Annotated in this window: 106 protein-coding genes, 7 tRNA genes and 6 pseudogenes (2 of these 119 cut by a window edge); 56 read left to right on the forward strand and 63 right to left on the reverse strand. The window is 53.3% G+C overall.

Features of this window, described 5'->3' with window-relative positions; genetic code table 11:
• The 4 genes from dacD to QE396_RS02360 form a co-directional block, all read left to right on the forward strand.
• A protein-coding gene (gene dacD / locus QE396_RS02345; RefSeq protein WP_014170783.1) for a serine-type D-Ala-D-Ala carboxypeptidase DacD crosses the window boundary here: on the forward strand, nt 1–866 show its 3' portion. Its footprint begins 301 nt before the window's first position; the window shows 866 of its 1,167 coding nt (coding positions 302–1,167); its start codon lies off the left edge, out of view; it ends in the stop codon at nt 864–866.
• A 131-nt stretch (nt 867–997) separates the two neighbouring features.
• Nucleotides 998–1,471 (forward strand): DNA gyrase inhibitor SbmC, encoded by a 474-nt coding sequence (gene sbmC / locus QE396_RS02350; RefSeq protein ID WP_020883295.1) that lies wholly within the window; start codon nt 998–1,000, stop codon nt 1,469–1,471.
• Nucleotides 1,472–1,563: 92 nt separating this feature from the next.
• Nucleotides 1,564–2,622 (forward strand): FUSC family protein, encoded by a 1,059-nt coding sequence (locus QE396_RS02355; protein WP_020883296.1) that lies wholly within the window; start codon nt 1,564–1,566, stop codon nt 2,620–2,622.
• 168 nt (nt 2,623–2,790) lie between these two features.
• Nucleotides 2,791–3,126 (forward strand): DUF496 family protein, encoded by a 336-nt coding sequence (locus tag QE396_RS02360; RefSeq protein ID WP_008499467.1) that lies wholly within the window; start codon nt 2,791–2,793, stop codon nt 3,124–3,126.
• A gap of 49 nt (nt 3,127–3,175) precedes the next feature.
• On the opposite strand, the gene QE396_RS02365 is transcribed toward QE396_RS02360, so the two are convergent.
• Complete coding sequence (locus QE396_RS02365) at nt 3,176–3,508, reverse strand: gamma-glutamylcyclotransferase family protein (RefSeq protein WP_020883297.1); 333 nt, start codon at nt 3,506–3,508, stop codon at nt 3,176–3,178.
• 53 nt (nt 3,509–3,561) lie between these two features.
• Nucleotides 3,562–3,637: transfer RNA gene (locus QE396_RS02370), tRNA-Asn, on the reverse strand.
• Between the two features lie 193 nt (nt 3,638–3,830).
• Between QE396_RS02370 and emmdR the strand changes: the two genes are divergently transcribed.
• A complete protein-coding gene (gene emmdR / locus QE396_RS02375) occupies nt 3,831–5,306 on the forward strand; it encodes a multidrug efflux MATE transporter EmmdR (RefSeq protein WP_071605454.1) in 1,476 nt (491 codons plus the stop codon).
• An 80-nt stretch (nt 5,307–5,386) separates the two neighbouring features.
• Nucleotides 5,387–5,462 (forward strand) — tRNA-Asn (locus QE396_RS02380).
• A gap of 119 nt (nt 5,463–5,581) precedes the next feature.
• Here QE396_RS02380 and QE396_RS02385 read toward each other — a convergent pair.
• The 3 genes from QE396_RS02385 to shiA all read right to left on the reverse strand — a co-directional run bounded on the left by QE396_RS02385 (nt 5,582) and on the right by shiA (nt 10,217).
• Nucleotides 5,582–7,354, reverse strand: a complete 1,773-nt coding sequence (locus QE396_RS02385) for an aminopeptidase P family protein (protein ID WP_309949817.1) — start codon at nt 7,352–7,354, stop codon at nt 5,582–5,584.
• An 18-nt stretch (nt 7,355–7,372) separates the two neighbouring features.
• On the reverse strand, nt 7,373–8,827 hold the full coding sequence (locus QE396_RS02390) for an AMP nucleosidase (protein ID WP_014170778.1): 1,455 nt from the start codon (nt 8,825–8,827) through the stop codon (nt 7,373–7,375).
• Nucleotides 8,828–8,900: 73 nt separating this feature from the next.
• Nucleotides 8,901–10,217, reverse strand: coding sequence for a shikimate transporter (gene shiA / locus QE396_RS02395; protein WP_020883300.1), 1,317 nt, complete (start codon nt 10,215–10,217; stop codon nt 8,901–8,903).
• Nucleotides 10,218–10,408: 191 nt separating this feature from the next.
• On the opposite strand from shiA, the gene ldtA reads away from it, so the two are divergent.
• A complete protein-coding gene (gene ldtA, locus QE396_RS02400; protein WP_020883301.1) occupies nt 10,409–11,308 on the forward strand; it encodes a L,D-transpeptidase in 900 nt (299 codons plus the stop codon).
• A 61-nt stretch (nt 11,309–11,369) separates the two neighbouring features.
• Here the strand turns inward: ldtA and QE396_RS02405 are convergent.
• Nucleotides 11,370–11,445 (reverse strand) — tRNA-Asn (locus QE396_RS02405).
• Between the two features lie 320 nt (nt 11,446–11,765).
• Between QE396_RS02405 and nac the strand changes: the two genes are divergently transcribed.
• Together nac and cbl are read left to right on the forward strand one after the other, a co-directional pair.
• Nucleotides 11,766–12,683, forward strand: coding sequence for a nitrogen assimilation transcriptional regulator NAC (gene nac / locus QE396_RS02410; RefSeq protein ID WP_014170773.1), 918 nt, complete (start codon nt 11,766–11,768; stop codon nt 12,681–12,683).
• 96 nt (nt 12,684–12,779) lie between these two features.
• Nucleotides 12,780–13,730: an HTH-type transcriptional regulator Cbl gene (gene cbl / locus QE396_RS02415; RefSeq protein ID WP_014170772.1), complete on the forward strand. Its 951-nt coding sequence runs from the start codon at nt 12,780–12,782 to the stop codon at nt 13,728–13,730.
• A gap of 286 nt (nt 13,731–14,016) precedes the next feature.
• On the opposite strand, the gene QE396_RS02420 is transcribed toward cbl, so the two are convergent.
• Entirely contained in the window at nt 14,017–14,625 is a 609-nt protein-coding gene (locus QE396_RS02420; protein ID WP_020883302.1) for a glutathione S-transferase family protein, read from the reverse strand.
• Nucleotides 14,626–14,828: 203 nt separating this feature from the next.
• On the opposite strand from QE396_RS02420, the gene QE396_RS02425 reads away from it, so the two are divergent.
• Nucleotides 14,829–15,949 (forward strand): IS3 family transposase gene (locus tag QE396_RS02425; RefSeq protein ID WP_113656042.1). Its coding sequence is split into 2 segments (ribosomal slippage): nt 14,829–15,087 and nt 15,087–15,949, totalling 1,122 coding nucleotides; the frame shifts between segments, so codons are not numbered across the junction.
• A gap of 30 nt (nt 15,950–15,979) precedes the next feature.
• On the opposite strand, the pseudogene QE396_RS02430 reads toward QE396_RS02425, so the two are convergent.
• The 3 genes and pseudogenes from QE396_RS02430 to QE396_RS02440 form a co-directional block, all read right to left on the reverse strand.
• Nucleotides 15,980–16,087: pseudogene (locus QE396_RS02430) on the reverse strand (RHS repeat-associated core domain-containing protein); the annotation flags it as partial.
• Nucleotides 16,088–16,281: 194 nt separating this feature from the next.
• Nucleotides 16,282–16,617, reverse strand: a complete 336-nt coding sequence (locus tag QE396_RS02435; protein ID WP_020883305.1) for a hypothetical protein — start codon at nt 16,615–16,617, stop codon at nt 16,282–16,284.
• A gap of 22 nt (nt 16,618–16,639) precedes the next feature.
• Nucleotides 16,640–18,139 (reverse strand): annotated as a pseudogene (locus QE396_RS02440) (RHS repeat-associated core domain-containing protein); the annotation flags it as partial.
• Between the two features lie 347 nt (nt 18,140–18,486).
• On the opposite strand from QE396_RS02440, the gene QE396_RS02445 reads away from it, so the two are divergent.
• On the forward strand, nt 18,487–18,834 hold the full coding sequence (locus tag QE396_RS02445; RefSeq protein ID WP_020883307.1) for a hypothetical protein: 348 nt from the start codon (nt 18,487–18,489) through the stop codon (nt 18,832–18,834).
• A gap of 182 nt (nt 18,835–19,016) precedes the next feature.
• Here the strand turns inward: QE396_RS02445 and QE396_RS02450 are convergent.
• The 7 genes and pseudogenes from QE396_RS02450 to QE396_RS02480 all read right to left on the reverse strand — a co-directional run bounded on the left by QE396_RS02450 (nt 19,017) and on the right by QE396_RS02480 (nt 28,674).
• Nucleotides 19,017–20,300 (reverse strand): annotated as a pseudogene (locus QE396_RS02450) (tyrosine-type recombinase/integrase).
• Nucleotides 20,301–20,467: 167 nt separating this feature from the next.
• Nucleotides 20,468–20,543, reverse strand: a tRNA-Asn gene (locus tag QE396_RS02455).
• Between the two features lie 164 nt (nt 20,544–20,707).
• A complete protein-coding gene (locus QE396_RS02460) occupies nt 20,708–22,897 on the reverse strand; it encodes a TonB-dependent siderophore receptor (RefSeq protein ID WP_020883309.1) in 2,190 nt (729 codons plus the stop codon).
• Between the two features lie 26 nt (nt 22,898–22,923).
• A complete protein-coding gene (locus QE396_RS02465) occupies nt 22,924–24,249 on the reverse strand; it encodes a lysine N(6)-hydroxylase/L-ornithine N(5)-oxygenase family protein (RefSeq protein WP_020883310.1) in 1,326 nt (441 codons plus the stop codon).
• Entirely contained in the window at nt 24,246–25,988 is a 1,743-nt protein-coding gene (gene iucC, locus QE396_RS02470; protein WP_020883311.1) for an IucA/IucC family siderophore biosynthesis protein, read from the reverse strand. Before iucC ends, QE396_RS02465 begins: the two co-directional genes overlap by 4 nt.
• On the reverse strand, nt 25,985–26,932 hold the full coding sequence (locus QE396_RS02475) for a GNAT family N-acetyltransferase (RefSeq protein WP_020883312.1): 948 nt from the start codon (nt 26,930–26,932) through the stop codon (nt 25,985–25,987). The genes iucC and QE396_RS02475 overlap by 4 nt, the downstream gene beginning before the upstream one ends.
• A complete protein-coding gene (locus QE396_RS02480; protein ID WP_020883313.1) occupies nt 26,932–28,674 on the reverse strand; it encodes an IucA/IucC family siderophore biosynthesis protein in 1,743 nt (580 codons plus the stop codon). Before QE396_RS02480 ends, QE396_RS02475 begins: the two co-directional genes overlap by 1 nt.
• Before the next feature lie 138 nt (nt 28,675–28,812).
• Between QE396_RS02480 and QE396_RS02485 the strand changes: the two genes are divergently transcribed.
• Nucleotides 28,813–30,024 carry an MFS transporter gene (locus QE396_RS02485; RefSeq protein WP_020883314.1) on the forward strand — a complete coding sequence of 404 codons (1,212 nt, stop codon included), beginning with the start codon at nt 28,813–28,815 and terminating at the stop codon, nt 30,022–30,024.
• On the opposite strand, the gene mtfA is transcribed toward QE396_RS02485, so the two are convergent.
• The gene (mtfA, locus tag QE396_RS02490) at nt 30,021–30,818 is read right to left on the reverse strand and encodes a DgsA anti-repressor MtfA (protein WP_014170764.1); all 798 of its coding nucleotides are present in this window, start codon (nt 30,816–30,818) and stop codon (nt 30,021–30,023) included. The two genes, QE396_RS02485 and mtfA, sit on opposite strands and share 4 nt — an antisense overlap.
• A gap of 315 nt (nt 30,819–31,133) precedes the next feature.
• Between mtfA and QE396_RS02495 the strand changes: the two genes are divergently transcribed.
• Complete coding sequence (locus tag QE396_RS02495) at nt 31,134–32,033, forward strand: LysR family transcriptional regulator (protein WP_020883315.1); 900 nt, start codon at nt 31,134–31,136, stop codon at nt 32,031–32,033.
• Here QE396_RS02495 and QE396_RS02500 read toward each other — a convergent pair.
• From QE396_RS02500 to QE396_RS02510, 3 genes and pseudogenes are all read right to left on the reverse strand, one after another.
• Nucleotides 32,008–32,797 (reverse strand): annotated as a pseudogene (locus QE396_RS02500) (substrate-binding domain-containing protein). The gene QE396_RS02495 and the pseudogene QE396_RS02500 overlap by 26 nt on opposite strands.
• On the reverse strand, nt 32,794–34,107 hold the full coding sequence (locus QE396_RS02505) for an MFS transporter (protein WP_020883317.1): 1,314 nt from the start codon (nt 34,105–34,107) through the stop codon (nt 32,794–32,796). Before QE396_RS02505 ends, QE396_RS02500 begins: the two are co-directional and overlap by 4 nt.
• A 295-nt stretch (nt 34,108–34,402) precedes the next feature.
• On the reverse strand, nt 34,403–35,710 hold the full coding sequence (locus tag QE396_RS02510) for a serine hydrolase (RefSeq protein WP_020883318.1): 1,308 nt from the start codon (nt 35,708–35,710) through the stop codon (nt 34,403–34,405).
• 95 nt (nt 35,711–35,805) lie between these two features.
• Between QE396_RS02510 and QE396_RS02515 the strand changes: the two genes are divergently transcribed.
• Nucleotides 35,806–36,711 carry a LysR family transcriptional regulator gene (locus QE396_RS02515; RefSeq protein WP_032669950.1) on the forward strand — a complete coding sequence of 302 codons (906 nt, stop codon included), beginning with the start codon at nt 35,806–35,808 and terminating at the stop codon, nt 36,709–36,711.
• Here the strand turns inward: QE396_RS02515 and fumA are convergent.
• Both fumA and QE396_RS02525 read right to left on the reverse strand, forming a co-directional pair.
• A complete protein-coding gene (gene fumA / locus QE396_RS02520; protein ID WP_020883320.1) occupies nt 36,700–38,349 on the reverse strand; it encodes a class I fumarate hydratase FumA in 1,650 nt (549 codons plus the stop codon). The two genes, QE396_RS02515 and fumA, sit on opposite strands and share 12 nt — an antisense overlap.
• Before the next feature lie 55 nt (nt 38,350–38,404).
• A complete protein-coding gene (locus tag QE396_RS02525) occupies nt 38,405–39,913 on the reverse strand; it encodes an anion permease (RefSeq protein ID WP_072126457.1) in 1,509 nt (502 codons plus the stop codon).
• A 612-nt stretch (nt 39,914–40,525) separates the two neighbouring features.
• Here QE396_RS02525 and QE396_RS02530 point away from each other — a divergent pair.
• Nucleotides 40,526–43,306 carry a flavocytochrome c gene (locus tag QE396_RS02530; RefSeq protein WP_014170755.1) on the forward strand — a complete coding sequence of 927 codons (2,781 nt, stop codon included), beginning with the start codon at nt 40,526–40,528 and terminating at the stop codon, nt 43,304–43,306.
• 65 nt (nt 43,307–43,371) lie between these two features.
• Complete coding sequence (locus QE396_RS02535; RefSeq protein WP_020883321.1) at nt 43,372–44,334, forward strand: FAD:protein FMN transferase; 963 nt, start codon at nt 43,372–43,374, stop codon at nt 44,332–44,334.
• Here QE396_RS02535 and dcuR read toward each other — a convergent pair.
• Together dcuR and QE396_RS02545 are read right to left on the reverse strand one after the other, a co-directional pair.
• Complete coding sequence (gene dcuR / locus QE396_RS02540; protein WP_020883322.1) at nt 44,315–45,034, reverse strand: two-component system response regulator DcuR; 720 nt, start codon at nt 45,032–45,034, stop codon at nt 44,315–44,317. The two genes, QE396_RS02535 and dcuR, sit on opposite strands and share 20 nt — an antisense overlap.
• Nucleotides 45,031–46,647 carry a sensor histidine kinase gene (locus tag QE396_RS02545; protein ID WP_020883323.1) on the reverse strand — a complete coding sequence of 539 codons (1,617 nt, stop codon included), beginning with the start codon at nt 46,645–46,647 and terminating at the stop codon, nt 45,031–45,033. Before QE396_RS02545 ends, dcuR begins: the two co-directional genes overlap by 4 nt.
• Before the next feature lie 164 nt (nt 46,648–46,811).
• On the opposite strand from QE396_RS02545, the gene QE396_RS02550 reads away from it, so the two are divergent.
• Nucleotides 46,812–47,675 carry an N-acetylmuramic acid 6-phosphate etherase gene (locus QE396_RS02550; RefSeq protein ID WP_020883324.1) on the forward strand — a complete coding sequence of 288 codons (864 nt, stop codon included), beginning with the start codon at nt 46,812–46,814 and terminating at the stop codon, nt 47,673–47,675.
• Between the two features lie 57 nt (nt 47,676–47,732).
• Here QE396_RS02550 and ompC read toward each other — a convergent pair whose 3' ends face one another.
• The gene (ompC, locus tag QE396_RS02555) at nt 47,733–48,899 is read right to left on the reverse strand and encodes a porin OmpC (protein ID WP_020883325.1); all 1,167 of its coding nucleotides are present in this window, start codon (nt 48,897–48,899) and stop codon (nt 47,733–47,735) included.
• 351 nt (nt 48,900–49,250) lie between these two features.
• Between ompC and QE396_RS02560 the strand changes: the two genes are divergently transcribed.
• From QE396_RS02560 to QE396_RS02570, 3 genes are all read left to right on the forward strand, one after another.
• Nucleotides 49,251–49,952, forward strand: coding sequence for a phosphohydrolase (locus QE396_RS02560; RefSeq protein ID WP_020883326.1), 702 nt, complete (start codon nt 49,251–49,253; stop codon nt 49,950–49,952).
• Nucleotides 49,953–50,013: 61 nt separating this feature from the next.
• On the forward strand, nt 50,014–51,429 hold the full coding sequence (locus tag QE396_RS02565) for a DNA cytosine methyltransferase (protein ID WP_020883327.1): 1,416 nt from the start codon (nt 50,014–50,016) through the stop codon (nt 51,427–51,429).
• A complete protein-coding gene (locus tag QE396_RS02570) occupies nt 51,410–51,901 on the forward strand; it encodes a very short patch repair endonuclease (protein WP_020883328.1) in 492 nt (163 codons plus the stop codon). The genes QE396_RS02565 and QE396_RS02570 overlap by 20 nt, the downstream gene beginning before the upstream one ends.
• Here the strand turns inward: QE396_RS02570 and yedA are convergent.
• Nucleotides 51,873–52,787, reverse strand: coding sequence for a drug/metabolite exporter YedA (yedA, locus tag QE396_RS02575; RefSeq protein WP_020883329.1), 915 nt, complete (start codon nt 52,785–52,787; stop codon nt 51,873–51,875). The two genes, QE396_RS02570 and yedA, sit on opposite strands and share 29 nt — an antisense overlap.
• Before the next feature lie 178 nt (nt 52,788–52,965).
• Between yedA and QE396_RS02580 the strand changes: the two genes are divergently transcribed.
• From QE396_RS02580 to dgcQ, 3 genes are all read left to right on the forward strand, one after another.
• Nucleotides 52,966–53,877 carry a DUF808 domain-containing protein gene (locus QE396_RS02580; RefSeq protein WP_020883330.1) on the forward strand — a complete coding sequence of 304 codons (912 nt, stop codon included), beginning with the start codon at nt 52,966–52,968 and terminating at the stop codon, nt 53,875–53,877.
• Nucleotides 53,878–53,955: 78 nt separating this feature from the next.
• Nucleotides 53,956–54,138, forward strand: a complete 183-nt coding sequence (locus QE396_RS02585) for a YodC family protein (RefSeq protein ID WP_014170745.1) — start codon at nt 53,956–53,958, stop codon at nt 54,136–54,138.
• A 73-nt stretch (nt 54,139–54,211) separates the two neighbouring features.
• Nucleotides 54,212–55,912, forward strand: a complete 1,701-nt coding sequence (gene dgcQ / locus QE396_RS02590; protein WP_025203799.1) for a cellulose biosynthesis regulator diguanylate cyclase DgcQ — start codon at nt 54,212–54,214, stop codon at nt 55,910–55,912.
• Here the strand turns inward: dgcQ and QE396_RS02595 are convergent.
• On the reverse strand, nt 55,897–56,697 hold the full coding sequence (locus QE396_RS02595) for a mannosyl-3-phosphoglycerate phosphatase-related protein (protein WP_020883332.1): 801 nt from the start codon (nt 56,695–56,697) through the stop codon (nt 55,897–55,899). The two genes, dgcQ and QE396_RS02595, sit on opposite strands and share 16 nt — an antisense overlap.
• A gap of 302 nt (nt 56,698–56,999) precedes the next feature.
• Nucleotides 57,000–57,227, reverse strand: coding sequence for a YodD family peroxide/acid resistance protein (yodD, locus tag QE396_RS02600; protein ID WP_008500310.1), 228 nt, complete (start codon nt 57,225–57,227; stop codon nt 57,000–57,002).
• 129 nt (nt 57,228–57,356) lie between these two features.
• Between yodD and dsrB the strand changes: the two genes are divergently transcribed.
• The gene (gene dsrB, locus QE396_RS02605; protein WP_020883333.1) at nt 57,357–57,545 is read left to right on the forward strand and encodes a protein DsrB; all 189 of its coding nucleotides are present in this window, start codon (nt 57,357–57,359) and stop codon (nt 57,543–57,545) included.
• 104 nt (nt 57,546–57,649) lie between these two features.
• Here the strand turns inward: dsrB and rcsA are convergent, their stop codons facing one another.
• From rcsA to fliF, 14 genes and pseudogenes are all read right to left on the reverse strand, one after another.
• Complete coding sequence (gene rcsA, locus QE396_RS02610; protein ID WP_008500313.1) at nt 57,650–58,273, reverse strand: transcriptional regulator RcsA; 624 nt, start codon at nt 58,271–58,273, stop codon at nt 57,650–57,652.
• Nucleotides 58,274–58,551: 278 nt separating this feature from the next.
• A pseudogene (gene fliR / locus QE396_RS02615) lies at nt 58,552–59,353 on the reverse strand (flagellar biosynthetic protein FliR).
• A gap of 7 nt (nt 59,354–59,360) precedes the next feature.
• Nucleotides 59,361–59,630 carry a flagellar biosynthesis protein FliQ gene (fliQ, locus tag QE396_RS02620; protein ID WP_008500315.1) on the reverse strand — a complete coding sequence of 90 codons (270 nt, stop codon included), beginning with the start codon at nt 59,628–59,630 and terminating at the stop codon, nt 59,361–59,363.
• 9 nt (nt 59,631–59,639) lie between these two features.
• Nucleotides 59,640–60,377 (reverse strand): flagellar type III secretion system pore protein FliP, encoded by a 738-nt coding sequence (gene fliP, locus QE396_RS02625; protein ID WP_008500316.1) that lies wholly within the window; start codon nt 60,375–60,377, stop codon nt 59,640–59,642.
• The gene (fliO, locus tag QE396_RS02630) at nt 60,377–60,751 is read right to left on the reverse strand and encodes a flagellar biosynthetic protein FliO (protein WP_020883335.1); all 375 of its coding nucleotides are present in this window, start codon (nt 60,749–60,751) and stop codon (nt 60,377–60,379) included. The genes fliP and fliO overlap by 1 nt, the downstream gene beginning before the upstream one ends.
• A 2-nt stretch (nt 60,752–60,753) precedes the next feature.
• Nucleotides 60,754–61,167: a flagellar motor switch protein FliN gene (fliN, locus tag QE396_RS02635; protein WP_014170738.1), complete on the reverse strand. Its 414-nt coding sequence runs from the start codon at nt 61,165–61,167 to the stop codon at nt 60,754–60,756.
• A complete protein-coding gene (gene fliM / locus QE396_RS02640) occupies nt 61,164–62,168 on the reverse strand; it encodes a flagellar motor switch protein FliM (protein WP_014170737.1) in 1,005 nt (334 codons plus the stop codon). The genes fliN and fliM overlap by 4 nt, the downstream gene beginning before the upstream one ends.
• A 4-nt stretch (nt 62,169–62,172) precedes the next feature.
• Entirely contained in the window at nt 62,173–62,643 is a 471-nt protein-coding gene (gene fliL, locus QE396_RS02645; RefSeq protein ID WP_020883336.1) for a flagellar basal body-associated protein FliL, read from the reverse strand.
• Between the two features lie 106 nt (nt 62,644–62,749).
• Entirely contained in the window at nt 62,750–63,988 is a 1,239-nt protein-coding gene (gene fliK / locus QE396_RS02650; RefSeq protein WP_020883337.1) for a flagellar hook length control protein FliK, read from the reverse strand.
• Complete coding sequence (fliJ, locus tag QE396_RS02655) at nt 63,985–64,428, reverse strand: flagellar export protein FliJ (RefSeq protein WP_014170734.1); 444 nt, start codon at nt 64,426–64,428, stop codon at nt 63,985–63,987. The genes fliK and fliJ overlap by 4 nt, the downstream gene beginning before the upstream one ends.
• Before the next feature lie 21 nt (nt 64,429–64,449).
• Entirely contained in the window at nt 64,450–65,820 is a 1,371-nt protein-coding gene (fliI, locus tag QE396_RS02660) for a flagellar protein export ATPase FliI (protein WP_020883338.1), read from the reverse strand.
• Nucleotides 65,820–66,527, reverse strand: a complete 708-nt coding sequence (fliH, locus tag QE396_RS02665) for a flagellar assembly protein FliH (protein ID WP_020883339.1) — start codon at nt 66,525–66,527, stop codon at nt 65,820–65,822. The genes fliI and fliH overlap by 1 nt, the downstream gene beginning before the upstream one ends.
• The gene (gene fliG, locus QE396_RS02670; protein WP_014170730.1) at nt 66,520–67,518 is read right to left on the reverse strand and encodes a flagellar motor switch protein FliG; all 999 of its coding nucleotides are present in this window, start codon (nt 67,516–67,518) and stop codon (nt 66,520–66,522) included. The genes fliH and fliG overlap by 8 nt, the downstream gene beginning before the upstream one ends.
• Nucleotides 67,511–69,190: a flagellar basal-body MS-ring/collar protein FliF gene (gene fliF / locus QE396_RS02675; RefSeq protein WP_025203806.1), complete on the reverse strand. Its 1,680-nt coding sequence runs from the start codon at nt 69,188–69,190 to the stop codon at nt 67,511–67,513. Before fliF ends, fliG begins: the two co-directional genes overlap by 8 nt.
• Before the next feature lie 228 nt (nt 69,191–69,418).
• Here fliF and fliE point away from each other — a divergent pair, with 228 nt between their 5' ends.
• Entirely contained in the window at nt 69,419–69,730 is a 312-nt protein-coding gene (fliE, locus tag QE396_RS02680) for a flagellar hook-basal body complex protein FliE (RefSeq protein ID WP_014170728.1), read from the forward strand.
• A gap of 74 nt (nt 69,731–69,804) precedes the next feature.
• Entirely contained in the window at nt 69,805–70,218 is a 414-nt protein-coding gene (yedD, locus tag QE396_RS02685; RefSeq protein ID WP_020883340.1) for a lipoprotein YedD, read from the forward strand.
• Between the two features lie 64 nt (nt 70,219–70,282).
• Here the strand turns inward: yedD and amyA are convergent, their stop codons facing one another.
• The 4 genes from amyA to fliD all read right to left on the reverse strand — a co-directional run bounded on the left by amyA (nt 70,283) and on the right by fliD (nt 74,039).
• The gene (amyA, locus tag QE396_RS02690) at nt 70,283–71,770 is read right to left on the reverse strand and encodes an alpha-amylase (RefSeq protein ID WP_041162750.1); all 1,488 of its coding nucleotides are present in this window, start codon (nt 71,768–71,770) and stop codon (nt 70,283–70,285) included.
• A gap of 64 nt (nt 71,771–71,834) precedes the next feature.
• Nucleotides 71,835–72,197 carry a flagella biosynthesis regulatory protein FliT gene (gene fliT / locus QE396_RS02695; RefSeq protein ID WP_014170725.1) on the reverse strand — a complete coding sequence of 121 codons (363 nt, stop codon included), beginning with the start codon at nt 72,195–72,197 and terminating at the stop codon, nt 71,835–71,837.
• 5 nt (nt 72,198–72,202) lie between these two features.
• Nucleotides 72,203–72,607, reverse strand: coding sequence for a flagellar export chaperone FliS (gene fliS / locus QE396_RS02700; RefSeq protein ID WP_014170724.1), 405 nt, complete (start codon nt 72,605–72,607; stop codon nt 72,203–72,205).
• Nucleotides 72,608–72,620: 13 nt separating this feature from the next.
• Entirely contained in the window at nt 72,621–74,039 is a 1,419-nt protein-coding gene (gene fliD / locus QE396_RS02705) for a flagellar filament capping protein FliD (protein ID WP_044856850.1), read from the reverse strand.
• A gap of 365 nt (nt 74,040–74,404) precedes the next feature.
• On the opposite strand from fliD, the gene QE396_RS02710 reads away from it, so the two are divergent.
• From QE396_RS02710 to sdiA, 14 genes are all read left to right on the forward strand, one after another.
• Nucleotides 74,405–75,241 (forward strand): flagellin, encoded by an 837-nt coding sequence (locus QE396_RS02710; protein ID WP_020883343.1) that lies wholly within the window; start codon nt 74,405–74,407, stop codon nt 75,239–75,241.
• 203 nt (nt 75,242–75,444) lie between these two features.
• Complete coding sequence (locus tag QE396_RS02715; RefSeq protein ID WP_047366320.1) at nt 75,445–76,839, forward strand: hypothetical protein; 1,395 nt, start codon at nt 75,445–75,447, stop codon at nt 76,837–76,839.
• 42 nt (nt 76,840–76,881) lie between these two features.
• On the forward strand, nt 76,882–80,232 hold the full coding sequence (locus QE396_RS02720) for a methyltransferase regulatory domain-containing protein (RefSeq protein WP_268989678.1): 3,351 nt from the start codon (nt 76,882–76,884) through the stop codon (nt 80,230–80,232).
• Nucleotides 80,233–80,297: 65 nt separating this feature from the next.
• Nucleotides 80,298–81,458, forward strand: a complete 1,161-nt coding sequence (locus QE396_RS02725; RefSeq protein WP_020883346.1) for a DegT/DnrJ/EryC1/StrS aminotransferase family protein — start codon at nt 80,298–80,300, stop codon at nt 81,456–81,458.
• Nucleotides 81,459–81,475: 17 nt separating this feature from the next.
• A complete protein-coding gene (locus tag QE396_RS02730; RefSeq protein ID WP_230682138.1) occupies nt 81,476–82,621 on the forward strand; it encodes an acetyl-CoA carboxylase biotin carboxylase subunit family protein in 1,146 nt (381 codons plus the stop codon).
• Between the two features lie 10 nt (nt 82,622–82,631).
• The gene (locus QE396_RS02735) at nt 82,632–83,747 is read left to right on the forward strand and encodes a Gfo/Idh/MocA family protein (RefSeq protein ID WP_050595746.1); all 1,116 of its coding nucleotides are present in this window, start codon (nt 82,632–82,634) and stop codon (nt 83,745–83,747) included.
• A 22-nt stretch (nt 83,748–83,769) separates the two neighbouring features.
• On the forward strand, nt 83,770–84,897 hold the full coding sequence (locus tag QE396_RS02740) for an FkbM family methyltransferase (RefSeq protein ID WP_047366322.1): 1,128 nt from the start codon (nt 83,770–83,772) through the stop codon (nt 84,895–84,897).
• A 98-nt stretch (nt 84,898–84,995) separates the two neighbouring features.
• Nucleotides 84,996–85,715 (forward strand): RNA polymerase sigma factor FliA, encoded by a 720-nt coding sequence (locus QE396_RS02745; RefSeq protein ID WP_014170714.1) that lies wholly within the window; start codon nt 84,996–84,998, stop codon nt 85,713–85,715.
• Between the two features lie 54 nt (nt 85,716–85,769).
• Entirely contained in the window at nt 85,770–86,321 is a 552-nt protein-coding gene (gene fliZ, locus QE396_RS02750) for a flagella biosynthesis regulatory protein FliZ (protein ID WP_014170713.1), read from the forward strand.
• 86 nt (nt 86,322–86,407) lie between these two features.
• Complete coding sequence (gene tcyJ, locus QE396_RS02755) at nt 86,408–87,208, forward strand: cystine ABC transporter substrate-binding protein (RefSeq protein WP_020883350.1); 801 nt, start codon at nt 86,408–86,410, stop codon at nt 87,206–87,208.
• A gap of 107 nt (nt 87,209–87,315) precedes the next feature.
• Nucleotides 87,316–88,302, forward strand: a complete 987-nt coding sequence (dcyD, locus tag QE396_RS02760; RefSeq protein ID WP_309949858.1) for a D-cysteine desulfhydrase — start codon at nt 87,316–87,318, stop codon at nt 88,300–88,302.
• Nucleotides 88,303–88,322: 20 nt separating this feature from the next.
• Nucleotides 88,323–88,991 carry a cystine ABC transporter permease gene (gene tcyL / locus QE396_RS02765; RefSeq protein ID WP_014170710.1) on the forward strand — a complete coding sequence of 223 codons (669 nt, stop codon included), beginning with the start codon at nt 88,323–88,325 and terminating at the stop codon, nt 88,989–88,991.
• Nucleotides 88,988–89,740, forward strand: a complete 753-nt coding sequence (gene tcyN / locus QE396_RS02770) for an L-cystine ABC transporter ATP-binding protein TcyN (protein WP_014170709.1) — start codon at nt 88,988–88,990, stop codon at nt 89,738–89,740. Before tcyL ends, tcyN begins: the two co-directional genes overlap by 4 nt.
• Nucleotides 89,741–89,961: 221 nt before the next feature.
• On the forward strand, nt 89,962–90,684 hold the full coding sequence (gene sdiA / locus QE396_RS02775; protein ID WP_014170708.1) for a transcriptional regulator SdiA: 723 nt from the start codon (nt 89,962–89,964) through the stop codon (nt 90,682–90,684).
• 66 nt (nt 90,685–90,750) lie between these two features.
• Here sdiA and QE396_RS02780 read toward each other — a convergent pair whose 3' ends face one another.
• On the reverse strand, nt 90,751–90,975 hold the full coding sequence (locus QE396_RS02780) for a DUF2594 family protein (protein ID WP_003859644.1): 225 nt from the start codon (nt 90,973–90,975) through the stop codon (nt 90,751–90,753).
• A 466-nt stretch (nt 90,976–91,441) separates the two neighbouring features.
• Here QE396_RS02780 and uvrY point away from each other — a divergent pair, with 466 nt between their 5' ends.
• From uvrY to QE396_RS02810, 6 genes are all read left to right on the forward strand, one after another.
• A complete protein-coding gene (gene uvrY / locus QE396_RS02785; protein ID WP_013096026.1) occupies nt 91,442–92,098 on the forward strand; it encodes a UvrY/SirA/GacA family response regulator transcription factor in 657 nt (218 codons plus the stop codon).
• Nucleotides 92,095–93,927, forward strand: a complete 1,833-nt coding sequence (gene uvrC, locus QE396_RS02790; RefSeq protein WP_014170707.1) for an excinuclease ABC subunit UvrC — start codon at nt 92,095–92,097, stop codon at nt 93,925–93,927. Before uvrY ends, uvrC begins: the two co-directional genes overlap by 4 nt.
• 56 nt (nt 93,928–93,983) lie before the next feature.
• Nucleotides 93,984–94,532, forward strand: a complete 549-nt coding sequence (gene pgsA / locus QE396_RS02795) for a CDP-diacylglycerol--glycerol-3-phosphate 3-phosphatidyltransferase (RefSeq protein WP_014170706.1) — start codon at nt 93,984–93,986, stop codon at nt 94,530–94,532.
• A 152-nt stretch (nt 94,533–94,684) separates the two neighbouring features.
• Nucleotides 94,685–94,760: transfer RNA gene (locus QE396_RS02800), tRNA-Gly, on the forward strand.
• Between the two features lie 46 nt (nt 94,761–94,806).
• Nucleotides 94,807–94,880 (forward strand) — tRNA-Cys (locus tag QE396_RS02805).
• A gap of 11 nt (nt 94,881–94,891) precedes the next feature.
• Nucleotides 94,892–94,978: transfer RNA gene (locus QE396_RS02810), tRNA-Leu, on the forward strand.
• A gap of 269 nt (nt 94,979–95,247) precedes the next feature.
• Here the strand turns inward: QE396_RS02810 and fucO are convergent.
• Nucleotides 95,248–96,396: a lactaldehyde reductase gene (gene fucO, locus QE396_RS02815; protein ID WP_047366324.1), complete on the reverse strand. Its 1,149-nt coding sequence runs from the start codon at nt 96,394–96,396 to the stop codon at nt 95,248–95,250.
• Between the two features lie 27 nt (nt 96,397–96,423).
• Nucleotides 96,424–97,071 (reverse strand): L-fuculose-phosphate aldolase, encoded by a 648-nt coding sequence (gene fucA, locus QE396_RS02820; RefSeq protein WP_020883353.1) that lies wholly within the window; start codon nt 97,069–97,071, stop codon nt 96,424–96,426.
• 543 nt (nt 97,072–97,614) lie between these two features.
• Here fucA and fucP point away from each other — a divergent pair.
• From fucP to fucR, 5 genes are all read left to right on the forward strand, one after another.
• A complete protein-coding gene (gene fucP, locus QE396_RS02825; RefSeq protein ID WP_020883354.1) occupies nt 97,615–98,925 on the forward strand; it encodes an L-fucose:H+ symporter permease in 1,311 nt (436 codons plus the stop codon).
• Nucleotides 98,926–98,955: 30 nt separating this feature from the next.
• The gene (gene fucI, locus QE396_RS02830; protein WP_020883355.1) at nt 98,956–100,731 is read left to right on the forward strand and encodes an L-fucose isomerase; all 1,776 of its coding nucleotides are present in this window, start codon (nt 98,956–98,958) and stop codon (nt 100,729–100,731) included.
• Nucleotides 100,732–100,833: 102 nt separating this feature from the next.
• Entirely contained in the window at nt 100,834–102,252 is a 1,419-nt protein-coding gene (gene fucK / locus QE396_RS02835; RefSeq protein WP_047366325.1) for an L-fuculokinase, read from the forward strand.
• A 1-nt stretch (nt 102,253) separates the two neighbouring features.
• Nucleotides 102,254–102,676, forward strand: coding sequence for an L-fucose mutarotase (fucU, locus tag QE396_RS02840; RefSeq protein WP_020883358.1), 423 nt, complete (start codon nt 102,254–102,256; stop codon nt 102,674–102,676).
• Nucleotides 102,677–102,732: 56 nt separating this feature from the next.
• A complete protein-coding gene (gene fucR / locus QE396_RS02845; protein ID WP_020883359.1) occupies nt 102,733–103,461 on the forward strand; it encodes an L-fucose operon activator in 729 nt (242 codons plus the stop codon).
• 192 nt (nt 103,462–103,653) lie between these two features.
• On the opposite strand, the gene QE396_RS02850 is transcribed toward fucR, so the two are convergent.
• A complete protein-coding gene (locus tag QE396_RS02850; protein WP_014170703.1) occupies nt 103,654–103,881 on the reverse strand; it encodes a hypothetical protein in 228 nt (75 codons plus the stop codon).
• Nucleotides 103,882–103,938: 57 nt separating this feature from the next.
• Nucleotides 103,939–104,133: a hypothetical protein gene (locus QE396_RS02855; protein WP_032669962.1), complete on the reverse strand. Its 195-nt coding sequence runs from the start codon at nt 104,131–104,133 to the stop codon at nt 103,939–103,941.
• A 131-nt stretch (nt 104,134–104,264) separates the two neighbouring features.
• On the opposite strand from QE396_RS02855, the gene QE396_RS02860 reads away from it, so the two are divergent.
• On the forward strand, nt 104,265–104,429 hold the full coding sequence (locus QE396_RS02860; protein WP_214579409.1) for a YnfU family zinc-binding protein: 165 nt from the start codon (nt 104,265–104,267) through the stop codon (nt 104,427–104,429).
• Between the two features lie 297 nt (nt 104,430–104,726).
• Here QE396_RS02860 and QE396_RS02865 read toward each other — a convergent pair whose 3' ends face one another.
• Nucleotides 104,727–104,945 (reverse strand): cold shock domain-containing protein, encoded by a 219-nt coding sequence (locus QE396_RS02865; protein ID WP_014170702.1) that lies wholly within the window; start codon nt 104,943–104,945, stop codon nt 104,727–104,729.
• A gap of 285 nt (nt 104,946–105,230) precedes the next feature.
• Between QE396_RS02865 and cspF the strand changes: the two genes are divergently transcribed.
• Nucleotides 105,231–105,443, forward strand: a complete 213-nt coding sequence (gene cspF, locus QE396_RS02870; RefSeq protein WP_025203826.1) for a cold shock-like protein CspF — start codon at nt 105,231–105,233, stop codon at nt 105,441–105,443.
• Between the two features lie 103 nt (nt 105,444–105,546).
• Here cspF and QE396_RS02875 read toward each other — a convergent pair whose 3' ends face one another.
• A complete protein-coding gene (locus QE396_RS02875) occupies nt 105,547–106,263 on the reverse strand; it encodes an ABC transporter ATP-binding protein (protein ID WP_014170701.1) in 717 nt (238 codons plus the stop codon).
• Nucleotides 106,260–106,952: pseudogene (locus QE396_RS02880) on the reverse strand (ATP-binding cassette domain-containing protein); the annotation flags it as partial. The pseudogene QE396_RS02880 and the gene QE396_RS02875, both read right to left, overlap by 4 nt.
• Before the next feature lies 1 nt (nt 106,953).
• Between QE396_RS02880 and QE396_RS02885 the strand changes: the two are divergent.
• On the forward strand, nt 106,954–107,166 hold the full coding sequence (locus QE396_RS02885; RefSeq protein ID WP_309949867.1) for a hypothetical protein: 213 nt from the start codon (nt 106,954–106,956) through the stop codon (nt 107,164–107,166).
• A gap of 11 nt (nt 107,167–107,177) precedes the next feature.
• Here QE396_RS02885 and QE396_RS02890 read toward each other — a convergent pair whose 3' ends face one another.
• The 4 genes from QE396_RS02890 to QE396_RS02905 all read right to left on the reverse strand — a co-directional run bounded on the left by QE396_RS02890 (nt 107,178) and on the right by QE396_RS02905 (nt 110,872).
• A complete protein-coding gene (locus QE396_RS02890; protein WP_404997359.1) occupies nt 107,178–107,453 on the reverse strand; it encodes an ATP-binding cassette domain-containing protein in 276 nt (91 codons plus the stop codon).
• On the reverse strand, nt 107,450–108,724 hold the full coding sequence (gene livM / locus QE396_RS02895; protein ID WP_020883360.1) for a high-affinity branched-chain amino acid ABC transporter permease LivM: 1,275 nt from the start codon (nt 108,722–108,724) through the stop codon (nt 107,450–107,452). The genes QE396_RS02890 and livM overlap by 4 nt, the downstream gene beginning before the upstream one ends.
• An 11-nt stretch (nt 108,725–108,735) precedes the next feature.
• The gene (locus QE396_RS02900; RefSeq protein WP_025203827.1) at nt 108,736–109,650 is read right to left on the reverse strand and encodes an ABC transporter permease subunit; all 915 of its coding nucleotides are present in this window, start codon (nt 109,648–109,650) and stop codon (nt 108,736–108,738) included.
• A gap of 100 nt (nt 109,651–109,750) precedes the next feature.
• Nucleotides 109,751–110,872, reverse strand: a complete 1,122-nt coding sequence (locus tag QE396_RS02905; protein WP_020883361.1) for a branched-chain amino acid ABC transporter substrate-binding protein — start codon at nt 110,870–110,872, stop codon at nt 109,751–109,753.
• A 425-nt stretch (nt 110,873–111,297) separates the two neighbouring features.
• On the opposite strand from QE396_RS02905, the gene QE396_RS02910 reads away from it, so the two are divergent.
• Nucleotides 111,298–111,966, forward strand: a complete 669-nt coding sequence (locus tag QE396_RS02910; RefSeq protein ID WP_020883362.1) for a YecA family protein — start codon at nt 111,298–111,300, stop codon at nt 111,964–111,966.
• A 31-nt stretch (nt 111,967–111,997) separates the two neighbouring features.
• Here the strand turns inward: QE396_RS02910 and tyrP are convergent, their stop codons facing one another.
• Nucleotides 111,998–113,209 (reverse strand): tyrosine transporter TyrP, encoded by a 1,212-nt coding sequence (tyrP, locus tag QE396_RS02915; protein WP_020883363.1) that lies wholly within the window; start codon nt 113,207–113,209, stop codon nt 111,998–112,000.
• A gap of 247 nt (nt 113,210–113,456) precedes the next feature.
• Here tyrP and QE396_RS02920 point away from each other — a divergent pair, with 247 nt between their 5' ends.
• On the forward strand, nt 113,457–113,798 hold the full coding sequence (locus QE396_RS02920) for a hypothetical protein (protein WP_020883364.1): 342 nt from the start codon (nt 113,457–113,459) through the stop codon (nt 113,796–113,798).
• A gap of 53 nt (nt 113,799–113,851) precedes the next feature.
• Here the strand turns inward: QE396_RS02920 and ftnA are convergent, their stop codons facing one another.
• From ftnA to QE396_RS02935, 3 genes are all read right to left on the reverse strand, one after another.
• Complete coding sequence (gene ftnA, locus QE396_RS02925) at nt 113,852–114,349, reverse strand: non-heme ferritin (RefSeq protein ID WP_014170693.1); 498 nt, start codon at nt 114,347–114,349, stop codon at nt 113,852–113,854.
• Nucleotides 114,350–114,550: 201 nt separating this feature from the next.
• Entirely contained in the window at nt 114,551–114,889 is a 339-nt protein-coding gene (gene yecR / locus QE396_RS02930; RefSeq protein ID WP_020883365.1) for a YecR family lipoprotein, read from the reverse strand.
• A gap of 103 nt (nt 114,890–114,992) precedes the next feature.
• Nucleotides 114,993–115,343: the 3' end of an HD domain-containing phosphohydrolase gene (locus QE396_RS02935; protein WP_230075024.1), read on the reverse strand. It continues 1,749 nt past the right edge of the window; only the last 351 of its 2,100 coding nucleotides appear in the window; the start codon falls outside the window, past its right edge; its stop codon occupies nt 114,993–114,995.

Genomic DNA, 115,343 nt, shown 5'->3' on the forward strand with positions numbered 1-115,343 from the left:
TGTTTGAAGGATCGTCGCTGATGTTCCTGAAAGAGGGCGATCGCGTCTCGGTGCGCGACCTGAGCCGTGGTCTGATTGTGGATTCCGGTAACGACGCCTGCGTGGCGCTGGCGGATCACGTAGCGGGTGGTCAGCCGCAGTTTGTGAAGATGATGAACGACTATGTACAAAAGCTGAACCTGCGCGATACCCACTTTGAAACCGTCCACGGTCTGGACGCGCCGGGCCAGCACAGCTCTGCCTATGACCTGGCCGTGCTCTCCCGGGCTATCATTCACGGCGAGCCAGAGTTCTACCACATGTACAGCGAAAAGAGCCTTACCTGGAACGGGATCACCCAACAAAACCGTAACGGCCTGCTGTGGGATAAAACCATGAACGTTGATGGTCTGAAAACGGGGCACACGTCGGGAGCGGGCTTTAACCTGATTGCGTCAGCGGTTGACGGTCAGCGTCGTTTAATCGCGGTGGTGATGGGCGCTGACAGCCCGAAAGGGCGTGAGGAACAGGCCCGGAAGCTGCTGCACTGGGGGCAGCAGAACTTTGATACGGTGCAGATCCTGCATAACGGCAAAAAAGTGGGAACAGAGCGTATCTGGTACGGCGATAAAGAGCAGGTGGAACTGGGCACCGACCAGGATTTCTGGCTGGCCTTGCCTAAAACAGAAGTTCCTAACATCAAAGCCAAGTACGTGCTGGATAAAAAAGAGCTGGAAGCGCCGATTGCGGCTCATCAGCGGGTAGGGGAAATCCAGCTTTACGATCGTGACAAAGTCGTGGCGCACTGGCCGCTGGTGACGCTCGAAGCGGTGAATAAAGGCGGCCTCTTCTCCCGTCTGAGCGATTATCTGCATCACACGCTGTAACGGCCTGCGTTAAAGCTCATGAGCAGACTGGCGCGGTTGCGAGTCTGCTCACATAATAAACACTCCTCGTTTGCTGAACAGTTAAAACCTGCTTTAAAGTGTATAAATATACAGTAATAAAAGGAGGCAGCATGGACTACAGCTTCAAGCAGCAACAGAAACGTAAAATCGCCGGCTTTCATCTGGTCGGGCCGTGGGACAAAACGGTAAAAAAGGGCTTCGAACAGTTAGTCATGTGGGTGGATGGACGTCACATTCAGCCGCTGGAGTGGGTTGCGGTTTACTACGATAATCCGGACGAGGTCCCGGCAGAAAAATTGCGCTGTGACACGGCCGTAACGGTACCGGACGATTTTGTCATTCCTGAAAACAGCGAAGGCGTCATGATGACGGAAATCGCCGCTGGAGAGTATGCGGTGGCGACGGCGCGCGTTGAAAACCATGACTTCGCGACCCCATGGAACCAGTTCTTTAATTCCCTCTTGCAGGACAACAGCTACCAGATGGCCCCTAAACCCTGCTTTGAGCGCTACCTTAATGATGGTAACGCGGACGGTTACTGGGACATCGAAATGTATATTGGTGTAGAGCACAAAGTCGGTTAAGCCTGGTTATTACAGGGTTTTTCAGCCGGGTGTGATCCGCCCGGCTGAAAACACAGTACAATTGTGATTTGCCGTGTAGCTGGAGAGCGGGTGTGCGTCCCGACAAATCATTAACTCCTTTTGAAATTCGTCTGTACAAACACTACCGCGTGGTACATGGGTGCCGTATCGCGCTGGCCTTTGTGTTGACGTTTGTGCTGGTTCGTTTGCTGGATGTTCCTGAGGGAACATGGCCGCTTATCACGCTGGTGGTCGTGATGGGGCCTATTTCGTTCTGGGGGAACGTTGTTCCACGTGCCTTCGAGCGCATTGGCGGTACCGTTTTAGGCTCTGCCCTGGGGCTTATCGCGCTGAAGCTTGAGCTTATCTCGTTTCCGGTTATGTTGATCTGGTGCGGTGCCGCGATGTTCCTTTGCGGCTGGCTGGCTTTAGGCAAAAGGCCCTATCAGGCGCTGCTGATTGGTATCACGCTGTCGGTGGTGGTCGGTGCACCGGCGGGGGATATGACGACTGCCCTGTGGCGAAGCGGGGACGTTATCCTCGGCTCACTGCTGGCTATGCTCTTTACCGGCATCTGGCCACAGCGTGCTTTTCTGCACTGGCGTATTCAGATGGCTAACTATGTCACCGCGTTCAACCGCGTCTATCAGGCCGGATTTTCCCCTAACCTGGTTGAGCGCCCCCGGCTGGAAAAACACCTGCAAACGATCCTCAACGATGTGGTCAGGATGCGCGGGCTGATTACCCCGGCCAGCAAAGAAACCCATATCCAGAAATCCATTTTCGAAGCCATTCAGACGGTAAGCCGCAATCTGGTATGCATGCTTGAGCTGCAAATCAACGCGCACTGGGCTTCTCGTCCCAGCCACCTTTTAATGCTCAACGCCCATACCTTAAAAGAGACGCAGCAGATGACGCAGCAAACGCTGCTCACCATCGCCCACGCGCTTTATGAAGGTAACCCGCAGCCCATCCTGGCGAACAGTGAACGTCTGAATGAGATCGTTGCTGAGCTGAAGCAGTTAATGAATGAGCGTCAGAGCGATAACGTTGCGGAAACGCCTATTCATGGTTATGTCTGGCTGAGCATGGAGCTGGCGCGGCAGCTGGAGCTACTGTCGCATCTCATTTGCCGGGCGCTGCGCAAATAAAGAGCAGCTATCTCCATATGTGACGCCTGCTGCTTCGATTCAGCATCAATTGGGGTTATGATAGCTTTAAACGATATACTCATTGTCATTCGCAGCCGCTGTCAGTAAGGTTATTGTTACAACGGTTGCTTTAACGAATCCGAATCTCACATTATCAGGGGTGTAAAAATGGAAACTACCAAGCCTTCGTTCCAGGATGTTCTGGAATTCGTCCGCCTGTTCCGCCGCAAAAACAAACTGCAGCGTGAAATCCAGGACGTTGAGAAGAAGATCCGTGACAACCAGAAACGTGTCCTGCTGCTCGATAACCTGAGCGACTACATCAAGCCAGGCATGAGCGTTGAGGCTATTCAGGGCATCATCGCCAGCATGAAGAGCGACTACGAAGACCGCGTTGATGACTACATCATCAAAAACGCTGAGCTGTCTAAAGAACGCCGTGATATCTCCAAGAAACTGAAAGTAATGGGCGAAATCAAAAACGGTGAAGCCAAAAGCGAGTAATCGCCGATGAATACAAAAAAGGCTCTCTGGTGACAGAGAGCCTTTTTTATTACGCAGTACGCGGCTGTAGCTGATAAATCCAGGCGTTGATCTGTTTTCCATCCGGCGTGGTCACATTGACCTCAACCCGATCGTAGCCGTCTTCAAATTCGTCCAGCATTGGCCAGTGTGCACTCAGGCTATCAGAGATAAACAGAAAGCCCTCCACGCGTGGGCCGTCCGGGTGCAGCACTATCCCCGGAAAATCTGCCGCCGCGCCCCAGCCACGTTCGTAAAACGTCCCGGTGACAAAACCGGCCTGCCATTCGCCACCGATGTTTTCAAGAATATGTGCATTCGCGTAACCCGGGCGTAGCGTGCCGTAGACAAACAGAGCGTTCATTTTCCCTCACCAGCAAAGCAAAAAGCCTGCTATAAAAGCAGGCTTTTTAAATTTGGCTCCTCTGACTGGACTCGAACCAGTGACATACGGATTAACAGTCCGCCGTTCTACCGACTGAACTACAGAGGAATCGTTGTGGAGGCTTATCTTAGCGGCGAAAAAAGTTTTGTCAAACCTGATCTTAGCGATTAGCGATCGATTGATGATTCTGTCGACAGTTTGTTGTAAATCCACACATCTTTTTATGGAAAATACTTTGCAGGTTTAGCATTTCTCCCCCATCATTTGAAATGGAGTTTCAACTTTCTCGTTAAGGTCCATTTTGAACGTCACTGCCCCCCTACGCCAGGCGATTATGCGCACGCCATGGTATGCAAAGCGTAAAAGCTATCGTGTTCTGTTCTGGCGTGAAATCACCCCCCTTGCCGTGCCTATTTTCCTGGAAAACACCTGCGTTCTGTTGATGGGGGTGCTGAGTACCTTCCTGGTCAGCTGGCTGGGTAAAGAGGCGATGGCCGGTGTCGGGCTGGCGGACAGCTTTAACATGGTGGTTATTTCTTTTTTTGCCGCCATTGACCTCGGGACGACGGTTGTCGTCGCCTTTAGCCTCGGTAAGCTCGATCCTAAACGTGCGCGCGAGGCTGCCCGACAGTCGCTGATGATCATGACCATTTTCTCGATCGTGCTGGCGGCGGTGATCCACTATTTCGGCAGGGAAATTATCGATTTTGTCGCCGGTGAGGCCACAAATGAAGTTAAAGACCTGGCGCTGACCTACCTGGAAATGACGGTCCTGAGTTATCCGGCTGCAGCCATCGCGCTGATTGGCAGCGGCGCGCTGCGCGGGGCGGGCAACACCAAAATTCCGTTGCTGATAAACGGCGGGATGAACATCCTGAATATCATTATTAGCAGCGTGCTGATCTACGGTGTCTTCTCCTGGGACGGGCTCGGGTTCGTGGGGGCCGGGCTGGGGTTAACGATTTCACGTTATATCGGTGCAGCCGCCATTCTCGGGGTGCTGATGGCGGGGATCACGCCGTCACTGCGCCTTACGCTGAAGAGCTATTTCCGCCCCTTTAACTTCGCCATTATCTGGGAAGTGATGGGAATTGGTATTCCCGCCAGTATTGAATCCGTGTTGTTTAACGGGGGCAAGCTGTTGACGCAAATGTTTGTCGCCGGGATGGGGACTGACGTTATCGCCGGTAACTTTATTGCCTTCTCCATCGCCTCCCTGATAAACCTGCCGGGCAACGCCCTCGGTTCGGCGTCGACCATCATCACTGGTAAACGGCTGGGAAAAGGGCAGATAGGGCAGGCGGAACGGCAGTTGCGGCACGTCTTCTGGCTGTCAACCATTGGCCTGACGCTGATCGCCTGGGGAAGCGCCCCCTTTGCCGGGCTTATGGCCTCTTTTTATACCCACGAAGATGATGTCAAAGAGGTCGTTAAGATCCTGATCTGGCTGAACGCGGCCTTTATGCCCATCTGGGCGGCTTCATGGGTTCTGCCTGCCGGGCTGAAAGGGGCACGCGATGCACGCTTCGCGATGTGGGTGTCGATGCTCGGCATGTGGGGTTGCCGCGTGGTGGTGGGTTACACGCTCGGGGTCATGCTTGGCATGGGGGTAGTCGGCGTCTGGCTGGGGATGTTCCTCGACTGGGCGGTGCGTGGGGCGTTGTTCTACTGGCGCATGGTCAGTGGGCGCTGGCTCTGGAAATACCCGCGAATAAAACAGGAACCGACGACCACAGAATCAACAGAATGCCTGACAAATGCGCGAAGTGGAGAATAATTCGGCAAACAGTCAGAAATATGCATTCTGCCTTTGACATCATCGGGGAGCATCGATAATATGCGCCCCGTTCACACGATTCCTCTGTAGTTCAGTCGGTAGAACGGCGGACTGTTAATCCGTATGTCACTGGTTCGAGTCCAGTCAGAGGAGCCAAATTTAAAAAGCCTGCTTTTATAGCAGGCTTTTTGCTTTTCTGCGTTCTGAAAAGGTCCGATGCGACGGGCTTACAGCCGGGTCAGGCGAAACCGCCGCCCGGCATCCACCTGATATTTCTAGTGGTTAACCCCAACCGGCATCGTCGCCTCAAGCAACCATTGCCGAGCGTCGCTGTCGACTAACGGTAACAGGGCCTCACGCACCTGCTGATGATACTCATCCAGCCACTGTTTTTCCTGTTCGTTCAACAGCTGTAACTCGACCTGGCTCAGGTCGATCGGGATCAGCGTCAGTGAGGAAAACGTGCAGAATCCCGGACGGCTTTCGACAATCTCCACCTGGTTTTCAATGCGGATTCCATGGCTGTCCGCCAGATAATATCCAGGCTCGATAGTCATGATGGTGCCGGCCACCAGGGGCCACGGGTTAACCTTTTTGGCGAGACGATGCGGGTTCTCATGGATAAGCAACTGATGTCCTACGCCATGCCCTGTCCCGTGATCGTAATCCAGCCCCATTTCCCACAACGGGCGACGCGCGAAGGCATCGAGCTGATGGCCCTGGCTGCCGGAGGGGAACGGTAAGGTTATCAACGACAGGAACCCTCTCAGTACGGCGGTGTAGTGCAACTTCTGCTGTGGCGGCACGCTACCCCATGCCAGCGTACGCGTGGCGTCAGTGGTGCCGTTATGGTACTGACCGCCGGAATCATTAAGGTAAAAATGATGATGACCGATGGGCTTATTGCTGGCTTCGCTTGAGTGATAGTGGCACATCGCCGCATTACTGGAGGAGGCGGAGATGGTGGCAAAACTTTGCTCAATAAATCCAGGCTGCTGTTTACGGAACGCAAGCTGCTGCGCCTGCGCTTCCAGCTCCGTCAGCGGTTTTCCCGCCGCCTCACGCAGGGGGACTTCACGGCTTAGCCAGGCCAGGAAATTTACCCAGGCAGCACCGTCCTGGTGATGACACTCGCGGTACCCGGCAAGTTCGAGCGGGTTTTTAGTGGCTTTCATCAGAGTGATGGGATCGGTTCGCCAGACTATTTCGCCCTCTGGCTCAATGGCAAAGCGCAGGGCGACCGGCGCGGAATCGGCATCAACCATCACCCGCTTACCTTGTGACAGGCGCTGACAGCGTTCGATAAAGGCATCCTGTGGCGCAATCCTGAACGCGTTTCTCACGCTCTCGGGTAGCTCGCTAAGCTTATTGTCGTTAACAAACCACTCCACGCTACCGTCACGGTCAAGAAGGGCAAAGGAGAAGGGAACAGGACTGGATGGAATGTCGGCGCCACGCACGTTCAACAGCCAGGCGATGTTATCCGGCAGAGTCACGGCCAGATAATCGGCATCGTGTGCGACCAGCACGGCGGCAACGCGCAGGCGTTTGGCGAGGCTGCTTTCGCCACTGACCTCCACCGGCATTTCTCGAATACGTCCCGCCGGCGCGGCAGGGCGATCGTGCCATAAGGTATCAAACGGCGACTGACTGAGCGGAACCAGTTCACAGGGTGTTGCAGACAGTTGCCCGAACTCCGTATTGGTCATCAGCAGTGCTTCAAACCCAATACGCATGCCAGACCCGACGTTGGCTGTGAGCCATTCGGCCAGCGGTTCATTGTGCAGATGGTGGATTTCAATTTCATCCATATTGACCTGAAGGCGAGCCTGAACCTGATAGCGGCCATCGACAAACAGCAACGCTGTGTTTTTCAGAATCAGCGCCAGACCTGCGGAGCCATTAAAGCCCGTCAGCCAGGCCAGCTTTTCATCGTACGGCGCGCAGTACTCACTCTGCCAGGCATCCGCGCGCGGCACGATCATGCCATCAAGATTGTTTTCCTGTAGCCATCGGCGCAGGGCCGATAAGCGTGATGGGGTGTGCATGGTTATTCCTTGTTCTGGTTAGCGGAATGGCGGCTCGTTGAAGGTACGTAATTTACGGGAATGCAGCCTGTCACCTTCCGCACGCAGCAAATCAATGGCGCGAATGCCGATTTGCAGATGTTCGGAGATTGCCCCTTCATAGAAACGGTTGGCCTGACCCGGAAGCTTAATTTCGCCGTGCAGCGGTTTGTCGGAAACGCACAGCAGCGTGCCGTAAGGGACGCGGAAGCGATATCCCTGTGCGGCGATGGTGGCGCTTTCCATATCAATCGCGACGGCACGGCTGAGGTTGAAACGCAGCGCGGAGGCGGAGTAACGCAGCTCCCAGTTGCGGTCATCCGTCGTCACTACCGTACCGGTACGCAGACGCTGTTTAACCTCTTCACCCGGCATACCGCTCACCTCTTTGGTGGCGTCATACAGCGCACGCTGCACTTCGGCGATGCTCGGGATAGGAATATCCGGTGGAAGCACAGCGTCAAGCACATGGTCATCACGCAGATAGGCGTGGGCCAGCACGTAGTCGCCAATCAGCTGGCTTTCACGCAGGCCGCCGCAGTGTCCAATCATCAGCCACACGTCCGGGCGCAATACCGCCAGATGGTCGCAGATGGTTTTGGCATTTGACGGACCAACCCCGATGTTAATTAAGGTGATCCCCTGGCCGTCAGCGGTGATCAGGTGCCAGGCAGGCATCTGGTGTTTTTTCCACGCCAGGTCGGAGATGGCCTGCTCGGGTGCCTCGGTTTCCGCGGTGATCCAGATCCCGCCGGCGCAGGACAGCGCGATGTAAGGGCTATCCGGGTCGAGGATCTGGCTACAGCCCCAACGGACAAACTCGTCGACATAGCGGGTGTAGTTGGTAAACAGTACAAAGGGCTGGAAATGGTCGACGGGCGTCCCGGTGTAGTGTCGCAGGCGCGCCAGAGAGAAATCCACGCGGCGGGCATCAAAGTGCGACAGCGGTGAAAATTCTGCCGGGTGGTAGATACCATCCGCCGTCTCATCGCCAATCTGCGACAGCTCGGTGGTCGGGAAATGGCGCGTCAGCCCCGCGCTCATGGAGCGGTCAAGGGTTAATGCCGAACCGTCAATCACATACGGATACGGGATCTCATGCTGTGAGGGTTCAACGGCAATGTGCGCGCCGTAATCCTGATACAACAGCGTGAGTTGCTCTTCAAGATAAGGGCGGAACAGTGCAGGGCGGGTGACGGTGGTGCTGTAGCAGCCGGAGTGGGTAAAGCGTGCGTAGGCGCGCGTTTTCGGCGTGTTAGTCGCGCTGCCGTCCCAGGTGACGGAAAGCGATGGATAAACAAAAAGGCCCTTACTTCTGGCCTTTTCGTCGGGGAGTTTCCCTGTTTCGATATACTCACTGATGGCGCTGCGCAGCGCGTTGACGGACTGTTCATACAGTGCATCGAGTTTTTCCAGTGCCTGAGCCGGGGTCAGGCTGGAGCCCTTATTATTCATCTCTGTCTCCTTGTTCCACAGGTGTGCGACTCTACCCGATAGTATGTCACACGCCTGTGAAACAAAAGTGAGATCAGGTGTGGCTCGTCTCTTTCATCAATAGCGCCGTCGCTGCTGACAGCAGGCAACCGGCCAGCAGATAAAGTGCCACACTGTGCCAGTTGCCGCCGGAGAAGGTCACCAGCGCGGCGGCAATAAATGGCGTAAACCCGCCGCCGACCACGCTTGCCACCTGATAGCCTACGCCCGCGCCGCTGTAGCGATAGCTCGCCCCGAACAGTTCGGTAAACATGGGCTGCTGCACGCAGACCACCATATCGTGGGCGATGTTAGCGAGCATGATGGCAAAGAAGACAATCCAGAAGATCGACTGTGCCTCCAGCGCCATGAAGAACGGCCAGGCGCTGAGGGTGCCAATCAGCGCCCCGGTGATATAGACGCGACGGCGACCAAACCTGTCCGCCAGCCAGGCGAAGCTGGGGATAGTCAGGCAGCTGATCCCGCCGACCAGCAGGCCAATGTTCAGGAACAGCTCGCGGGGCAGACCGAGATTTTGCGTTGAATAATTGAGGGCAAACGCGGTCACGATATACATCGTCAGCAGTTCGCACAGGCGCAGGGCGATAATTTTCAGAAAAGCGCCAGGATGCCGGACAAGCGCCTCCATCACCGGCAGTCGTTTTCTGGCAACGGGCGGTTCTTGCCGCTGTTGTTCGAACTCAGCAGATTCCTCCATTCCGTTGCGGATCCACAGTGCAGCGACAACCAGCACGATGCTGAAGATAAACGGAATGCGCCAGCCCCAGCTCAGGAATTGTTCATCGGTGGTGAAGTGGCTCATCAGCGACACCAGCCCGGTGGAGAGCAGCAGACCTACGCCATAGCCCACCTGCACGCCGCTGCTGTAAAACGCTTTCTTGTTCTTCGGGGCACTCTCAACGGATAACAGCGCCGCGCCACCCCATTCGCCGCCTACCGCGAAGCCCTGAATGGCGCGCAGCGTAACCAGCAGCACCGGCGCCCACCAGCCAATGGTGGAAAATGAAGGGAGAACGCCAATCAGCGCGGTGGCGATGCCCATCATCCAGACGGTGAGCATCAGCATGCGTTTGCGACCGAGACGGTCACCGAAGTGGCCGAAGATCACTCCGCCCAGTGGACGAAACAAGAAGCCGACGCCAAAGGTAGCAAACGCGGCGAGCGTACCCATTGCCGGGCTAATCTGGGGGAAGAATTCGCGGTTAAACACCAGCGCGGCAGTAATGCCGTAAAGCAGAAAATCATACCAGTCGACGACGGCACCCGCGAAGCTGCCGAGCGCTGCGCGGCGGGCACGATTGAGCGAAGGTGTCTCCTCGTTGGGATGTGTGGAGGTGAGAGTGGAGTCCATAGTTGTCCTGTCTGCACGTATTTCTAATTATTGGTATAAGAAAAGGTCACTCACATAGCCACCGTCATATAAACGGAACGTATGAGACTACCGCGCCAGGGCGCGTGTGCAAACTGATTTTATTTCCTGATGGGTAATGCAAAGCGGCTACGCTATGCTTAGCAAATCGAGGTGCGACTGAGGAAGGGAATATGTGTCGTATAAATGTGTTGAGTTGTCTTGCTGCATTACTTATCAGCCAGAGCGTTCAGGCGGTAAGTTATCCTTTACCGCCGACAGGCAGTCGGCTGGTGGGCACTTCGCAAACCATTACCGTGCCGGAGCACAATACGCTACCGCTCGAAGCGTTTGCCGCGCAATACGGGCAGGGTCTGAGCAATATGCTGGAAGCGAACCCGGGCGTGGATCCTTTTTTGCCTAAATCCGGTACGCAACTGGTGATACCCCAGCAGCTGATTTTGCCTGATACCGTCCGCGAGGGAATTATCGTTAATGCGGCAGAAATGCGCCTCTACTATTACCCACCAGGCAGTAATACCGTTGAAGTGTTACCCATCGGCATTGGTCAGGCCGGGCGCGAAACCCCGCGAAACTGGGTCACGGCGGTAGAACGTAAGCAGGAAGGCCCCACCTGGTCTCCTACGCCGAATACGCGCCGTGCCTATGCGGCAGAGGGGAAAACGCTGCCTGCATTCGTGCCCGCCGGGCCCGATAACCCAATGGGACTGTATGCGATTTATATTGGCAGGCTGTATGCCATTCACGGGACAAACTCCAATTTTGGCATCGGACTGCGGGTGAGCCAGGGGTGTATTCGTCTGCGCAATAACGACATTAAATATCTTTTCGATAACGTCCCGGTAGGCACCCGTGTGCAGCTTATCGATCAGCCCTTTAAAGTGACGACAGAGCCGGACGGCAGCCGCTGGGTAGAGGTGCATGAGCCGTTATCACGGAACCGGGCGGAATTTGAATCGACCCGGAAAGTGCCTTTGCCGATATCTGCCTCGCTGCGAACCGAGCTTGTCAACGAGGGAGCGGGCGCGGAACTGGAACGTCGGTCAGGGATGCCGGTTAAGCTCAGCAACTGAGGGCAATTTTACCTGCCGCAGAAAAGCAAAAAGCCTGCTGTAAAAGCAGGCTTTTCAAATTTGGCTCCTCTGACTGGACTCGAACCAGTGACATACGGATTAACAGTCCGCCGTTCTACCGACTGAACTACAGAGGAATCGTGTGAACGGGGCGCATATTATCGACGTCAGCCGGCCTTGTCAAAGGGTGGATTAACGCCTTTTGATCGTTTGCTGACAAAATCAGCAAAATGGCGTTTTTGACGCCGGAATGCACCGTAATGGTGCGCACATACCCCTAATGGGGCAGATCATAAACTGCTGTTTCAGTAATAAAACCGCTGCTTATGATTAGCTTTCCTTATTTTCAGCCGCTTAGCGACAAATCAGACCTCTTCGTAAAACTGGCATTCATATTGCAAAACCCTATCAACAATGAAAAGCCAGTACCGGCACAGCATTTCGAACAGGGGGCAAAATGAACTTAAGACGACTGAAATACTTCGTAAAAATCGTCGATATCGGCAGCCTGACTCAAGCGGCGGAAGTGCTGCATATCGCGCAGCCTGCGCTGAGCCAGCAGGTGGCTACTCTGGAAGGCGAGATGGATCAGCAGCTGTTGATCCGCACCAAACGTGGCGTGACGCCAACGGAAGCAGGCAAAATCCTTTATACCCATGCGCGCACCATCCTTCGCCAGTGCGAACAGGCGCAGCTGGCGGTGAATAACGTGGGCCAGACGCTGAGCGGCCACGTATCCATTGGGCTGGCTCCGGGAACGGCCGCGTCCTCTATTACCATGCCGCTGCTGCAGGCCGTCCGCGCAGAGCTGCCAGAAGTGCTGGTTTACCTGCATGAGAACAGCGGTTCTGTGCTGAATGACAAACTTCTTAGCGGCCAGCTGGATATGGCGGTGCTGTACGACCGCTCACCGGTGGCCGGGATCACCAGCCAGCCGCTGCTGAAAGAAGATCTCTACCTTGTGGGCACCCGCGACTGTCCGGGGCAGAGCGTCGATCTGACGGCCGTTGCAGAAATGAATCTGTTCCTGCCGCGTGACTACAGCGCGGTGCGCGTGCGTGTGGATGAAGCGTTCTCCCTGCGCCGCCTGACGGCAAAAATTATCGGTGAAATTGATTCCATCTCCACGCTAACCGCCGCTATAGCCAGCGGTATGGGTGTGACCGTTCTGCCAGAATCCGCAGCACGTTCGCTGTGCAGCGCAGCCAACGGCTGGATGGCGCGCATCACCACGCCTTCCATGAGCTTACCGCTGTCGCTGAATATGTCCGCGCGCGGATCGCTGTCACCTCAGGCGCAGGCGGTAAAAGAGATTCTGATGTCGCTGGTCAGCAAACCGTCTCTGGAGAATCGTGAGCTGCAGCTGGTGAGTTGATATTCCATAAAAGCATAAGATGCTGGTTTTTATTATTTGTTCTGCAGGTCGGCTGACTCTAACAATAGCGTTATGTCAGATGCGCCGGAGTGAATCGTGAATTTCCAGCAACTTAAAATTATCCGTGAGGCGGCCAGGCGGGACTACAACCTGACCGAGGTCGCCAATATGCTTTATACCTCTCAGTCCGGCGTCAGTCGCCATATCCGCGAGCTGGAAGAAGAACTGGGGATAGAGATTTTTATCCGTCGCGGCAAGCGTCTGCTTGGCATGACGGAGCCGGGAAAAGCCTTGCTGACCATCGCTGAGCGGATCCTCAACGAGGCCAGTAATGTTCGTCGCCTGGCGGATCTCTTTACCAATGACGCCTCGGGCGTCCTCACTATCGCCACCACCCACACCCAGGCGCGTTACAGCCTGCCGCCGGTGATTAAAGCCTTCCGTGAACTTTTCCCTGACGTCCGGCTGGAGCTTATCCAGGGCACACCGCAGGAAATTGAGGTGCTGTTGCAAAACGGTGGGGCAGATATCGGCATTGCCAGTGAACGGTTGAGCAACGATCCGCTGCTGGTGGCTTTCCCGTGGTTTCGCTGGTACCACAGTCTGTTACTTCCCGTCGACCATCCGCTGAATCAGGTTACGCCCCTGACGCTGGAAGATATCGCGAAATGGCCACTGATTACCTACCGGCAGGGTATTACCGGACGCTCGCGCATTGATGAAGCCTTTAACCGCAAAGGCTTAACGCCGGATGTGGTGCTGAGTGCACAGGACTCTGATGTGATCAAAACCTACGTCGAGCTGGGGCTGGGCATTGGTCTGGTGGCGGAACAGTCCGGTGGTGAACGCGAGACGGAGAACCTGGTACGACTGGATACGCGTCATCTCTTTGATGCCAATACCGTATGGCTCGGCCTGAAGCGTGGACAACTGCAGCGCAACTATGTGTGGCGCTTTATCGAACTCTGCAACGCCGGGCTGTCCGTTGATGAGATTAAACGTCAGGTGATGGAGCCAGAAGAAGTGGCGATTGATTATCAGATTTAAGCCCCTTATAGCACCCGTCCCCGTCGACAAGAAGCACAAGCCTGCAATTAAAGCAGGCTTTTTTATTGAAACCGTTTAATTTCCTGACAGCTTGTTCTCAAGAATACCCTGATGAATAACGATACCTTGTGACGTCATAAGATTGTTTTATATTGAAATATTTCTCATATTTTCCATTGGGTTACATATAAGAATAAATAAAGAAATATGATTCTTTTAGATGAGGATATTATTCCTGTGCGGCAAAAAAAGGGCTGAAAAGCCCTATAACACGCCGAGCGAAGCGTTAACTAAAAGGGTATTTTTTAAATGCCGCCTGGTTTTCGAAAATGTCGGCTACCGCTTGAATCTTTTTAAAATCCCCGGCGTTAACGACGTGAGGGATCATTGACTGAATAAATGTCCAGATAACCGTACTGGTAACAGCAACCTGATCGGCCACCGCGTTTTCCGGACGTGCTTCCAGCAGCGCGTTCCATTCCCGACAGGCAGCCAGCAGCTGGACGGTAATACGTTCTATCCACGGATTATGTTGTTTCTCCGCCGGGCGCAGATTGTGTTCGTACACATTTTGCACAGCTTTCTCTGCGGCGGCGAGGATAAAGCCCAGCGTCTGGAGATCGTTCGCCAGTGCATCCGGCGTCACGGGCAGGAGTCTCCGTTCAGGCGCGGCCTGAGCCTCAAAATAATTCAGTATGAGAGACGAGTCCATCAGACGTGTTCCATTCTCCAGAACCAGCGTTGGCGCTTTTACCGCAGGGTTAATCCGGGAAAATTCCTCAAACGTGCTGAATACGGACAACGGCTGGCTTTCAAACGCAACGCCATAAAGTTCCAGGGAGACCGCCACGCGGCGTACATAAGGAGAATCCATCATGCCAATCAGCTTTATCATGATTCCAGTTTTCCTGTCTGAGTGAAATAACGCTTCATTGAAGATGATAAACAGACATTACAATAAATTCGTTATGGCGAATATCATCAGTATCTTACGGCCTGAGTGAGTATTACTGACAGATTGACCGGTTGACCTGCTCCCCGTTGATTAATACACCGCGATGTTAGTAATGTCTTCATAAGCCACATGAGGACATGCCCATGAAGAAGCGTTTTTCCGACGAACAGATCATCAGTATCCTCCGCGAGGCTGAAGCCGGGGTTTCTGCCCGTGAGTTCTGCCGTAAGCACGCCATTTCCGACGCCACCTTTTACACCTGGCGTAAGAAGTATGGCGGTATGGAGGTGCCCGAGGTTAAGCGCCTGAAGTCGCTTGAGGAAGAGAACGCCAGGCTCAAGAAGCTGCTTGCCGAAGCCATGCTGGATAAGGAGGCGCTTCAGGTGGCTCTGGGGCGAAAGTACTGACGACAGGGCAGAAGCGTGAAGCCGTGGTGTTGATGTGTGATGCGACCGGTTTGTCGCAACGTCGTGCCTGCAGGCTTACAGGTTTGTCCCTGTCGACCTGCCGTTATGATGCTCAGCGTCCGGCTGCTGATGCACATTTATCAGGGCGTATTACTGAGCTGGCGCTTGAACGCAGACGTTTTGGTTATCGGCGCATCTGGCAGTTGCTGCGTAGGGAGGGCCTTCACGTCAATCACAAGCGGGTATACCGTATTTACCACCTTAATGGACTGAGCGTAAAACGCCGACGACGCCGTAAAGGGCTTGCGACCGAACGGTTTCCGCTTCTGCGCCCGGATGCGCCGAACCTTATATGGTCGATGGATTTCGTTATGGACGCACTGGCCAACGGTCGCAGGATCAAGTGCCTGACCTGTGTGGATGATTTCACGAAGGAGTGTCTGACGATCACCGCTGCTTTCGGTATTTCAGGCGTTCAGGTCACGCGTATTCTGGACAGCATCGCGCTATTTCGGGGCTATCCGACGACAATAAGAACCGATCAGGGCCTGGAATTTACCTGCCGCGCGCTCGATCAATGGGCCTTTGAGCATGGTGTGGAACTACGGCTTATCCAGCCAGGTAAGCCAACGCAGAACGGATTTATTGAGAGTTTTAACGGACGCTTTCGCGATGAGTGTCTGAATGAACACTGGTTCAGCGATATTCTTCATGCCCGGAAAACGATTAATGACTGGCGGCAGGATTATAACGAGTGTCGGCCACATTCGGCACTGAATTATCAGACGCCATCAGAGTTTGCAGCACGGTGGCGAAATGGAAAATGTGAAGGTAAACAAACCGACATTACTAACTGACGGTTGTAGCTAATACTGGGGGCAGGTCACCTGCACCGTAAAACGCCCGACCTGCGGATCGTAATAACGGAACAGATTATAGTGTAATCCCGTTTCACTGTCGGCATAGCGCAATGGCTGATGAGCGAGGGCTGTTTGAAAATCATCCTCAACAAAAGAATTAAGTTAGAATAATGGCTTTCACGAATGTCATGAAATGATTACAAGTTATTGCCCTCGCGAGACTAACGTCTGTTCATATCCTCAGTTAATTTCTGGTGAAGATGGTGCTGAAAATAGTTTAATACAGCCTGCAACCCTTAAAAATAGTGTGCAGGCTGTCTGGATAAATGTCAGAAATCTAAAAAATCATCATTTTCAAGGTAATAGTTTAAAGCATCAATAAAATCTTGATTACTGGCAGAAGGTTTTTGTTCGATTACTGATAAGATTACATCAGCAAACTGCTCACCAGAATAAATATATGATAAACCTCTGCTAGCCGCATCTTGCGGATAGACTTCTTTATCGTTTTCATCTACCTGTGGATAACCGGAGACAAAATATTCTTTTTCTCCGAATAACTCTCCGTCTGAGCCATAAATGCAAAAATTATCATCTTCACAACGCGATTTAACCATGATATCAATTATATCTTTCAATTTCATATGGTTACCTTTAATCGACATACTATCCCCTTTTTATTTAGGTTTAGCTACAAATTTTTCTACCAGTAGGACCATCAAGCTTACCTTGTCGTCCAGGTTTTCCACCACCCCATATATCACGTCCACCTTTACCAGTTGGATGATATAAAGAATGATTAGATCTGTGGTCTGCTCTGTCGACCAGAGTCAGTCTGTTTATATCTTCATGGTGATGGCAGGTTAATCCCGAAGGACTTCTGCTCATATCCCCATCTTTGAGCCAGTCATTTAGTTTTGGATATCTGTTGAGCATATCTTGGCGAAATTCCGGATTCGTCTCCATTTTCTGAACAAAATCCACATTAGCTCTGTTGAACTGGACTGCATCACTGGAATATCGATATTGAGGGTCAAGTGAATAATCATGAAAAATATGATATTCACCATTATTTGGCCTGTTAGCTAACCCCCACGGATCAATCCAACCCAGCGGATTCGGTGCATACTGATAAAGATTCCAGCCTCCCAGTAATCCAATCGGGTCCTGCACCGTAAACCGCCCAACCTTCGGATCGTAATAACGGAACATATTATAGTGTAATCCCGTTTCACTGTCTGCGTACTGCCCGGCATAGCGCAGTGGCTGATGAGCGAGGGCAGTTTGCTGCGTGAATCTGTGGAAGCCTTCCGTCTGTCGTGCAACCTCACCAAAACTCCCGTAATGACCGCTCCACCAGAGTTGTCCCTGTTCATCAGTGATATCCAGCGGTGCACCGTTCAGATCGGTTGTGAACCAGAGAACCTCTCCGCTGGTTTCGTCACGCAAATGGACAATACGCGCCAGCGGGCTGTATGTTTCGTTCGGGTCGTAAACATATGTCTGACACTGTCCGTTCTGCTGCTGTTCCTGCAACAGCCGGTATCCCTGCCACAGAAAGCGGGTCTTTGTGGTGCCGTGTGGCATGGTGACCGTTTTGCGTGTGCGGCGGCCCAGGGCGTCATAATGGTAGCGGGCGGTAAAATTGCCTTCTGGTCCATTGCCCCCGGCCCGTATCAGGCGGTTTTCCGCGTCGTATACATAATGCTGTTCATACAGACCACTTCGGCGAAAGACCAGGTTACCCCACCAGTCGTATTTCATAAACAGGTTCTGCCAGTGCGTGAGGCGGTTATCCCTCAGCGACAGGGCAGAAAGGTCATCATCCGGCAGCAGGTTATCCGCAGTGTCGTACCGGAACCTCCTGTTACTGTGGTCCGGACGGGCTTCGTAGTGCCTGAGAAAACGGCCTTCCTCATCATAGCCGTAAATTGTGTTGCCACGCAGGGGGTCACTGACGTCTGACAATTCTCCACTCCCGGTGTAGTTGAAGGCGCGTTCGAAGATTGTCTGTTCCGGCAGGTCGGGTGAGAAACTGCGCTGCCCGGTACGTCTGCCGAGACTGCCATACCGGCGGGTCTGTTCACGGGTTCCCTGAGTGCGTGCCACCTCCCTGTGAATGCGGTCGCGTCTAAATTCAGAGATGATTTGCTGACCGAACCGGATGGCACTGACGTGTCCGGAACCAATTGTGCTTGGCGGTGAGGTGGCAAAGTATCTGGGGGCTGGATATTAATCATGATTTGTTAATTGGTTTTCTACTGACTTTCGCCAGCTCGACAGATGTACAACGAAAAACCTGGTTAAGTAACGGGGTCAGAGCCAGAGAAAATGAAAGTCTGAGAAAAGAGCAAAGAAATAAAAATTATATAAAAATGCTCATGAAAAAGACGATATTAAGTTATATCATGAATCGGGAAGTGTTATTCAGCCTGATACAATGACAAAAAATACTGAAAAGGGAAAGGCAATGCAGCTTAATAACACTTTTTCCGCAATGCTCGAAAAGAAACTGACAGAGAAGAAAAATAAAAATGAATGAAATTAATTTGGAAGGTAGAGAAAGCAATGATGAGATCATTGCGGCAGCAACAGATCATATGGCTTTTTTTCTGTTCTCCATTCTCTCAGGTTGTTATCCGGAGATTGCGACATCTGAATTTGAAAACATCTTCAATGATGAGTTTAAGTTTGATATTGAAAGTTTTATTAAAAATTACAGGAAAAACGGTGGAAACATAATGACGATGTCGGGTAAAGATATCGCTCAGATATATTCAAATCAGCGGTTTCATGAAAAGTTGTCCAGAGCACTCGAACAGTGTAAAAAAGATAAGACAGCTTTAACTGCTATGAATCAAGTAAAGGCTTTTCAGATATAACGCTGAACTGACTAAAACTTGTTTTGGTCTGTGAAGGGTTGGACAAACCCACCGGGTGCGGCAGGAATTAAATTTAATATTCAGTATTAACATTTTTTGCTTGAATGTCATTGCTGGATTTTATTATTAATTTTTCTTTACCATTTAGCCCCTTATAGAGGGGCCTTCCCGTTATCATTATTCTAATGATTTTTATTAGTTGCGAAATCAAACGGTCTTACTATAGAATTCTTATTTGCATCGAGAAAATCAGCCCACCATTGTAACATTAAGCGGCGCTGTTCAAGATGTTTGGCCTTATGTGTGTAGGCTGCACGGACATTGTTCTTTTCCATATGGCTCATTTGAAGTTCAACAACATCTTCTGACCAGATACCTGATTCAATCAGAGCACTACAAGCTAGGGTACGGAAACCATGACCGCACAAGTCGGTTTTGGTTTTATAGCCCATTTTACGTAGCGCCTTGTTGATTGTGTTTTCACTCATAGGCTTCATCGCGTCATAACAGCCCGTAAAGATAAAATCGTTATCATTGTTTACGCCATAAGTCAGCGTCTTTATCTCTTCAATAATGATTAGAGCCTGATTACACAGTGGCACGTAATGTTTCCTTCGCATTTTAGCACCACGAGCAGAATGCTTAATGCCCTCAATTGCTTCACGCTGTTCCGGGATGACCCAAAGCCCACCCTTAAAATCGATTTCTGACCATCTGGCGAATCGTAGTTCACTGGAACGCACAAACGTCAGGGGATTGAGCTTGATCGCCAGTAACGTGAGCCTGCTAAGTCCCTGATAACCATCAATACGTTCCAGAAGTGCTGGTATATCTTCCAGTTCAATTGCAGGTCGATGTTCTGTCTGTGGCTTCTGTACTGCACCTTCCAGATCATAGGCAGGATTGAAGCGGATTATCTTTTGCTGAACAGCATATCGTAGGATAGCGGTAGCGTACTGTTTTACACGCATAGCGATTTCAAGATAACCGAGTGTTTCAATCTTCTTGATTGGAACCAAAAGATCACCCGTATCTAACTCACCTATATCTTTGTTACCGATATCAGGAAACAGGTAAGTTTCAAGACGAGTCCAGACTGAGCGCTGATAATCTTCTGACCAGTTAGTTTTGGTTGCAAACCAGCTTTTTGCAACGGTTTTAAAAGCGCGGGTATTGTTACGCTTTTCCATCGTGGTTTTGTTGTCAGCCTGTTTTTTAGCGCTGGGATCAACTCCTGATGCTAAAAGCTTTTTGTCTTCGTCGCGGCGTTGCCTTGCGTCTGCCAGAGAAACGGCAGGGTAGACACCTATGGAAAACACCTTTTGTTTCGCTTCAAAGCGATAACCCAACTGCCAGTACTTTGAACCGTTAGGATGTACCAGAAGGTAGAGGCCGAACCCACCAGTGAGCTTAACGGGCTTTTAAGCGGGTTTAGCATTTTTTACTTTAGTATCAGTAAGTGGCATGGCGGTTACCCCTGGATGCTGGTAAAAGAAAAACCGAACCAGCTTTACCAGCAAAAGGGTGTAGCTTCGAGTGTTTTTTACTAGACGTGAGTAGACAAGCTAGAAGGATTAACCAATTGATAGAAAGCAAAAAACCAGACGTCAGTAGACATCTGGTTTCTTTAAATTGGCTCCTCTGACTGGACTCGAACCAGTGACATACGGATTAACAGTCCGCCGTTCTACCGACTGAACTACAGAGGAATCGTGTGAACGAGGCGCATAGTATCTACCTCAGTTCGTCTTGTCAAAGGGGGAAAACGCACTTTTCGTTCGCTTGCCGACAATTTCAGCAAATCGCTGATTTTATAGCAAATTCGCGCTGAAATTACACAGTAAATTGCGCCGCCCGCAGGCGGCGCGCAGGATTAGAACAGTACGGAGTAGTTCAGACCAAACGTACGGCCACGGCCTTTATAAGTATACAGACTTGGTGCACCGTAGGTTGGGCTATACAGCCCCGGCGCACGCTGACCCCAGGCGGTGGTGTAGTCTTTGTCCAGCACGTTTTCCACGCTGAAGCTCACTTTACCCACCGGCAGGTCGTAGCTGCCCAGGAAGTCGACCGTGTTATAGCCATCGATTTTCTTACCGTCGGCATCTGACACGTCAAAGGTCTGCGTACTCTGCACCCGCAGGGTCCAGTCGCCCGGTGCCCAGTTGACCCAGGCGCTGGCTTTTGACGGGCTGGCGCTGTCTACCGTCAGCTTCTCCCATTTACCGTTCTCGCGGGTTTCAGACTTAATGGCGTTAAAGTTCGCGCCGGTGCTCCAGTCGCTGTCGGTGAAGAAATAGTCCACCTGGCCTTCAATCCCGTAGATACGACGCTTGTCGTCTTCGAGGTTGATGGTCATGTCCGTCTTGTTGATGGTGATGGTTTTGTCCGAGAGCGAGTAATACGCCGCAACCTGCGTGCGCAGGTTATCGCCGGTGTAGCGCCAGCCCAGCTCATACGCGTTAACCTTAATGCCGTCCAGCGTCGAGTCGTTAACGTTCACGCTGTTCAGCAGGCGATAGTGCCCGTCGACAAGCTGGTAGGTACCGGAGCCGTAATACTTCGCCAGGTCCGGAATTTCGAAGCCCTGGGAGAAATTAAACCACAGCTGCTGCTGTTCGGTCAGACGGCCAAGGATCCCGGCGTTGAACAGGAAGTTGTTGTAATTGGTTTTCCCGCCAGGTACCGCATCAGCCGATGTGGCTTTCCCGTTAGCGATGGCCTGTTGCTGGGTATAACCAACGAAGTCATCCACCTTGTTTTCGGTGTACTGATAGCGCACGCCGCCGCTCAGGGTAATGGCATCAATGTCGTAGCTGGCCTGCAGGAACGGGGCGAGGTTGGTAATGCTGTAACCCGGGTAACGGCCCACGTTATAGGCGTTCTCCAGATCCATACCGCCGCTTGCTGCCGCTTTGTCCAGATTGAAGAACTGCTGGTTAGCGTCGAAGGTTTCGTGGTCAGCATCCACACCCCAGGTCAGCGTTAAATCATCCATCGGTTTGCTGTTCAGCGTCAGCTTGCCGCCGTAAAAATCGGTTTTCTGCTGCGACGCACCGATGCTGCTCACCACGCCTTTGGTCAGTGTCGGGAACGGGTAGTAGGTCAGGCTTTCGTCACGATAGTAAATCTGTGCGACCAGATCCTGGCCCCAGAAATCGGTGTTGGAGTACTGCAGGTTAATCAGATGCCGCTCTGTGCCCGGCAGGCGGTCAGAGTTCAGGTTGCCTTTATTGTAGGCTTTGGCATCACCCGTAACCGCGGAGAAGTTTTCCCCGAGGAACAGGCCGTGCTTCCCGTCAGACTCGCTCTTGTAGTATTGCGTCGTAAGCTGCAGCTGCTGGTGATCGTCGATGTTGAGGGTGCCTGTTCCCATCACATCCAGACGGTCGGAATATTGTAATCCGGTCTGGGTGTTATCAATAATCACCTCGTTGCCTTTGCCGTCGTACCAGCCGCCGTAGCGCTGATACGATACTGACAACCGGCCAGAGGCATTGTCGTTGCCGCCGCTCACCGCGGCTGACACGTTCTCATCGTGATCGTTATGGCTGTTAAAGCCACTCTTTGCTCCGGTCTGGAACTCCACTTCGGTATCAGGCTGGCCTTTTTTGGTCACGATATTCACCAAACCGCCGGTACTGCCACCACCATAAAGCGAGGTGGCACCTGAGATCACTTCGATACGGTCAATGTTGAACGGATCGATAGAGTCGAGCTGGCGGCTGTCGCTGCGGGAGGAGTTAAGACGCACGCCATCCACCATCACCATCATGGAACGACCGCGCAGGTTCATACCGTAGTTGGTGCGGCCCTGGCTGCTGACGTCCATGCCCGGGATCAACTGCGCCAGTACCTCTTTAATCTCTTTTCCACCCTGAACCTGCTGTTCAATCTCAGCACGCTCAATAACCCAGGTAGTCTGCGCCATCTCCGCCACGCTGCGGTGCGCGCGGCTGGCGGAGACAACAATATTTTCTTCCTTTTGTTCTTCCGCCCACGCAGAGGTAGAAAGCATTGCAAGCAAGCAAGGATTTAAAACCCAAAGATGAGAACGTTTCATTGTTATGTAGTTCCTGAATGTGTGTGTCAGTACTCGGTGGTTCTTGCTAAAGATTGATAAACCTGGCTGCTGTCCGGGCGGGGAGTGCTACGCCAGTGGATCACGCCAGGGGTGGTGGCCAGCTCAAACGGCTCGTCGTCGTGCGCGCGATTCAGAATTCGCGCGGCGCGCCAGGCCATCAGGCTGAGCTGGGGTTCGGCAATGCCAAGACGGTGCATCCCGGCATTCACGGCGAACAGGCGGTTGCTCTGCGGACCGTCCCATTCAAGGGTGAAATCATTGTTGATGCAGAAGGTTTCGTCGGCGTCCAGACGCAGGCGATGGGAGAGCGGTGCCAGAAACGCAGGCTGCACGGTGCGATAGCCGGTCGCGAAAATCACCACGTCGGTATCGAGTTGTTCACGGCCGCCGTCAAGGTGATGCTGTAACGTCAGGCGCTTGCCGTTTTCCTGCTGCGCGATCGCGGTGACCGAGCGAGAGGGCAGGAGGTGTGCCCACGGTTTTTCCCGCAGCACTTCGAAGCGGTGATACATGGCGCGATAAATCGCCAGCAGAGACTCCGTGGTGATGCCGTCGGAGGTCATCTTCTGCTCGTGCAGCATCTGACGACGCGCCTCTTCGCCAAGCGTGGAGAAGCTGTCTACATATTCCGGTGTGAAATACTCGTTGGCGAAAGCCGCTTCATCCAGCGCGTTATAATTGTTGCGTCGGGAAACCCAGTTCAGGCTCAGTGGCTGACCCCACTCCCCGCGGAAGATATTTAGAAACAGATCCGCACCACTCTGACCTCCGCCGACGACGGTGACGCGCTTGCCCGCTAAGTCCGGCGTGCGCAGCATCATCTCGCTGGCGTGGAAGCAGCTGTCATCCTGCGCCGGAGCGCAGTCAGGCAGGTTAATCTGTTTGCCAATTCCCACGCAGACGTGACGCGCCAGGAAGCGATCGCGCTGAGTCACCACGTCGAACAGACCGTTTTTTTCATCAAAACTGACCTGCTGTACCTGCTGGCTGAAGGACAGGTTGGTGAGGTTTTCCGCGGCCCAGCACAGGTAATCGGCAAACTCTTCGCGAGAGACGGTACGCTGCTCGGTGGTTAGAAAACGATAGAACTTTTTACGCTGCACCAGATAGTTAAGAAAACTGTGGCGATTGGTGGGCTCCACGGCGCTCACCAGATCTTTCAGGAAGCTGGTTTGCATATGGCAGTCCGGCACCATCATGCCAGGGTGCCAGGAGAAATGCGGCTTGCGTTCAAGAAACAGCGAACTAAAACCGTCCAGTCCCTCAGCCAGTGCGGCGATGCTGAGGTTAAACGGGCCAATACCAATGCCGATGAAATCATACGTTTTCATTGCGCTGACTCCTGGGAGACCAGAAAAAGAGGGTTATCAAGATCGGTGACATAGTTCGGCAACATGCGGCTGCCGCCGTCGTGTTCGGAGAAGGTCAGTTTGACCGGGTTGAGGATCACGCGAATAATTTGCGGCTTAAACAGATCAAACTTCGCAAAGCGTTCGGCGAGATCGGGATGCGCGGCCATATAGCGGCGCAATACCTCGGCCAGTATCTGGTAGAAACGGGTTTCGCTGACGCCGCTTTGCAGGGTAAGGCGTGAAATAAACCGCAGCACCGTGACAAAGTTACCGGTTTGCAGATCGTGAATGATGTAATCCGCACTCAGGCGCGCCGTGACGGACTTCACCTGTTCAGGCAGGCTTGCTGCCTGCGGGAAATCTTCATCCACCAGGCGCATGTCCCCCTGGAAATCTTTCAGCAGGATGCGTTGCGGGATGGCGTCTTTCATCACCAGCGTCACGTTCTGGCCGTGGGCGATAAGCGCCACGCCGTAGCGGCAGAGCAGGTGATAGAAGGGGATGACCGTCGCGTCAAAGAGCTTTTCCAGCCAGGCTTCAGCGGTCAAACCGGATTGGGCAATCCATGCGTCAATCAAGGGGCGTCCGGCGTTATCGCTCTCCATCAACGCAGCCATCAGCACCGCTTCTTCACCCTGCTGAAGATAACAGGACGGATTTTCGCGCCAGATAACCCCCAGCATCTCCTGATAGCGGTAAGGCGCTTTCGGCAGCGCGGCGTAACCCGGGTGGGAAAGATACCCGGCCGCGGGCTCGCCAAGCACCTGCGCGCCACAGCGAATAAGCGTGGCATCGCTGGCGAACTGCTGCTGTAACCAGCGTGAGGCCAGCGGGCCAGCGGCAATGTACTTACCCGGAATACCGCGATAGCAGGAGGTGTTGTAAATGGTCAGCGGCAGCTTGATGTCAAACGGCGCGCGGCGGCTGGCATTGGTGAGGGTACGCAACGATTGCTGCGCCAGGTACTCGTCGCCAAACTCGCCCAGCTCAACCATTTCGCCGCGCGCGAGTTGCGCCAGGAAATGGACAGCAATCTTTTGTTGCCACTGCCACGGATGCAGCGGCACGGGCAGCCAGTTATCATCAAGATCCAGCGCCTGCCAGCGGGCATCAAACCGGGCGCGCTCGGCGTTATCCATGGCGCTCGCCAGCAGAGTATTGATATCGCAATCAACATCGCTGCTCCAGACCAGGTGCGCACGTTGCACGGCGACCCAGTGCAGGCGAAAACGGCCACGGTATTCCGGGGCATACTGGCGTAGCGCATCCAGCCCCCAGCCGCGCCGTCCCTTGTTAAAGATAAACTTAGGATGGCCGCTCATCAGGCATTGTAATTCGTCCGGGTCAAGATGAATGAGCGCGTCAGCATCCAGCGTTTCGCGCGCCTGTAACAGCTGAATATCACCCCGCAGCGTGGCATAGAGATCTTCCAGATGCTCCGCGGTCTGCGCGTCGCTCATCTCCAGTACCGTCGCAAGCTGCAGCAGTGCAGTTTCTGCGTCCACTGCGTTACCGCTGACGGTGGTTAGGCTCTCGGGGTCGATATGCAGCCAGCCCCAGATCCCGCGCGTGGCCTGGAACTGCCAGGTCTCCGCGCCCATGGTGATTTGCCAGCGATTGTCTGCCAGCTGCCGGGCGCTCAGGGTGCGTTCATATTCCAGCTCGGCGAGGATTTTCGCCACCATGTCGCGGTTCACTTTCTGCCAGTACACGTTCACAGTCCCACCTCGCTGAAGAAGCGGTGACGCTGGTTCATGATGAGGCGCGAGCGTTTATGCGGGAAGTCGAACTCTTTCACGGTCTCGAAACCGGCAGACGAAAGATGGCGGAACAGGCGCTGGTTGTCGAAACGCGGCTCGGCAACGATGCGTGTTGTGCGTGGCTCATCCAGCCACAGATAATGGCTCAGACCGCGCAGCCAGCTGCGGATATACTGCGCGCCGCGCCAGTTTTCTTCCCCAACCAGCATGTGCAGGCCGCGGTCAAACGGCTGCCAGCGATAGTGACGGCCAATACGGTCTTCCGCCGCCCAGTAAATTTCAAAGTAGCCGAACGGCTGGTCATCAAAGCAGCCAATAAGCGGATAACAATAGGCCGAGTCGAGCTGACGGCGCAGGTAATTTTCCTGCTCCGCCTGCGGGCCGGCCATCTCCCAGAAGGCGTTAACGCGCGGGGTGTTCATCCAGCGGGTGAAACGTTCGCCGTCCTGCGCCACATCGGCCACGCGGAAACTCAGGGTGCGTTTAATCTGCGGGTCGTAACGGCGATAGACTTCGCCTTGCGGACGGTGAGGGCGCAGCGGGAAGTAAAGCTGACGGCTTTCATCGAACTGCATGCCGCCGTGGTTCTGGGGCCGTTCTCCCTGCAGCCACAGAGGCAACTGCCAGAACGTTTCGCGCGCCAGATAATCCCCGCTGGCAAGCGTAAACAGCGCCTGCGCCTGCGGTTCATCCTGCCAGGCAGACCAGGGGAGCGTGACGCCGGTCAGTGCCGGTGCGGCGATGAACAGCTGATCCAGCGCGTCGACTAACCAGCCTTCCGGGATACCACTCACGCGCTCAAGCACTGCGCTGCCGTCGAGACCTAACGTCAGGGGCAGAGTGTTCTCCGTTTCGGTGCAGCGAAAGCCATAGCCAGAATGGACGATATTCGCGTTTGCCATCACGCCTTCTCCTTGTAAAACGGGTTGCTAAAGTCGAAATAGATCACTGCCGGATCGGCGATGGTGTTTTCGTTGCGATCGTGCAGATAGCAGAAAAAGTTGCCTTTACAGTTCCAGGTTGGGCTGTCGAGCACGTAGTCGAGGCAGCGGGTCTGTTTCGCTGTTTTGCGTAATTCGGCCAGTGCGTCACGCACCTGCGCCATCAGGCTCTCTTCGCTGTCGAAACCGGCGGCGGCGAGGGCGGCAGTCACGGCAAGCGTTGAGTTCAGCAGCAGGTAGTAGGGGAAGTAGCGCAGCAGCTGGCTTTCGCCAAAACGGTTTTCCACATCATGTTCACCCGCCTCTTTTAGCCATTCATCGGCCCCTTCAGTCCAGGCACTGCCCTGACAATCGCGGTAGATCAGCCCGACGGGGAAATCCTGCTGCATCTCAACGAGGATATTTTGCTGGTGCGCCAGCAGAACCAGGCCGTAATCCGCCTCCGCACTAAACAGCGGAAGTAAGACGCGATCGCAATACGCCTGCACCCAGCAGCGCGCAGCCTCGGCGAGGGGTAAATTCAGGCGATGGCTCAGACGACGTACCGCCGCAACCAGCAGACTGTCACCTCCGTCCGGTGCCGCCTGCGTCAGGCTCACCAGTACGTTGGTCTGGCTGTCTGGCGTCTCAAACAGCAGGTTCACGCGCAGGGCCATCAGGCTCTCTTCCTGGATGACGCCATTTTCATCACGCAGCCCCGCCCAGCCGTCTTCCTGCATAACACGCAGGGTCGGGTAGCGTGCCTGTAAGGTCTGCCAGCGCGCTGTCTTAGCCAGACGCGCCAGGCGCATACCGCGTTTAACCTCTTTCACTGACAGCGTGCGCACGGAGTTGGTCAGGCGCACGCTGAGGGAAAACTTGATCATGTCGCTGTTGGTTTCGCTGTAGAGCGAGCGCGAGGAGCTGGTGGGCAGCCACTGCGCGCCCGCTTCGCCCAAATCCTGCAGGTCGCCGTTAGCCACAAGACGCTGGCACCAGGCCTGACCCAGCAGATGCTCGGCCTGCCACGGATGCATCGGCAGCAGCCAGCAGGTATCAGTGAAGTGACCGAGGAGCTCAGGGGCACTCTGCGCTGCGAAGCGTAGCAGGCGTTCGCGAAGAGAGACGGCCAGGCTGTCGCCGGCAATCAATTCACGCTTAACCGCAAACCAGCGCAGCGGGAAGCGGGAGGCAAAATCAGGCAAATAGCGGCGCGCTTCACTTTCGTTAAACGGCTCGTGAGATTTGGGGGCCGGGTGAAACGCATGGCCCACCAGCAGCGCCTGTTCTGCTTGCGCAAAATTCAGCGGTTTGTCACGCAGGGTTGCCCAATTGTGGCGCAAATCTATGGCCTGCCAGGTGTGGGCATGGCTTTCAAGGGCGCGTTGCTTAAAGCGAGCCAGCGTTTCGGTATCGAGTGAGCCCTTAACTGAAGGTTTTTCCAGAATTAAGTCAATCAGTTGCGTGAAAGTGACGGCGTCACCGCTGTCGCTGTCGCGCTGGATAAGCGTCGCCGGAAAGTGATACTGATGATGCTGAGTTGGAGAGAAATAGCGTACCGGAACCCGAATGGCCTGGGTTGAAGAGAGCGGAATATGAATCTGCGATAGCTCATCCGCAACGGTAGCGGGGAGATAGCGCCAGTCCTTCGTTTCACGCAACAGGGCGTTCAAAAAACACTGGGCCGCAACGTCTGTACCGGCGGAGCGGGGCAGAGTACGCATAGGTGTACCTCATTCCATGATTGATAATAATTATCGTTATGATATGCATTCTGTTTACAGCCGCAACTATTTTTGCAATATTTGTTTTCATAAACTTCATGATTTCCACACATTTATTGACACTATGTTCACATTCTCATGCGCACTTACCCTGAAACACTGACGGAAAACCTCACCCCGAAAGCGAACTGGCCACTGGCGTTATGCGCCGGATTGTTAGGTATTGGACAAAACGGTTTGCTGGTCATGCTGCCGCAACTGGTCACCCTGACCGGGTTATCGCTCTCCGTCTGGGCGGGGCTGTTAATGTTCGGCTCCATGCTCTTTTTACCCGCATCGCCGTGGTGGGGACGCCAGAGCGAGCGACACGGCTGCAAGGTCGTGATGCTGGCCTCGCTAAGTGGCTATCTGGCAAGTTTCGTCGTGATGGCGCTGGTGGTCTGGGCGATGGCAAGCGGGATGATGAGTGCTGTCTGGGGGCTGGCGGGCCTGATCCTCTCGCGTACGCTGTACGGCCTGACCGTCTCAGGGCTGGTGCCCGCGGCTCAGACATGGGCCATTCAGCGCGCGGGTCTGGATAAACGCATGGCCGCGCTGGCGACCATTAGCTCCGGCCTCAGCTGCGGTCGTCTGCTGGGGCCGCCGCTGGCGGCGATGATGCTTAGCGTCAATCCGGTGGCTCCCCTCTGGTTGATGGCGATTGCACCGTTTATTGCTCTCCTGCTGGTCCTTCGAGAGGTCGCCGATCCGCCGCTGCCGCCGGTCGCGCATCAGGCGACGCGTGTGCAGGTTTCAATGCTGCCGTACCTTGTGCTGGCGTTGCTTCTGGCCGCACTGGTGAGCCTGATGCAGCTTGGCCTGTCACCGCATCTCAGCCCTCTGCTGGAGGGTAACCCGCGAGAGATAAGCCATCATGTCGCGCTGCTGCTGAGCCTGGCCGCGCTGGCAACCCTCGCTGCGCAATTTCTGGTGGTCCGTCCGCAGCATTTCAGCCCGGTGACATTGCTCTGCCTGGCCGCGGTACTGATGGTGACGGGACTGGGGCTAATGTGTATTGCCGGTCTGGCGTTGTTCTACGTGGGGATTGTCATGACGTCGCTGGGAGCCGCCATGGCGACGCCGGGATATCAGCTGCTGCTGAATGAACGGCTGACCACCGGAAAAGGGGCGGGAGTGATTGCCACCAGCCACACGCTGGGCTACGGCCTGAGTGCGCTGCTGGTGCCTGTCGTCACGCGTTTATTCGGCGAGGTATTTTTAACGCAGGCCGCGTGGGTGATGGCGCTGATGTTTCTGGTGATGAGCCTATGGGTACGGGCGGTCAATCGTACCCATGTCGACCCGTCTTAATGGAGCTGGTGAGATGAATTGCCGGCAGGATCCTCATTTTGCCGCAGACGCAGCAGAGGGTCTTGCTGATAAAACTGACAGAACCGTTGCCAGAGGGCCGGGAAACGGGGGGCGAAAAGCTCAGGCGCGCTAAAGAAATATTCTGACAGCACCGCAAAGCACTCCGCAGGATCGGTTGCCGCATAGGCATCGATGCTGGCGGCACTTTCGCCCACCAGATCTATCTCATCCTGGATATTATCCATTGCCGCATGCAGATCGTGTTCCCAACCTGCAACCTCACGAAGCGGGATCAGCGGTACACCGCTGGCACGATCCCCGTTGCGGGTATCCAGCTTATGCGCCACTTCGTGAATGATCAGGTTAAAGCCTGATGCGTCGAACGAGTCCTGAATATCAAGCCAGTTCAGAATGATCGGTCCTTGCTGCCAGCTTTGCCCGGACTGCACCACCCGCTGGTTATGCACCAGGCCGAAATCGTCCTGCCATTCATCGTCCACCACAAACGGTGCAGGGTAGATGAGTACTTCATGGAAGCCATCCAGCCACTCAATACCGAGTTCCAGTACCGGCAGACAGAAAAGCAGGGCGATACGCGCGTTTTTCAGGGGATCCAGCTCGAAGCCCTGCAGCGGAACCAGACGTTTTTGCTGCAAAAAGCGATCCGCCAGTTGAACCAGTTTTGATTGTTCATCCGGCTGAAGATTAGCCAGAACAGGGATCGCCAGCGCTTCATCCCACGGCAGCGCCATATTTCGGCCAGCGTCATTCGTTTTCCAGGGCCACTTAATCATCGCTTTGCTCGCAAACTCGTCACTTGAACAAAAGGGGAAGGTAAGGTTCTGTTAAAATGCCAGACATTCGGTCATTGCTTCAATTCCAGCCTGGATAAACTATCACTTCGTACGTAACGGTGGATAGTGGTTTGCTGGTATCACCTTCATTTTGTGAACTCAGTCGAAGCCTAATCTTATGACACTTACCCCATTATGGTCAGCGTGAAAACCAACTCCTTAAGGGATTTCGGTGCTTCACCGGTTGCGGCTGGACAATAAGCCGCTATTATTTTTGACTTTCGTTCGTATTGCCAGACAGGACATTCAGACGCTATGCCCGTAAATTTTGACCTTAACGATCTTTATGCTTTCAGAGCGTTAGTGGAATACGGCAACTTTCGGGTTGCTGCTGAATCTATCTGTTTGTCCCCGTCAGCACTGAGCCGCAGGATTGAAAAACTGGAGGCGGCGCTGGGAGCGAAGCTGTTTGACCGGACCACCCGCCACGTGGCTCTGACACTGTACGGGCAGAACTTTGCTGAACGTTCAGCGCAGTTGCTCGATAACGTTGAGTCCATGCTGGCTGATATTGATAAAGTGAGTGAAGAGCGGACCGGGCTGATTACCGTCGCTACGGTACCGTCTGCGGCCTATTACTTTATGCCGGATGTCATTCGTCGCTTTCAGTCCCGTTATCCGCGTGTCCGGATTAAGCTCATCGACAGCAGCGCGGGGAATGTCATTGACGCGGTTGCCCGTAGCCAGGCGGATTTCGGGATCTGTTTCGCCGGGAGTGTGCCCTCTGAAATTGAGTTTTTCCCCCTTGTGGAAGATAGCTATGTCGCCGCGTGCAGGCGCGATCACCCTCTGGCAAAAAAGACTCACCTGACGTGGCAGGCGTTTTATCAGCAGGACTATATCATCCTCGACAAAACGTCAGGCAACCGTAACCTGCTCGACCGGATGCTGGGGGATATCGTGCCTGCGCGTCCCAGCGTTTGCGAAACGCGCCATGTGACCACGATGCTCGGTATGGTAGAGGCGGGCATCGGCATTGCTGCCGTGCCCGCCATGTCGATGCCGACGTCAGAGCACTCGCTACTGACGTCTGTCCCGCTCGTGGCACCGGAGGTGAAACGCACTGTGGGGCTGATTCGACGCCGGGGGCGCATCCAGTCTTACATTGCGGCTGAACTGGAAAAACACATTACTGAGCAGTACCGCGGGACGTAACGGGGCTCATCCCCGTGTCGCGAATCACGGCGCTGGACTGTGTCGAGGAAAGGTAATCCAGCAGCGCTTTCCCTTCGCCAGGATGGTCGGCGTGGCGGGTCACGGCACCAGCAAAGCGGGTGATGTATTGCAGGTTGTCCGGGAGTTTGCCAATAAACGTCACCCCTGGAATCGGCAGCAGTTCGCTGACCTGCTGGAAACCTACCGCGTATTTCCCTTTCGCCACTTCTTCGGCGACGGGGATGCGCTCAACCTTCGTTGCTTTACCCATCACCTCTTTTTCAATCCCCAGCGTTTTGAACAGCGTCTGGCTGACGTATCTGCCGCTGGCGCTGTCGGAGTAGGCGATGGACTCCGCCTGAAGCAGCGTATGGCGAAGTTTCGCCTCGTTACTGATATCCGGGACGTCAGCGCCTTTTTTTTACCACCATACCGACAGGGGAGTCCGCAAGTTCCGTGCGCGAGCCTGGCTGAGTCAGGTTGTCCTTTTCAAGTGTTGCCAGCGCATCGCCCACCATGATCACCACGTCGGCTTTTTCCCCGCGCGCAAGCCGGTTAGGAATTGCCTGCGGAGTCGTTCCCATAGACGGGCCGGGAATGAGCACAATATTATCTCCGGTCTGGCGTTCATATTCCGGTGCCAGCTTTTCAAGGGCGGCTTTAAAACCGCCTGAGATCATGACCGTCACCCCTTTCGCTGAGGCACTGAAGCTCAGGACGGTCAGTATCAACGCGCCGGCGGTCAGTCGAGGAATCAGTCTCATGCCGCCCCCTCTGATTTCACGGTATTTTGCAGCGTCACTGCACGACGACGGTACAGGTAGAGCGTTGCCAGCAGGGCGCACACCGCGGCGAAACTCATCCAGTAGCCGGGAGAGGCTTTATCCCCGGTATATTCTATCAGCGCGGTAGACATTACCGGCGTGAACCCCCCAAATACCGCCGTTGCCAGGCTGTAGGCCAGAGAGAACCCCGCCACCCGAACTTCAGAAGGCATGATCTCCGTGAGCGCCGGGATCATCGCACCGTTGTACAGGCCATAGAGGAAAGAGAGCCACAGCAGGACGCTCAGCATCATTGAGAAGCTCGGTGCCTGCGCCAGCAGCGTCAGTGCCGGGTAGCTCGTCGCCAGAGCCAGCAGCGTCATGGCGATAAGCACCGGTTTACGCCCAAAGCGGTCCGATAGCGCACCGCCTATCGGCAGCCAGATAAAGTTGGAAATTGCCACCAGAAGCGTGACCAGCAGGCTGTCCGAGGCGCTGAGCATCAGCACTTTTTTCCCGAAAGTCGGCGCGTAAACGGTGATCAGATAAAAGGCCGTGGTGGTCATTGCCACCATCAGCATGCCGGCAATGACCACCTGCCAGTTACCGAGCAGGGTTTTAAAGACCTGATGCATCTCCAGATGATGGCGGCGTGCGTTGAATTCCTCTGTCTCCTCCAGCTTGCGGCGCAGGAAAAAGATAAACGGTACGATTAAACAACCGACCAGGAACGGGATACGCCAGCCCCATTCACGAATGGCGCTCTCTGCCATCAGCGCATTCAGCGCAAACCCCATGGCTGCCGCAACCATAATAGCGACCTGCTGGCTGCCGGACTGCCAGCTGGTGTAAAAACCTTTGCGGCCGGGCGTGGCAATTTCTGCCAGATAGACCGATACGCCACCCAGCTCCGCTCCGGCAGAAAACCCCTGCAACAGTCGGCCAGTCAGAACCAGTAACGGTGCCCACAGACCTATGCTGTGATAAGACGGAATAAGCACGATCAGGAAGGTACCCGCCGCCATAATCGACAGGGTCACGATGAGTCCTTTTCTGCGTCCAACCTTGTCGATATAGGCACCCAGTACGATTGCCCCGATAGGGCGCATTAAAAATCCTGCGCCAAAGACGGCAAACGTCATCATCAGGGAAGCAAATTCACTGCTCGCCGGGAAAAAGGTGTGCGCGATGTAGGTCGCATAAAAGCCGAAGAGAAAGAAGTCGAATTGCTCGAGAAAGTTGCCGGACGTCACGCGAAGTATCGCGCCCGCTTTCGAGCGAACGGTTGCTGGTGAGGTTGAGGAAAACATGGTTATCTCCAGTTTATTGTTGACGTTTTGCTCGTCTGTTTCTGAAAACTGGATCAAGAACCCCAAATTTATAAGCGCAATTAATACATGGACTGATGCATTTAACGCATCAATAGCGCGTGGTCGATCGGGAGTGATTGTCGTAACAACAACTTAACAATTAATTGATTTTTTATTCACCAGTTTGGGTAAGTCACTGATATTGCCGTTTTGTGACATCGCGCAGAGGCACCCTTGTTTGCAGCGAATACAAAAGCCAGGCGATGCCTGGCTGTTAACTATCACTTACCGCGACTTACCGCAACGCGTTGGCAATCGCACTGAACATCAGTGAGGCTTCCAGCGGCTGTGCGCTAAACGACGGTTCGGCCTGCGGCCAGGTGGACCACTGAACGATCACCAGATTTTCCGCCTGGTTTACCATGATCATCTGCCCAAAGATCCCCAGCGCCCAGAGCGAGCCTTTCAGCGACTCATTCGCCGCGGGCACCACCTTCGTGGCCGTGACGGGCACTTCGTTGTTCCACCACTGATAGCCGTATAAGCCGGTCGGGTGTGCGTCAGAGACAGATCCATCAGCCTGCGTCCAGCGTGAGGCGTCTTTCACCCAGTTGTCAGGCAGGATCTGTTTGCCATTCGGTAGTGTGCCGTTATGCAGGATAAACTCCCCGAAGCGTCCCCAGTCTTCCAGCGTGGCGTTAAAGCCATGCGCGCCGACATCATGCTGACCTTTACGGTAGGCATGCCATACACCGTCGCTCGCCATGCCGTACGGCTGCCAGATGCTCTTCTCAAGATAGGCGGCCAGGGTCATGCCCGTTGCACGCTCAAGCACGTCACCCAACAGCCAGGCGCCACCGGAGGAGTAAGACCAGTGCTGGCCTGCCGGGTGTTCGCGTTTCAGCCCGGACACCAGCTTACGCACGCAGTCATAGGTGCCTGGTTTCGCTTCGCACTCGGTGAGCTGCGCGAAATCGGAGGCGGGATTAGTGTAGTCTTCGTTCCATGCCACGCCGGAGGTGTGGGTGATCAGCTGTTTTAACGTCACGCCGTCCCAGGCGGTGCCTTTCAGGTCTGGCTCGTATTGCGTGACCAGGTCGTCGAGTGAGCGAATTTTTCCCTCTTTGAGAGCCACGCCAACCAGCGTTGAGACCACGGATTTCCCGACCGAACGGGAGGTCCAGAGCGTCGTATCCGTATTGCCTTCGCCGAGATATTTCCACGCGATTTTGCCGTCTTTCAGTACCAGCATGCCGCTCACGTTCTGACGTTTCAGGTAGTCCTGCAGGTTATAGGTCTTGCCGTTGACCTGATAGCGGGCGTCAGTGAGCGGTTTCTCTGCGCTGAGCAGCGGCGTGGCGTTGCCGTGATGGAACACATCTCCCGCGTAGTTGCGGTAGTCATTTCGAAAGCCGACCACGCGATCCGCCTGGCTCCAGGTGAGCATCTTGTGCGTGTCAGGAAGCTGTTTGTCGAACGGAGCAGGGCAGGTGTTCAGGTCAGTACCGTTGCAGGCCGCCAGCGCGACAGGCGCAAACAGAGCGCTGCACAGGCTAATTACAACGCCCGCCAGCAGCGTGCGGTTCAGTGAAGGATAATTCATCATTTTTCTCGCTGTGAATAGGAACGCCTTCAGTTTAAGAACCCGCGACTTATAATAAAAAACGCGTAATGGGGGAAATTCCCCCCGAAAACTGAATGGAGAGTGGCGTGACGACGGTAATTTATTCCTTTGCCCAACTGGAAGCGTTTACCGCCGTGGTGGAATACGGTGGCCTGGCAAAAGCGGCGATGAAGCTCGGGAAAGATCGTACGACGCTGCGCGACCTGATTGATTTTCTCGAAGATGGATTAGGGTACAGGCTGTTTGTGCGTGAAGGACGCACGCTGCGTCTGACCCCTGAGGGTGAGCAACTGCAGCGGCAGGCGCACCTGCTGATGCGCCAGGTGAAAGCCTTTGAGGCATTTGCCAGCGCGGTACCGGAGCGTGCTACGCAGGACATCACGCTGGTTTACGATCCCTTTACCTCGAGGCCATTTTTGCAGGCGCTGATTGGCGAGATGGCGAAGCGACACTTACGTCTGAGCCTGGTCAGCGCCTCCCGGGATGAGGCTGAAGCGATGCTGGCCAGCGGGCAGGCGGATCTGGGCATTTGCCAGGCACGTAATCGCAGTGTGGGTAATGAAATGGAGTGGCGGGCGCTCGGGGCGATCGATATGGATTTCTACGCCTGCAACACGCTGTTCGCTGAAGCCACGCAGCCGCTGTCGCTGCTTGAGTTATCGCTGGTGCCGCAGGTGATTATGCACGCCGCCTCGGATGAGCCGGTGGCACGTCGTCTGCAGATTTCGGGGCACACCCTTTTCACCAATGAGCTGGAGATGTTGCGGGGTCTGCTGGAGCAGGGATGCGGCTGGGGATTCTTACCGACGCATTTCCAGCCGACCGGGTGGAAAAAGGTAAAAAGGCTGCCCACCGAAGTGGGCAGCCAGGGGATAAGTCAGACGATGGTGACCATCTGGAAGCCGGGAAGCAACAAGCGAGAGTGGATCGCTGAAACGCTGTCGCTGTTACCGGCGTTGTGGAAAAACTCAGCGCTGTGAACACCCATTGCACTGCTGATTCTGGATCTGCTGGAAGAAGTCGTTACCTTTGTCATCCACCAGGATAAATGCCGGGAAGTTTTCCACTTCGATTTTCCAGATGGCTTCCATACCCAGTTCAGGATAGGCCACGCACTCCAGACGCTTGATGCTGTTTTGTGCCAGTACCGCCGCCGGACCGCCGATGCTGCCGAGGTAGAAACCGCCGTGCTTATGACAGGCATCGGTCACCTGCTGGCTACGGTTGCCTTTCGCCAGCATGATCATGCTCGCACCGTGAGACTGCAGCAGGTCGACGTACGAATCCATCCGTCCAGCCGTGGTTGGGCCGAGAGAGCCTGATGCATAGCCTTCCGGAGTCTTGGCCGGGCCTGCGTAGTAGATTGGATGGTCTTTGACGTACTGCGGGAGTTCTTCACCGTTGTCGAGCAGCTCTTTCAGCTTCGCGTGGGCAATGTCGCGCGCCACGATGATGGTGCCGTTCAGTGACAGGCGGGTAGAGACCGGATGAGCAGAAAGCTGGGCCAGGATCTCTTTCATCGGCTTATTCAGATTGATGTTGACCACGTCGCCTTCACCCTGTTGACGCAGGGATTCAGGTATATACTGGCCCGGATTGTGCTCCAGTTTTTCAATCCAGATACCGTCGCGGTTGATTTTGGCTTTGATGTTGCGGTCAGCGGAGCAGGAGACGCCCATGCCAATGGGGCAGGAGGCGCCGTGGCGCGGCAGACGGATCACGCGAATATCATGGGCGAAGTATTTCCCGCCAAACTGCGCGCCCAGGCCGAGGTTCTGTGCTTCCTGAAGCAGTTCCTGTTCGAGCTGAACATCACGGAACGCCTGACCGTGTTCGTTGCCTTCGGTGGGCAGCGCGTCGTAATAGCGCGTTGAGGCGAGCTTAACGGTTTTCAGCGTCGCTTCTGCCGAGGTTCCCCCAATCACGAAGGCAATATGGTAAGGCGGGCAGGCCGCGGTACCCAGGGTACGCATTTTCTCAACCAGATAGTTTTTCAGCTTCGCCGGGGTAATCAGTGCTTTGGTTTCCTGATAGAGATAGGTTTTATTCGCGGAACCGCCGCCTTTTGCCATGCACAGGAATTTATACTCGTCCCCGTCGACGCTGTAGAGATCGATCTGCGCAGGCAGGTTAGTGCCGGTGTTGACCTCTCTATACATATCCAGCGCGGCATTCTGGGAATAACGCAGATTATCTTCGATGTAGGTGTTATAGACACCCTGACTCAGCGCGGCTTCGTCACCGCCACCGGTCCAGACGCGCTGGCCTTTTTTACCCATGATGATCGCCGTGCCGGTATCCTGGCAGGTGGGCAGCACGCCTTTGGCCGCGATTTCAGAGTTGCGCAGGAACTGCAGGGCAACGTATTTATCATTTTCGCTGGCTTGTGGGTCGTTAAGAATCGCGGCAACCTGTTTCTGATGCGAAGGGCGCAGCATAAAGGCGGCGTCGTGGAAAGCCTGCTGTGCCAGCAGCGTCAGCGCTTCGGGTTCCACTTTCAGGATCTCCTGTCCCTCAAATTCGGCAACAGAGACGTGTTCTTTGGTCAGCAGATAGTATTCGGTATCGTCGTGTGCGAGAGGGAAGGGGTTCTGGTAGTAAAACGGTTTGTTTGACATAGCGTATTGCTCCAAAAAAATAAAACCGCCGGAGAGGTAGCCCGGCGGTCAGGGATCAGAACATCATGGACATCCACGGATAACCAATCAGCAGCAGGGCCGCCAGGAAGATGGCACCAAAGATGGTGCCGAGGCGCCAGTAGTCTTTGGTTGGCAGGTAGCCGCTACCGTAGTAGATAGGGCTAGGGCCGGTACCGTAAGGGGTGATAATCCCCATGACACCCAGGGAGGTCACCATCAGCAGGACGAACACCTCCATATTCATGCCAGGAATGGTAGAGGCGATGGTCAGCATCGCTGGCAGCAGCGCCGTGGTGTGTGCGGTGGTGCTGGCAAACAGGTAGTGCAGCAGGTAGAACGCCAGCAGCAGTACGATGGTGGCAACACCCGGCGAGATACCGCTCATCAGCAGACCGCCTTCTTTACCCAGCCAGCTAATGAAGCCCGTGGAGGAGAGGCCATCCGCCAGCGCAACCAGGGTGGCGAACCAGACGAAGGTGTTCCAGGCGGCTTTATTCCCGGTGATATCGTTCCACTCCAGCACCCCGGTCCACAGCATCAGACCCACGATTAACAGTGCAGCCATTGCCGGTTCAATCCACGCGGCGGCGAAGATCCACATCAGCAGCGCGCAGCAGACGAAAATCAGCAGCAGGATTTCGTTACGGGACAGTTTGCCCAGTTTTTCCAGTTCACGGGTCGCCCACAGTGGCACTTCGTTGTTCACTTTAACTTCAGGCGGGTAGAACCAGTAGGCCAGCAGCGGCATGGTCAGAATCAGCAGCACGCCCAGCGGCAGGAATGCGATAAACCAGGTGCCCCAGGAGATGTCGATCCCCACGGTGCTTTTCACCAGCGCCAGCGCCAGCAGGTTCGGCGCGAGGGCAGACAGGAACATTGAGCTGGTAATACAGGCCGCGGTGATCGCCACCCACATCAGGTAAGAACCAATTTTACGCGCGCTTGGATCGTTCGGTTTTGAACCATACAGCGGCGGCAGGTTAGCGATAATCGGATAGATGGTCCCGCCGCTACGCGCGGTGTTGGAAGGTGTAAACGGTGCCAGCAGCAGGTCCGCGAAGGTGATAGCGTAACCGAGCGTCAGGCTGCGACGACCCAGATATTTCACCAGAATCAGCGCCAGACGGCGGCCGAAGCGGGTTTTGTCATAGCCTGCGGCAAACATGAAGGCACCGAAAATCAGCCATACGGTAGAGTTACCAAAACCGCTCACGGCCCATTTAAAGGAGGCACCCGCCAGTTTGAATTTCGGGTCGGCCAATTGTTCCGGGCTGAACAACACCCACTGGCTGCAGAGCGCAATCGCCACGACGCCGGTCAGGCCAATGACCGCGCCTGGCAGCGGTTCGAAGATCAAACCGACAATCACGCCGACAAAGATAGCGAAGTAGTGCCACGCGTAAGGAGGAAGCCCTTCCGGGACCGGAACAAACAGTAACAGCACGGCAACGACAATGGGCAATGCCATCATTAGCAGACGTTTTGCCTTTCCGTTGGATGCTTGACTCGCCACAGGGGGCGTTACAGCAGTTTTTGTATTCATAGTTTCGCGTCTTAAGTTGTCAGGAATTCGGTTATGCGCTGAAATATTCATTTGATTTCTTTAGTTTGTTTTTATTTTCTTTAGTTACCAAAGGTGCGCATTTGCTATTTAAGTAATAGCGACTTAACGCATTTTTGATGCGCTAAATTAAAAATTGATGATATTTATATATTGCGCCTTTGACTGTCTCGATGCTTGATCGCGATCAAAAAAATAGAGTTGCGGTGGTGTTTTTGTTCAACTGATAATAACCACTCTGGCGTATGTGGGTATTATTTATTTTGATATGGATTTTACTCAATGTTGTTAACATTTCAAATAACCATTTTCATATAACTCTTTGTTTTTAATGGTTTGTTTTTGTCTCTTGGGATCGTAAAAAGGTCATTGATACGTTAACAGTGTTTAAAGGATTGTGAATGGAGTAATTAATATTGCTAACACCAATGTGTTATTAATGTTATTGAAGGGATTAAATAGTTTTTTAACTAACGTAATAGCTTTAGAAACTAAAAAAATCATTATATTAGTATTATGACATCGGAATAAAAAAATCGAAATAAAACTGAGCCCGATAACGAATTCTTAATTTTAAAGTTTGGAGTTTCTATTATGAGCACTAACGAACGTATTCTAAGCCCCTTCACATTACCGAATGGTACCGAACTGAAAAACCGTTTGTTAATGGCCCCTATGACGACCTGTACCGGTTATTACGACGGTACGGTGACCAGCGAGCTGGTTGAGTACTATCGCGCCCGCTCAGGCAGTATTGGTACCATTATTGTTGAGTGCTGCTTTGTTGACGATCTCGGTCTCGCCTTCCCGGGTGCGATTGGCATTGATAACGACGAGAAAATCGCCGGGCTGGCGAAGATCGCTGAGGCGATTAAGTCCAAAGGCTCTAAAGCGCTGCTGCAGATCTACCACGGCGGCCGCATGGTTGATCCGAAACTGATCGGTGGCCGCACGCCGGTGGGGCCAAGTGCCGTTGCCGCGCCACGTGACGGCGCCGCCACGCCGGTTGCCCTGACGGGGGAAGAAGTCGAAGGGATGATTGGTAAGTTCGGTGAAGCAGTACGCCGTGCGATTCAGGCGGGTTTCGATGGCGTTGAAATCCATGGGGCCAACACCTATTTGATTCAGCAGTTCTACTCTCCAAACTCTAACCAGCGTGACGACGAGTGGGGTGGCAGCCGCGATAACCGCGCGAAATTCCCGCTGGCCGTGCTCGACATCACCCATAAAATGGTGCGCCAGTACGCCGATGACGCCTTTATCATCGGCTATCGCTTCTCCCCTGAAGAGCTGGAAGAGCCGGGCATCCGCTTTGAAGACACCATGTACCTGCTGGAAAAGCTGGCCGCGCGCGGTGTGGATTATCTGCACTTCTCTGTTGGCGCAACCCTGCGTCCTTCTATTGTCGACACGCAGGATCCGACCCCGCTTATCGAAAAATACCGCGCAATGCGTTCTGACACGCTGGCGCAGGTGCCGGTCATGGGCGTCGGTGGCGTGGTCAATGCCGCGGATGCGAACGAGGCGCTGGAACATGGCTACGATCTTATCGCCGTAGGCCGCGCCACCATCGCCTATCCAGACTGGACAGACCGCATCGCGGCGGGAGAAACGCTGGAACTGTTTATGGACAGCACCCGACGCGAAGCGCTAAGCATCCCTGAGCCGCTGTGGCGTTTCTCGCTGGTGGAGGCGATGATCCGCGATATGAGCATGGGTGAATCGAAATTTAAACCGGGCATGTTTATTGAAAATGTTCGGGACGATAGCAATGAACTGGTGATTAACGTCAGCCTGGAGACCGACCGCATCGCCGACATTGAACTGGCTTCTGGCCCGACCCAGGACGTTGAGTTTGTCACCAGCTTCGAAGAGATCCGCACCCGTATTCTGGATGCAAACACCCCGCACGTGGATGCCATTACCGGTGCAACCAGCCAGAGTGAAGCGGTCAAAAAAGCGGTGTCTAAAGCCATGCTGAAATCCAGCAAAGCGCTGGCAGCCGAAGAGGGTGTCGACCCGAACGAGACCCGAAGCGTTGACGTTGTGGTGGTCGGTAGCGGTGGCGCGGGTCTGGCCGCAGCAATCCAGGCGCATGACGAAGGCGCAAGCGTGCTGATTGTCGAGAAAATGCCCTCCATCGGCGGTAACACCATTAAAGCGTCTGCGGGGATGAACGCCGCGGAAACACGCTTCCAGCGGGTGAAAGGGATTCAGGACAGCAAAGAGCTGTTCTATCAGGAAAGCCTGAAAGGCGGTAAAAACAAGAACAACCCGGAACTGTTGCGCCGCTTTGTTGAAAATGCCCCACAGGCGATCGAGTGGCTGGCGACCCGCGGCATTATGCTCAACGACATCACCACCACCGGCGGGATGAGCATCGACCGTACTCACCGTCCAAAAGACGGTTCTGCGGTGGGCGGCTATCTGATTAGCGGCCTGGTGCGTAACGTCAACAAACGCAACATCGAGGTCATGCTCGATACGTCGGTCAGCGACATTCTCTTCGAGAACGGCGAAGTCACCGGCGTACGTCTGACCACGGAAGAAAACGAAACCCTTACCGTAGCAACCAAAAGCGTCATTGTGGCTACCGGCGGTTTCAGCGCCAATAGCCAGATGGTGGTGAAGTACCGTCCTGACCTGGAAGGTTTCGTGACCACCAACCACAAAGGGGCGACAGGGGGCGGTATCGCGCTGCTGGAGCGTATTGGCGCCGGTACGGTCGATATGGGTGAAATCCAGATCCACCCAACCGTTGAGCAGAAAACTTCGTACCTGATTTCCGAATCCATCCGCGGTGGCGGGGCGATTCTGGTGAACCAGCAGGGGAACCGTTTCTTCAACGAGATGGAAACCCGCGATAAAGTCTCTGCACAGATTATCGCCCTGCCGGAGAAATACGCTTACATCGTCTTTGATGAGCATGTCCGCGCCAAAAACAAAGCGGCAGATGAGTACATCGCCAAAGGGTTTGTCACCAGCGCCAGCTCACCTAAAGCGCTGGCTGAAGCCCTGGGTATGGATTATCACGCCTTCCTGGCGACCCTGGAGCGTTACAACGGCTTTGTTGAAAAACAGCACGATGACGATTTTGGCCGTACGACCGCGCTGCGTGCACCAATCAACGAAGGGCCATTCTATGCCATTCAGATTGCGCCGGGCGTGCACCACACCATGGGCGGTGTGACCATTAACACCGAAACCTGCGTACTGGACAGCAACCACAACGTGCTGCCAGGGGCATTTGCGGCCGGTGAAGTGGTCGGTGGTATCCACGGTGGTAACCGCATCGGGGGTAACGCGGTGGCAGATATCATTATTTTTGGTACGCTTGCCGGACATCAGGCGGCGATGCGCGCGAAAAGGGCGTAAGTCAGCCGTAAGGGCATGCCGGATACGCGCCGTGTATCCGGCATTTCAACCAGGGAGCTTGCACCATGTCTTCTGACCACCGCGTCTACAGTTACTCCGCCGTTATGATGGGATCGCCCATTCTCCTGAAGCTTTTCTCTCATGATGAAGCCCTCGCTTCTCGCGTTTTTAGACTGATTAAACAGTATGAAGACCTGCTGACCGTCAACCGTGCCAGCTCGCAGGTGATGGATATCAACCATGCTGCCGGTCTGCATCCTGTCACCGTCAGTCGCCCGGTTTTTGAGCTTATCCGCTGTGCGAAAGCGGCAAGCCAGCTCAAGGACAGCGCATTTAACCTGGCCATCGGCCCGCTGGTGAAACGCTGGAAAATCGGTTTTCGGGGAGATAGCGTTCCGCCTGCCGATGAAATCGCGTCGTTGCTCGCCATTACCCATCCTGAGGATGTGGTCCTTGATGAGGCCAGCAGCAGCGTGTTCCTGACCCGGGCGGGCATGGAGATTGATCTGGGGGCCATCGCCAAAGGCTATATCGCCGACAGAGTGCGCGATTACCTGCGTAAAGAGGGGGCTCAACTGGGGCTTATAAATCTTGGCGGTAATATCCAGACGCTGGGTTCACCAGAAGGGGGCTGGAGCGTGGGGCTCAAAAAACCGTTCGCCGGGGAGGCGCTGATCGGTACGATGACCGTAGAGAACATGTCGGTGGTGACATCGGGTACCTACGAACGCTTTTTTGAGCAGAACGGCAGGCGTTATCACCACATACTTGACCCGCGCACCGGCTATCCGCTGGATAACGAACTGGACAGCGTCACCATCATTTCGAAAAACTCCATTGATGGTGATATCTGGACCACGCTGATGTACGGCATGGGCGTCAGTAAAGGCTGTTCAGCGCTGCGTGCACGACCCGACATTGAGGCAATCTTCGTGACCAAAACAAAAGAAGTGGTGCTCTCTTCAGCGCACCACTTCCGCTTTACCTTGCTGGATAACAGCTACCGCGTTACTGACAGTACTGCTTGAGCAGTGCCGTCTGCTCGGGCTGCAGGCGATAGCGATACACCGGCCGCCCGGTGGCACCGTAGTGAATGCTGGTGAACAGAATGTTAATTTGCGCCAGCCAGATCAGGTATTTGCGACAGGACACGCGCGAGATATTAACCGCGTTTGCCAGATCATCGGTGGAAAACTCCGTCTCCGGGTGCGCATCAATCCACTGACAAATCGTACGCAGCGTTTGCGGCGTTAACCCTTTCGGCAGTTTTTTACTGTCCGCCAGTTCCGGCGCACCGCCGTGGATCAATCTGTCGACGTCGGCCTGCTCATAGTACTGATGCGATCCCATCAGGCTGTGCTTTGCCTTCCAGCCGTTCAGCGCCTCTTCAAAACGCGGGAACTGGAACGGTTTAATCAGATAATCCACCACACCGTAATGGATGGAGGTCTGGATGGTGGCGGCATCGGCGGCGGAGGAGATCATAATGACATCAATCGGCCGGCCTGAGGCACGGATGACGGGAAGGAGATCCAGCCCGTTATCCTGCTGCATATAGACATCCAGCAGCACCAGATCGACAGGCTGGCCGGGGTCGTTAATGATGGCCCTGGCCTGGTTGAGCGTGGAGGCGACGCCGCAGCAGCTAAAGCCTTCAACACGGTTGACATACAGACGGTTGAGGTCGGCCACCATGGCGTCATCATCGACAATTAACACATTTATCACGCGATATTCCTCTCGCTATCCCAGGGGATGTGAACAAAAAATTGGGTAAATACACCAGGCTCAGACTCGACGGTAATGTCTCCGCCCAGGTTCTGGATCTGCTGACGAGCAAGGAACAGCCCAACGCCGCGATTTTCGCCTTTGGTTGAGAAGCCCTTTGTAAAAACAGCCTCGAGCTGAGCCGGATCAATACCGGGGCCATCGTCGCTGACTTCGCAACTGAGCCAGCCATTCTGATAATGTAGAAGCAGGCCAATTTCGCCTTCCTGCTGTCCTTCCATCGCGTCGAGCGCGTTTTCAATGAGGTTACCCAGCACGGTAATCAGTACCGCAACCTGCTCTTCGTTGGCGGTATCCGGTATCTGGCACTCATCGGCCAGCGTCAGGGCGATCCCTGCTTCCTTAGCCCGGTTGATTTTACCCAGCAGGAACCCGGCTATCACCGGAGATTTAACTTTGCTTTGAATGGTACCAATATCGGTCTGATAATTATGCGCCGTCTGGATGATGTACTCTTCAAGTTTGTCGTAGCGCTTCATATGCAGCAGACCGAGGATCACGTGCAGTTTGTTCATAAACTCGTGCGTATGGGAGCGCAGGGCATCGACATAATTGACCATGCCATCGATACGCTGCATCAGCTGGCTGATTTCCGTTTTATCGCGAAAAGTGGTGATGGCACCAATAACCCGCTCCTGGCTTTTAACAGGCACCATGTTGCACAGCAAGAGTCGCCCGTTGCAGCTGATCTCCTGATCCTTGCGTGCAATGCCGCTCTTCGAGACTTCCCGCAGGCTTGCCAGCAGGGGAGCACTGGCATTTTCGGTCTGTTTGCCGGAAGGCAGAAGCAATATTTCTCTGGCGGTGTGGTTAATCATCGTCACCCGACCCTGAATATCCACGGCCAGTACCCCTTCGCGAAGCGACTGCAGCATCGCCTGCCGCTGTTCGAACAGCGCAGAGATCTCATACGGCTCAAGGCCGAACAGGATACGTTTGAGCACGCGAACCAGACCCCAGATGGCCAGCGAGCTCATCAATATACTGAATAATATGGTCCAGACGGCGTTAAGCCGCCCACGGGCAATCTGATCTTCCACTTTTTTAAGGGAGATACCGACCACCACCACGCCGATCTGCTCGTGCTGGCTATCAAAGACGGGAGTAAAGACGCGAAGCGCTTCCGCGAGGGCACCCCGGTTAACGGCGACATGTTCCTTTCCTTCCAGCGCGGGCGTCAGGTCATCGCCGATAAAGTGCAGACCTAGCAGGGCTTCGTTCGGGTGCGAGTAACGAATACCGCGCATGTCGGTGACCACGGTGAAGAGCAGGTCGTTGCGCCTGGTGACCGCCTGGGCGATGGGCTGAATAATATCCGCCTGGGGAGCCTGCATCAGACCGCGTTGAATTTCGGGACTGTCGGCCAGCGTTCGCGCGATCCCAAGGGCCGTATCCTTAACATCATCGCGGGTGGCGCGGGTGATTTGGACGGAATAGAGCGCAAATACCAACAGCAGCACAGAACCGATAATCGCGCACACCATTAACGTGACCAGGGTGTTCAGTTTCATGGGGCGCTTGCGCGTCAGGGGGAAGGGCTGCAAATCGCTCATCAAAACTCCGCGATGATTAAGAAAGGGGTAATTATCGCCGATGACGCGCGTTTCTTAAAGCCATGTAAAGGCATGGATTCGGTCCTCTTTTCGTGACCCTCCTCGCAGGTCACCTGTCTAAAACACTTTATAGTGTAGGGGTACTCATAATAAGGAGGTTGTTTATGAGCATTACGCTTACCGGTTCGGTCAAGGAAAGACGGCACGCCAGCACGATGAATATCGATAGATTGTCCACGCTGGACATGCTGAAAGTCATTCACCAGGATGATGCCCTCATCTCCGCTGCAATAACCCCATGTTTAACAACGATCGCCCGCGTGGTGGATAACGCCGCTGCGACCCTGAGTCACGGTGGTCGTCTGGTCATTGTTGGCGCCGGCCCGTCAGGCCGTGTCGCGCAGCAGGCAGCCGATGAGTATGCCCCGGGAAAAACGCCTGTGATCGCCATAACGGCGGGAGAGGAGGCGGGCAGCTACGAGCGCGGTGTCGCCGACCTGCAGGCCATCAAATTTGGTGAACAGGATATGATGCTGGCGGTCACCGTCAGCGGAAAAACACCGTGGGTCTGGGGCGCGATGCGCCATGCGTGGTCGTTGGGTTCCCCGGTCGCGGCTATTACGGATGACGCGCAAAGTGAAGCCGCGCAGCTGGCGAGCATGGTGATTGCCCCGGAGCTTGGCGCGGACGCGATCGCGGGTTATATCAATACCAAAGCCGGGATCGCACAAAAAATGATCCTGACCATGATAACCACCGGCCTGGCGGTTCGAACCGGACGCGTGTTCAGCAACCTGCGCGTGGATCTGGACGCCAGCAACACCAAATGGTCTGAACGGCAAATTGCCATCGTCATGGAAGCGGGGGGATGCACCCGGTCAGCGGCGAAAGCCGCGCTGGAGAGCTGCAACCATAACTGTAAAACAGCGGTGCTGATGGTGCTGACAGGGCTGGATGCCTGGAAGGCGCATGAACTGCTGGCGCAGAATAACGGCTTTATTCGTCTGGCACTGCAGGAAGCTCCGTAACATTTCTCTGTTGAATAAAAAAAAGCCCGCGATGCGGGCTTTTATCATAGTGGGAAGTTAGAACTGGTACGTCATACCTACGCCAACGATGTCATCTGTAGAGATGCCGTTTGCTTCGTAGAAGCTTTCGTCGTTGTCCAGCATGTTGATTTTGTAATCAACATAGGTGGAGAAGTTTTTGTTAAAGTTGTAGGTCATGCCGACGTCGATATAGTTAACCAGATCCATGTCGCCATGCTGGCCCTGTGGGTTACCCGCATTGCCAGGATAAGTCATGTCCTTGCCTTTGGAGTAAACCCATGCCAGGGACGGACGCAGGCCGAAGTCGAACTGGTATTGTGCCACGGCTTCAAAGTTCTGCGTCTCATCCGCAATCCCGGTATCGCCATATGGCGTCATATTACGGGTTTGCGCATACATCATCGCCAGATAAACGCTGTTGGCATCATATTTCGCGCCAACGGTCCACACTTCCGCAGTCTTACCGCCGGCGAAACGTGCGCTGTCTTGTATACCCTTCGCTTCCTGCTCATTGGTACGATCAGAAGAGGAGTAGGCCGCGCCTAAGGTCAGGCCAGACAGATCGCCGGAGAAATCATAGCTAGTGGACATACCGAAGCCGTCACCGTTCTGGAAACGCACGTCGTTATGACCGTTCTTGGTCCCTTCCTGATCTTCTGTTGCGTCCTGACCTTCGTTTGCCCCCTGATACTGCAGCGCAAAGTTCAGACCCTCAACCAGGCCGAAGAAATCGGCATTACGGTAGGTCGCCACGCCGTTTGCACGGCCGACCATGAAGTTGTCGGTCCAGGTATAAGAATCGCCCCCAAATACGGGCAGCATATCGGTCCAGGCTTCAACATCATACACGACGCCGTAATTACGACCGTAATCGAATGAACCGTATTCGCCATATTTCAGGCCAGCGTACGCCAGACGGTTAAATGAAGTATCACCGGCACTTTCGGTATTATTAGCGTAGGTTTTATATTCCCACTGGCCATAACCAATAACATCGTTAGTGATTTGTGTTTCGCCTTTGAAACCAATTTGTACATAGGTTTCATCGCCATCATCCCCGGGGTGGTCAGAGAAGGTATGACGCGCATCGATCTTACCGTACAGATCAACTTTATTGCCGTTTTTGTTATACATTTCAGCTGCATGTGCTGCGCCAGCCATTAATAATGCGGGTACGAGAATTGCCAGAACTTTTCTTTTCATTATATATTCCCTTTAAAGATAATTAATATGAATATATGTAATCACTCTCTGTCATTACAGAATTGATACTATTCTACGCAATGTCATTTTGGTTCAAAAATAAATGTAATTAAAATCGTAGAAATATTGCAAAATATTTCTATCTGTCGCTTTATTTTTCTGGTGAATTAGAGTTTAGGATATATAGAAATAAATTATCATTAAGTATTTAGCGGCGGTATTATTTAATATCTCCAATTGATATTAAATATATTTCCTCGGGAATGCAGGGTATACGCGTCCCTGTCAGGACAGCCGTGATAGCGGCGGGGAAAGTTGCTATTGTAGCCGTTTTAACAACAGGACGTGATGATGGAACTTACGCAGTGGCAGTCTCGCTTTGAGCGTTGGCTCGATGAAAACCACGCGACCCACGACGCCGCGCATGATATTTCGCACTTTCGTCGTGTCTGGATGACGGCGCAAAAAATCATGGCGAACCAGGCGGTCGATTCACTGGTGGTACTGACCGCCTGTTATTTCCATGACATTGTCAGCCTGCCGAAAAACCATCCCCAACGCAGCCAGTCATCACGTCTGGCGGCCAGCAAGACGCTCGACATTCTGCGTCGCGATTTTCCGGATTTCTCCTCTGAACGCTATGCGGCCGTGGAGCATGCCATTGAAGCGCACAGTTTTAGCGCCGGTATCGCGCCGCACAGTCTTGAAGCCAAAATTGTTCAGGATGCTGACCGGCTGGAAGCGCTTGGTGCTATTGGTCTTGCGCGCGTCTTTGCGGTATCGGGGGCGCTGGGCGTGGCGCTCTTTAACGCTGAAGACCCGTTTGCCGACGCGCGCACCCTTAATGATCGCGCCTTTGCCCTCGACCATTTTCAGACCAAGCTGCTGCGCTTGCCTGATACAATGCACACAGACGTGGGGCGCGAACTTGCGCAACACAACGCCGATTTTCTCATCCAGTTTATGGCGAAATTAAGTGCCGAATTACAGGGCGACTGCCTGGGGCTGGATAGCCAGGTGTTGAGCCGCTTCCGTCGCAGTTTGAGCGAGTGAACTGTGGTAATCTGTTTCCAGTCTTTATTCTCCGGTTAAAAGAATGCAGGAAAATCGATCAGTGAGTGAGCCCGCGCCAGAGCAGGCTGAGAAATCAACGGCAACGGTGCAGGCTTTATTGCGCCAGCTGCTGGATATCTATGATGCTAAAACGCTGGCGAATCAGCTGGTGGCGCACGGTGAGAGCCACTGGAGCCCGGCAATCCTGAAGAGACTGCTGACCAGCGAGCGGGCAGGGCAGCGTCTGAGTGAGGGCGAGTTTCGTTATCTGCAAAACCTGCTTCCGCGTCCTTCAGCCGCGCACCCGAACTATGCCTTCCGTTTTATCGATCTGTTTGCCGGCATTGGCGGCATTCGACACGGGTTTGAGGCCATTGGCGGGCAGTGTGTGTTTACCAGCGAGTGGAACAAACATGCGGTCCGTACCTACAAAGCCAACTGGTACTGCGATCCCCATGAACACCGTTTCAACGCCGATATCCGTGATGTTACGCTGAGCCACAAAATCGGCGTGAGTGATGAAGAGGCGGCTGAGCACATTCGCCAGTCAATTCCGGCCCATGATGTCCTGCTGGCGGGCTTCCCGTGCCAGCCTTTCTCGCTGGCCGGCGTGTCGAAAAAGAATGCCCTCGGACGCGCCCACGGTTTTGCCTGCGATACGCAAGGCACGCTGTTCTTTGATGTTGTCCGCATTATCGATGCCCGTCGTCCGGCGATTTTCGTGCTGGAGAACGTCAAGAATCTCAAGAGCCATGACGGCGGGAAGACCTTCCGCATTATCATGCAAACGCTCGATGAGCTGGGGTATGACGTAGCGGACGCTCAGCATATGGGCGCGGATGACCCGAAAATCATCGACGGTAAGCATTTCCTGCCGCAGCACCGCGAACGCATTGTGCTGGTTGGTTTTCGCCGCGACCTCAACCTGAAGGGGGATTTTACCCTGCGGGATATTCCCTCTTTATATCCTGCGCGTCGCCCAACCGTGGCCGACCTGCTGGAACCAGTCGTCGACGCGAAATTTATCCTCACCCCGGTGCTGTGGAAATACCTCTACCGCTATGCGAAAAAACACCAGGCCAAAGGCAACGGTTTTGGCTTCGGGATGGTTAATCCGAACGATCCGCACTGTGTGACGCGCACGTTGTCCGCTCGCTACTATAAAGATGGCGCAGAGATCCTGATCGACCGGGGCTGGGATAAAGCGCTGGGGGAGAAAGATTTTGACGATCCCGATAACCAGCGTCACCGTCCGCGCCGCTTAACGCCGCGTGAATGCGCTCGGCTGATGGGGTTTGAGACCCCGCAGGGGTACACCTTCCGCATTCCGGTGTCGGACACCCAGGCTTATCGGCAGTTTGGTAACTCGGTGGTCGTTCCCGCGTTTGCGGCGGTGGCAAAACTGCTGGCCTCCCGCATCAGACAGGCCGTGGCGTTACGTGAGAGTGAGGCCGTCAATGACGGATGTTCACAATAAGGCGACGCGCAGTAAAAACATGCGTGCCATCGGCACGCGTGATACCGCCATTGAAAAGCGGCTAGCCGGGCTGCTGACCGAGGCGGGGTTTGATTTCCGCGTGCAGGATGCCGCGCTTGCGGGCCGTCCGGATTTCGTTATCGATGCGTATCAATGCATCATCTTTACCCACGGCTGTTTCTGGCATCACCACGACTGCTACCTGTTTAAGGTTCCCGCGACGCGTACGGATTTCTGGCTGGAGAAGATTGGCAAGAACGTTGCGCGGGACAACCGTGACCTTAGCACGCTTCTCGCGCAGGGCTGGCGGGTGTTGATTGTCTGGGAGTGCGCGCTGCGCGGCAGATTAAGACGTACCGATGCCGACCTGACAGAACGGCTGGAAGAGTGGATCTGCGGCGGCGGGCAGGCCGCGCAGATCGACACCCAGGGTATTCACCCGCTTACGGTTTCTCCACCTCACACGGCGTAACAACCGGCTTCGCAGGAAGCAAATATTTCCCCAGCGTTACCAGCACAACGGCAAAGACAATCACGCCCAGCGCCAGCCATTCCACCGGAGATAACGTTTCGCCCGCAAAGCTGGTGCCCAGCAGTACGGCAACCACCGGGTTCACGTAAGCGTAGCTGGTCGCGATCGCCGGCGAGACATTGCGGATCAAGAACATATAGGCGTTAATGGCGATGACAGAGCCAAATAGAGCCAGGTAACCCACGGCCAGGAAGCCCGAAAGGTCCGGCATGGCTGTCAGTTTTTCGCCCGTCAGCGTTGAGGCAATCAGCAGCACAATTCCCGCCGCGAGCATCTCAATCGCGCCCGCCATCATGCCGGTCGGTAGCTCAATTCGTGAACCGTATACCGACCCAAATGCCCAGCTCATGGAGCCGATCAGGATAATCACTGCGCCCCACGGATTTCCGCTCAGGTTACCGCCGCTGTTGAGCAGGATGATCCCGGCAAGCCCGATCCCAATCCCTACCCATTCGAGCTTGCGGGTGCGGATGCCGAAAAGACGGCTAAAGCACAGGGTAAACAGCGGGACGGTCGCGACCACGACGGCGGCAATTCCGGACGGCACGTTCTGGTGCTCGGCGACCGTCACAAACCCATTCCCTATGGCCAGTAGCAGCAGGCCAATCAGGGCGGCATTGAGCATCGGGCGAAGCGGAGGCAACTTATGGCCCCGTAACAGCAGAAAGGCCATCAGTAACACGCCCGCCGAGAGAAAGCGTACGCCCGCCATCATGAGCGGCGGCCAGCTCTCCACGCCGATACGAATGACAAAGTAGGTGGAACCCCAGATGATATACAGCGAAAAAAGTGCCCCAATGAGCGGTAGCAGTTGCCGGAAACGCATAATCCCTCGCGACAAAATGAAAAGGTCGCTGACAGTAAACGCCAAAACTATCGGCCTGGCGAGCGCTTTAATTGTGTAGTTGATGTGAATTTTTTGTTGACGCGAGGTGCCTGTTTCCGGGTTTACACTTTTGCTCCATACTATTCACTTAATTACCAAAAAAAGAAGGAATGAGATTTTGGCAGGAAGTAGCTTATTAACATTACTGGATGATATTGCCACCTTACTGGATGACATTTCGGTGATGGGAAAACTGGCGGCGAAGAAAACCGCCGGGGTTCTGGGAGACGATTTATCGCTCAACGCCCAGCAGGTGAGCGGCGTTCGGGCCAACCGTGAATTACCGGTGGTATGGGGCGTAGCGAAAGGCTCATTCCTGAATAAGGTGATCCTGGTGCCGCTTGCGCTGCTGATCAGCGCGTTTATCCCATGGGCGATCACGCCGTTGCTGATGATTGGCGGCGCATTTTTATGCTTCGAAGGCGCTGAGAAGATCCTGCACTCGTTCGCCGCACGTAAGAACAGCGACACGCCGGAAATGCGCCAGCAGCGTCTTGAGGCGCTGGCCGCGCAGGATCCTAAAACTTTCGAGCGTGATAAGGTGAAAGGTGCCATTCGTACCGACTTTATTCTGTCGGCGGAGATCGTGGCCATTACGTTAGGTATTGTCTCTGAAGCACCGCTTCTGAACCAGGTCCTGATCCTCTCCGGGATCGCCATTCTGGTCACGGTGGGGGTGTACGGGCTGGTGGGGCTTATCGTTAAGCTGGATGATATCGGCTACTGGCTGGAAGAAAAATCGAGCGCTATCGCCAAAGGTATCGGTAAAAGCCTGCTGGTGACCGCGCCCTGGCTGATGAAGAGCCTGTCAGTGGTTGGTACGCTGGCGATGTTCCTTGTCGGAGGCGGTATTGTGGTTCACGGTATCGCGCCGCTGCACCATGCTATTGAACATTTCGCCTCGGCGCAGGGCAGCATAGTGGCGGCAATTCTGCCCACGCTGCTTAATCTTGTGCTGGGCTTTATCATTGGCATTATCGTGGTTGGGGCCGTAAAACTGGTCGAAAAAATCCGCGGAACGTCGCACTAATTGTTACCTGTTGCGGGGTGCAAAAAGATCATTCCTCGTCTAAATTGAAAACGTTTCACCCTGATACAGGAGGCAGGTATGGTCTTTTTGGTCAGTGATGAAGTTAAGCCTAAGAAGGGCGGCCCACGTATGATAGTCACCGGGTATTCCAGCGGTATGGTGGAATGCCGGTGGCACGACGGTTATAGCATCAAGCGGGAAGCGTTCCGTGAAGATGAGCTTCAGCCGGGAGACGGGCAGCGCAAGCGAGACAAGGCTTAATGACATAACGCCCGGCTTTGCCGGGCGTTTTTACCTTCCGTATCCGGCGTCGGGCAGTAATCAGGGAGTGTGTGTGCAGCGCGAGACCTTTGTTGTAAGACGATCTTTTCTGCAATGGCTGCATATGCGTAGCAATCCGGGGTTGATTGTTAATCTCTGTTTTCTCATCGTACTGATATTTTCCACGCTCCTGACCTGGCGAGAGGTGGTGGTTCTGGAAGATGCGTATATCTCCAGCCAGCGTAATCATCTGGAAACGGTAGCCACTTCGCTGGACCGGCAGTTACAGTACAGCGTGGATAAAATGCTTTTTTTCCGCAAAAGCATGCGTGATGCCATCCAGACGCCGCTGGCCTTTGATGTCCTGTATGAAGCGATTTCACGCTTTAACGCCTTTCGCACGCGCCCCAGCTGGCAGCTCGCCGTTGATAAAAAACGCACTCTCCCCATTAACGGCGTGTCGGATGCGTTCGTCGAAAAAACCACGCTGTTGAATCGTGACCCTGAGCGTATCAGCAATGAAATTTCTGCCGCCCTCGAAGTGGGGTATTTACTCCGACTGGCGTCCTCGGTGGGGCAAAGTGAAGAGCGGGTTATCTATGCGTCTCGCGCCGGGTTTTACCTTGCGACGGACACGCCTGAACAGACGAGTGATATTAGCCAGCGCTATTACTATCTGGTTACCCAGCCGTGGTTTACCCAGCAGTCTGAACGTAACAATCGCGCTCGTGCGGTGCGCTGGTTTATCTCCAGCCCGTCGCCCTGGACCGGTGGTGAACGGATGATCACGGCCAGCGTGCCGATCTATTTTGACCATTACTGGTATGGCGTTGTGGCGATGGATTTCTCATTGAAGACCATGAAACATCTGCTGGAAGAGGCAACGCAAGAGCGTACAGAGGGGGAATATCAGCTGTACGACACCCGGCTGAATATGATTGCCACGTCAGAAGAGGCCGGCAGCCTGGTGAACCGGTTTGACGAACGCGAAACGGCGCAGATAGCACACGCAATCGAGAACGATACCGGCGGGGGGATCCGCCTCGGAAGCCGCTTTATCAGCTGGGAGCGGCTCGATCACTTCGATGGTGTGATTTTACGCGTTCATACCCTTCATGAAGGCGTTAAGGGGGACTTCGGCAGTATCAGTATCGTGCTCGCGCTGCTCTGGGCACTCTTCACCGCCATGCTTCTTATCTCGTGGCTGGTTATCCGTCGGATGGTCAGCAATATGTATACGCTTCAGCACTCTTTGCAGTGGCAGGCCTGGCACGATCCGCTCACCCGCCTGAATAACCGTGGTGCCCTGTTTGAGCGTGCCAAAATGCTGTCGGAAAAATGTCGGCAGCAGTCGCTGCCGTTCTCGGTGATTCAAATCGATCTCGACCATTTTAAAAGCATTAACGATCGCTTTGGCCATCAGGCCGGGGACAAAGTGCTTTCCCATGCCGCGGGCCTGATTGGCAGCGCACTGCGCAAGAATGATGTTGCCGGACGCGTGGGTGGGGAAGAGTTCTGCGTGGTACTGCCCGGCAGCGGGCTTGAAGAGGCGAGGGGGATTGCGGAACGCATTCGCTCACGCATCAACAGTAAAGAGATCCTGGTGAAAAAGAGCACCACCGTGCGTATCAGTGCTTCACTGGGGGTAAGTAGCGCCCAGGAAAAGGACAATTACGATTTCGAACAGCTGCAGTCAGTGGCGGATGCCCGGTTGTATCAGGCCAAGCAGTGCGGGCGCAACCGGGTGTTCTGGCACGATCAGGATAAGAAGTGATCCAGCCCCTCCTGCCAGCCCGCGGGGCCGGGCTGTTGCGTGTGGTACACCCGGGCGGGGTTATCGTCACGTAACGTGATGCCCTGCCGGTTAATGCCCTTAATCACCACGGCGTAGTCTACGCTGTCCAGCAGCGGGGCATCATTTGGACCATCGCCGAGCCCCAGGGTGACCGGTACGATGCCTTCCCGCTCACGGTACTGCTCAATCAGCCAGTCAACCGCAACGTCTTTACCGCAGCGAGCATCCAGAACATGCCAGAAGCGGGCTCCCTGCAGGCATTTCAGGCCACACTGCGCCAGCGCCTCGTCAAATTGCGCCATTTTTTCATCGCTGTCGCGCCAGATGAGCGTGACGGAGGCTTCGTGTCGGCGCGCGAGGGTCGAACGATAGCGCGTCAGCCCCGTCCACTCGCTGATAACCCGTTCGTCGACGTCATCAAAGGTGGTGAATTTAAAGCCCCGCTGCTGGCGAATCTGGTCGATCAGCGGGCGAATGTCGCGGTGTGTCATCCCCCTGATGTGGCGTTGACCTGTCTCCCAGCGCACGTCGGGTTGAATCACCGCGCCATTCTCAGCTATGAAGGGTAACCCCTCCAGACCCAGATCCTGCTGGATATCCAGCATTTCTGCCGCGGTCTTGCTGCTGCAGAGAATAACCGGCACCTGATTATCCTGGAGGGTGTCCAGCCAGGGCATGGCCGGTTGCCACTCGTACGTATGAATATCGAGTAACGAGCCGTCGAGATCGGAAAAGATCAGCAGGCTATCCTGCAGTGAAGGCATAACGACTCCTGATAACTGACAAACTGCCACCTAAGAATATTCCTAAAAAAATTCCTAATGCTTAAGTCAGGCAAAAGGGTATCTCTCCTGCCAAACCCGCATGCAGCGCATGTTGTCCCTCATAACTAAATTTATTATGTACCAAATATTATATTCGCCATGAGAATATATGCTTGTCATACAAAATGGTTGAGGATAGTGTTTTGTGTACATCAGATTTCCTGGTGTAACGAATTTTCAAGTGCTTCTTGCATAAGCAAGTTTTGATCCCGGCCATCCCCATGACCGGGATTTTTTTCGTCCTAACGATTTGCTTCAGACACGCTAAAATCGTGGATATCAAGCTCGAAGGCCTCCGCCAGTTCACGGTAGGTGTGATAATCCCTTCCATTCACAATGACCCTGTCTGAATTGTCGTCTGAACGACGGACTTCTGACTCACTGATCTCATTGATGGCGGCCAGCAGGGCATCGACATCCACCTCAACCTCGCGTTTGATGGTGTCGCTGTACTCTTTGTCGGTCTTCATTACGGGGTACCTCATTTTGCCGTCTCCAACCCTAAGTATAGACTGCGCACAAAAACGCCATTCACACCGGGCAGCGATGCCAGTTAAGGCGTTTTGTTCTACACTGGCTCAAAACCAGAGGAGGAACGTATGAAGGTCAACGATCGGGTAACCGTTAAAACGGACGGTGGGCCGCGCCGCCCGGGTGTGGTCCTGGCAATTGAAGAGTTTAGTGAAGGCACGATGTACCTGGTATCACTTGAAGACTACCCGCTCGGCATCTGGTTTTTTAACGAACTGGGACACCCGGATGGCATCTTTGTAGAGAAAGCGCAATAGCATGGCGTCGGGTGGCGACTGGCGTGCCCGACACTGTCCACAGAAGCAAAAATCTCTGGCCAGGCCAGAGATCAAAGGTAGGGTGCAAAGGGTTTTTTTAGCGACTAACGCATGTTGACGAAAATCCCGTTCGTCACATTATCGGTGAGGCGTACCACGTGATAGATCACTTGCTTATTATGCGTTTTAATTTTCCTTTTAATATTTCCTTTATGTGACGAAACGGTTTTGGCTTTAATATTCATCTGGTCTGAGATCTGAATAGTCCCTTGCCCTGCCATCCACATTCGCAGCATGCTTGATTCAGTCCTGCTTAATGATAGGGTGGGTAAGTTAACCGCTCCTACATTTTTAACTTCTTTATTCAAATAATCACCCAGAATGTCATCCAGCGACTCTGGTTTAATCGATTTAGAACTGATCAATAAATTTTTACGAACCAACAAATACTCATCGAAATGGATATTCGCGATCGCCATAAAAACAATAAACAGGGTTTTTGGATGCTGATTAATGATTTGCTTAATGTGCTGACTGTTGGCTGGATCGTGAATGAAACAGTCCTCATTAATAAACACCACGCCTGGTTTAAGTTCGTCACAAGCGGCTGCGAGTTCGTCAACGGTGTGTGCATCGTTGATGTCTCTCTTTCTTACCCCTCTGCTTGCCAGGTACCCGGTTAACCCTAGCCGGGTATAGCTGCATAAATCCATAATGATCGTTGACATGGCATACCCTCACTCAATGCGTAACGATAATTCACCATCTGCCTGAGAGCTCATAACAGCCATACGGGATGGAAAAAATTAATAAACCTGTGAGCATGACAAAGACTTTCAGGCGGACTCACTATCCCGTAAAGTTACGTATAATTTGCCAGGAATCTTCTTAAAGTAAAGTAAATATTAAGTATTGTGAGGTGGTTAGAAACAATTAAACCGCGTCAGATATATCCTGGAAGATGTTTTTCACGTTTTATTTTAGGAATATCCTCAGAAAGACAATATCAACTGTGAGGGCTATTATTTACGCGGTAGCTCACTGACAATATCTGCTAACAGATTGAATATCTCGCCGAATAAGTGCTCACAGAAGGGGGCGATAAGGGGCATCAGTAATGACATTAATAAAATACCGACCGTCAGCGTCAGCGGAAAACCAATGACGAACACCGAGAGCTGCGGTGCCATTCGGTTGAGTAAGCCTAAGGCGAGGTTCACGGTCAGCAGCAGGGTAATGATCGGCAGCGCCAGCATCAGGCCGTTCAGGAAAACAAGCCCGGCCGCACGCGTAAGCGCCAGAAACGCGTTGCTGTTCACCGGGTTTTCCCCAATCGGCAGCGTATGGAAAGTATCCACCAGCATGGAGATGAGCCACAGATGGCCGTTGAACGACAGGAACAGCAGCATGGCGAGCAGATCGATAATGCGCGCCAGCACCGGCATGTTGAGGTGGCTGCCGGGATCCACAAACGTGGCGAATGATAAACCCATTTGCAGGCCAATCAGTTCGCCGGCGGTCCGCACGGCCGCGAAGGCAAGCTGCATGGTAAAGCCTACGGCCACGCCAATCATCACCTGTTGCAGTGCAACCCACACCGCTTTCGCCGAGAAGATCGGAATATCCACGGGCGGGAGAGAAGGGGCGACGATAATGGTGATGATAATGCCCAGCCCCACTTTGACGCGCTTGGGTATCGTTTTCTCACTGAGAATGGGGGCCGTTGTAATCAGCGCCAGGATACGCAGCATCGGCCAGAAATAGACGCCAAGCCATTGAACCCACTGGTCACTGGTGAAGTGCAGCATCGTCGGGTCAGCCGATGATGTACGGCAGATTGGTAAACAGGTTGCGCATATAGTCCAGCAACAGGTTCAGCATCCACGGCCCGGCAACGATAATCGCCACGAACACGGCGATGATTTTTGGGATAAATGACAGCGTCATTTCGTTAATCTGCGTGGCGGCCTGCAGGATACTGATAATCAGACCGGTCACCAGCGCGACAAGCAGTAACGGCGCGGCAACGGCTATCGCGATTTTCATCGCTTCCGTGCCCATCATCATGACCGATTCTGGCGTCATTACGGCTCCTTAACTGTAGAAACTCTGCGCCAGCGAACTGACCAGCAGTTGCCAGCCATCGACCAGGACAAAGAGCATGATCTTAAAGGGCAGGGCAATGGTGGCCGGGGGGACCATCATCATCCCGAGCGCCATCAGAACGCTGGCGATCACCAGATCGATAATCAGGAACGGAATAAAGATGGTAAAGCCAATCTGAAAGGCCGTTTTCAGCTCACTGGTGACATACGCAGGCAGCAGAATACGCATCGGAACGGCTTCCGGTCCCTGAAGCTCGCCGGTATTGGACAGGCGGGCGAAGAGTGCCAGGTCCGCTTCCCGGGTCTGGCGGAGCATAAACTCCCGCAGCGGCTGAGCCCCTTTATCGAGCGCCTCCTGCATGGAGATTTTATCTTCGCTAAACGGCTGGTATGCGTCGGTATAAATCTTGTCGATAACCGGCGACATAATGAAAAAGGTTAAAAACAGCGCCAGACCCAGCAGTACCTGGTTAGGCGGCGCGGACGGGGTGCCCAGCGCATTGCGCAGCAGACCAAAGACGATGATGATTCGGGTGAAGCTGGTCATCATCAGCAGGATCGCCGGAATAAACGTCAGCGAGGTGATGAAAACCAGCGTCTGCACCGGCAGAGACCAGCTTTGCCCGCCGCCTGCAAGAGGGGTTGAGACCAGACCGGGCAGTTGTGCATAAACCGCAGGGGCAAACAGGCCGACGCCCGCAAGCGTAAGGGATAACAAACGGCGCATCAGGATCTCCCGGAACGCTTAAGCAAACTCTTCATGACGGACTGAAAATCCGCAGGGACTTCTGCGCGCTCGTCACCCGTTGCCGGGGCTGGCGGCAGTTTATGCAAGACGTTGATGCTGGAGGCAGTCACGCCCAGCACCAGCCGTGCATCTTCCACATCGACAACGACCACGCGCTCGCGTGGCCCCAGTGTCGTGCTGGCGCTGACCTTCAGACCGCGGGTGCCGGCGGTTTTACCCGCCAGGCCGAAGCGCTTCGCCAGCCATGCGGCGATAAGAATAAAGGCAATAATACCGAGCAACGCGCCACTCACCTGGAGCAGCGGAGAGCCGGGAATGGCAGAGGGCTGTGATATTGTTGCCTGGGTTTTCATGCTTAACGGCTCAGACGACGCATACGTTCAGATGGCGTAATAATGTCGGTGATGCGCACGCCGTATTTATCGGCAACCACCACGACTTCACCCTGGGCAATGAGATAACCGTTGATCAGAATATCCAGCGGTTCGCCGGCGAGACCGTCAAGGGCCACCACGGAACCCTGCGTCAGACGCAGCAGCTCTTTAATGGTCATGCGGGTGCGGCCCAGTTCCACGGTCAGCTTAACCGGGATATCCATAATCAGATCAATATCCTGCAGCGTACCGCTGACATCGCCGCCGCCGAGCTGCTGGAACACAGCATCCGCTGCACTTTTGGCCGGAGTCGTTTTTTGCTCGTTTAACGCGTCAGCCCACAGATCGTCCAGTGCTCCGCTGTTTTCATCGGACGGATTGTTCATGTCACTCATTTGGGCTGTTCCTCATTCAGCGAATTCAATATCGGGTTGATCAAGTGCTCAACGCGTAACGCATACTGACCGTTAATTGTGCCGTACTGACTTGTCAGCACGGGGACACCATCCACATGGGCAATAATGCGGTCGGGTTTTTCTATCGGCAAAACATCGCCGGGTTGTAATTTCAGGATCTGGGATAAGCGCAGCGGGATATCCGCGAAGCTCGCCACCAGCTCAAGCTGAGAATGCTGAACCTGACGCACCAGGTTTTCACGCCAGTTCTGATCTTCGTTGCGTGAGTTCTCCAGCGGCGGGTTGACCAGCAGTTCACGCAGCGGTTCGATCATGCTGAACGGCAGGCAGATGTTGAACTCACCGGTCAGGTTACCGATCTCCACATGGAACGGGGTATTCACGACGATATCGTTCGGGGAGGTGGTGATATTGGTAAATTTCACCTGCATCTCAGAACGTACGTACTCCACTTCCAGCGGGTTAATCGCTTTCCACGCGTCGCTGTAAGATTCCAGCGCCAGCTTCAGCATGCGGTTGATGACGCGCTGCTCGGTGTGGGTAAATTCACGCCCTTCCACTTTGGTTGGGAAACGCCCGTCGCCACCAAACAGGTTATCCACCGCAATGAACACCAGGCTTGGCGAAAACACCACCAGACCTGTGCCGCGCAGCGGTTTCAGGTGGATCAGGTTAAGGTTCGTTGGCACCGGCAGGTTGCGGGCAAACTCATGATACGGCTGGATGCGGATCGCACCGACCGTGATATCCGGGCTACGACGCAGCAGGTTAAACAGCCCCATACGGAACTGACGTGCAAAGCGTTCGTTAATGATCTCCAGCGCCTGCAGACGTTCACGTACTACGCGGCGCTGGGTATTGGGATCATAAGGACGAATATCGCTATCGCCGCCAATACCCGGTTGCGGATCATCGTTCTTATCGCTGTCGCCGTTAAGAAGCGCGTCGATTTCTGCCTGAGAAAGAATACTGTCGCCCATGTCGTTACCGCAGTATGAAGGCTGTATACAGAACGTCAGTGACTTCCTGCTTGGGTTGACCGTTTACCAGCGGGGTCGCCAGCGTCTGTTTAATGGCGTCGACCAGCTTTTGCTTACCGTCATCGGTAGCAAGCGTTGAGGCGTCCTGACGAGAGAACAGCAGCAGCAGACGGCTACGCACTTCAGGAAGATAATCATTCAGGCGCGCACGCGTGGCTTCATCTTTCAGGCGTAACGTAATACCCACATACAGCACACGATCCGCATCACCCAGATTCACGGTGAAGGTATCCAGTGGGAAGAATACCGGTGCCGGCGGAGGAGGCGGTTCGGCTTTGGCCGCAGCGGTAGAAGGTTCCTGCTGCATACGCCAGTAACTATAGCCCGCGGTAGCGCAGGCGGCGAGCGTGATTAACACCAGCAGCGGGATCCAGATGGAACGCTTGCTTTTTTTGGTGATCGCGGAGTCAGTCATCTGATACGAGCTTCCTGTTTCGGTACAGCTTAATAAGGTGATTATCCCGTGTCCTGCTGTCGTCAAAGCGTGGAAAAGACGGGGATAATCACGCTACCTCTGGCGTTTAGGCAAAGATGTCTACGGCACTGTTGCCACGCGCCGCGGATTGCAGGGCGGCAGGGGCAGGCAGTAACTCATCGCTCTCCTCATTAAAACCGCCGGTATTACCGGAACGTGAAGCCTGTTGCTGCTGTTGAGAGGAGGACTGCTGCTGTCCGGCAAAGCTCTCGCTGCTGACACTGCTTTGCGCGAGCTGAATGCCACTCTCAGCAAGCGACGTGCGCAGGACAGGCAGTGCAGCTTCCAGGGCCGCACGCACGTGGCTGTGCGCCGACACCATTTGCAGCTGTGCCTGGTTATCATCCAGTTTCAGGGTAATCTGGACCTGGCCCAGATCTTCCGGATGCAGACGCAACTCTGCGGTCTGCTGGCCCTGTTTCGTGAACAACGTAATGTGCTGACTCAGGGATTGCTGCCACTCCTGGGTTCCCAGCGGCTGGCTCAATACCGGTGCCGTGGCAACGGTTGCGGCAGTGTGGCTGGTGACGTTGCTGGAAATGACGGGCGCAAGCGTTGCGGTCGGGGCTGTTGAAGAGGGTGAACTGGCGAGATCCTGCTTCTCAGCGGCGGCGGCCACGATCGGGGTCGCCGGGGCGTTGACCGGTTGAGACGGATCGGCGTTTTGCGCCTGCGCCTGATAAGTCGACGCTTGTTGCGCTTTTTCATGGCCCGCCAGCAGGGTGCTCATGGACTGTTGACCTGCACCATTTTGCGAAAGCGCGGCAGCGTTCAGCGTTGATTTCGCCGTCACGCCAATACCTGTCGCGCCAGAGGCCACCGGCGTTGCCGTCTGCTGGTGGGGCAGCATCGCCATCAGCGCGCTCAACCCTGCCAGCTCTTCTTCGCTCAGCTCGCTTTTGCTGTCATCCTGCGTTTTCACCGCGCTCAGGGTCTTCAGGGCATCACCTTTTGAAACCGGCACCAGCCCGGAAACGAGGGTTTCCAGCGGGGTGGCTGCTGTCGGTTCATCGCCTGTCAGGGCTGGCTGACGCGAGAGCAGGTTGGCTATTTTGGCCTGCAGGGTGTTCTCTCCCCCGGCTTCCTGAGCAACTTTTGACAGCTTACTGCCGGCTGCTTTCAGGTCAGCCAGCGTCAGCGGCGCATCGTTGCCCTGGCCTGTTGCGTCCGTCAGGGCGCCTGCCAGCAGAGAAAGAAAGTCTTGTGCACCGTCGGTGCCTTTCCCTGTTTGCATGCCGCCCGACAGGTCGCTGTCGGTCATCAGCAGTTGTTGCAATGTGATCATTCCGGTTTCCTCATTGATGCGCGCTGGGCAAACTCATCCATTTTCTTCTGATCCAGACGGTTTTCCGCCAGGGTCGTTGCCGCGATCTGTCGGTCCTGTAAGGTCTGCCAGGCCTGCAGTCGCTGCTTTTTCTCGCGCCAGAAATTCAGCGCGGTGTCGACTTTCTGGGTCCACTGGTTAAGCTGCTGGCGATGCTGTTCTATCGCCTTTTCCAGCGTCTGAATAAACTGCTGATAGTTAATCCAGCGCTGGCTTCCAATGCCCTGTGTCATATCGGTATTGAGGTTGGTGCGATATTCATGCTGATAGTCGATTAACATCTTCAACTGCTCTTCAGCCTGCTGGCACCCGCGTCGCATTGCGCCAAGCTGCAATGCGGCATCATCAACTTCTTTCTCAGCCAGATCTTTCAGCGTTGATAACGCGCTGTTTTGCGCCATGACCTTCGCCCTCCACCTGTGTTACACCTGCGGGAAAATCAGCTCCAGTGCCTGGAGTGAGTCTTCCCAGTCGGCGCGTTCAAAAATACCTTGTTGCAAAAACGCCTCCAACTGCGGCCACAGGCTAATCGCTTTGTCGAGCATCGGGTCGCTGCCTTTGGCATACGCCCCCACGCTCACCAGATCGCGGTTGCGCTGGAAGCTGGAGAGGAGTTGTTTGAAGTTACGCACGCGGGCGTAGTGCTTCTCTGTGATCAATGCCGTCATTGCACGGCTGATTGATGCTTCGATATCAATTGCCGGGTAGTGGCCGGCTTCGGCCAGACGGCGCGATAACACAATATGACCGTCGAGGATCGCACGCGCGGAGTCGGCGATCGGGTCCTGCTGGTCATCGCCTTCGGTCAGAACTGTATAAAAAGCGGTGATTGAGCCGCCGCCGCTGATGCCGTTTCCTGCACGTTCGACCAGCGCCGGGAGCTTGGCAAAGACCGAAGGCGGATAACCTTTGGTCGCCGGAGGTTCTCCGATGGCGAGAGCGATTTCACGCTGCGCCATCGCATAGCGGGTCAGGGAGTCCATAATCAGCAGCACGTGCTGGCCGCGGTCACGGAAATCTTCCGCGATACGGGTGGCATACGCAGCACCCTGCATACGCAGTAACGGTGAGACATCCGCCGGTGCGGCGATGACCACCGAGCGGGCACGGCCTTCTGCACCGAGAATGTTTTCAATAAAATCTTTTACTTCGCGACCACGTTCACCGATCAGACCCACGACGATAACATCGGCCTGGGTGTAGCGTGCCATCATGCCAAGCAGGACGGATTTGCCCACCCCTGAGCCGGCAAACAGGCCCATACGCTGCCCGCGGCCTACGGTCAGCAGGGCGTTAATCGGGCGCACGCCGGTGTCGAGGACATGTTCGATGGCGGTACGCTGAAGGGGGTTAAACGGCTGGGTGATCAGCGCGCCGGTTTCGGTGGTGTCCGGCGAGGGCAGGCCGTCCAGCGGTTTACCGCTTCCGTCCAGTACGCGGCCAAGCAGGGCAGGGCCAAGCGGGAGCTGTTTCCCGCTTTGCAGTCCATCGCCGCTGATGTTTTTCGCATACACGCGTGCACCGGGCAGAATGCCTTCAACTTCTTCAAGGGGCATCAGGAACAGACGCTGGCCGTTAAAGCCGACGACTTCGCTCTCAACTTCACGCGTCTCTCGTCCATCCTGACGCTCAATCACGCAGGTGGCTCCCAGCGGAAGCTGCAGGCCAGTGGCTTCCAGCACCAGGCCGGTGGCCCGCGTGAGTCGTCCGTAACGGCGAACGGACGGCAGCTGCGTCATCTTCGCTTCAAAATTATCGAGCGTGTTGAGCCAGCGGGTGAGGCGTGCAGTCATCAGACAACTCCCGGTGCTGCCAGGCGGCACAGTTCCTGCCAGCGGGTCGCAACGCTGGCATCCAGGTCGCCTTCATCGGCAGAGACCTTGCAGCCTCCGTGATGCAGCGACGGGTCGCCGCGCAGACGCCAGCCGTGCAGGCTCAGCGTCGCGCCCAGACTCTCTTCCACGCGCTGGAGGTCGTCCGGATGCACGCGCAGCTGCGGTTTCCCACTGAACAGCGGCTCCTGCTGAAGCAGGCCCTGAATTTGTTTAATCAGCGCGGTGTTGTCCACCGCCGGCGCGTGGCCGATCACCTGACGGGCGGCTTCCAGCGCCATCTGCATCAGCCTTGAGGCAATGACGCTGTCCAGCGCATCCAGCGTGTGCTGAAACTCGCTGACCAGCTGCTGCATACGGGCGTGAAGCGGAGCCTGTTGCTGGCGCGCCTGTTCAATGCCGTGTTCTAACCCTTTGGCCAGACCTTCCTGATACCCCTGATCGTGGCCTTTCTGGCGTCCTTCGTTCAGGCCAGCCGTGTAGCCCTGCTCATGGGCCTGCATCTGCAGCTGGGCCAGCATCTGCGCGCGCTGCTCTTCTTCGCTCAGCTCAGGCTGCTCGACATCCGGGTCGTCCTCTTCGGGCGACAGCACGGCGGGTGTGAATTCTGACAGGGGAGGCGCCAGATCGTCGGGCGTCCAGCGCTTCCACGGCAGTTCATTAGACATAGGTGTCGTCTCCGCTGCCAATCACCATCTCGCCGGTTTCCGCCAGACGACGAACGATAAGCAGGATGGCTTTCTGTTCGTTTTCCACCTGAGACAGACGGACCGGGCCACGGTTGGCAAGGTCGTCGCGCAGGATATCTGCCGCACGCTGAGACATGTTGCGCAGGAACTTCTCGCGCAGTGGCTGCTCGGCACCTTTGAGGGCGATAAGCAGCGACTCGGAGTCCACTTCCTGGAGGAGACGCTGGATGCTGCGATCGTCCACTTCGACCAGGTTTTCGAACAGGAACATCTCGTCGATAATTTTCTGTGCCAGCTCGCCGTCGAATTCGCGAACGGCGGTAATGACCGCCTCTTCCTGCTGCGTTTTCATCAGGTTGATGATCTCTGCCGCCGTTCTCACGCCGCCCATTTTGCTGCGCTTGAGGTTCTGGCCATCGAGCAGGTTGTTCAGCACTTCGGTCAGCTCCGCCAGCGCGGCTGGCTGGACACCACCGAAGGTCGCGATACGCAGCATCACATCGTGACGCAGGCGCTCTTCGAACAACGCCAGAATATCGGCCGCCTGGCCACGTTTGAGGTGGACAAGAATGGTGGCGATAATCTGCGGGTGCTCGTCGCGGATAAGGTCGGCGGCACTCTGCGGCTCCATAAAGTTGAGCGTCTCGATACCGCTGGCGGTATCGCGCGTTTCCAGAATGTCTTCCAGCAGGCTGGCAGCACGCTCTTCGCCCAGCGCCTTGACCAGCACGGAGCGCAGATAGTCGTTGGCGTTGACGTTGAGCGCGGCAAACTGTTCGGCTTCCTGCTCAAATTCAGACAGCACTTCCGTCAGCTGTTTGTTAGAGATCTGGCGTACGTTTGCCATCGCCGCACTGAGAATCTGTACTTCGCGCTGGGAGAGGTGTTTGAACACCTCGGCCGCACGGTCTTCGCCAATGGTCATCAGCAGGATGACGCTTTTATCGGTGCCTGAAAGCGTGTTACTCATGTTCGTTACCCATCCACTGGCGGATGACCAGCGCCACGACGCGCGGATCGTTATCTGACATTTCGCGAATGCGCTGGCTCATGACCTCGGCGCCCATACGCTGGTTTGCACGGCGTTGCTGCATCTGTTCGTCTTTGCTGAGGCGAACTTCAACCGCATCTTCCACTTCCTGACGGGTACTGACCTGTTCGCGCGCCGCTTTTTCAGCTTCAGCACGACGCTGGAGCTGAGGACGAATGCCCTTACGCCACAGCAGCCACGCGACAATCAGAACCAGCAGCCAGCGACCTGCGGACAGCAGTTGATCGATAAACGCCTGCTGTTGCCAGAACGGCAGTTCGCCACCTGACTCTTCAACCGAGTTGAACGGTGAGTTCACCACGTTGAGCGTGTCGCCGCGCTTCTCGGAGTAACCCATCGCTTCACGGGTCAGGTCTTCAATCTGTTTCATCTGCTCGGCGGTCAACGGCAACGGTTTGCCATCCGCCAGCGTTTTGTAGTTCACCACCACCGCAACCGACAGACGCTGTACATCGCCCACATTCAGTTTGGTGTGGCGGATAGTACGGTCCACTTCGTAGTTGGTGGTTTCGTTACGACTGCTGGTACGCGGACCGGCGGTGCTGGCTGTTGATGTGGTCTGCTGATTCGTTTGCTGACCGTTCTGCTGATTAGCCGGTGGCGTTGAGATTGGCGCCGCGTTAGCCGGTGCTGGCTGGTTAGACAATGCACCCGGCACACCGCCGGGGTATGCGCCGCCAACCTGTTCGTTTTCATTGACCTGACGAGAGCGCATTACCGCCTGAGCCGGGTTGCCATTCGGGCTGTATTGCTCTTCGGTCTGTTCTTTATTAGAGAAGTCAATCTGCGCGGTAACCTGTGCATGCACGTTGCTGTTACCCACGACCGGGCCAAGGATGGCTTCGATGCGACGCTGCACGCGGCTTTCCACGTCCGCGGCATATTTCAGCTGCGCGTCATTCAGATCGCGGCCTGCGGTATTGGACTGGGTCAGCAGATGACCACTTTGATCAACCAGCGTCACGTTACCCGGCGGGAGACCGGCAACGGCGCTGGAGACCAGATGGGTCACCGCGCTGATTTGTCCTTCATCCATTGCACGGCCAGGCTGGAGGTTAACGGTGACGGAGGCCGACGGGGATTTCTGCTCGCGGACAAACAGGGAGGGTTTAGGCATGGCCAGGTGCACACGGGCACTCTTCACCGGACCCAATGTTTCAATCGTACGGGCCAGCTCACCTTCCAGCGCACGCTGGTAGTTCACCTGCTCGCTGAACTGGCTGATACCGAATTTTTCCTGATCCAGCAGTTCAAAACCTACCGCACCGCCCTTTGGCAGTCCCTGTTGCGCCAGGCGCAGACGAAGTTCGTGCACCTTATCAGCCGGTACCTCCAGCGCACCGCCGTTATCCGCAAAGCGATAAGGGATGTTCATCTGGGTAAGCTGGGTGACGATGGCACCGCCATCCTGATCGGAAAGGTTACTGTAAAGCGTGCGGTAATCAGGGCTTTTCGCCCACAAGACCATCGCTACAAGGATCGCAATTGCGGCAGCGCCTGCCACGATCAACGGGATTTTAGGATTCGCGCGAAGGCGGTTCATCCACTCGAGTGATTTATTTTGTGGCGCTGTCGATGCTGTTGCACTCATTGCGCACCTCTTAAATCCTGGTGGTTTACGTTATTCGTGTAGAGAAACAAAACTGACTCCCGGGTCGGCAAACACGACAAAAGTTCCATATTGATGGCCCTGCCATTATTTGATGATTCAGGATTTTCTATGCGTCAAATAACCTGGTTTTTTCACGCTATTTACCGCCATTATCTTATTGACAAGCTGTTAGTCTTGACCCCGTAAAAAACCATTCAGGGGAGAGTCATGGCTATACAGGGTATTGAAGGGGTGATCAGTCAGTTGCAGGCAACGGCGATGACGGCCCGTAATCAGAATGTGGCAGAACAACCGAGCATCAGTTTTGCAGGACAACTGCACGCCGCGCTTGACCGTATCAGCGATACCCAGACCGCCGCACGTACTCAGGCGGAGAAGTTCACCCTCGGCGAGCCGGGCGTGGCACTGAATGATGTGATGACCGATTTGCAAAAAGCCTCGGTTTCCCTGCAGATGGGGATTCAGGTGCGTAACAAGCTTGTGTCTGCTTATCAGGAAGTGATGGGGATGCAGGTTTAAGACCCGTCGATCTTCGCTGGCAGCCCAAGCGCTTTAATGCCACAATATTTTTTTCTTCGAATGCAGGAAAGATGATGAAAAAAATAGCAATTGCTGGCGCGCTGCTGGCACTGACCGGGTGCGTTCAGGTGGATAACTATCAGGAAGTGATCAAACACCCCGTCCCGGCGCATCTGGCAGGGTACTGGCAGTCAAAAGGGCCGCAGAGCAAAATGGTGAGCCCAGAGGCGATTGCCACGCTGGTGGTGACGGAGGAGGGCGATACGCTGGACTGCCGTCAGTGGCAGCGCGTGATCGCTGTACCGGGTAAAATCATGCTGCGTTCAGACAGTTATTATAACGTCACCCGCAAGCTGGATATTTATCCGCTGGAGCGCGATGGCTCTGTTCTTGAGTATGATGGTATGGAGCTACAGAAGGTCGATCGCCCGACGGTAGAGTGCGCAGATTATCTGAGCAAAAATCCGCTGGAGAGTAAACTTCCGTAGTGCATGTTGCCGGGTGGCAGCTTCGCCTGACCCGGCATTCAATTCACGTCAGATGCTTTTACAACTACAACGCATCCTCAATCACCCACACGCTGACGCTTCCACCTTTGCAGGTAAAGGTGCCTTCGCCATCCGCCGCGGTAATGACCGTTTCTTCGCGATTGCCGAGAAAATCACGCCACGTTTTGTTGCCGTAGTTTTCACCCAGACAAATCACTTTCTCGCCGTCATCGCCATTCGACATCACCACCACACAGCCAGGATCGTCTTCGGTGCCGCTGCGGCTGAAGGCGATACAGTTTGGGTGATCGAAGAACAGCGTCTGCACGCCGTGGGCAAAACGCTGGCGGGCGAGGATCAGCTCGTGAAGCTGCTCGATGACCGGCATATCAATATGGTAGGTTTCGCCGTCACCGCCCGTATCGTCATAGCTGGCACCGAATAAATCCGGATAAAAGACGCTGGGCACTCCGTTTTCACGCAGCAGGATCAGGGCATAGGCCAGCGGTTTAAACCACGCTTCAACCGGCGCTTCCAGCGCCTGCAAAGGCTGAGTGTCATGGTTGGCAACCAGAGTTACCGCATGGAACGGATCGGCTTCGACCAGGGTGCCGGTAAAGATTTGGCTCATGTCGTATTCCCGACCCTGGCGCGATGCTTCGTGGAATTTCATCTGCAGGGGGGCATCGAACAGCATCGTCTTGCCATCGACCTGGTCAATATAGGCCTGCAGTTTATCCACTTCGTGGGACCAGTATTCCGCCACGATAAACAACGGTTGCGTTGCGACTTCCTGAACGTGCTCAATCCACTCCTTATAAAACCAGGCGGGAATGTGTTTGACGGCGTCCAGACGAAAACCGTCACAGCCAGTTTGTTCCATGACCCAGCGGGCCCAGTACTTGATTTCCTCGGTGACGGCATGGTTGCGAAAATCAATGTTTTCGCCCATCAGGTAATCAAAATTACCCATCTCATCATCAACCTGGTCGTTCCAGCCTTCACCGGTGTAGTCGTTGACGATTTTAAAAATGCCGTCTTCATCGGGGTTTTCAATATGGTCGACGCCGCTGAAGCATTTGTAATCCCAGATAAACTGCGAATATTGCCCGGCACGGGCAGGGAAGGTGTAGCGTGTCCAGGCTTCACACTCAATGATCTCATCGTCGATCTGCGTGCGATCCTGTTCGTTGACGCGCTGAACGCGGACGGGTTCTTTCTCGTCTGCGCCCATTTTGTGGTTAACCACCACGTCAAGGAGGACGGCGATCTCATTACTTTTGAGTGCGTCGATGGCCTCCAGCAGCTGAGCTTTATCACCGTACTTGGTGGCGACGCTGCCTTTCTGGTCAAACTCACCGAGGTCGAAGAGATCGTAAGTGTCGTATCCGACCGAGTACCCGCCGGATGCGCCTTTACAGGCTGGCGGCAACCAGATCATATTGATGCCGATTTCGTTAAGATTGGGGGCTAACGCCGTGACCTCTCGCCACAATTCACCGCCCGCAGGGTAATACCAGTGAAAACATTGTAACAGGGTGGGGTTTTTCATCGTCCGTGCTCCAGAAGCCGTTTGGCAGACTTCTGGAGTATGGATCAAGAATCGCTAATGTGAATTAATGATTCATCTCTCCGGGAAATAATATGTTGCCTGACAACTTCCCGTAGGTAACGTTAACGTTTTTTTGCTTGTTGGTTTGGGCAATAAGACCGCTCAACTCACTCATTCTTTCCTGCAACAAATCCTTGAGGAGGAGCTCATTCTGCAGCACCTGATTCAGTATCACCATCGCCTGATCCTGGATGTGTTTGCTGTCGGGCGGAAAAGGAGTCGTACTGATCTCTTCAACCAGCGAAACGTATGCAACCTCCTGTTCGATGAGCTCATCCCATTTCCCGGATTGAGCAAGGCTCAGCATTGTATTGCTAAGCGCATAAAGAGCATGCCACTTTTTAAGGGATAAGCTGGAGTCGTTCATTAAAGTTAATCCTGCTTGGGAGTATAACCCGGGCCGATTTGCTTCCAGGCGTCGGAAATATTGAGCAGCAGAGCCTCGACTTCGGTAATAGCTTCGATGTCATTGCGCAGATTGGCATGTAACAAACGGCGTACCATATAGTCGTAAAGCGCAGAAAGGTTGCGGGGGAGTTCTCCTCCCACATCCATATTTAACCCAGCCTTAAGGCCATTTTCGATAATATTAATGGCCTTAGACAGGGCCTCTCCTTTTGCCGGGATGTCCCCCTGCTCAAGGAAAAGGCGCGCCCGGATAAGCGCGCTATGGATACCGTCGAACAACATGACAACCAACTGGTGCGGGCTGGCACTCAAGACAGCAGATTCAAGACCTACCTGCTGATAGGCTTGTACACCAGATTTGCTATACATATCGTTTCCTTTCTTACTTACTGCTGAACTGTTGGGTCAAATAAGTGGCCGTACCATTGAATTTAGTGACCAGCTTATCTAAATCGTTAAATTGCTTTTTATAGCGCGCCATCGTGGCTTCAATCGTCAACTCCATCGCGTCATAACGTTTACCGATGGATTTGAGCGTGGCGTTAATACCGTCCTTCGCATTCTGAATGACGCCTTCTTTACCTACAGAGGTGCTCAGCATGTCAGTCAGCGTATTGTTCATCTGGGTGGCGAAACCGGTGGTTTTACCATCCCCGACAAAATAGGCCTGCACGCCAGCCGGGTCATCCGTGAGGATCTTGGTTAATTTCTTATCATCAATTTTCAGGTTGCCAACCGCGCCGTCCGCGCCTTTGACCGGGTCCTGTGTGATGCCAAGTTGGGCCATAATGGCATAGGAACCGCTCTGCACATTGGTCAATAAAGCACGCAGATCGGATTGTACTCCGCGGATAGTACTGTCACCCATCAGTACGCCGTTATTCGAAGACTGGGCGGTTGCACCCACCGCAGGTGGCTCATATTTCGTCAATGAGGCAATGGTGGACTGCAGAGAGTTATAGGCAGTTACCCATTCTGTAATGGCTTTTTTGTTATCGTCTGTAGAGCGGGTTACGGTCAGGGTTTCATCGGCTGTGCTCTGTGCTTTCAGGGTTAATGTTACCCCTGGAATGGCGTCAGTGATGGTATTGGTCTGGCGGACAATCTGGATACCGTTGACGTTAACGACGGCATTTTGTGATTTTACCTGTTCGGTAAGTGCGCCACTGCCAATGATGCCTTTCAGCGTATCGTCGCCGGTCACGGTTACCGTCATATCAGAATCGGTACCGGTGGTTTTGGAGGTCAGCATCAGACGATAGTCGCCATCATCCGCTTTCACCACACTTGCCGAGACACCGCCGTTGGCAGCATTAATGGCTTTAGCGATCCCATTCAGGGAGGTATCGCCATCGGCCAGGGTTACCGTCAGTGGTTTACTGTCAGCGCCTGCCTGGGTAATGGTAATGGTTCGGCTGTTGGTGCCCGTGGTGCCACCTAACTGCTTAGTATTGCTGTCGATAGTACCTGGCGTGGTCGTCAGCACCTGGCCTTTAGCAATCTTGCTGACGTTGACTGTCACATCACCAACGTTAGCGCCGGAGGTGCTGATAGCCGAAAATGCAGTATTGGTGCTGCTAATGGAGGTTGAGTTCCACGTATCTGTTTTTGCGAGCTTAGCAGCTGCGGTTTGCAGATTCGTCAGGGCGCTTTGTAATTTGCCGTAACCGGTAATCTGCGCGTCGTAGGTGGTTTTTTGCTTGGCAATAGCCGTCAATTTTGTTTCTTCTGCTGCCTGCAGCTTATCGTACAGATCTGACAGGCCGGGCATGCCCACCCCGAGATTACTGATAGTCGCCATGTAGTGTTCCTTCTTAATGGATGTTTCAGTCGTTTATCGGCCCGTTCGACGAAAAGTTTACGGCAAGCTTAAAAAATATATCGCTGAATAAGCGACCTAAATGACGCGTTTTAAATCAACAGGGTGCATGACGAAGAAATATACCGAAGAGAATAAGACGGTGATTTTTTGCGTTAATCTTTTATTCATCATGCACTCTGTAGCCGCTTTAGCGTAAAATAAATTCTTATAAAACAAAGAATTAAATATTTTCTTCGATATTTTCTAAAGTCTGCTGTTCGAGCGTCGATAACCTTGTTGACGGTGAGAGACGCCGTGAGTGTTAGGCACCGACCCTAGAAACCATTTTTGAAGGAATTAAAATTATGTCAGTTATCAATACTAACCTGTTGTCCCTGACCACTCAGAACAACCTGAACAAATCTCAGTCTTCTCTGGGCACCGCTATTGAGCGTCTGTCTTCTGGTCTGCGTATCAACAGCTCTAAAGATGATGCTGCGGGTCAGGCGATTGCAAACCGTATGAACTCTCAGATTAAAGGGATGACTCAGGCTGCTCGTAACGCCAACGACGGTATCTCTCTGGTTCAGACCGCTGAAGGTAACCTGAACGAGATCAACTCCAACTTACAGCGTATCCGTGAGCTGGCTGTTCAGGCTGCGAACGATACTAACGGTACCACTGACTACACCTCAATCAGCACTGAAATTACTCAGCGTCTGGGTGAAATCGACCGTATCGCTGGCGCTGCTAACTTCAACGGCAAAAAACTGCTGGACGGTAGCCAGACTGCTTCTCTGAACATCCAGGTTGGCGCAGGTACTGGTGCAACTGATAGCATCGCTATCACCACTGGCGCACTGATTGATGCTAAAGCTACCAGCCTCGACACTGGCCTGACCGGTACTATCACCGATAACAGCACTGCTAAAGCGTTCATCACTGCAGCTGACAACGCTATCTCTAAAATTGATACCGCTCGTTCTAACATGGGTGCGATTCAGAACCGTTTCGAATCTACCATTAACAACCTGAACAACTCTATCACTAACCTGTCTGCTGCTCAGTCTCGTATCCAGGATGCTGACTACGCAACTGAAGTATCTAACATGTCCCGCGCGCAGATCCTGCAGCAGGCTGGTACTTCCGTGCTGTCTCAGGCAAACCAGGTTCCACAGGCGATGCTGTCCCTGCTGCGTTAATAGACGCACTATCTTTAAAAAAGGTTGCTGGAAACAGCAGCCTTTTTTTTCACTATTTTTCCGTAAAATCACCGGATCGTAATCTGTAAAATAAGGCTGCATTTAGCAGCGTTTTCCCGCCATCACCCCCCGAAACACAGTGTTACTCTGCCTAAAATCTCCTTTTCCGGTCGTCTGACGACAGTTTACCGAAGAGTTATAAGATGAGTGAATTCGCACGTAGCCGGGCTATGCGTCAGTTTTATCGGAATGTGTTTACCCGATTCATTGATCTGCCAGAAGCCGATGTTATGCCCGCCAACATCACGGCCGAAATTTTCAGTTTTAAAAGCACTAATTTCACTGCGCTCGAACCCATGATTCGTGTGGCCGAAACGGGGCTGGATGCTGAAAAGGATACGGCTTTAAAAGACATGCTATGTGCCATCGTGCTGGCAAACACCGCACTGGATGAGTCCGTCATTGGCGAAAAACAGACTCTTTCTGCCGAGATGAGTACCCAACTGACAGAATATATTGTGTCGGCGTTAAAAGCCGATGACAACATTCACTATCTTGTCGCCGCCATTCAGCTCCTGTTCCGCGTCAATGAAATCAGCTCAGCGTTATTTTTAATTAACAACAACCTTTCGCTGGTTAGCAATTCGGCACCTGTGCTGAAAATCCTGCTGTTGATCTGTTTAATGGAAAATGATTTCAACCAGGCGATGGTTGTTATCCAGGCTCTGACGGCAGACGCTGCATTAATCGGTGAAGATCCTATGGCCCTGTTGATGATTACCTGCGGCATCTACAGGCTGGGGGGGATACCCGATTCGTACATCGATTTTCGATCGCTTCACGTGAGCGAGCACGCGGTGGAAAATCAATCCTACGATTACTGGATCGCAAAAAGCACAGCTGCCAAAACAACGGTGCTAGTCACGTGCGACAGCGAGGATTATTTCGAGCACGCTGTGCCGATGCTCTATTCACTCTATGAGACCAATCGCGACGTCCTTGATGTGCACGTGCATCTAATTAACGGCAATGATGATGTTAAACATAGCCTGATGACCCTTCGCGAACAGCTACCTGAGCTCAACCTCTCTGCAAGCCATGAGCAAATAACCCGTAATGAGGACATGTCGGTAGTCCGTGCTGCACGTCGCATCGTTTTCCTGCACCACGCACTGCAGGCGTTTAACACTCCCATTATTGCCATTAACCCTAATGTGCTGGTGCGTAAGCCGTGGTGTGAGCCAGAAACGGCGCTGTTGCTCCTGCAAACCGAATCCTCACCTTTCTGGGAAGAGGTTTTTGCCGGTTTTATTTACGCAAAACCCGGCGGCGTAGCGCAACGATATTTCGACCGCGTTGTGCCGTTCATCCATACCAACCTCGCCAGCGGCAATCATGCGCCTGGTCTGGAGCAAGTCGCACTCTTTTCCTGTCTGGACACGCTTTCGCCAGAAGACCGTCTGGCGATCGCGCGTGCCGAGCGTAGCGGAATACTCGATAGCCAGTCGGGTGAGGAGGCGTTCTGTTGGGTGGCAAGGAACACAGCAGGCCCATACCAGGAATATAAATCGTCGCTTATTCGCACGTATCAACACTGAAGCATTTGCCCTGTGACCGTAAGAACAGAATCTGGAAAAAACGTGACGACACAGTACCCCTATTATCGGGTCAGCCCCGAGACCATTCATGCCGCTGCGGTGCTTAATCATCTGACCACGCCACTGCCTGCGTTTGCCCGTGTCATGGAGATTGGCTGTGGTTCAGCAACGCGTCTGATTATGCACGCCTGGGCGCATCCTGAGAGTATCGCGCTGGGTATCGATATTGACGAAGAGGCGATCGTGAAGGGGCAGAAGTTTGCTGCCGAACTGGGATGTCATAACGTTGAACTGTTTGCTGCAGGATTAGGGGATTTGCTCGCCGCGGATCCGGGTGAGTTAGATTACATCATTATTCATCAGACCTTTGCTTTTCTTGGAAAAAGCGAACGGGAAGCGTTGCTGACATGGTGCCAGGCGCATTTATCTGCCAACGGCGTTATCGCCATTAAGTGGTCAGTACTGCCTGGCAGCATAGCGCGCATAACGTTGGGTGAAGCGTTGCGGTTCCATCTTGAACGCGCAGAAGAGGGCTGCGACCTGCTGGCGTCAGCCCGCGCCATGCTGAGCTTTATGTTGCTCACGCTGGAAGAGGGTTCGCTGAAAAATGAAGTCCTTCTCGCTGAAGAAATGGACGATAACGCGCTAATTCTGGCCTATTTAAGCCCGAGTGACGGGGCATGCACCCTCGGGGATTTTAACGCACAGGCTGAACTCGCCGGTCTGCAGTTCCTGGGCGATTTGCTGCCACAGTCGGAACTGGGAAGCTTCTATAGTCCGAGAATCGAACAGTTGCTGGGTGCCGTCAGCGACGGGGCAAGCAGAACCTTGTCACAGCAATATCTTGATTATGCCGTTCAACGCGAAGAACGCTTTTCCTTGCTGTGCCACCTAAATCGCCTCTCGCCGCCGGTTCACCCGGATCTGAACCTCCTGAGAAACCTGCACTGGGCCGGAAGCTTTATGCCGATCGAACTGGATTCTGCAAAAGCGCCCCGTGTGTTCAGAAATAATAATGGACGGATCATGCGTACCGACAATGCCATTATTATCAGGATCATGGAGTTGTTGGGCAATGCCTGGCCTATGTCCTTAAGTTTCGAACAGCTTGTGCTCAATTGCCGGGCTCCTGAAACGCATGAGGATTATCAGGAGACGGTGTGGGAAGCATTAAAAACGCTGTTTATGACCTGTGCTGACGGATTTTTCTGGAGTGCCACCCCCGGGGCATACAACGCTGCGCAAAATGATGAACTGGCACCGGTAGGGTTGCTACCACCAGCGTGTCCTGCGAACGATGTAAGCATCATGAACCTGTGGGGAGAGTGGGTTTCATTGACCCCCGCTGAGTGGAATTATCTGCGCTTCGAAAGGGGGCATGCCGGGCAGACGAACTGGGAACACTACTCTTCATTGAAAATTAAAGGGTTGCTAACCGGCTCGCCTGAGGCCTGGAAAAAGCAACTGCAGTGTTTTCTGCGTGCAGGCATGCTCGACGTACTGAAATCGCAACTTTCTCTGTTGTTGTTGCTTAGTGTCGATCAACAGCAGGGCGGAATGCTTATCAAGAGCAATGCCGAACCCGTATTAGCCGACCCGGACGTGGACGCTATCTACGAGCGCGCAAACAGCCTTATCCAAAAAGGCCGTTCTAAAGAAGCCCGCGAGTATGCTCGTGATTTAATGGAAAAAAATCCAGACAATATTCACGTCCTTCGCTGCTATTCAAAAACATGCGTGCTGACTTCCGCCTGGGATGACGCGCTGGCGTCGCTTTGTAAACTGATGGGCTATTATTTCTCGAGCCTTGATATCTATTATGATCTTGCCACGGTGTTGCAGCGCAAGCGTGAATTCTACGGTTCACGGCAAATTGTCCGCACCTTGCTTCGTCTGAATAATAAAAATATTGATTACTGGCTAAGTCTGGCATCGCTGCATCATGCCTATGGCGATATGGCATTAGCGGAAAAATGCTGCAGGGAGATTATGCGCTTCCAGCACCCGGGGCCCAGTTCACTTGGGCTCACCGGGATTGTATTGAGTGACAACCATAAAATGGCAGAAGCGCGCTATTTTATGGAAAAGGCCGTAGAGCTTAGCAATTATAATTTCGGCTACTTCAGTAATTTACTGTTTGTAATGAGCCACGACGCTAGCGTAACGGCCGAGACGTTGCTGGAAAGGCACCTTGAATACGGCCGCCGCGCAGCAACCTGGGCAACAGAGAGCGGGGTAAAACTGGTTCTCAATAATTCCAGAGAACCTCAGCGTAAGCTTCGACTTGGCTTTGTTTCAGGCGATTTGCGTAAGCACCCGGTGGCGAATTTTCTTCTGCCTTATTGGGATGCCATCAATCGTGAACAGTATGATTTGGTGGCCTATAGCACCCTGTTCCTTGAAGAAGATGACACGTATTGTCACCTTCGCCAGAGCGCAACGCTATGGCGTCAGGTTGATGCTATCAGCGATATTGAACTGGCGAAACTGATAGCTGAAGACGGGATTGATATTCTGTTCGATTTATCGGGTCATACAGCCTACAACCGATTGCCTGTTTTCGCGTTGCGTCCGGCTCCGATTCAGATCACATGGATAGGTTATCCGGGCACGACGGGTTTGAAAGAGATGGACTATATACTTCTTTCGGCGAGCCTGGCGCAGTCTCAGGAGCTTGAAAAACAGCTGGTGGAAAACGCGATGTTCGTTGCGACACGCAAGAGTTTCGAACCTCATCCTCTCAGCCCGGACATCAATCCATTACCTGCGCTGCGTAACGGTTATATTACCTTTGCCAGTTTTAACCGCTCTAAAAAAATTAACGATCAAGTGCTGAATGCATGGGCATCTATTTTAACGGGTTACCCTGAAGCCAGGCTGTTAATCGGTAACATGACTGATGCCGAAATGATTTCGGCCATGACAAAACGCCTGCAACAGCGCGGAATTTCTCGCGACAGATTGCTCTTCCGGGGACTCGTGGAAATGGATGAGTACCTCGCGATGCACCATGAGATTGATATTTTACTTGATGCATTCCCTTATAGCGGCGGAACGACGACGCATCATGGCGCCTGGATGGGCGTCCCGACAATCACCATGAATGGCCCGACCATACCGTGTCAGCAGGGCGTCGATATTATGCGTTCTTACAGACTGGAGCAGTTTATTGCGATTGATGAGGAAGATTATATTTCCAGAGCAATCGCCTGGGGGCAACGTATTCCAGAACTTGCTGAAATCCGACTGGGGATGCGAGACAGGATCCCCGTAGATCACGTGCCAGATTTTAATATTGCAGAAAACTTTGAACGGGCGCTGCGTGAAGCGTGGGGAATTTATTGTCGGGGAGAAGAGCCGCATGCGTTTCTCATCACTGAACAGCATTCCTGACTCGCAAGGGTTAACTAAGCCGGCCATGTGGGCAAAATTTAACGGTATCATTACCGAGGTAGGATATGAGTAAAATTTACGTAACCAGTCCATTCTTGCCCCCTCTGGAAGAGTTTATCCCTTATCTGGAGCAAATCTGGCAAAATAAAACTCTGACAAACGGCGGACCATTTCATCAGCAGCTGGAACAGGCTCTGGCGGAATATCTGGGTGTAAAGCACCTTTCGCTTTTTGCAAACGGAACGCTGGCGCTGCTGACGGCATTTCAGGCGTTGCGCCTGACTGGCGAGGTGATCACCACGCCGTATTCCTTTGTTGCGACCTCGCATAGCTTATTGTGGAACGGATTAACGCCGGTCTTCGCTGATATCGATCCCCAAACCTATAATATTAATCCGGATCGCATTGAAGAATTAATTACGCCTAACACCACCGCAATTTTGCCTGTTCATTGTTATGGGATTCCCTGTGACATCGATAAAATTCAGAAAATTGCAGATGTGTACGGTTTACGGGTTATTTATGACGCAGCACATGCATTTAATGTCCGCAAAAACGATATAAGCATTTTAAATCACGGTGATTTATCCGTACTCAGCTTCCATGCCACCAAAGTCTTTAACACCTTTGAGGGCGGGGCCATTATAAGTCACGATCTCAAAACCAAACAGCGCATCGATTACCTTAAAAATTTTGGCTTTGCTGGTGAAACCCGCATCGTGGCTCCTGGCATTAACGCCAAAATGAATGAGGTGGAAGCTGCATTCGGTCTTCTGCAGCTTAAACATATTGATAAAGCACTGGACGAAAGAAAGGCGATTTATCAACGCTACTGTGAAATGTTAGCCGGGCTGGAAGGATTAACGTTTGTCGACGTACCCGACGATGTGAGCTGGAACCACGCCTATTTCCCGGTGCTCATCGAACCGCATTTCGGGATGAGTCGTGATGGGGTATATGAGTTATTTAAAGCGGATGCCATTCTGACGCGTCGCTATTTCTACCCGCTCATCAGTTCATTTGCCATGTACAGAGGTTTCCCTACTTCGGCGGAAGAACATCTGCCCGTTGCGAATGATATCGCCGGAAAGGTGCTGTGCTTGCCGATTTATCCAGGAATGACGCTGGAAGAACAGGATCGGGTCGTGAATGCTCTGAAGCGTGCTTCCCTGGTAGGACAGGCGCAGGGTAACGAACCGACGCCAGTCACGGAGATTGCGGTATGAGCATGATGCCTACAGCGATGATCCTTGATGCAGGGTTTGCCTCGTTGCCATTACAGCAGGCCATAAAAGCCGCAGGGTTTCGAACGCTTGCCTGTAGCGGTAAAGCCCAGGATGCAGGGATGAAATATGCCGATGCGACCTGGGCGCAAAATTACGCTGACAGCGAGGCGGTACTGGCCATTGCCCGCCAGGAAAAAATCACGGCGCTGTCGCCTGGTGTGACGGATGTTTCTTATCTTTCTGGCTGCCGCGTGGCGCAGGCGCTGGGCCTTCCCGGCTATGACTCTCCCGAGGTAAGCGATCTCCTTTTCCTCAAGGACCGCTTCAGGAAATGGGCCAGCGAGAAGGGATATCCTATTCCAAAAGCTGCCAGTAACGTGCAGGAGGCGCGTACGATGCCTTTCCCGCTACTGGTAAAACCTGTCGACGCATACAGTGGAAAAGGGATCTCATTGATTCATCAGCCAGATGAGCTTGATGAGGCGGTCAACGTCGCGCGTGCTGCGTCAGCGGGCGGACATTGTGTCATTGAAACGTTCTGCCAGGGGGCGCTGTATAGTCACTCGGCGTTTATTCGTGGGGGGGAAATCACTTGCGAATTTTTTGTCGATGAATATTGCACAGTCTATCCGTGGCAAGTGAACAGCAGCTGTCTGAGTGTCAATCTGACCGAGTCGATGCGTGATCAAATCAGTGAATGTATGCAGGCCATTGTCAGCGACTTAGGCCTTGTCGATGGACTCTTACATACTCAACTTATTGCTGACGAACGGCAATTTTGGCTGATTGAAGTGACACGCCGCTGTCCGGGCGATCTCTATTCGAAATTGATTGAGCTTTCCACGGGCGTCGATTATTGCCGTGAATTTGTTGCGCCTTTCATCGGACAGACAAGTCACCTGGCGCACCGGCGTCCCGCACGTCGGCGCAATATTGCCCGTCATACGGTCTCTTCAACTCATCGAAGCCTTTTCTTCGGGTTTAACTGTGCGCCTCTGCCAGCCAACATCCTTCAGGCGATACCGCTTAAACAACCCGGCGATGAAATCGGCCCTGCGCCAGGGGATCGGGCAGGGTTAATTTTTGCTGAGTTTACCGATCTTGACGCCATGGCAAGCCACACGCCTCAGCTTAAAAACTATTTTTCTTTTTCTTCTTTGTAAGGACCGGACTATGAACAGGCCTCTATCTCTTGGGTTTATTGGCGGAGGGATCAATTCAGCAATTGGTCTGACGCACAAAATTGCCAGTCAAATGGACGGCCATTTCGAGTTGGTGACGGGATGTTTTAGCCGCGATAAAACGCTTAGCAAACAGACGGGGCTGGCATGGGGACTAAAGGATGAAGCCATTTATACGAATGCGGCGACCCTGCTGGAAGAGCAGCACGCACAAATGGATGCCGTTGTCATCCTGACGCCGACCCCGGCCCATCGTGAAATTATTCTGGCCTGTCTTGAATACGGTCTTCCGGTTATCAGTGAAAAAGCCATGGTCGCCAGTGTGACGGATGCGCGCGATATCGCCCAGCGCGTGGCAGACATCAATGGACAACTCTACGTCACCTATAACTATACCGGCTATCCGATGGTACGCGAATTGCGTGAACGGTTACGTCGCGGTGAACTGGGGAGCATTCAGCATGTCATGGTGGAAATGCCTCAGGAAGGATTTATTCGCAGCCGGGAAGATGGCAGTGTGGCTCAGCCTCAGGAATGGCGTCGCGTTGATGGTGACATCCCGACCGTTTCCCTCGACCTTGGGGTCCATGTGCATCAACTGGTGGAGTTTCTGACGGATAAACGTGCCGAGGATGTCTATGCGATTAACAGCACGTTTGCGCGCGTCCCGAATGTTGTCGATACGGTGAATCTGGTTTCCCGTTACGACGACGATATGGTGTGTAATTACTGGTACGGCAAAGCGGCGCTGGGTTACCGAAATGGTTTGCGGATACGAATTTATGGTTCTGAAGGCAGCGCAGAATGGTTGCAAATGGAGCCTGAGTATCTCCATCTTGCTGATGTACATGGGAATATTCGCTTGATCGACCGAACAGCCGGAGACAATACGGTGGCCAACCAGCCCCGCTATTGCCGCTTCAAAGCAGGGCATCCTGCCGGATTCATTGAGGCATTTGCAAACTATTACGCCGATATTGCCGCCAGTTTACGTGGTGAACCTACGGGATACAGCCTCAGTTGCGATACGGCCGTCCGTGGGCTGGAATTTCTCGAAAAAGCGCAGCAGAGCGCACTGACGTCTGCCAAAGTCGAATTATTACGTTAATAACGGTTGTGCTGAGGACTATATGACATTACTGGAACAGTTACAGGGTTACGATAACGCCTTTTTTGAGAGCATCAACTCAATGCAAGCCAATGGGCTCCCGATTGTGCTTTATGGGGCAGGCTGTCTGGGGCAGATGACGGCAGAATTTATGTTCCGGGAAAACATGCCGCTCCATAAAGTCGCACTTAACAGAAAATATATTACAGAAGGGATGAGCTTCCACGGTCTCCCGGTTGTGGCAATCGAAGATCTCCTTGAACAACCCGGTGAATTCAACTGTATCGTGGCGTTGCAGTATGTTAGTGACGCGATGCAGGCAGAACTTCGGCAGGGGGGCGCCAATGTGCTTGTATTTGATCCTGCTTTTATCGGCGTCAGCACAACTCTCTGGTATACCCCGTCATTTTGTGATGAACATAAGGACCTTCTTGAACATCTGTACGCGAGCCTGGAAGACGATCGTTCGCGGGAAACGCTGGTCGCATTTCTTAAACAGCGTTTAAGTGCTACCCGTGGCTATTACCAGGCGGTATACGAACCGGTACATTATTTCCCGTCAGATATTGTCCGCCTGCAGGATAACGAAGTGTTTATTGATTGCGGGGCCTACAATGGCGATAGCATTGGGGCGTTTATGCAAGAAGTGGCCCGTCAGCAGGTCGCGCAGCCAGAAAGCGTTATTGGCTTTGAGCCTGATGCCAGTAATTATGCTCAACTTTGTGAAAATACGCGCCAGTGGCCATTTTGTCAGCCAGTGCAAAAGGGCGTATGGGATGAAAACACCGTTCTCTCTTTTCAGTCGGGAAATGCACTTTCTTCACGCCTGATGGAACAAAGCACCAACACGGTGACCATTGAACTGGATAGCATCGATAATATCCTGCAGGGGCGCAAAGCCACCTTTATTAAAATGGATGTCGAAGGCGCTGAACTAAAAGCCTTGCAGGGCGCTGCAAGCACGATTCAGGACTGGAAACCTTTACTGGCAATAAGTCTTTACCATAAGCCGGAAGATCTCCTGACAATTCCTCAATATATTGCCTCTCTCAGTGCTGATTATGTGTTTTATCTGCGCGGACATCACCCTGAACTGGCCTTCGAACTGGTTTTATATGCTGTGCCTAAGTCACGGTATATAAAGAAATAGGCAAATAACCCCCCATTTTACCCACTATTCATCCAATTGAACGCCCTGCAGAATCGGATAATCATGCCGATAACTCAACTAACGCAGGGCTGTTTATCGTGAATTCACTCTATACCGCTGAAGGTGTAATGGATAAACACTCGCTGTGGCAGCGTTATGTCCCACTGGTGCGTCACGAAGCATTGCGCCTCCAGGTGCGTTTGCCGGCGAGCGTGGAACTTGACGATCTGCTACAGGCGGGCGGTATCGGGTTATTGAATGCAGTTGACCGATACGACGCTCTGCAAGGAACGGCATTTACGACTTACGCAGTTCAGCGTATTCGTGGTGCGATGCTGGATGAGCTGCGCAGCCGCGACTGGGTGCCGCGCAGTGTTCGCCGCAACGCGCGCGAAGTGGCGCATGCGATGGGGCAGCTGGAACAGGAACTGGGACGTAACGCTACGGAAACAGAAGTGGCGGAACGTCTTGGCATTGCTGTTGAAGAGTATCGTCAGATGTTGCTCGATACCAATAATAGCCAACTCTTCTCTTATGACGAGTGGCGAGAAGAGCATGGCGATAGCATCGAGCTGGTGACGGATGAGCATCAGCAAGAAAACCCGTTACACCATTTAATGGAAGGTAATTTACGCCAGCGCGTAATGGAAGCGATTGAGGCTTTACCTGAGCGCGAACAGCTGGTGTTGACCCTCTATTATCAGGAAGAGCTTAATCTCAAAGAGATTGGCGCTGTTCTGGAAGTGGGAGAGTCTCGGGTGAGCCAGTTGCACAGCCAGGCCATTAAACGTTTACGCACAAAGCTGGGTAAGTTATAGGTGATTGATTCACCTGAAAAATGCCGCACAACGTATTGACAACCAGGAGTTATCATGACGGTGCAGCAATCTAAAAGACGGCCTTTAAGCCGCTACCTGAAAGACTTTAAACACAGCCAGACGCATTGCGCCCACTGTAACAAGTTACTCGATCGTATCACGCTGGTTCGTCGAGGCGAAATCGTTAATAAGATCGCGATTTCACGCCTCGACACGTTGATGGATGAAGCAGCATGGCTCGAAGAACAAAAAGAGTGGGTGGCGCTTTGCCGTTTCTGCGGTGATCTCCACTGCAAAGAGCAAAGCGACTTCTTCGACATTATCGGCTTCAAACAATTCCTGTTTGAACAAACGGAGATGAGCCACGGAACCGTACGCGAATATGTCGTCCGCCTGCGCCGTCTCGGACAACATCTCACCGTGAACAACATCTCCCGCGATCTGCTGAAGACCGGCTATCTGGATGAGAATCTTGAGCCGTGGCTGCCTGCGACCAGCACCAACAACTACCGCATTGCGCTGCGCAAGTATGCACAATATAAGGTACAAATGCCGGGTGTGATAAAGCAGAAAGCCCACGCTGGAACAACTTCTGATATATATTAAAAAAGAATAAGATGTAGCGCAGTCGCCTTTGACCTTGCAGGTGATTTCTCTACACTACTCAAAAATTCCACTATATCGGGGTATTTATGAAATTAGCACTTCTGGGTCGTCAGGCGCTGATGGGTGTAATGGCAGTCGCGCTGGTCGCGGGTATGAGCGTGAAAACGTTCGCCGCAGAAAATCTGCTGAATAAAGTGAAAGAGCGCGGTACGCTGCTGGTCGGGCTGGAAGGAACCTATCCTCCGTTCAGCTTCCAGGGCGATGACGGTAAACTCACCGGTTTTGAAGTGGAATTTGCACAGGAACTGGCGAAACACCTTGGCGTGAAAGCCTCCATCAAACCGACCAAATGGGACGGTATGCTGGCGTCGCTGGATTCCAAACGTATTGATGTGGTGATTAACCAGGTGACCATTTCTGACGAGCGTAAGAAGAAGTATGACTTCTCCACGCCGTACACCGTGTCCGGTATCCAGGCGCTGGTGAAGAAAGGTAACGAAGGCACCATCAAAACGGCCGCTGACCTGAAAGGCAAAAAAGTCGGTGTCGGTCTGGGAACCAACTATGAAGAGTGGCTGCGCCAGAACGTTCAGGGTGTGGATATCCGCACTTACGATGATGACCCGACAAAATACCAGGATCTCCGCGTAGGTCGTATTGATGCAATTCTGGTTGACCGTCTGGCCGCGCTGGATCTGGTGAAGAAAACCAACAATACCCTGGCGGTAGCCGGTGATGCGTTCTCTCGTCAGGAATCCGGTGTAGCCGTTCGTAAAGGCAACGACGACCTGGTTAAAGCGATTGACTCCGCGATTGCTGACATGCAAAAAGACGGCAGCCTGAAAGCCCTTTCTGAGAAGTGGTTCGGGGCAGACGTCACGAAATAAGTCTTTGACGTTAAAAAAAGGCGCTTTTAAAAGCGCCTTTTTTATTTCTTACGCGTCTGCGTGCATAATGAAAAATATCACCTTGAGTCTGTGTTACCGGAGAACCCATGTCACTACAGAATTTAACGCGCTTTCCCCGCCTGGAGTTTATCGGCGCGCCGACTCCGCTGGAGTATCTGCCGCGATTTTCTGACTATTTAGGACGCGATATTTTTATTAAGCGCGATGACGTAACGCCGATGGCGATGGGGGGCAATAAGCTGCGTAAGCTGGAGTTTCTGGCCGCTGACGCCCTGCGTGAAGGCGCGGATACGCTCATTACCGCAGGTGCCATTCAGTCTAACCATGTCCGCCAGACCGCCGCGGTGGCCGCAAAGCTGGGTCTCCACTGTGTGGCATTGCTGGAAAACCCAATTGGAACGCAAGCAGAAAACTATCTGACTAACGGCAACCGTCTGCTGCTGGATCTGTTTAACGTACAAGTCGAAATGGTCGAGGCATTAACCGACCCGACCGCACAACTTGATGAACTGGCGACGCGTCTGGAAGCGCAGGGTTTTCGTCCCTACGTTATTCCTGTCGGCGGCTCGAATGCGCTGGGCGCGCTGGGGTATGTGGAAAGTGCGCTGGAGATTGCCCAGCAATGCGAGGGAGCGGTCAGCCTCTCTTCTGTCGTTGTTGCTTCCGGCAGTGCAGGTACCCACGCAGGGCTGGCCGTAGGCCTGGAGCAATTATTACCCGATGTCGAGCTTATTGGCGTGACGGTATCGCGTAGCGTCGCGTACCAGAAGCCGAAAGTGGTCACCTTACAACAGGCGGTGGCAGAGCAACTGGCGTTGAAGGCAACGGCTGATATCCAGCTCTGGGACGACTATTTTGCACCAGGCTACGGCACGCCTAATGAAGAGGGGATGGACGCGGTGAAATTGCTGGCGCGCCTCGAGGGTATACTGCTTGATCCCGTGTATACGGGCAAAGCGATGGCCGGTCTTATCGATGGCATTGAACAGAAGCGCTTTAAGGATGAAGGGCCGATTTTGTTTGTTCACACCGGCGGGGCACCTGCGCTGTTTGCCTACCATCCTCATGTCTAAAATCAGGTCGAAAAATAATAATGCAAGAAAGTATTCAACTGGTTATTGATTCCCTGCCGTACCTGCTTAAAGGTGCGGTATTTACGTTACAGCTCAGTATTGGCGGGATGTTCTTCGGTCTGGTACTCGGGTTTGTGCTGGCCTTAATGCGTATGTCACCCGTCTTACCAGTACGCTGGGTGGCGCGTTTTTATATCTCCGTGTTTCGCGGCACGCCGCTTATCGCGCAGCTCTTTATGATCTACTACGGTTTACCGCAGTTTGGTATTGAGCTGGATCCGATCCCGGCGGCGATGATTGGTTTGTCGCTCAATACGGCGGCATACACCTCTGAAACGCTGCGTGCGGCAATCTCGTCCATTGATAAAGGGCAGTGGGAAGCGGCGGCCAGTATCGGTATGACGCCCTGGCAAACGCTGCGCAGAGCCATTCTGCCTCAGGCGGCGCGTGTGGCGCTTCCGCCGCTCAGCAACAGCTTTATCAGCCTGGTGAAAGACACGTCGCTGGCGGCCACCATTCAGGTACCGGAACTGTTCCGTCAGGCGCAGCTTATTACCTCGCGCACCCTGGAAGTGTTCACCATGTATCTGGCGGCCTCGCTGATTTACTGGGTAATGGCGACGGTGTTATCCGCCTTGCAAAACTATTTCGAAAACCAGCTTAACCGCCAGGAGCGTGATCCAAAATGAGTGCTATCGACGTTAAAAACCTGGTGAAAAAATTCCACGGTCAAACGGTGCTCCACGGGATTGATCTGGAGGTTGAGCAGGGTGAAGTGGTCGCCATTATCGGCCCGAGTGGTTCCGGGAAAACAACGCTGCTGCGCAGCATCAACCTGCTTGAACAGCCTGAAGAAGGCACGATTCGGGTGGGGAATATTACGATTGATACCGGCAAATCCATCAGCCAGCAAAAAGGTCTGATTCGCCAGTTGCGCCAGCATGTGGGCTTTGTTTTCCAGAACTTCAATCTCTTCCCACACCGGACGGTGCTGGAGAACATCATTGAAGGCCCGGTCATTGTAAAAGGGGAAGCCAAAGAGGACGCGACGGTTCGCGCGCGCGAGTTGCTCGCAAAAGTCGGGCTGGCCGGTAAAGAAACCAGCTACCCGCGCCGCCTGTCAGGCGGTCAGCAGCAGCGTGTGGCGATTGCCCGCGCGCTGGCGATGCGCCCGGATGTGATCCTCTTTGATGAACCGACCTCTGCGCTCGACCCTGAGCTGGTGGGCGAGGTGCTGAACACCATACGCCAGCTGGCACAGGAGAAACGCACAATGGTTATCGTTACCCACGAGATGAGCTTCGCTCGTGACGTGGCGGACCGCGCCATTTTCATGGATCAGGGAAGGATCGTGGAGCAGGGGCCGGCAAAACACTTATTTGCCAACCCACAGCAGCCGCGAACCCGTCAGTTCCTTGAAAAATTCCTTATGCAGTAGAATTTTTGCACTAATTTGCTCCAGAAAATTCATCTGGGGCAAATTATTCTCCCCCTGCGCCCGACACCGTGTTTTTTTATTCCGCTCAGGCCCAATAAACCTTATCAAACGTAAAGTTAATTGTGCTGTTGCCGATATTTTGTAGTTAGAAATAAGTTTTATGTGTTAGGTTATATTCACCATAATAATGAATATCATTTCAGAGGCTTCATTTAGTAAGTATGAAGGATTCAGACTTTTTCACCTGGCGACGGGAATGCTCCCTCCGGTTTCAGAAATTGACCTGTGCCGACGAGGTATATCAGGAACTTCAGCGACAAACTCAGGCGCTAGAATTCGATTATTACGCACTCTGCGTACGCCATCCCGTGCCTTTTACGCGGCCTAAGATTTCTGTGCATACCACTTATCCGCCACAGTGGCAGGCGCAATATCAGTCGAAGAATTATTTCGCCATTGACCCGGTGTTAAAACCGGAGAATTTCATCCAGGGGCATTTACCCTGGACTGACGAATTATTCGCGGATGCTGAGGAATTATGGCATAGCGCACGGGAGCACGGCTTACGTACAGGAATAACGCAGTGTCTGATGCTGCCGAATCATGCTCTCGGTTTTCTGTCGGTTTCTCGTACTAGCATGCTGGAGAGCCCGTTAGACCACGAGGAAATAGAGCTGCGGTTACAACTGCTGGTGCAAGTGGCCTTAACATCGTTGATTCGATTTGAAGATGAGATGGTGATGCCGCCTGAGATGAAATTCAGCAAACGTGAACGGGAAATTCTTAAATGGACCGCAGAAGGGAAGACCTCGGCGGAAATTGCGATCATTCTCTCCATCTCAGAGAATACGGTTAACTTTCATCAGAAGAATATGCAGAAAAAATTCAATGCGCCTAACAAGACGCAGATCGCGTGTTACGCGGCGGCGACCGGGCTTATTTGAGTAGAGAGTACGTTCTGCGTGTCAGACGAGGCAACGGCTGAATGCACCGCATCCAGCCGTTTTTTATTACTGGCGGTAGGCTTGTTTAATTTGCTTAACAGTGTTGGCAAATACCGCGGATTCAGCCTGGTCTTCCATCTGCGCGATTTGTTTTTCCATTTTAATGATCACACGACCGGCGTCAGCCTGGCCCATCGCCTGTAGCATCAGCGTTAGCAGCGATTTCAGGCAGTTTACTTCCTGTGCCAGTTCCTGGTTATTCTCCGCAGTGGCAAATTCAGGTGTGCTCATTTATTTTCCTCATTATAAAACGGCGCTCGTGCGCGACGATGAAAGTCAAGGCGGCGGAGTATACCACAAGGCGCAGCAAAAAATGCAGCGGTTGTTTTTCGTACTTTTACACTGGATGTTTATTTGCGTAAACAACGCGTGCCGCTAAACTGTACGGCGTTAATAGCGACGAATTGTTTATACCCGGTTCGCTTGCCGTTAATTATTGTTACAAAAATTTAAGAACTGTTTTTTTACGGACTCAGGCGACAGGTTTTTTGTAACTTTTTGAATACAGATGCTTAAAAAAAGCTGCACAAGCCCTGGTGGCGCGGGCTCTCTTTCCACGTTCTGTACAGCCTAATTTCCAAAAACGAGAGCGAAATCGAATAGCCGATTTTTTAACGTTTTAATCTTGTGAGGAAAACCGTTAATATAAACCAAATTATCACTCAGTAGCGTTATCCCTATTCTGGAGACATTTCCTTTGATCAACGTCCTTCTTGTTGATGACCACGAACTGGTGCGCGCAGGGATACGACGCATTCTTGAAGATATAAAAGGTATTAAAGTTGCTGGTGAGGCTTGTTGCGGCGAAGATGCCGTAAAATGGTGCCGCACTAATTCGGCCGATGTGGTGTTGATGGATATGAACATGCCCGGTATCGGTGGTCTTGAAGCAACCCGCAAAATCGCGCGTACCTTTGTTGATACAAAAGTCATCATGCTGACCGTGCATACTGAAAACCCGCTGCCCGCGAAAGTGATGCAGGCGGGCGCTGCCGGTTACCTGAGTAAAGGTGCCGCGCCGCAGGAAGTTGTCAATGCTATCCGTTCCGTGTTTGCCGGACAGCGTTACATTGCTTCCGACATTGCTCAGCAGATGGCCCTGAGTCAGATCGAACCCGAGAAAACGGAATCGCCGTTTGCCAGTTTGTCCGAGCGTGAATTGCAGATTATGCTGATGATCACCAAAGGTCAGAAGGTAAATGAGATCTCGGAACAGCTGAATCTTAGCCCGAAAACGGTGAACAGCTATCGTTATCGCATGTTCAGCAAACTGAACATTCATGGTGATGTTGAACTGACTCATCTGGCCATCCGGCATGGTTTATGTAATGCGGAGACGTTGTTAAGTCAGTGAGTGATGTGTTCGATTCAAAAGCATTTCTGAAAACCGTAACCAGCCAGCCTGGCGTCTATCGTATGTATGACGCTGGCGGTACGGTTATCTACGTGGGGAAAGCGAAAGATCTCAAAAAGCGCCTCTCCAGCTATTTTCGCAGTAACCTTGCCTCCCGCAAGACCGAAGCACTGGTCGCACTCATACAGAATATTGATGTTACCGTCACGCATACCGAGACGGAGGCGCTGCTGCTTGAGCATAACTATATTAAGCTCTATCAGCCGCGCTACAACGTGCTGTTACGCGATGATAAATCCTATCCGTTCATCTTCCTGAGTGGCGATACGCACCCCCGGCTTGCTATGCACCGCGGTGCAAAACATGCCAAGGGTGAATATTTCGGCCCGTTTCCCAACGGCTATGCCGTACGTGAGACGCTGGCGCTGCTGCAAAAAATCTTCCCTGTTCGCCAGTGTGAAAACAGTGTCTATCGCAATCGCTCACGCCCGTGTCTGCAGTACCAGATTGGCCGCTGTCTGGGGCCATGCGTTGCCGGGCTGGTGAGTGAAGACGAGTATGCGCAGCAGGTCGAGTATGTGCGCCTGTTTTTAGCCGGGAAAGACGATCAGGTATTAACGCAGCTGATCGCCCGGATGGAGAAAGCCAGTGCAGCGCTGGAGTTCGAAGAGGCCGCGCGGATCCGCGACCAAATCCAGGCGGTGCGCAGAGTCACTGAGAAACAGTTCGTCTCGAACACCGGTGACGATCTCGACGTGATCGGTGTTGCCTTTGACGCCGGCATGGCCTGCGTGCATGTGCTGTTTATTCGTCAGGGTAAAGTGCTCGGGAGCCGCAGCTATTTCCCGAAAGTGCCGGGAGGGACGGAGCTGGGTGAGGTGGTTGAAACCTTCGTCGGCCAGTTCTATCTGCAGGGGAGTCAGATGCGCACGCTGCCATCGGAGATCCTGCTTGATTTCAATCTCGATGATAAAACGCTGCTGGCGGATTCGCTGTCAGAACTGGCTGGTCGTCGGGTTAACGTGCAGACCAAACCGCGCGGTGACCGCGCGCGTTACCTGAAACTTGCCCGGACCAACGCGGCGACGGCGCTTACCACAAAACTGTCCCAGCAATCGACGGTCCACCAGCGTTTAACGGCACTGGCTACGCTCCTGAAGCTGCCGGAGGTTAAACGGATGGAGTGCTTCGACATCAGCCACACGATGGGCGAGCAGACCGTGGCCTCCTGCGTGGTGTTTGATGCTAACGGCCCGCTGCGCGCGGAATATCGTCGCTATAACATCACCGGGATCACGCCGGGTGATGACTATGCCGCCATGAACCAGGTGCTGCGCCGTCGCTACGGTAAAGCCATCGAAGAGAGCAAAATCCCGGATGTGATACTGATTGACGGCGGGAAAGGGCAGCTCGGGCAGGCGAAAGCGGTCTTTGACTCACTTGATGTGAGCTGGGATAAAAACCATCCGTTGCTGCTGGGTGTGGCAAAAGGGGCCGATCGTAAAGCCGGTCTGGAGACGCTCTTCTTCGAACCGGAAGGGGAGGGCTTCAGCCTGCCGCCGGATTCTCCGGCACTGCATGTTATCCAGCATATCCGCGATGAGTCACACGATCATGCTATCAGCGGGCACCGGAAGAAACGGGCGAAGGTAAAAAACACCAGTACGCTTGAGACCATCGAAGGCGTCGGGCCAAAACGCAGGCAGATGTTGCTTAAATATATGGGCGGATTGCAAGGATTACTCAATGCCAGCATGGAGGAAATTGCAAAAGTGCCGGGTATTTCGCAAGCGCTGGCAGAAAAGATCTACTACTCGTTGAAACATTGAGGGCTCTGTAGCAACATAGAGCTAAATTTTACTGACAACAAACAGTTACCGTCATTATGCAATTTAATATCCCTACGTTGCTCACACTTTTTCGCGTTGTGCTTATCCCGTTCTTTGTACTGGCGTTTTACCTGCCAGTCGTCTGGGCCCCTTTTGCCTGTGCACTGATTTTCCTGGTGGCTGCGGTTACGGACTGGTTTGACGGTTATCTGGCACGCCGCTGGAACCAAAGCACCCGCTTCGGTGCCTTCCTCGACCCGGTCGCCGATAAGGTCATGGTCGCTATCGCGATGGTGCTGGTGGCTGAGCACTACCACACGTGGTGGGTAACGCTGCCTGCAGCAACCATGATTGGCCGTGAGATCATCATCTCTGCGCTGCGTGAGTGGATGGCGGAGCTGGGTAAGCGCAGTAGCGTCGCGGTATCGTGGATTGGTAAAGTGAAAACCACCGCGCAAATGGCCTCGCTGGTCTGGATGCTCTGGCGTCCAAACGCCTGGGTTGAGTGGGCGGGGATTGGGCTGCTGTGGGTTGCTGCGGTACTGACGCTGTGGTCTATGCTGCAATATTTAAACGCTGCCCGCGGCGATTTGCTTGATCAGTGATCGTTTCGACGTAATTTTCAGCAAACGATCCGGGGATGCAAAAAATAACGTTGACTCATACCGTCATATCAGTAGAATGCAACGCATCGAACGGCGGCACAGCTAGCCGGACGATAATGAAATCAAGTGGTTAGAAGTTAACTTGATGACATGCGGGAATAGCTCAGTTGGTAGAGCACGACCTTGCCAAGGTCGGGGTCGCGAGTTCGAGTCTCGTTTCCCGCTCCAGATTAAAGACATGCGCAATAGCGGGTGTCGTGCAAAAAAGTTTTACGGCGCGTTAGCAAAGCGGTTATGTAGCGGATTGCAAATCCGTCTAGTCCGGTTCGACTCCGGAACGCGCCTCCACTTTCTTCCCTGGCCGGATGGTGGAATCGGTAGACACAAGGGATTTAAAATCCCTCGGCGTTCGCGCTGTGTGGGTTCAAGTCCCACTCCGGCTACCATGGGAAAAAGCAGAATAATCAAAGCAATAAGCAGTGTCGTGAAACCACCGAAAGGTGGTTTTTTTGTGCCTGTTTTTCGCCGTATACCATAGTTTCACCCTTCAACTTCGCCACAATAAGAGGGCAATCATGCCCAACAATGGCCATTAGCGATAGGATCTGTCGGCGTCGGTCGTCAGCTGCGAAATCACGGTTTTAAATACTGATGGCACTGTCTCTCTGCGTCACCCGGCCCAGAAGGGGCCTCTAAACCGGGTAACGCAGTCGCACTACCAGGCGGTATGGTACAGCTCGCTAATATCTGCCAGGCTCGCTTCCCGTGGGTTGCCGGCAGTACAGACATCATCATATGCCGCCTGGGCGAGCATCGGGATATCTTCTTTTTGTACTCCAGCCTCACGCAGATGGAGCGGGATCCCCACATCGTGATTAAGCCTGAAGACGGCATCCACGGCAGCATTGCGCGCGTCTGCAAGGCTCAGCCCTTCAACCTTCACGCCCATCGCCCGTGCAATATCGCGGAATTTATCGCCGGTAAAGTCAGCGTTGTAACGCATGATATGAGGCAGCAAAATGGCATTCGCCACGCCGTGCGGTGTGTCATAAAAAGCACCCAGCGGGTGCGCCATACCGTGAACCAGCCCCAGGCCAACGTTGGAAAAGCCCATGCCGGCAACATACTGGCCCAGCGCCATCGCCTCGACGGCATCTCGATCGCCCTTGACTGAATCGCGCAGTGCGCCGGCAATAATCTCAATCGCCTTGATGTGTAGCGCATCGGTCAAGGCCCATGCACCCCGGGTAATATACCCTTCAATCGCATGAGTCAGTGCATCAACGCCGGTTGCTGCTTTCAGCACTGGCGGCATACCGTCCATCATATCTGCATCGATAAAAGCGACCTGCGGAATGTCGTGCGGATCGACGCAAACAAATTTACGCCGCTTCTCTTCATCAGTGATTACGTAGTTAATGGTCACTTCAGCCGCTGTTCCGGCTGTAGTGGGAATGGCCAGAACGGGTACGCTGGGGTTACGGGTTGGGGACAGGCCTTCAAGGCTACGAACATCCTTAAACGCCGGGTTATTGCTGATAATACCGATTGCCTTACAGGTATCCTGAGGCGAGCCGCCCCCGATAGCGATAAGGTAATCTGCGCCGCTGTTCTGAAAAACACCCAGCCCTTCCTGTACTATTCCGATTGTCGGGTTAGGAAGCACGCCGAAGTATATTTCCCAGGCCAACCCCGCTTCGTCCAGCTTATCCGTGACCTTCGCCACCACGCCACACTGTATCAGCGTCCTGTCGGTGACAATCAGCGCTTTTTGATAGCCGCGACGCTTTACCTCATCGCAAAGCATCCCTGTCGCGCCCCGGCCAAACCAGGCCGTTTCGTTCAAAATCATTCTTTTCGCCATGGCATTTCTCCTGTTTGCTATGCGATGTCATTCTTCAATGCGCAGTCCGTAGGTTTTGAATTTTTCCAGCACAATGGCGATAGCATCGTCATCCAGTACCGGGACCGGATCCGTTATTGCCAGCGTGCAAAGGTACAGTTGTGCCAGTACTTCAACTTCATGCGCCAGCCACAGGGCTTTTTCCAGATTTGCTTCACAGGCAATTAAGCCGTGGTGCTGTAACAGGGTTGCTTTGCGGTTCCTGAGGGCAAAGGCGACATAGTCGGACAGTTCGCGTGTCCCAAATGTGGCATATGGCGCGCAGGGTATGGAATTACCGCCTGCGGCGGCAATCATGTAATGAATGGCCGGGATAGGGCGGTTAAGAATAGACACGGCGGTACAGTGCACCGCATGGTTATGCACCACCGCCTGCGCATCCGGGCGCGTCTGGTAGGCGGCCATATGGAAACGCCACTCGCTGGAAGGCAGTTTGCCCTGTTCATGCTGACCGTCGGCATCAATATAAACGATGTGTGACTCCGTCAGTTTTTCATAGGGGATCCCCGTTGGCGTTATCAATATCCCGTCCTGATAGCGCACGCTGACGTTGCCAGCCGTGCCCTGATTTAGCCCCAGGCGGGTCATTTCCAGGCAGGTATCAATAATCTGCCGCGCCAGTCTATTTCGTTCCATTTGTTACCTCTCTTGATGATCTAAAGCACCAGCAGAACAAGCCTGTTGTCCTGATGAATTAACCGTATATTTGCGCACCATCTTTATAGGGAATAACGCTAAAAAAAATCCGGTGGTTTCACTTTGTGATCACCGTCAATTAATAGTCTGGAATTGATCCTTATTCAATTAATTCATTTCGGTAAAAATGACCGATTCAGAAGATTTTTATTCAAACAGTCGTTTTGATGATTTTTACCGTGAAAATGCCCGTTTTCGGAGTAATGCATTAAATCGGTCACTGGGGTTGTGGTTTTTCATGTTTATTTTCCCCGATGGGGGTTGTTTTTATTAAATTTAAAGTGATAACGATCACATAAAGATATCGCGTTGCCGTTAAATGTGATTGTCATCATATTCGCCCCCCTTTTTTACATGAAAATGCATTCACGAGATCATTCCGATCGCCAGATTCGCGCCAGTAAGAGTAAAGCACCTTTTTATTTTTACCGTCTGGCAAGAAAGGAAAGTCACATTCTGACGCTTCTGACTAACGAGGGTGTTATGGGAAATACAACAATACCAACGCAGAGTTTTCGTGCGGTCAATGCCGGGCAAGCCCAGCGTTACATTATTCCTTTCGCGTTACTCTGCTCACTGTTTTTTCTTTGGGCAGTCGCTAATAACCTGAATGACATTTTACTCCCCCAGTTTCAGCAAGCCTTTACCCTGACAAACTTCCAGGCTGGCCTGATACAATCTGCGTTCTATTTCGGCTACTTTGTCATTCCAGTTCCTGCCGGGATACTAATGAAAAAACTCAGCTATAAGGCAGGTATTATTACCGGGTTGTTTTTATATGCCATTGGTGCTGCATTATTCTGGCCTGCGGCTGAGTTAATGAATTATACATTGTTTCTTGTCGGTCTTTTTATTATAGCGGCGGGGTTAGGTTGCCTTGAAACTGGTGCTAACCCCTTTGTGACAGTGCTGGGGCCAGAGAGTGGTGGTCATTTCCGTCTTAATCTGGCGCAAACTTTTAATTCTTTTGGCGCGATTATTGCCGTTGTGTTTGGACAAAGCCTAATTTTGTCTAACGTGCCCCATCACTCTCAGTCGGTACTCGATAAAATGACGCCAGAACAGCTAAGCATTTATAAGCATAGCCTGGTGTTATCCGTACAAACGCCTTATATGATTATCGTGGCAATTGTATTGTTGGTCGCCCTGCTGATTATGTTGACCAAATTTCCGGTCCTTCAGAGCGATAATCACGTCGACGGCACACAAAGCACATTTTCTGCCTCTCTTTCCCGTCTGGTCCGTATTCGCCACTGGCGCTGGGCGGTGCTGGCGCAGTTTTGCTATGTCGGCGCGCAAACTGCCTGCTGGAGCTACCTGATCCGGTACGCTATTGAAGAGATCCCCGGCATGACGCCAGGTTTCGCCGCCAACTACCTGACCGGCACCATGGTGTGCTTCTTCATCGGTCGCTTTACCGGTACATGGCTAATCAGCCGCTTCGCACCGCATAAAGTACTGGCCGCTTATGCCCTGCTTGCCATGGTGCTATGCCTGGTCTCCGCCGTATTCGGCGGCCATTTCGGCCTACTGGCGCTAACACTGTGCAGTGCATTTATGTCTATTCAGTACCCAACCATTTTCTCCCTTGGGATTAAGAACCTGGGTCAGGACACCAAATACGGCTCGTCATTCATCGTCATGACCATTATCGGCGGCGGGATTGTGACGCCGGTCATGGGCTTTGTCAGCGATGCTGCAGGCAATATCCCAACAGCAGAACTGGTTCCGGCAGTGTGTTTTGCCGTCATCTTCATCTTTGCCCGTTTCCGTTCGCAAGCGGCAACGAATTAAACCTGTATCCGAAAACGTGAGGGATCTGTCATGAAAAAAATCAGCTTACCGAAAATAGGTATCCGTCCGGTGATTGATGGTCGTCGTATGGGGGTTCGTGAGTCTCTGGAGGAGCAAACCCTGAATATGGCCAACGCCACCGCCGCGCTGCTCACTGAAAAGCTTCGTCACCCCAACGGCGAGCAAATTGAATGCGTCATTGCTGACGGTTGCATTGCGGGGATGGCCGAATCTGCCGCCTGTGAAGAAAAATTCAGCAGCCAGAACGTCGGCGTGACCATCACCGTGACGCCGTGCTGGTGCTACGGGAGCGAAACGATCGATATGGACCCCATGCGTCCGAAAGCCATCTGGGGTTTTAACGGGACTGAACGTCCGGGTGCCGTTTATCTGGCCGCCGCGCTGGCTGCACACAGCCAGAAAGGGATTCCGGCATTCTCTATTTATGGTCATGATGTCCAGGACGCCGACGACACCTCGATTCCCGAAGATGTTGAGGAAAAACTGCTGCGCTTTGCGCGTGCCGGTTTAGCCGTCGCCAGTATGAAAGGGAAAAGCTATCTCTCCATTGGGGGGGTGTCGATGGGGATTGCCGGTTCCATCGTCGACCCTAACTTCTTCGAATCCTGGCTGGGGATGAAGGTACAGGCAGTTGATATGACTGAACTGCGCCGCCGCATTGATCAGAAAATCTTCGATGAAACCGAACTGGAAATGGCGCTGGCCTGGGCGGACAAAAACTTCCGCTACGGCGAAGACCAGAACGCGCAGCAGTATAAGCGTAACGAAGCGCAAAACCGTGAGGTGCTGAAAGAGAGCCTGCTGATGGCGATGTGTATCCGCGACATGATGCAGGGCAACCCAGCACTGGCGGAAAAAGGGCGGGTGGAAGAATCGCTGGGCTACAACGCCATTGCGGCAGGCTTCCAGGGCCAGCGTCACTGGACCGATCAATACCCGAACGGCGATACCGCCGAAGCATTGCTTAACAGTTCCTTTGACTGGAATGGCGTGCGTGAACCCTTTGTCGTCGCGACCGAAAATGACAGCCTCAACGGCGTCGCGATGCTAATGGGCCACCAGTTGACCGGCACAGCACAGGTGTTCGCCGACGTGCGCACCTACTGGTCTCCAGACGCGGTAGCGCGCGTGACCGGTCAACCGCTCAGCGGTCTGGCTGAGAAGGGTATTATCCACCTGATCAACTCCGGCTCTGCGGCTCTCGATGGCTCATGCAAACAGCGCGGCAGCGATGGCAAGCCAACGATGAAACCATTCTGGGACATTAGCCAGCAGGAGGTTGATGCCTGCCTGGCGGCCACCGAATGGTGTCCGGCAATACATGAATATTTCCGCGGCGGCGGTTTCTCTTCTCGCTTCCTGACGGAAGGCGGCGTGCCGTTCACTATGACCCGCGTGAATATCATCAAAGGTCTTGGCCCGGTTCTGCAGATTGCAGAAGGCTGGAGCGTGGAACTGCCGAAAGAGATGCACGATCAGCTTGACGCCCGTACCAACTCAACCTGGCCGACCACCTGGTTTGCACCACGTCTGACGGGTAAAGGTCCCTTTACCGACGTTTATTCAGTGATGGCGAACTGGGGGGCAAACCATGGCGTGCTGACCATCGGCCACGTCGGCGCAGACTTCATCACCCTGGCATCAATGCTGCGAATTCCGGTCTGCATGCATAACGTGGAAGAGTCGAAGGTCTATCGTCCTTCCGCCTGGGCTGCGCACGGCATGGATAGCGAAGGCCAGGATTACCGCGCCTGTCAAAACTATGGCCCGCTGTACAAACGTTGAGTAAACGTTTTTGCCCGGTAGCGTATGTTTACCGGGCCTGTAAAACACCGAATTGCAGGCCGGATAAGCGACATGTTAGCCGGCGACGTTTCAGGAGTTGCTATGAAACAAGAGGTTATTCTGGTTCTCGACTGCGGAGCGACCAATATCCGGGCCATTGCCGTTGACCGGCAGGGCAAAATTATCGCCCGTGCCGCTACGGCAAATGCCAGCGACATCGCCATAGAAAATAGCGCCTGGCACCAGTGGTCTCTCGATGCCATTATGCAACGCTTCGCGGACTGTTGCCGCTCGCTGAAGACGAGTCTGGCAAACTGCCACGTTCGCGGCGTCACGGTGACCACCTTCGGCGTTGATGGCGCGCTGGTCGATGAGCACGGCAGGCTACTCTACCCAATCATCAGCTGGAAATGCCCACGCACCGCCGAAGTGATGAAAAATATTGGCCGCTTGCTGTCACCTCAGCGGCTTCAGGACATTTCCGGCGTGGGGGCATTTGGCTTCAATACACTGTATAAGCTGGTGTGGCTAAAAGAAAATCACCTGCAGCTGTTGGAACAGGCACACGCCTGGCTGTTTATCTCGTCGCTGATTAACCACCGTCTGACCGGCGAATTCACCACCGACGTTACTATGGCAGGGACCAGCCAGATGCTGGATATTCAACAGCGCGATTTCAGCCATGAAATTTTGCAGGCGGCGGGTTTGCCGCGTCGGCTCTTCCCACGTCTGGTGGAAGCCGGTGAGCTCGTCGGTAAATTACAGTCTGATGCTGCCCAATGGCTTGACCTACCCGCCGGTATCCCGGTGATTTCCGCCGGACACGATACCCAGTTTGCGCTGTTTGGTGCAGGTGCCGCGGCGGATGAACCCGTCCTCTCCTCGGGAACATGGGAGATCCTGATGGTGCGCAGTGCGCAGGTCAACACGCCGCTGCTCAGTCGCTACGTCGGTTCTACCTGCGAACTGGATAGCCAGCCAGGGCTGTATAACCCTGGCATGCAGTGGCTGGCATCGGGCGTACTTGAATGGGTACGTAAACTGCTTTGGACCGAAGAGACGCCCTGGCAAACGCTGATTGAGACAGCCCGCCGCATACCCATGGGGTCCGAAGGGGTGAAAATGCACTGTGATCTCCTCGGCTGTCAGCATGCAGGCTGGGAGGGCGTCACACTCAACACCACACGCGGTCATTTTTATCGCGCTGCGCTGGAGGGCCTCACCGGGCAGCTGGCGCAGAATCTGCGCACGCTGGAAAAGATTGGTCACTTCAACGCGACTGAACTGCTGCTGGTCGGCGGTGGCAGCCGTAACATGCTGTGGAACCAGATCAAAGCCAATATGCTCGGCATCCCCATCAAGGTACTTGATGATGCAGAAACCACTGTCGCGGGGGCAGCCCTGTTTGGCTGGTACGGGGTCGGAGAATTTACGAGCCCGGAACACGCCAGAGCGCAGATGCATTATCAGTACCGCTACTTCTTTCCGGAAACCGAATCTGCACCGATCGAGGGAGTTTGAGATGTTAAAAACGATTTCACCGTTAATATCACCTGAACTACTGAAAGTCCTGGCCGAAATGGGCCACGGCGATGAGATTATTTTTTCTGATGCCCATTTCCCCGCCCACAGTATGGGGCCGCAGGTTATACGCGCCGATGGGCTAAAGGTCAGCGAATTGCTGCATGCGATTATCCCGCTGTTTGAGCTCGACAGCTACGCGCCGCCACTGGTGATGATGGCTGCGGTTGAGGGTGACTCCCTCGATCCCCGTGTTGAGGCTCGCTATCGCGATGCGCTTTCACGTCAGGCACCCTGTCCTGCAATTACCCGCATTGACCGCTATGCGTTTTACGCACGTGCCAAAAAATCCTTTGCGATCGTTGTCACAGGGGAGTGTGCTAAATACGGGAATATTCTTTTAAAAAAGGGGGTAACGCCGTAATCTCATGCCGGTGCGCCCGCCAGCGCGGGCGTATATCGAATGATGGGTGAGAAAAAATGAAAGAGGCACGTCAGCAAACGATAATCGACCTGTTGATTCAGCATCATAGTCTGACGACGGACGTTTTATCCACCCAGCTTAACGTCAGTAAAGAGACCATTCGCCGGGATCTCAGCGAACTGCAGGCGCAGGGAAAAGTGCTGCGCAACCACGGGCGGGCGAAATATATTCACCGGGAAAACCAGGACAGCGGCGATCCTTTTCATATTCGCCTTAAGAGCCACTTCACGCATAAAGCGGATATCGCCAGAGAAGCGCTGGAGTGGATTGAAGTCGGGATGGTCATTGCTCTGGATGCCAGCTCAACCTGTTGGTATCTTGCGCGTCAACTGCCTGACATCGATATTCAGGTCTTTACTAACAGTCACCCCATCTGCCTGGAACTGGGCAAACGTGAACAGATTCAACTTATTAGCTCCGGCGGTAAACTCGAGCGTAAGTATGGCTGCTACGTTAACCCCTCGTTGATTTCACAACTCAAACTGCTGGACATCGACCTGTTTATCTTCTCCTGCGAAGGGATAGACAGTCATGGAGGGTTATGGGATTCCAACAGGGTCAACGCTGGCTTCAAATCGCTGCTACTCAAGCGCGCTTCTCAGTCTTTATTGTTGATAGATAAGAGTAAGTTTAATCGTTCAGGGGAGGCCAGAATTGGGCACCTGGATGAGGTAACGCATATTGTGTCTGACACACAACTGAATGAATCAGGGCTGAGACAATAAGCCACCTGACACATCATGACGCAATTAAGTCTATTAGGGATGTGTTTGTTCGCGATAGCGTTAACGTATTATTCATTCCGTATTAGGTTTTTAACGCGGGGGAGGGTACACAAAAGATGTTAGCAGCACAAATAAGAAGGGGATTACCCTTAAATAAGGGCATCTACAAGAACAGCCATACATTCAGAATAATTATAAATATTTCTTAGCCGCATCCAGAATTTCCTGAGAAGTCAGCTCCCTGTCCGACGCCACATAAACCACTTCATGATCGCCGGTCAGAGAAGGAAAACCTGCGGACATTATCTGCAGGTTTATCGCTTCACCATTCGGATATTCCTGCCGTATGGATGTAATACCCTTAAGCACGGTGACAACATTGCTCGGTTTACCATTGAAAAAGACGATGACTTTCTTCATATCTCACCTTGTTGGTCGTTATCTGCTTAAGCACCTTCTCTGTGAAGGCGAGGGGGATCAGGACGGCGCGAAAATTTTTGTCTGGCTGTCAGGTCTGTCTGCGAATGTCATCGTCGATTTGCAGAAAATGCATTTAGCGCCATACGGATTTTTTTCAGACACATCAAAAATCGACGTTCTGTATTGGGAGCCATGACAACATGGGCATCTGAAGTGAATATTTAAGTTGATATCATTTACCTTTTTTAACATTAGCGGTATTTAATTTTCGAAAAAACGTTGCATTTGTACTTTCTTTGGTTTTTGCAATCATTCGGAAATAAAAGCAAGCAATCATCTTCGTGAACGTGTATGGTGACAGTCGTTTAAATCAGGAGATGCCTATGTCAGGACGTAAAAATACACAATTCCGTCGCAATTACTTAGTTAAATGTCCATGTCCAAACTGTTCAAAAGACTCTGAGCATAGTTTCAGCCGTGTACAAAAAGGGGCTCAACTTGTCTGCCCACACTGCAGCACTCTTTTCAAAACCGCTCAAAAATTCTAAAAATGCATTTGCCAGATGATGAATTTGCGTCTTTACAGACGATCTCATTTGGCAAAGCAACATTGAAGAAGTGATGCTTTTGGAGGTTGCCTGACCTCTTACGCACTTTGATATTTTACAAGCAGCTCGCTTCTGCTTTAAGACTCTTCGTGCAGCAGACCTGCACTTCATCACATCGGTCAGCACACTCTTTCTACGAGAAAAATATGCTGACCTGTTGCTCAGAAAAAGCCTTCTAATCCAGGACCCGTCTACTCAGGAAAAATCCATCATCGTGATCGCGGGTCCGTGATAACTTTATCTATCGCAAAGTATTACGCTTGCAGCAGCAGGGCCTTTTTCGCCACTCTGGATAGCAAATTCGACCTTCTGGCCTTCAAAGAGAGTTTTAAAATCATCGCCCTGCAGAGCAGAAAAGTGCACAAACACATCTTTGCTGCCATCGACAGGAGAGATAAAACCGAAACCTTTATCTTCGTTAAACCACTTAACCAAACCTATAATTCTTGAAGACATGCAGACTCCTTGTGAGTATTTGAAATGCTAAGAAACGTATAATATTAAACGTATGGACTCAAAAGGAGGGGATATCAGCGATAGCGCCTGGTTATGAGGACTGCCGGGTAAAATTTTTTACGCTCGTGTGTGGATTAAACCAACGACTTCATTAATGCATGAGGCGGGAGAATTAGCAATTTTTATTTTAGCCTTCCGGAAGGCTCACATAAAAAGTGTCACACTGCATTAGCTTAAAATTAATTTATGTGTATAGTTAATGCATGTTTTCTAAGAGGATCTTATTTGTCTCGTAAAATGACAGGAATTGTCAAAAGTTTTGATATGCACAGTGGTAAAGGCCTAATCATCCCTTCAGATGGTCGAAAGGACGTTTTTCTCCACATTTCAGCCTTTAATAACAACGAAAAAGAAACGCTCCTTCCCGGGATTCGCGTTGAGTTCTGTCGCATCAACGGACTCAGCGGACCGATGGCCGCAAATGTCTATCTTTCATAAATAATCAGCGAAGATGTTAATAGCGGTATATTGAAACATCCGCGTCGCATCGCCTGACATATATTTACATTTATGCGCGACATGAGTATGACACGCGTATGAATTACACTCCGCCTAAATAGGCTTTTCTTACCTCCTGGTTTCCCAGCAACTCCTCGCCGCTGCCGCTGAGGCGAATTTGCCCGTTGACCATGACGTAGCCACGGTCAGAAAGCTTCAGAGCATGATGCGCATTTTGCTCTACCAGAAAAATGGTCATGCCGTTGCGAGCCAGCTCGCGCAGCGTCTGGAAGATCTGCTTAACCACTATGGGCGCCAGACCCAGGCTGGGTTCATCCAGCAGTAGCAGTTTAGGGCGGCTCATTAGCGCGCGGGCGATGGCAAGCATTTGCTGTTCTCCGCCGGACATGGTCATGGCTCGCTGTTTACGGCGTTCTTTGAGGCGCGGGAACAACTCAAACATGCTCTGCATATCGTCGGCGGCAAATTGATTGCCGACAGGAATGGTCCCCATCAGCAGGTTCTCTTCAACCGTCATATCCGGAAAAATACGCCGCCCCTCGGGTGCCTGCGCTATGCCGCCGGAGGCCACATAGTGGGTAGATTTATGGCTGATGTCTTCGCCGCAAAACAGGATTTGCCCGTTACGAATACGCGGCTGGCCAAAAATAGACATCAGCAATGTCGATTTACCCGCGCCATTCGCGCCGATAAGCGCCACCGTTTCCCCTTTATGCACTTCGAGGGATACCTGCTTCAGCGCCTGAATCACGCCATAGAACACATCCACCTCGCGAAATGCCAGCAGCGGCTCATTCATAGAGTGACCTCGCTTTCATCGGTGCCCAGATAGGCGGCAATCACCTTTTCGTCATGCTGGATCTGCTCAGGTTTCCCCCGGGCAATCACATCGCCATGGTCGAGCACAATAATGTCGTCCGATATTTCCATCACCATCCCCATGTCGTGCTCAATCAGTAATACCGTTATGCCGTGGTTGTCGCGCAGAAAACGAATAATGTTACTCAGCTTATGTGTCTCTACCGGGTTCAGCCCGGCGGCGGGTTCATCCAGACAGATCATTTCCGGGCCGGTGCACATGGCCCGCGCGATCTCCAGACGCCGCTGTTGGCCGTACGACATCTCGCCCGCCAGGCGGTTGGCGCACTCCACAAGATCGACCACCTCCAGCCAGTAAAAGGCCCTGTCCAGCGCGTCGTTTTCCGCCCGTCGGTACGCTGGCGTATTGAATACGCCAGCCAGCAGGTTGCGATTGACGCGCATGTGCTGGGCCACGAGCAGGTTTTCCACGACCGACATCTCGCGAAAAAGACGAATATTTTGAAAGGTGCGCGCAAGTCCGGCGCGGTTCACCAGGTGAGTGCCGCCGAACATTTTGTAGAACAGGCGTTGCCCAAACTGCGCAGGGTGGATCCAGTCTCCTGGCTGGAATTTTTGCCCGAGGATCTGAATGACGTTGGTCGTCTTATTGCGCGTATTAAAGAAAATAATGAAGAGAAGAAAATATAAAAAGAAAGAAAGAAAAAAAAAAAAAAAAAAAAAAAAAAAAAAAAGAAAAAAAAGAAAAAAAAAAAAAAAAAAAAAAAGAAAAAAAAAAAAAAAAATAAAAAAAAAAAGAAAAAAAAAAAAAATAAAAAAAAAAAAAAAAAAAAAAAAAAAAAAAAAAAAAAAAAAAAAAAAAAAAAGAAATAGAAAAGAGTAAAAAAAAGAAAATTAAAAAAAAAAAGAAAGAAAAAAAAAAATAAAAAAAATAAAAAGAGAAAAAGAAAAGAAAAAAAAAAAAAGAAAAGAAAAAAATTGAAAAAATTTGCCGCCGGAAGCCTTATAGAAACCGGTCAGGCAGTTGAAGACGGTGGTTTTTCCCGCGCCGTTTGGGCCAATAAGTGCAGTAATTGAACCGCGCTGCACGTCCAGGTTGACGTCGTTTAACGCCTTGATCCCGCCGAAATGCATCATAAGATGTTCAACGCTTAATATCGTTCCGTTCATGGCGCTACGCCCTTACGCACGGCAAACCCGCTGCGGTTAATGCGAATCAACCCGCGTGGACGCCAGATCATCATCACCACCATCAGCATGCCAAACAGTAAAACCCGGTACTCGGCAAAACTGCGCAGCAGCTCCGGCGTCACCGTGAGCACAAACGCCGCCAGCACCACGCCAAGCGTTGAGCCCATACCGCCGAGCACCACAATCGCCAGGATCAGCGCCGATTCAAAAAAGGTAAACGATGTCGGGTTGACAAAGCCCTGATAAGTGGCAAAAAACACCCCGGCGATGCCGGCAGTCGACGCACCCAGCGTAAAGGCCGAGAGCTTGACCAGCACATGATTTAATCCCATTGAGCGACAGGCGATTTCATCTTCCCGCAGGGCTTCCCATGCCCGACCAATCGGCATCCGCGTCAGACGATGCTTTATATACAGCACCAGCATCACCACCAGGAACAGCACCGTGTAGATAAAGATAAACTTCATGTTCGGGTTGTAGGTCAGATGGAAAAATTCGTGAAAGGGCACGCCTCCTTCTTTGGCGCGGCGGCCAAACTCCAGTCCGAAAAAGGTGGGAGGCGGGGCAGAAACGCCGTTCGGGCCACCGGTGAAGGTCAGCCAGTTGTTGAGGATCAGGCGAATAATCTCCCCAAAGCCAAGCGTGACGATCGCCAGGTAATCACCGTGCATGCGCAGCACCGGAAAGCCGAGCAGGGCGCCGGCCGCGGCAGCCATAATTGCCGCCAGCGGCAGCATGCTCCAGAATCCTAATCCCAGATACTGATACCCCAGCGCCAGCCCGTAAGCGCCGATGGCATAAAAAGCGACATAACCGAGATCCAGAAGCCCGGCCAGACCGACCACAATATTCAGCCCGAGACCGAGAAGCACGTAGATAAGACCAAGAATGGCGACGGTGAGAACGTACTTGGTGGCAACAAAGGGAAAGCAGATCGCAAGGGCGATAATCAGCGGGATTATCCAGCGCATGCGGCTTTTGTATTCCGGCGGCCGGACATAAACCCCCGCGCTGTCGGCTTCAAAACGTGCCTGGAAACGTGCACCCGGAGCGGTACCTAAAAAAGCGCTCAGCAGAAAACGGCCCAGCATCACGATGCCGACTATCCATGCGAGCCGCTGTCCGGCGAAATTAAAGCTGTATCCGTCCAGCACCACGCCGGCAATCGGGCCAAAAATTATTAACGCAATCAGCCCGGAAAAAATGGCGTCCAGAATGCAGCGCTTAAGCGAAAAGCCGTGAGAGGTCATCGTATTCTCCTTCACACTTTGGCGACAATCGGGCGGCCAAGCAGACCCTGAGGACGAAAAATCAGGATCAAGACCAGCAAGCCAAACGAGAACACATCTTTATAATCTGAGTTCACCATGCCGGAAAATTGCGCCTCGGCGACGCCCAGAATCAACCCGCCGAGCATCGCACCGGGCAGGGAGCCAATCCCGCCGAGCACCGCTGCGGTAAACGCCTTGATGCCAATGACAAATCCGACGTAGAAATCGAAGGTGCCGTAATTCATGGTGATGAGCACACCCGCCAGACCGGCCATCGCCGCGCCAATCACAAAGACCAGCGAAATGATTCTGTCGGTGTTAATGCCCAGAATGGAGGCCATTTTGCGGTCCTGCTGCACCGCACGGCACATCCGTCCAAGCCGGGTATTGTTGATTATCCATGTCAGCAACAGCATGCCGGCGAACGAGGCAACCAGAATAAACACTTTGGTGTAGGTTATCTGAACGAACCCCTCACCGATATGCAGGCGAAGTACGCCATCCAGCATCGTGGGCACCCCTTGCTGACGCGGCCCCTGGCTCAGCTGCGCGTAGTTTTGCAAAATCAGTGACATCCCGATGGCGGAGATAAGCGGTGCCAGACGGGTGGAGTTGCGTAGCGGCTTATAGGCAATGCGCTCGATAGTCCAGCCGTAAACACCGGTCACCACAATCGTGAAGATCAGCGTACCGAGGATAAGCAACGGGAACGACTGCAGGCCGAAGAAAGAGAGCAGCGCCAGGCCAATGGCGCAGAGGTAGGCGGAGATCATATACACTTCGCCGTGGGCGAAATTAATCATACCAATGATGCCATACACCATGGTGTAGCCGATGGCGATTAATCCATAGACGGAGCCCAGCGTTAAGCCATTTATTAACTGTTGCAGGAAGAATGTACTCATCATAGCGCGCTCGTTATTTTAAGCTGCGCGGCACGCGCAGCCTGATGTTTATTACGCGCCGACAGGCGAACCTGCCGGCGTTGAGCGTGACTCCGTCCCGTTACTGAACTTCCTTATATTTTCCGTTATCGTCCCACTGATACACCACGTAGTCAGACACTTTCAAATCGCCTTTGCTGTCCCAGGCTTTTTTGCCCATAACCGTGTCGACGGCATTGGCTTTCAGCCATTCGCTGGCTTTGGCCGAGTCTTTACCGCCCGTGGCCTTGAAGGCCGCGGCAATGGCCTGAACGGAGGCATAAGAGTAGAGGGTATAACCTTCAGGCTCGAATTTTCCGGCGCGGAATTTCTCAATGACCGCTTTCCCATCCGGGATCAGACGCGGGTCTTTACCAAAGGTCATATAAATCCCCTTGGTATATTGTGGCCCACCCGCCGCGGTCACCATCTCTTCGTTGACGATACAGTCGCCGGAGAAGAATTTCGCTTGCACACCCTGTTCACGCATCTGGCGAACCAGCGGGCCGGCTTCAGGGTGACAACCGCCGAAGAACACCACATCCGGCTTTTGTGCGCCGATTTTAGTCACCAGCGCGTTAAAGTCTTTCTCACCACGGGATAAGCCCTCATACATCACATCCTGAACCCCGCGCTTCGCCAGCGCAGCTTTGGTGGCGTCTGCCAGCCCCTGACCGTAGGTGTCTTTGTCATGGATGATGACCACACGTTTGGCTTTCAGCTTATCGATAATGAAATCGCTGGCGACCTGGCCCTGCTGGTCATCGCGACCACACATGCGGAACATATCGGTCATGCCTCGTTCGGTAATGAGCGGGTTGGTCGAGCCGGGGGTAATGGCAAGGATCCCCGCGTCGCTGTACACCTCGGAGGCGGGCATTGTGGAAGAGGAGCAGAAATGGCCGACCACCGCGTTGACTTTATCCTGGTCGACCAGACGGTTGGCGACGGCCACGGCTTGTTTCGGCTCGCAGGCATCATCCCCCTGAACCAGCTTAATCTTCTCGCCGTTAATGCCGCCTGCGGCGTTAATGTCTTCAGCGGCCTGCGTTGCACCGTGCCAGTACTGATCGCCATAGGTGGCGTTTGGGCCGGTAAACGGCCCGGCCACACCAATGACAATATCTGCATGCGCAGAAAATGCCGTCACCAGACAACCGGCCAGCACGAGAGAAAGGGGAGTTCTGATAAATTTCAGCGACATTATTATGTTCCTTAGCAAAGAGGTTTTTGCACCACGGCGTAAACCCGGACGCCGACGGCGCAGCCAATCCAAAAACACGAGCAAGAACAAAATGCACTAAACGAACAAGATCCAGACAACGCCTGCGTAATACGGCGAGGTTTCCCTGCGCAGGTTCGCGCGAAGAACATTAAGCAAAATCGTTGCCAGAATGGTTAACCCATTGAGCGGGTTGTGACATGTTTGAGTATAGAGTGCGGTGATATGGCACCTTGTGGGACGCGATGAAATTACAGCGGAGATCACATATCGTTAACAACAAAGCCCATAAGTTGTGCAATGGTCACGATTTGCACGTTTTTGCAGCAATAAAGACCTAAACTTCAGATAGGAAAGCCGTGAGATATGTGTCAGGATCTTTTCCTTTTTTATCAGGAGTGTCAGCGATGACTGAAGGCCCATTGAATGAAAGCGAAATGGCGTGGCTTGAAGAGACATTAATGTCTTACGGTCATGACGATGCGTCCGTGATTGACGTGTCTGAACTGGACGGCATGCTTACCGCAGTCCTTTCCGGCCCTGTTGTCGTTGAGCCAGATACCTGGCTGGTGGCCGTGTGGGGTGGCGAGAAATACATTCCGCGCTGGAAAAACGATCGTGAAATGCACCGTTTTATCGATCTCTGCTTTAAGCATATGAACGACATTGCTGAGCGACTGAGCGAATACCCGGATCAGTTTGAGCCGATGTTTGGTTACAACGATGTCGACGGCGAGAGCTATACCGTTGTTGAAGAGTGGTGTTATGGCTATATGCGCGGTGTGGCGCTGACGGACTGGTCAGCCTTACCGGAAGCACTGAAGGCCGATCTTGATGCGATTGCGCTGCACGGTACAGACGAGAACAGCGAGAAGCTGGATGAGCTGAGCGAAGACGAATATAAAGCCAGCATTGAGAGCATTCAGCCTGCGGCACTGCGTTTGTACAATTACTGGGTGGACAACCCACAGCAGCCGGAAGCAAAAAAACCGATTGTTAACGGCACAAAGGTCGGGCGTAACGATCCGTGTCCGTGCGGCAGCGGTAAGAAGTTTAAGAGCTGCTGTTTGCACTAATAAAAAGGGGCTGATTTCAGCCCCTTTTTTGTTAACCCACTTCCGGTAGCATCCCCGCGGCAATCAAGCACTGCACCAGAATAATCATCACTCCGCAGGCAAACACAATGCACAGCAGCGGTTTGCCACCCATGACGCGGTACCCTTGCTGAGGATGCTGCTGGCGGCTCTGCCAGGCCAGCAGGGAAGGGAGCAGCAGGGCCAGCACGGATAACGCCACACCTGCATACCCCAGCGCCATCACGAACCCACGCGGGTAAAACAGTGCGAACGCCAGAGGAGGCAGGAAGGTGACAGCCCCTGTCTGTAAGCGTCCTGCGGCAGTATTACGACGCTGGAACAGATCGGCCAGGTAATCAAACAGGCCGAGCGCCACGCCCAGAAATGAGGTGGCCAGCGCCAGGTCGGCAAACAGATGGACCGCCAGCTCAACGTGCGGGGAGGTGACTACCTCGCGCAGTGCCAGCAGAAAGCCGTTCAGGCCAGCGTGTTCCGCCATCAGCCCGGTAAAGGTCGACGCGTCAATGCTCCCCAGCGTCACCAGTTGCCAGAAAATATAGGCAATCAGCGGGATGGCGCTCCCCACCACAAAGACGCGGCGTAGCTTACGGATATCGCCGTTCATATAGCTCACGATGCTGGGCACGCTACCGTGGAAGCCAAACGAAGTGAAAATAACCGGGATCGCGGACAGCGCCAGCCCTTTTTCCAGCGGCAGCGTCAGCAGATTGACCTTGTGAACATGCGGTACCAGCAGAACCAGCATCACAATCAGGAACAGTATTTTGGCGCTGAACAGAAAACGGTTAAACAGATCGACCAGCGAAGTCCCCACACAGACCACACCCCCGCCAATAAGCGCAAAAAAGATAACGCCCGTTGAAGGCGTGATGTCAGCGTCGAACCAGTCGTTAACGCTGGAGGCGATTAACTCCCCGGCGCCGCTGATATAGGCTGCGGTCAGGGCGTACATCAGGAACATCATGCTAAAGCCGGTTATCCACTGGCCATAGCGTCCCAGGTAGCGTGCCGCAAGAGAACCCAGGCCGGTATCCGCGGGCACATGCTGATAAACCTCAAGCAACAGCAGGGCGGTGTAGCACATCAACGCCCAGAGTGTGCCAAGGAGCAGCAGTGTCATTCCAAATCCAACGCCTGCGGCAGCCAGAGGCATCGCCAGCATTCCTGCGCCAATCGTCGTTCCGGCGACGATAAAAATACTTCCCAGGGTTCTGTTTTTCACACATTCCTCTACAACGATTCGTAATCGCGACAAATTCTGCGGCGCAGAGTAAGGGAAAAGCCCCGCTTCGTCAAATGACCGTTACAGTAGGTGTAATGAATTATTTACGATATTTTTCGACTTTAGGTAATTTACCCGGACCTGCCCCTTTGGGAGGGGATACCTACTTCGTAAGGGCACTATTTTTGCCGAAAAATCAGGCGTAATTTAAACAATAACTATAAGTTTTCAAATAAAGTGAGGGCGGATGGCGGGAAATAATCCCTTTACCGCGGCGTGGAGTCGGGGCGGTAATTTACTGTGCCATGGTCACTGGATAACCAGCTGGCAGAACCAGGCCCTGCAGCTACCTGAATCGCGTCGTGAAAAGGATATGGGTACCTGGGCCATTTATTCGATCATCGATCCTGAGGACGACACCTTTGCGCAAGGGCTAAAAGAAGATGAGTGGATCATCGAAAACGTAGACTGGCTGACAGATGTTTTTTTTGACGCCGGTATTCCGCTGGAGACGGCTAACTACCGGTATTTTTACCAGGCGGTCAATGCGCAGGACTGGCGGTGTACAAGCTGTGCGGGGTGTATGTAAATCTGTGCGCGGAGAATAAAAAGTGCGGCGCTGAAAACAGCACCGCAGCAATATTATTTCTGTGTATCGAGGGTAGAAAGTTCTTTATCGATAAAGTAAAGACCTTCGCCTGTTTTCCCCACCAGAGACAATTTATCCAGCACGGATTTAAACAGTTTCTCTTCTTCGTGTTGCTCTGCCACGTACCACTGCAGGAAATTAAAGGTCGGATAATCCTGGCCGATCATTGCCGCATGAACCAGTTCGTTAATTTTTTGCGTAATCAGCTGCTCGTGCTCATAGGTCGCACGGAACAGCTCATCAAGCGAATTATACTCGGCAAACGGGGACGCAACGTTATCGATGCGCGGCAGGCTGCCCGTGTCAGTCAGATAATCAAACAGACGCTGCATGTGGGTCATCTCTTCCTGCGCGTGGCGGCGCAGGAAGGCGGCAGCGCCTTCAAAACTGTGGTAACTGCACCAGGCGCTCATCTGCTGGTAGAGAAGGGATGAAAAAAGCTCAAGGTTCATTTGCGCATTGAGCTTGTCGATCATTTCAGTTTTCAGCATGGTGACGCTCCGGGTTATTAATTCTGGTTCACAATGAGCGACACTATAATTTGTTATTTAATTATTTGCAAAACGTAAAATAATTATTTCTTTATTTAAAATACGAATGGGAATAAAACGCATTGCCGATTTATATTTTATTAATGAGAATTGTTTTTGTTCGTAATGAAATACACTGCCAGTCAATACTGGCAGCACAGATTAATACCACGGGTTATTTGCCTTAGGGTTTACGGCAAAGCCCATGCATTTATACTGGATCGTCACGCTCTCATTGAGACACAGAGAGCCGCTGGTCAGGGTGCAGGTTTTAATGGGCTGGCCATAGGCAGAGGCGGTGGCATACCCCATGCTCTGACACGCTTTAGCTGCGGTGCCGTTATTAACATACTCATCGGAATAGGCGTTTTGCAGCATTGCTTGCCCGTAGTCGAGGCGGACGATGCCGTTTGGCGCGTCCAGGGTGCTGACCTCAGCCTGGCGATTAATGTTACAGCCCGCCAGCAGCAGGATCGTACCGGCGACGAAGACTCTTTTCATGGTTCGCTCTGAGTGAGTGGAAATACGTTATCGTACCTGCAGATGTGAGTCGCAATGCGAGGAATAGCCGGGCAATCTGCGCTTTCTCTTTGCGACGGGCCGTTTAGTCGGCCAGGCTGTCAAAAATGGTTTTAAACTTAAGATGATGCAGGCGAAACAGCGCAATAAGCTGCGGGTCAAAATGGCGGCCGTCACCCTCCAGAATGATCTTGCAGGCTTGCTCGTGAGTGAATCCCGGCTTATAGACCCGCTTTTGCCGCAGGGCATCATACACATCGGCCAGCGCCAGAATGCGGGCTTCCAGCGGAATCTGTTCTCCCCGCAGCCCCTGCGGATATCCGCTGCCATCCCATTTTTCATGATGGAAATGGATAATATTCTCCGCAACTGCGCCCAGCTCTAAGCCCTGAATAATCCGCCACCCTTTCACGGTATGAAGTTTCATCTCGGCAAA

Origin of the sequence: Enterobacter sp. SORGH_AS_0287, from assembly GCF_031453695.1 — a bacterium.
Classification (GTDB): Bacteria; Pseudomonadota; Gammaproteobacteria; order Enterobacterales; family Enterobacteriaceae; genus Enterobacter; species Enterobacter ludwigii.

Bases quoted from the DNA above. Each gene is read 5' to 3' on its own strand.
- fucP (WP_020883354.1), top strand. From the start codon at position 97,615: ATGGGAAATACAACAATACCAACGCAGAGTTTTCGTGCGGTCAATGCC.
- tcyJ (WP_020883350.1), top strand. From the start codon at position 86,408: ATGAAATTAGCACTTCTGGGTCGTCAGGCGCTGATGGGTGTAATGGCA.
- QE396_RS02715 (WP_047366320.1), top strand. From the start codon at position 75,445: ATGAGTGAATTCGCACGTAGCCGGGCTATGCGTCAGTTTTATCGGAAT.
- fucR (WP_020883359.1), top strand. From the start codon at position 102,733: ATGAAAGAGGCACGTCAGCAAACGATAATCGACCTGTTGATTCAGCAT.
- QE396_RS02445 (WP_020883307.1), top strand. From the start codon at position 18,487: ATGAATGAAATTAATTTGGAAGGTAGAGAAAGCAATGATGAGATCATT.
- fliZ (WP_014170713.1), top strand. From the start codon at position 85,770: ATGACGGTGCAGCAATCTAAAAGACGGCCTTTAAGCCGCTACCTGAAA.
- QE396_RS02535 (WP_020883321.1), top strand. From the start codon at position 43,372: ATGTCTTCTGACCACCGCGTCTACAGTTACTCCGCCGTTATGATGGGA.
- QE396_RS02550 (WP_020883324.1), top strand. From the start codon at position 46,812: ATGAGCATTACGCTTACCGGTTCGGTCAAGGAAAGACGGCACGCCAGC.
- amyA (WP_041162750.1), bottom strand. From the start codon at position 71,770: ATGAAAAACCCCACCCTGTTACAATGTTTTCACTGGTATTACCCTGCG.
- QE396_RS02510 (WP_020883318.1), bottom strand. From the start codon at position 35,710: ATGAATTATCCTTCACTGAACCGCACGCTGCTGGCGGGCGTTGTAATT.
- shiA (WP_020883300.1), bottom strand. From the start codon at position 10,217: ATGGACTCCACTCTCACCTCCACACATCCCAACGAGGAGACACCTTCG.
- yodD (WP_008500310.1), bottom strand. From the start codon at position 57,227: ATGAAGACCGACAAAGAGTACAGCGACACCATCAAACGCGAGGTTGAG.
- QE396_RS02780 (WP_003859644.1), bottom strand. From the start codon at position 90,975: ATGAGCACACCTGAATTTGCCACTGCGGAGAATAACCAGGAACTGGCA.
- fliL (WP_020883336.1), bottom strand. From the start codon at position 62,643: ATGACTGACTCCGCGATCACCAAAAAAAGCAAGCGTTCCATCTGGATC.
- QE396_RS02435 (WP_020883305.1), bottom strand. From the start codon at position 16,617: ATGTCGATTAAAGGTAACCATATGAAATTGAAAGATATAATTGATATC.
- QE396_RS02545 (WP_020883323.1), bottom strand. From the start codon at position 46,647: ATGAGCGATTTGCAGCCCTTCCCCCTGACGCGCAAGCGCCCCATGAAA.
- fucU (WP_020883358.1), top strand. From the start codon at position 102,254: ATGTTAAAAACGATTTCACCGTTAATATCACCTGAACTACTGAAAGTC.
- QE396_RS02850 (WP_014170703.1), bottom strand. From the start codon at position 103,881: ATGAAGAAAGTCATCGTCTTTTTCAATGGTAAACCGAGCAATGTTGTC.
- fliI (WP_020883338.1), bottom strand. From the start codon at position 65,820: ATGACTGCACGCCTCACCCGCTGGCTCAACACGCTCGATAATTTTGAA.
- fliO (WP_020883335.1), bottom strand. From the start codon at position 60,751: ATGAAAACCCAGGCAACAATATCACAGCCCTCTGCCATTCCCGGCTCT.
- fliN (WP_014170738.1), bottom strand. From the start codon at position 61,167: ATGAGTGACATGAACAATCCGTCCGATGAAAACAGCGGAGCACTGGAC.
- fliG (WP_014170730.1), bottom strand. From the start codon at position 67,518: ATGAGTAACACGCTTTCAGGCACCGATAAAAGCGTCATCCTGCTGATG.
- QE396_RS02885 (WP_309949867.1), top strand. From the start codon at position 106,954: ATGAAGAGAAGAAAATATAAAAAGAAAGAAAGAAAAAAAAAAAAAAAA.
- QE396_RS02570 (WP_020883328.1), top strand. From the start codon at position 51,410: ATGACGGATGTTCACAATAAGGCGACGCGCAGTAAAAACATGCGTGCC.
- dcyD (WP_309949858.1), top strand. From the start codon at position 87,316: ATGTCACTACAGAATTTAACGCGCTTTCCCCGCCTGGAGTTTATCGGC.
- QE396_RS02515 (WP_032669950.1), top strand. From the start codon at position 35,806: ATGGAGAGTGGCGTGACGACGGTAATTTATTCCTTTGCCCAACTGGAA.
- fucI (WP_020883355.1), top strand. From the start codon at position 98,956: ATGAAAAAAATCAGCTTACCGAAAATAGGTATCCGTCCGGTGATTGAT.
- QE396_RS02560 (WP_020883326.1), top strand. From the start codon at position 49,251: ATGGAACTTACGCAGTGGCAGTCTCGCTTTGAGCGTTGGCTCGATGAA.
- QE396_RS02905 (WP_020883361.1), bottom strand. From the start codon at position 110,872: ATGTCGCTGAAATTTATCAGAACTCCCCTTTCTCTCGTGCTGGCCGGT.
- QE396_RS02420 (WP_020883302.1), bottom strand. From the start codon at position 14,625: ATGATAAAGCTGATTGGCATGATGGATTCTCCTTATGTACGCCGCGTG.
- QE396_RS02530 (WP_014170755.1), top strand. From the start codon at position 40,526: ATGAGCACTAACGAACGTATTCTAAGCCCCTTCACATTACCGAATGGT.
- QE396_RS02485 (WP_020883314.1), top strand. From the start codon at position 28,813: ATGCGCACTTACCCTGAAACACTGACGGAAAACCTCACCCCGAAAGCG.
- fucK (WP_047366325.1), top strand. From the start codon at position 100,834: ATGAAACAAGAGGTTATTCTGGTTCTCGACTGCGGAGCGACCAATATC.
- QE396_RS02385 (WP_309949817.1), bottom strand. From the start codon at position 7,354: ATGCACACCCCATCACGCTTATCGGCCCTGCGCCGATGGCTACAGGAA.
- tcyL (WP_014170710.1), top strand. From the start codon at position 88,323: ATGCAAGAAAGTATTCAACTGGTTATTGATTCCCTGCCGTACCTGCTT.
- yedA (WP_020883329.1), bottom strand. From the start codon at position 52,787: ATGCGTTTCCGGCAACTGCTACCGCTCATTGGGGCACTTTTTTCGCTG.
- yecR (WP_020883365.1), bottom strand. From the start codon at position 114,889: ATGAAAAGAGTCTTCGTCGCCGGTACGATCCTGCTGCTGGCGGGCTGT.
- QE396_RS02725 (WP_020883346.1), top strand. From the start codon at position 80,298: ATGAGTAAAATTTACGTAACCAGTCCATTCTTGCCCCCTCTGGAAGAG.
- fliM (WP_014170737.1), bottom strand. From the start codon at position 62,168: ATGGGCGACAGTATTCTTTCTCAGGCAGAAATCGACGCGCTTCTTAAC.
- QE396_RS02505 (WP_020883317.1), bottom strand. From the start codon at position 34,107: ATGTTTTCCTCAACCTCACCAGCAACCGTTCGCTCGAAAGCGGGCGCG.
- QE396_RS02360 (WP_008499467.1), top strand. From the start codon at position 2,791: ATGGAAACTACCAAGCCTTCGTTCCAGGATGTTCTGGAATTCGTCCGC.
- nac (WP_014170773.1), top strand. From the start codon at position 11,766: ATGAACTTAAGACGACTGAAATACTTCGTAAAAATCGTCGATATCGGC.
- mtfA (WP_014170764.1), bottom strand. From the start codon at position 30,818: ATGATTAAGTGGCCCTGGAAAACGAATGACGCTGGCCGAAATATGGCG.
- fliF (WP_025203806.1), bottom strand. From the start codon at position 69,190: ATGAGTGCAACAGCATCGACAGCGCCACAAAATAAATCACTCGAGTGG.
- QE396_RS02860 (WP_214579409.1), top strand. From the start codon at position 104,265: ATGTCAGGACGTAAAAATACACAATTCCGTCGCAATTACTTAGTTAAA.
- QE396_RS02595 (WP_020883332.1), bottom strand. From the start codon at position 56,697: ATGCCTTCACTGCAGGATAGCCTGCTGATCTTTTCCGATCTCGACGGC.
- QE396_RS02890 (WP_404997359.1), bottom strand. From the start codon at position 107,453: ATGAACGGAACGATATTAAGCGTTGAACATCTTATGATGCATTTCGGC.
- ompC (WP_020883325.1), bottom strand. From the start codon at position 48,899: ATGAAAAGAAAAGTTCTGGCAATTCTCGTACCCGCATTATTAATGGCT.
- fliQ (WP_008500315.1), bottom strand. From the start codon at position 59,630: ATGACGCCAGAATCGGTCATGATGATGGGCACGGAAGCGATGAAAATC.
- QE396_RS02865 (WP_014170702.1), bottom strand. From the start codon at position 104,945: ATGTCTTCAAGAATTATAGGTTTGGTTAAGTGGTTTAACGAAGATAAA.
- QE396_RS02460 (WP_020883309.1), bottom strand. From the start codon at position 22,897: ATGAAACGTTCTCATCTTTGGGTTTTAAATCCTTGCTTGCTTGCAATG.
- QE396_RS02495 (WP_020883315.1), top strand. From the start codon at position 31,134: ATGCCCGTAAATTTTGACCTTAACGATCTTTATGCTTTCAGAGCGTTA.
- sdiA (WP_014170708.1), top strand. From the start codon at position 89,962: ATGAAGGATTCAGACTTTTTCACCTGGCGACGGGAATGCTCCCTCCGG.
- pgsA (WP_014170706.1), top strand. From the start codon at position 93,984: ATGCAATTTAATATCCCTACGTTGCTCACACTTTTTCGCGTTGTGCTT.
- fucO (WP_047366324.1), bottom strand. From the start codon at position 96,396: ATGGCGAAAAGAATGATTTTGAACGAAACGGCCTGGTTTGGCCGGGGC.
- QE396_RS02465 (WP_020883310.1), bottom strand. From the start codon at position 24,249: ATGAAAACGTATGATTTCATCGGCATTGGTATTGGCCCGTTTAACCTC.
- livM (WP_020883360.1), bottom strand. From the start codon at position 108,724: ATGACCTCTCACGGCTTTTCGCTTAAGCGCTGCATTCTGGACGCCATT.
- fliD (WP_044856850.1), bottom strand. From the start codon at position 74,039: ATGGCGACTATCAGTAATCTCGGGGTGGGCATGCCCGGCCTGTCAGAT.
- fliS (WP_014170724.1), bottom strand. From the start codon at position 72,607: ATGTATAGCAAATCTGGTGTACAAGCCTATCAGCAGGTAGGTCTTGAA.
- QE396_RS02730 (WP_230682138.1), top strand. From the start codon at position 81,476: ATGATCCTTGATGCAGGGTTTGCCTCGTTGCCATTACAGCAGGCCATA.
- tcyN (WP_014170709.1), top strand. From the start codon at position 88,988: ATGAGTGCTATCGACGTTAAAAACCTGGTGAAAAAATTCCACGGTCAA.
- fliK (WP_020883337.1), bottom strand. From the start codon at position 63,988: ATGATCACATTGCAACAACTGCTGATGACCGACAGCGACCTGTCGGGC.
- QE396_RS02365 (WP_020883297.1), bottom strand. From the start codon at position 3,508: ATGAACGCTCTGTTTGTCTACGGCACGCTACGCCCGGGTTACGCGAAT.
- QE396_RS02390 (WP_014170778.1), bottom strand. From the start codon at position 8,827: ATGAATAATAAGGGCTCCAGCCTGACCCCGGCTCAGGCACTGGAAAAA.
- fliH (WP_020883339.1), bottom strand. From the start codon at position 66,527: ATGTCTAATGAACTGCCGTGGAAGCGCTGGACGCCCGACGATCTGGCG.
- QE396_RS02900 (WP_025203827.1), bottom strand. From the start codon at position 109,650: ATGAGTACATTCTTCCTGCAACAGTTAATAAATGGCTTAACGCTGGGC.
- fliT (WP_014170725.1), bottom strand. From the start codon at position 72,197: ATGAACGACTCCAGCTTATCCCTTAAAAAGTGGCATGCTCTTTATGCG.
- QE396_RS02525 (WP_072126457.1), bottom strand. From the start codon at position 39,913: ATGAATACAAAAACTGCTGTAACGCCCCCTGTGGCGAGTCAAGCATCC.
- QE396_RS02920 (WP_020883364.1), top strand. From the start codon at position 113,457: ATGGCGGGAAATAATCCCTTTACCGCGGCGTGGAGTCGGGGCGGTAAT.
- ftnA (WP_014170693.1), bottom strand. From the start codon at position 114,349: ATGCTGAAAACTGAAATGATCGACAAGCTCAATGCGCAAATGAACCTT.
- QE396_RS02735 (WP_050595746.1), top strand. From the start codon at position 82,632: ATGAACAGGCCTCTATCTCTTGGGTTTATTGGCGGAGGGATCAATTCA.
- QE396_RS02710 (WP_020883343.1), top strand. From the start codon at position 74,405: ATGTCAGTTATCAATACTAACCTGTTGTCCCTGACCACTCAGAACAAC.
- dsrB (WP_020883333.1), top strand. From the start codon at position 57,357: ATGAAGGTCAACGATCGGGTAACCGTTAAAACGGACGGTGGGCCGCGC.
- fliJ (WP_014170734.1), bottom strand. From the start codon at position 64,428: ATGGCGCAAAACAGCGCGTTATCAACGCTGAAAGATCTGGCTGAGAAA.
- fucA (WP_020883353.1), bottom strand. From the start codon at position 97,071: ATGGAACGAAATAGACTGGCGCGGCAGATTATTGATACCTGCCTGGAA.
- rcsA (WP_008500313.1), bottom strand. From the start codon at position 58,273: ATGTCAACGATCATTATGGATTTATGCAGCTATACCCGGCTAGGGTTA.
- fliP (WP_008500316.1), bottom strand. From the start codon at position 60,377: ATGCGCCGTTTGTTATCCCTTACGCTTGCGGGCGTCGGCCTGTTTGCC.
- QE396_RS02875 (WP_014170701.1), bottom strand. From the start codon at position 106,263: ATGAATGAGCCGCTGCTGGCATTTCGCGAGGTGGATGTGTTCTATGGC.
- QE396_RS02855 (WP_032669962.1), bottom strand. From the start codon at position 104,133: ATGTTAAAAAAGGTAAATGATATCAACTTAAATATTCACTTCAGATGC.
- ldtA (WP_020883301.1), top strand. From the start codon at position 10,409: ATGTGTCGTATAAATGTGTTGAGTTGTCTTGCTGCATTACTTATCAGC.
- QE396_RS02910 (WP_020883362.1), top strand. From the start codon at position 111,298: ATGACTGAAGGCCCATTGAATGAAAGCGAAATGGCGTGGCTTGAAGAG.
- QE396_RS02475 (WP_020883312.1), bottom strand. From the start codon at position 26,932: ATGGCAAACGCGAATATCGTCCATTCTGGCTATGGCTTTCGCTGCACC.
- QE396_RS02480 (WP_020883313.1), bottom strand. From the start codon at position 28,674: ATGCGTACTCTGCCCCGCTCCGCCGGTACAGACGTTGCGGCCCAGTGT.
- fliE (WP_014170728.1), top strand. From the start codon at position 69,419: ATGGCTATACAGGGTATTGAAGGGGTGATCAGTCAGTTGCAGGCAACG.
- sbmC (WP_020883295.1), top strand. From the start codon at position 998: ATGGACTACAGCTTCAAGCAGCAACAGAAACGTAAAATCGCCGGCTTT.
- fumA (WP_020883320.1), bottom strand. From the start codon at position 38,349: ATGTCAAACAAACCGTTTTACTACCAGAACCCCTTCCCTCTCGCACAC.
- QE396_RS02585 (WP_014170745.1), top strand. From the start codon at position 53,956: ATGGTCTTTTTGGTCAGTGATGAAGTTAAGCCTAAGAAGGGCGGCCCA.
- QE396_RS02740 (WP_047366322.1), top strand. From the start codon at position 83,770: ATGACATTACTGGAACAGTTACAGGGTTACGATAACGCCTTTTTTGAG.
- yedD (WP_020883340.1), top strand. From the start codon at position 69,805: ATGAAAAAAATAGCAATTGCTGGCGCGCTGCTGGCACTGACCGGGTGC.